At 66.9% G+C, this 110,784-nt stretch carries 119 protein-coding genes and 2 tRNA genes (2 of these 121 only partly in view); 83 read left to right on the top strand and 38 right to left on the bottom strand.

The window, feature by feature from the left end; genetic code table 11:
* Together metG and ACW171_RS02525 are read left to right on the top strand one after the other, a co-directional pair.
* Positions 1–1,508, top strand: the 3' portion of a protein-coding gene (gene metG / locus ACW171_RS02520; protein ID WP_492095537.1) for a methionine--tRNA ligase. The gene continues 196 nt to the left of window position 1, outside the view; only the last 1,508 of its 1,704 coding nucleotides appear in the window; its start codon lies beyond the left edge, outside the window; the stop codon is at positions 1,506–1,508.
* Positions 1,505–2,218, top strand: a complete 714-nt coding sequence (locus ACW171_RS02525) for a 2OG-Fe(II) oxygenase (protein WP_492095538.1) — start codon at positions 1,505–1,507, stop codon at positions 2,216–2,218. Before metG ends, ACW171_RS02525 begins: the two co-directional genes overlap by 4 nt.
* Here the strand turns inward: ACW171_RS02525 and ACW171_RS02530 are convergent, their stop codons facing one another.
* From ACW171_RS02530 to rlmB, 3 genes are all read right to left on the bottom strand, one after another.
* Positions 2,219–2,668 (bottom strand): hypothetical protein, encoded by a 450-nt coding sequence (locus ACW171_RS02530; RefSeq protein WP_492095539.1) that lies wholly within the window; start codon positions 2,666–2,668, stop codon positions 2,219–2,221.
* A gap of 104 nt (positions 2,669–2,772) precedes the next feature.
* Positions 2,773–3,588 (bottom strand): TerC family protein, encoded by an 816-nt coding sequence (locus ACW171_RS02535; RefSeq protein ID WP_492095540.1) that lies wholly within the window; start codon positions 3,586–3,588, stop codon positions 2,773–2,775.
* A 44-nt stretch (positions 3,589–3,632) separates the two neighbouring features.
* Positions 3,633–4,538 (bottom strand): 23S rRNA (guanosine(2251)-2'-O)-methyltransferase RlmB, encoded by a 906-nt coding sequence (gene rlmB, locus ACW171_RS02540; RefSeq protein WP_492095541.1) that lies wholly within the window; start codon positions 4,536–4,538, stop codon positions 3,633–3,635.
* A 112-nt stretch (positions 4,539–4,650) separates the two neighbouring features.
* Between rlmB and ACW171_RS02545 the strand changes: the two genes are divergently transcribed.
* From ACW171_RS02545 to ACW171_RS02745, 41 genes are all read left to right on the top strand, one after another.
* Positions 4,651–4,734: transfer RNA gene (locus tag ACW171_RS02545), tRNA-Tyr, on the top strand.
* 94 nt (positions 4,735–4,828) lie between these two features.
* Positions 4,829–4,902, top strand: a tRNA-Gly gene (locus tag ACW171_RS02550).
* Positions 4,903–4,965: 63 nt separating this feature from the next.
* On the top strand, positions 4,966–6,156 hold the full coding sequence (gene tuf / locus ACW171_RS02555; RefSeq protein ID WP_492095062.1) for an elongation factor Tu: 1,191 nt from the start codon (positions 4,966–4,968) through the stop codon (positions 6,154–6,156).
* A gap of 444 nt (positions 6,157–6,600) precedes the next feature.
* Positions 6,601–7,503, top strand: a complete 903-nt coding sequence (locus tag ACW171_RS02560) for a hypothetical protein (RefSeq protein WP_492095542.1) — start codon at positions 6,601–6,603, stop codon at positions 7,501–7,503.
* A 216-nt stretch (positions 7,504–7,719) separates the two neighbouring features.
* Positions 7,720–8,862: a GNAT family N-acetyltransferase gene (locus ACW171_RS02565; protein ID WP_492095543.1), complete on the top strand. Its 1,143-nt coding sequence runs from the start codon at positions 7,720–7,722 to the stop codon at positions 8,860–8,862.
* Positions 8,863–8,873: 11 nt separating this feature from the next.
* Positions 8,874–9,806 (top strand): cupin-like domain-containing protein, encoded by a 933-nt coding sequence (locus tag ACW171_RS02570; protein WP_492095544.1) that lies wholly within the window; start codon positions 8,874–8,876, stop codon positions 9,804–9,806.
* Positions 9,807–10,059: 253 nt separating this feature from the next.
* Positions 10,060–11,010 carry a GIN domain-containing protein gene (locus tag ACW171_RS02575; protein ID WP_492095545.1) on the top strand — a complete coding sequence of 317 codons (951 nt, stop codon included), beginning with the start codon at positions 10,060–10,062 and terminating at the stop codon, positions 11,008–11,010.
* 385 nt (positions 11,011–11,395) lie between these two features.
* Entirely contained in the window at positions 11,396–11,701 is a 306-nt protein-coding gene (gene rpsJ / locus ACW171_RS02580) for a 30S ribosomal protein S10 (protein ID WP_003164367.1), read from the top strand.
* Positions 11,702–11,724: 23 nt separating this feature from the next.
* On the top strand, positions 11,725–12,477 hold the full coding sequence (gene rplC, locus ACW171_RS02585; protein WP_492095546.1) for a 50S ribosomal protein L3: 753 nt from the start codon (positions 11,725–11,727) through the stop codon (positions 12,475–12,477).
* Positions 12,474–13,142 (top strand): 50S ribosomal protein L4, encoded by a 669-nt coding sequence (gene rplD / locus ACW171_RS02590; RefSeq protein WP_492095547.1) that lies wholly within the window; start codon positions 12,474–12,476, stop codon positions 13,140–13,142. Before rplC ends, rplD begins: the two co-directional genes overlap by 4 nt.
* On the top strand, positions 13,142–13,444 hold the full coding sequence (locus ACW171_RS02595) for a 50S ribosomal protein L23 (RefSeq protein WP_298158548.1): 303 nt from the start codon (positions 13,142–13,144) through the stop codon (positions 13,442–13,444). Before rplD ends, ACW171_RS02595 begins: the two co-directional genes overlap by 1 nt.
* Positions 13,445–13,448: 4 nt before the next feature.
* Positions 13,449–14,282 carry a 50S ribosomal protein L2 gene (gene rplB, locus ACW171_RS02600; protein WP_492095548.1) on the top strand — a complete coding sequence of 278 codons (834 nt, stop codon included), beginning with the start codon at positions 13,449–13,451 and terminating at the stop codon, positions 14,280–14,282.
* 2 nt (positions 14,283–14,284) lie between these two features.
* Positions 14,285–14,563 (top strand): 30S ribosomal protein S19, encoded by a 279-nt coding sequence (gene rpsS / locus ACW171_RS02605; RefSeq protein ID WP_271146908.1) that lies wholly within the window; start codon positions 14,285–14,287, stop codon positions 14,561–14,563.
* A 1-nt stretch (position 14,564) separates the two neighbouring features.
* Positions 14,565–14,945, top strand: coding sequence for a 50S ribosomal protein L22 (gene rplV / locus ACW171_RS02610; protein ID WP_492095549.1), 381 nt, complete (start codon positions 14,565–14,567; stop codon positions 14,943–14,945).
* A 1-nt stretch (position 14,946) separates the two neighbouring features.
* On the top strand, positions 14,947–15,696 hold the full coding sequence (gene rpsC / locus ACW171_RS02615) for a 30S ribosomal protein S3 (protein ID WP_492095550.1): 750 nt from the start codon (positions 14,947–14,949) through the stop codon (positions 15,694–15,696).
* A gap of 5 nt (positions 15,697–15,701) precedes the next feature.
* Complete coding sequence (gene rplP, locus ACW171_RS02620; RefSeq protein ID WP_492095551.1) at positions 15,702–16,142, top strand: 50S ribosomal protein L16; 441 nt, start codon at positions 15,702–15,704, stop codon at positions 16,140–16,142.
* Positions 16,142–16,339 (top strand): 50S ribosomal protein L29, encoded by a 198-nt coding sequence (gene rpmC / locus ACW171_RS02625; RefSeq protein WP_492095552.1) that lies wholly within the window; start codon positions 16,142–16,144, stop codon positions 16,337–16,339. Before rplP ends, rpmC begins: the two co-directional genes overlap by 1 nt.
* A 9-nt stretch (positions 16,340–16,348) precedes the next feature.
* Complete coding sequence (gene rpsQ, locus ACW171_RS02630; RefSeq protein WP_492095553.1) at positions 16,349–16,600, top strand: 30S ribosomal protein S17; 252 nt, start codon at positions 16,349–16,351, stop codon at positions 16,598–16,600.
* A gap of 18 nt (positions 16,601–16,618) precedes the next feature.
* The gene (gene rplN / locus ACW171_RS02635; RefSeq protein WP_421731331.1) at positions 16,619–16,987 is read left to right on the top strand and encodes a 50S ribosomal protein L14; all 369 of its coding nucleotides are present in this window, start codon (positions 16,619–16,621) and stop codon (positions 16,985–16,987) included.
* Positions 16,988–16,989: 2 nt separating this feature from the next.
* Positions 16,990–17,298 (top strand): 50S ribosomal protein L24, encoded by a 309-nt coding sequence (rplX, locus tag ACW171_RS02640; protein WP_492095554.1) that lies wholly within the window; start codon positions 16,990–16,992, stop codon positions 17,296–17,298.
* Positions 17,298–17,858: a 50S ribosomal protein L5 gene (rplE, locus tag ACW171_RS02645; RefSeq protein ID WP_492095555.1), complete on the top strand. Its 561-nt coding sequence runs from the start codon at positions 17,298–17,300 to the stop codon at positions 17,856–17,858. The genes rplX and rplE overlap by 1 nt, the downstream gene beginning before the upstream one ends.
* Positions 17,859–17,877: 19 nt before the next feature.
* On the top strand, positions 17,878–18,183 hold the full coding sequence (rpsN, locus tag ACW171_RS02650; RefSeq protein WP_298158567.1) for a 30S ribosomal protein S14: 306 nt from the start codon (positions 17,878–17,880) through the stop codon (positions 18,181–18,183).
* 14 nt (positions 18,184–18,197) lie between these two features.
* Positions 18,198–18,596, top strand: a complete 399-nt coding sequence (gene rpsH / locus ACW171_RS02655) for a 30S ribosomal protein S8 (RefSeq protein ID WP_271085879.1) — start codon at positions 18,198–18,200, stop codon at positions 18,594–18,596.
* Positions 18,597–18,598: 2 nt separating this feature from the next.
* The gene (gene rplF, locus ACW171_RS02660; RefSeq protein ID WP_492095556.1) at positions 18,599–19,132 is read left to right on the top strand and encodes a 50S ribosomal protein L6; all 534 of its coding nucleotides are present in this window, start codon (positions 18,599–18,601) and stop codon (positions 19,130–19,132) included.
* A gap of 3 nt (positions 19,133–19,135) precedes the next feature.
* Entirely contained in the window at positions 19,136–19,498 is a 363-nt protein-coding gene (gene rplR, locus ACW171_RS02665) for a 50S ribosomal protein L18 (protein WP_492095557.1), read from the top strand.
* A gap of 11 nt (positions 19,499–19,509) precedes the next feature.
* Entirely contained in the window at positions 19,510–20,127 is a 618-nt protein-coding gene (rpsE, locus tag ACW171_RS02670) for a 30S ribosomal protein S5 (RefSeq protein WP_492095558.1), read from the top strand.
* Between the two features lie 3 nt (positions 20,128–20,130).
* Positions 20,131–20,319: a 50S ribosomal protein L30 gene (rpmD, locus tag ACW171_RS02675; protein ID WP_492095559.1), complete on the top strand. Its 189-nt coding sequence runs from the start codon at positions 20,131–20,133 to the stop codon at positions 20,317–20,319.
* A gap of 223 nt (positions 20,320–20,542) precedes the next feature.
* The gene (gene rplO, locus ACW171_RS02680; protein WP_492095560.1) at positions 20,543–21,136 is read left to right on the top strand and encodes a 50S ribosomal protein L15; all 594 of its coding nucleotides are present in this window, start codon (positions 20,543–20,545) and stop codon (positions 21,134–21,136) included.
* A 118-nt stretch (positions 21,137–21,254) separates the two neighbouring features.
* Complete coding sequence (gene secY / locus ACW171_RS02685; protein ID WP_492095561.1) at positions 21,255–22,634, top strand: preprotein translocase subunit SecY; 1,380 nt, start codon at positions 21,255–21,257, stop codon at positions 22,632–22,634.
* A 71-nt stretch (positions 22,635–22,705) separates the two neighbouring features.
* A complete protein-coding gene (locus tag ACW171_RS02690; protein ID WP_492095562.1) occupies positions 22,706–23,269 on the top strand; it encodes an adenylate kinase in 564 nt (187 codons plus the stop codon).
* 63 nt (positions 23,270–23,332) lie between these two features.
* The gene (locus tag ACW171_RS02695) at positions 23,333–24,067 is read left to right on the top strand and encodes a TonB family protein (protein WP_492095563.1); all 735 of its coding nucleotides are present in this window, start codon (positions 23,333–23,335) and stop codon (positions 24,065–24,067) included.
* Between the two features lie 69 nt (positions 24,068–24,136).
* Positions 24,137–26,599 (top strand): zinc-dependent metalloprotease, encoded by a 2,463-nt coding sequence (locus ACW171_RS02700; protein WP_492095564.1) that lies wholly within the window; start codon positions 24,137–24,139, stop codon positions 26,597–26,599.
* Between the two features lie 42 nt (positions 26,600–26,641).
* On the top strand, positions 26,642–26,866 hold the full coding sequence (locus tag ACW171_RS02705; RefSeq protein ID WP_492095565.1) for a DUF8778 family protein: 225 nt from the start codon (positions 26,642–26,644) through the stop codon (positions 26,864–26,866).
* The gene (locus ACW171_RS02710; protein WP_492095566.1) at positions 26,859–27,191 is read left to right on the top strand and encodes a type II toxin-antitoxin system PemK/MazF family toxin; all 333 of its coding nucleotides are present in this window, start codon (positions 26,859–26,861) and stop codon (positions 27,189–27,191) included. The genes ACW171_RS02705 and ACW171_RS02710 overlap by 8 nt, the downstream gene beginning before the upstream one ends.
* 126 nt (positions 27,192–27,317) lie before the next feature.
* Positions 27,318–27,686 (top strand): 30S ribosomal protein S13, encoded by a 369-nt coding sequence (gene rpsM / locus ACW171_RS02715; protein ID WP_492095567.1) that lies wholly within the window; start codon positions 27,318–27,320, stop codon positions 27,684–27,686.
* A 9-nt stretch (positions 27,687–27,695) separates the two neighbouring features.
* On the top strand, positions 27,696–28,085 hold the full coding sequence (rpsK, locus tag ACW171_RS02720; protein ID WP_008264180.1) for a 30S ribosomal protein S11: 390 nt from the start codon (positions 27,696–27,698) through the stop codon (positions 28,083–28,085).
* Between the two features lie 90 nt (positions 28,086–28,175).
* Positions 28,176–29,195, top strand: a complete 1,020-nt coding sequence (locus ACW171_RS02725; protein ID WP_271085891.1) for a DNA-directed RNA polymerase subunit alpha — start codon at positions 28,176–28,178, stop codon at positions 29,193–29,195.
* A 104-nt stretch (positions 29,196–29,299) separates the two neighbouring features.
* Complete coding sequence (gene rplQ / locus ACW171_RS02730; protein WP_492095568.1) at positions 29,300–29,719, top strand: 50S ribosomal protein L17; 420 nt, start codon at positions 29,300–29,302, stop codon at positions 29,717–29,719.
* Between the two features lie 337 nt (positions 29,720–30,056).
* Complete coding sequence (locus ACW171_RS02735) at positions 30,057–30,473, top strand: hypothetical protein (protein ID WP_492095569.1); 417 nt, start codon at positions 30,057–30,059, stop codon at positions 30,471–30,473.
* Between the two features lie 121 nt (positions 30,474–30,594).
* Positions 30,595–31,248, top strand: coding sequence for a glutathione S-transferase family protein (locus tag ACW171_RS02740; protein WP_492095570.1), 654 nt, complete (start codon positions 30,595–30,597; stop codon positions 31,246–31,248).
* A 186-nt stretch (positions 31,249–31,434) separates the two neighbouring features.
* Complete coding sequence (locus ACW171_RS02745) at positions 31,435–32,349, top strand: LysR substrate-binding domain-containing protein (RefSeq protein WP_492095571.1); 915 nt, start codon at positions 31,435–31,437, stop codon at positions 32,347–32,349.
* On the opposite strand, the gene ACW171_RS02750 is transcribed toward ACW171_RS02745, so the two are convergent.
* Positions 32,321–33,184, bottom strand: a complete 864-nt coding sequence (locus ACW171_RS02750; RefSeq protein WP_492095572.1) for a hypothetical protein — start codon at positions 33,182–33,184, stop codon at positions 32,321–32,323. The two genes, ACW171_RS02745 and ACW171_RS02750, sit on opposite strands and share 29 nt — an antisense overlap.
* Positions 33,174–34,115: an ABC transporter ATP-binding protein gene (locus ACW171_RS02755; protein WP_492095573.1), complete on the bottom strand. Its 942-nt coding sequence runs from the start codon at positions 34,113–34,115 to the stop codon at positions 33,174–33,176. The genes ACW171_RS02750 and ACW171_RS02755 overlap by 11 nt, the downstream gene beginning before the upstream one ends.
* 187 nt (positions 34,116–34,302) lie before the next feature.
* Here ACW171_RS02755 and ACW171_RS02760 point away from each other — a divergent pair, with 187 nt between their 5' ends.
* The 4 genes from ACW171_RS02760 (at position 34,303) to ACW171_RS02775 (ending at position 39,435) form a co-directional block, all read left to right on the top strand.
* On the top strand, positions 34,303–35,508 hold the full coding sequence (locus ACW171_RS02760; protein ID WP_492095574.1) for a saccharopine dehydrogenase family protein: 1,206 nt from the start codon (positions 34,303–34,305) through the stop codon (positions 35,506–35,508).
* An 8-nt stretch (positions 35,509–35,516) separates the two neighbouring features.
* Entirely contained in the window at positions 35,517–36,713 is a 1,197-nt protein-coding gene (locus tag ACW171_RS02765) for a carboxynorspermidine decarboxylase (RefSeq protein ID WP_492095575.1), read from the top strand.
* Between the two features lie 44 nt (positions 36,714–36,757).
* Entirely contained in the window at positions 36,758–37,960 is a 1,203-nt protein-coding gene (locus ACW171_RS02770) for an alkaline phosphatase family protein (protein ID WP_492095576.1), read from the top strand.
* An 86-nt stretch (positions 37,961–38,046) separates the two neighbouring features.
* Positions 38,047–39,435, top strand: coding sequence for a trypsin-like peptidase domain-containing protein (locus tag ACW171_RS02775; protein WP_492096575.1), 1,389 nt, complete (start codon positions 38,047–38,049; stop codon positions 39,433–39,435).
* Between the two features lie 4 nt (positions 39,436–39,439).
* Here ACW171_RS02775 and ACW171_RS02780 read toward each other — a convergent pair whose 3' ends face one another.
* A complete protein-coding gene (locus ACW171_RS02780) occupies positions 39,440–39,859 on the bottom strand; it encodes a VOC family protein (protein WP_492095577.1) in 420 nt (139 codons plus the stop codon).
* 70 nt (positions 39,860–39,929) lie between these two features.
* Here ACW171_RS02780 and ACW171_RS02785 point away from each other — a divergent pair, with 70 nt between their 5' ends.
* The 3 genes from ACW171_RS02785 to ACW171_RS02795 all read left to right on the top strand — a co-directional run bounded on the left by ACW171_RS02785 (position 39,930) and on the right by ACW171_RS02795 (position 42,893).
* Positions 39,930–41,240: a replication-associated recombination protein A gene (locus ACW171_RS02785; RefSeq protein WP_492095578.1), complete on the top strand. Its 1,311-nt coding sequence runs from the start codon at positions 39,930–39,932 to the stop codon at positions 41,238–41,240.
* A gap of 285 nt (positions 41,241–41,525) precedes the next feature.
* Positions 41,526–41,966 carry a hypothetical protein gene (locus tag ACW171_RS02790; RefSeq protein ID WP_492095579.1) on the top strand — a complete coding sequence of 147 codons (441 nt, stop codon included), beginning with the start codon at positions 41,526–41,528 and terminating at the stop codon, positions 41,964–41,966.
* A 195-nt stretch (positions 41,967–42,161) separates the two neighbouring features.
* Positions 42,162–42,893 carry an RluA family pseudouridine synthase gene (locus ACW171_RS02795; RefSeq protein WP_492095580.1) on the top strand — a complete coding sequence of 244 codons (732 nt, stop codon included), beginning with the start codon at positions 42,162–42,164 and terminating at the stop codon, positions 42,891–42,893.
* 33 nt (positions 42,894–42,926) lie between these two features.
* Here the strand turns inward: ACW171_RS02795 and gatA are convergent, their stop codons facing one another.
* The 3 genes from gatA to ACW171_RS02810 form a co-directional block, all read right to left on the bottom strand.
* Positions 42,927–44,405: an Asp-tRNA(Asn)/Glu-tRNA(Gln) amidotransferase subunit GatA gene (gene gatA / locus ACW171_RS02800; RefSeq protein ID WP_492095581.1), complete on the bottom strand. Its 1,479-nt coding sequence runs from the start codon at positions 44,403–44,405 to the stop codon at positions 42,927–42,929.
* A gap of 1 nt (position 44,406) precedes the next feature.
* Positions 44,407–44,694 carry an Asp-tRNA(Asn)/Glu-tRNA(Gln) amidotransferase subunit GatC gene (gene gatC, locus ACW171_RS02805; RefSeq protein ID WP_492095582.1) on the bottom strand — a complete coding sequence of 96 codons (288 nt, stop codon included), beginning with the start codon at positions 44,692–44,694 and terminating at the stop codon, positions 44,407–44,409.
* A gap of 76 nt (positions 44,695–44,770) precedes the next feature.
* Positions 44,771–45,307, bottom strand: coding sequence for a hypothetical protein (locus ACW171_RS02810; RefSeq protein WP_492095583.1), 537 nt, complete (start codon positions 45,305–45,307; stop codon positions 44,771–44,773).
* A 71-nt stretch (positions 45,308–45,378) separates the two neighbouring features.
* Between ACW171_RS02810 and ruvX the strand changes: the two genes are divergently transcribed.
* From ruvX to pyrC, 4 genes are all read left to right on the top strand, one after another.
* On the top strand, positions 45,379–45,858 hold the full coding sequence (gene ruvX, locus ACW171_RS02815; protein ID WP_492095584.1) for a Holliday junction resolvase RuvX: 480 nt from the start codon (positions 45,379–45,381) through the stop codon (positions 45,856–45,858).
* The gene (locus ACW171_RS02820) at positions 45,855–46,778 is read left to right on the top strand and encodes an AEC family transporter (RefSeq protein WP_492095585.1); all 924 of its coding nucleotides are present in this window, start codon (positions 45,855–45,857) and stop codon (positions 46,776–46,778) included. The genes ruvX and ACW171_RS02820 overlap by 4 nt, the downstream gene beginning before the upstream one ends.
* Before the next feature lie 79 nt (positions 46,779–46,857).
* Positions 46,858–47,850, top strand: a complete 993-nt coding sequence (locus tag ACW171_RS02825; protein WP_492095586.1) for an aspartate carbamoyltransferase catalytic subunit — start codon at positions 46,858–46,860, stop codon at positions 47,848–47,850.
* Entirely contained in the window at positions 47,847–49,124 is a 1,278-nt protein-coding gene (gene pyrC / locus ACW171_RS02830) for a dihydroorotase (protein WP_492095587.1), read from the top strand. Before ACW171_RS02825 ends, pyrC begins: the two co-directional genes overlap by 4 nt.
* A gap of 140 nt (positions 49,125–49,264) precedes the next feature.
* On the opposite strand, the gene ACW171_RS02835 is transcribed toward pyrC, so the two are convergent.
* On the bottom strand, positions 49,265–49,507 hold the full coding sequence (locus ACW171_RS02835) for a DUF2164 domain-containing protein (protein WP_492095588.1): 243 nt from the start codon (positions 49,505–49,507) through the stop codon (positions 49,265–49,267).
* Positions 49,504–51,408 carry an ABC-F family ATP-binding cassette domain-containing protein gene (locus ACW171_RS02840; protein ID WP_492095589.1) on the bottom strand — a complete coding sequence of 635 codons (1,905 nt, stop codon included), beginning with the start codon at positions 51,406–51,408 and terminating at the stop codon, positions 49,504–49,506. The genes ACW171_RS02835 and ACW171_RS02840 overlap by 4 nt, the downstream gene beginning before the upstream one ends.
* A 149-nt stretch (positions 51,409–51,557) precedes the next feature.
* On the opposite strand from ACW171_RS02840, the gene ndk reads away from it, so the two are divergent.
* Together ndk and ACW171_RS02850 are read left to right on the top strand one after the other, a co-directional pair.
* Entirely contained in the window at positions 51,558–51,977 is a 420-nt protein-coding gene (gene ndk, locus ACW171_RS02845; protein WP_492095590.1) for a nucleoside-diphosphate kinase, read from the top strand.
* A 123-nt stretch (positions 51,978–52,100) separates the two neighbouring features.
* Positions 52,101–52,304 carry a YMGG-like glycine zipper-containing protein gene (locus ACW171_RS02850; RefSeq protein WP_492095591.1) on the top strand — a complete coding sequence of 68 codons (204 nt, stop codon included), beginning with the start codon at positions 52,101–52,103 and terminating at the stop codon, positions 52,302–52,304.
* A 103-nt stretch (positions 52,305–52,407) separates the two neighbouring features.
* On the opposite strand, the gene purN is transcribed toward ACW171_RS02850, so the two are convergent.
* From purN to purM, 3 genes are all read right to left on the bottom strand, one after another.
* Positions 52,408–52,998, bottom strand: a complete 591-nt coding sequence (purN, locus tag ACW171_RS02855) for a phosphoribosylglycinamide formyltransferase (protein ID WP_492095592.1) — start codon at positions 52,996–52,998, stop codon at positions 52,408–52,410.
* Positions 52,995–54,368 carry a M28 family metallopeptidase gene (locus ACW171_RS02860; RefSeq protein ID WP_492095593.1) on the bottom strand — a complete coding sequence of 458 codons (1,374 nt, stop codon included), beginning with the start codon at positions 54,366–54,368 and terminating at the stop codon, positions 52,995–52,997. The genes purN and ACW171_RS02860 overlap by 4 nt, the downstream gene beginning before the upstream one ends.
* 199 nt (positions 54,369–54,567) lie before the next feature.
* Positions 54,568–55,599: a phosphoribosylformylglycinamidine cyclo-ligase gene (purM, locus tag ACW171_RS02865; protein ID WP_492095594.1), complete on the bottom strand. Its 1,032-nt coding sequence runs from the start codon at positions 55,597–55,599 to the stop codon at positions 54,568–54,570.
* Positions 55,600–55,678: 79 nt separating this feature from the next.
* Here purM and rnd point away from each other — a divergent pair, with 79 nt between their 5' ends.
* Positions 55,679–56,827 carry a ribonuclease D gene (rnd, locus tag ACW171_RS02870; protein WP_492095595.1) on the top strand — a complete coding sequence of 383 codons (1,149 nt, stop codon included), beginning with the start codon at positions 55,679–55,681 and terminating at the stop codon, positions 56,825–56,827.
* Between the two features lie 3 nt (positions 56,828–56,830).
* On the opposite strand, the gene ACW171_RS02875 is transcribed toward rnd, so the two are convergent.
* From ACW171_RS02875 to ACW171_RS02885, 3 genes are all read right to left on the bottom strand, one after another.
* Positions 56,831–58,252, bottom strand: coding sequence for a Ppx/GppA phosphatase family protein (locus tag ACW171_RS02875; protein ID WP_492096576.1), 1,422 nt, complete (start codon positions 58,250–58,252; stop codon positions 56,831–56,833).
* A gap of 62 nt (positions 58,253–58,314) precedes the next feature.
* Entirely contained in the window at positions 58,315–60,531 is a 2,217-nt protein-coding gene (locus ACW171_RS02880; protein WP_492095596.1) for an RNA degradosome polyphosphate kinase, read from the bottom strand.
* A 371-nt stretch (positions 60,532–60,902) separates the two neighbouring features.
* Positions 60,903–61,583: a P-loop NTPase family protein gene (locus tag ACW171_RS02885; RefSeq protein ID WP_492095597.1), complete on the bottom strand. Its 681-nt coding sequence runs from the start codon at positions 61,581–61,583 to the stop codon at positions 60,903–60,905.
* A gap of 388 nt (positions 61,584–61,971) precedes the next feature.
* Here ACW171_RS02885 and aspS point away from each other — a divergent pair, with 388 nt between their 5' ends.
* The gene (gene aspS / locus ACW171_RS02890) at positions 61,972–63,810 is read left to right on the top strand and encodes an aspartate--tRNA ligase (protein WP_492096577.1); all 1,839 of its coding nucleotides are present in this window, start codon (positions 61,972–61,974) and stop codon (positions 63,808–63,810) included.
* Between the two features lie 87 nt (positions 63,811–63,897).
* Here the strand turns inward: aspS and ACW171_RS02895 are convergent, their stop codons facing one another.
* The 3 genes from ACW171_RS02895 to ACW171_RS02905 form a co-directional block, all read right to left on the bottom strand.
* Positions 63,898–64,749, bottom strand: coding sequence for a pentapeptide repeat-containing protein (locus ACW171_RS02895; RefSeq protein ID WP_492095598.1), 852 nt, complete (start codon positions 64,747–64,749; stop codon positions 63,898–63,900).
* Positions 64,750–64,871: 122 nt separating this feature from the next.
* Positions 64,872–65,357, bottom strand: coding sequence for a pentapeptide repeat-containing protein (locus ACW171_RS02900; RefSeq protein ID WP_492095599.1), 486 nt, complete (start codon positions 65,355–65,357; stop codon positions 64,872–64,874).
* A gap of 93 nt (positions 65,358–65,450) precedes the next feature.
* A complete protein-coding gene (locus ACW171_RS02905; RefSeq protein WP_492095600.1) occupies positions 65,451–68,222 on the bottom strand; it encodes a TSCPD domain-containing protein in 2,772 nt (923 codons plus the stop codon).
* A gap of 209 nt (positions 68,223–68,431) precedes the next feature.
* Between ACW171_RS02905 and ACW171_RS02910 the strand changes: the two genes are divergently transcribed.
* Positions 68,432–68,824 (top strand): NADH:ubiquinone oxidoreductase subunit NDUFA12, encoded by a 393-nt coding sequence (locus ACW171_RS02910; protein ID WP_492095601.1) that lies wholly within the window; start codon positions 68,432–68,434, stop codon positions 68,822–68,824.
* Positions 68,821–69,483, top strand: a complete 663-nt coding sequence (locus ACW171_RS02915; RefSeq protein ID WP_492095602.1) for a DUF2155 domain-containing protein — start codon at positions 68,821–68,823, stop codon at positions 69,481–69,483. Before ACW171_RS02910 ends, ACW171_RS02915 begins: the two co-directional genes overlap by 4 nt.
* Here the strand turns inward: ACW171_RS02915 and aat are convergent.
* The 4 genes from aat to ACW171_RS02935 are packed head-to-tail and all read right to left on the bottom strand — an operon-like array spanning position 69,450 to position 72,520.
* Entirely contained in the window at positions 69,450–70,145 is a 696-nt protein-coding gene (gene aat / locus ACW171_RS02920; protein WP_492095603.1) for a leucyl/phenylalanyl-tRNA--protein transferase, read from the bottom strand. The genes ACW171_RS02915 and aat overlap by 34 nt on opposite strands.
* 24 nt (positions 70,146–70,169) lie before the next feature.
* On the bottom strand, positions 70,170–71,519 hold the full coding sequence (accC, locus tag ACW171_RS02925; protein ID WP_492095604.1) for an acetyl-CoA carboxylase biotin carboxylase subunit: 1,350 nt from the start codon (positions 71,517–71,519) through the stop codon (positions 70,170–70,172).
* Positions 71,520–71,523: 4 nt separating this feature from the next.
* Positions 71,524–72,033 carry an acetyl-CoA carboxylase biotin carboxyl carrier protein gene (gene accB / locus ACW171_RS02930; protein WP_492095605.1) on the bottom strand — a complete coding sequence of 170 codons (510 nt, stop codon included), beginning with the start codon at positions 72,031–72,033 and terminating at the stop codon, positions 71,524–71,526.
* Positions 72,034–72,058: 25 nt separating this feature from the next.
* A complete protein-coding gene (locus ACW171_RS02935) occupies positions 72,059–72,520 on the bottom strand; it encodes a type II 3-dehydroquinate dehydratase (RefSeq protein WP_492095606.1) in 462 nt (153 codons plus the stop codon).
* 116 nt (positions 72,521–72,636) lie between these two features.
* Here ACW171_RS02935 and thiS point away from each other — a divergent pair, with 116 nt between their 5' ends.
* Both thiS and ACW171_RS02945 read left to right on the top strand, forming a co-directional pair.
* Positions 72,637–72,834 carry a sulfur carrier protein ThiS gene (thiS, locus tag ACW171_RS02940; protein ID WP_492095607.1) on the top strand — a complete coding sequence of 66 codons (198 nt, stop codon included), beginning with the start codon at positions 72,637–72,639 and terminating at the stop codon, positions 72,832–72,834.
* Between the two features lie 31 nt (positions 72,835–72,865).
* Positions 72,866–73,669, top strand: coding sequence for a thiazole synthase (locus tag ACW171_RS02945; protein ID WP_492095608.1), 804 nt, complete (start codon positions 72,866–72,868; stop codon positions 73,667–73,669).
* Positions 73,670–73,757: 88 nt separating this feature from the next.
* Here the strand turns inward: ACW171_RS02945 and ACW171_RS02950 are convergent, their stop codons facing one another.
* The 4 genes from ACW171_RS02950 to ACW171_RS02965 form a co-directional block, all read right to left on the bottom strand.
* Positions 73,758–74,378 (bottom strand): hypothetical protein, encoded by a 621-nt coding sequence (locus ACW171_RS02950; RefSeq protein ID WP_492095609.1) that lies wholly within the window; start codon positions 74,376–74,378, stop codon positions 73,758–73,760.
* A gap of 694 nt (positions 74,379–75,072) precedes the next feature.
* Positions 75,073–75,873 carry a DsbA family protein gene (locus tag ACW171_RS02955; protein WP_492095610.1) on the bottom strand — a complete coding sequence of 267 codons (801 nt, stop codon included), beginning with the start codon at positions 75,871–75,873 and terminating at the stop codon, positions 75,073–75,075.
* A gap of 22 nt (positions 75,874–75,895) precedes the next feature.
* Positions 75,896–77,320: a M48 family metalloprotease gene (locus tag ACW171_RS02960; RefSeq protein WP_492095611.1), complete on the bottom strand. Its 1,425-nt coding sequence runs from the start codon at positions 77,318–77,320 to the stop codon at positions 75,896–75,898.
* A gap of 57 nt (positions 77,321–77,377) precedes the next feature.
* The gene (locus ACW171_RS02965) at positions 77,378–80,065 is read right to left on the bottom strand and encodes an Rne/Rng family ribonuclease (protein WP_492095612.1); all 2,688 of its coding nucleotides are present in this window, start codon (positions 80,063–80,065) and stop codon (positions 77,378–77,380) included.
* 572 nt (positions 80,066–80,637) lie between these two features.
* Between ACW171_RS02965 and ACW171_RS02970 the strand changes: the two genes are divergently transcribed.
* From ACW171_RS02970 to prfB, 5 genes are all read left to right on the top strand, one after another.
* The gene (locus tag ACW171_RS02970) at positions 80,638–81,804 is read left to right on the top strand and encodes an N-acetylmuramoyl-L-alanine amidase family protein (RefSeq protein WP_492095613.1); all 1,167 of its coding nucleotides are present in this window, start codon (positions 80,638–80,640) and stop codon (positions 81,802–81,804) included.
* Between the two features lie 93 nt (positions 81,805–81,897).
* A complete protein-coding gene (locus ACW171_RS02975; RefSeq protein WP_492095614.1) occupies positions 81,898–83,700 on the top strand; it encodes a methyl-accepting chemotaxis protein in 1,803 nt (600 codons plus the stop codon).
* A 64-nt stretch (positions 83,701–83,764) separates the two neighbouring features.
* Positions 83,765–84,469 carry an exonuclease domain-containing protein gene (locus tag ACW171_RS02980; protein WP_492095615.1) on the top strand — a complete coding sequence of 235 codons (705 nt, stop codon included), beginning with the start codon at positions 83,765–83,767 and terminating at the stop codon, positions 84,467–84,469.
* A gap of 54 nt (positions 84,470–84,523) precedes the next feature.
* On the top strand, positions 84,524–86,953 hold the full coding sequence (locus ACW171_RS02985) for a penicillin-binding protein 1A (RefSeq protein WP_492095616.1): 2,430 nt from the start codon (positions 84,524–84,526) through the stop codon (positions 86,951–86,953).
* 141 nt (positions 86,954–87,094) lie between these two features.
* Positions 87,095–88,217, top strand: a protein-coding gene (gene prfB, locus ACW171_RS02990) for a peptide chain release factor 2 (protein WP_492095617.1) whose coding sequence is annotated in 2 segments (ribosomal slippage) — positions 87,095–87,163 and positions 87,165–88,217 — 1,122 coding nt in all. Because the reading frame shifts where the segments join, the coding sequence is not laid out codon by codon here.
* Positions 88,218–88,280: 63 nt separating this feature from the next.
* On the opposite strand, the gene ACW171_RS02995 is transcribed toward prfB, so the two are convergent.
* From ACW171_RS02995 to tyrS, 4 genes are all read right to left on the bottom strand, one after another.
* Positions 88,281–88,907, bottom strand: a complete 627-nt coding sequence (locus ACW171_RS02995) for a bactofilin family protein (protein WP_492095618.1) — start codon at positions 88,905–88,907, stop codon at positions 88,281–88,283.
* Complete coding sequence (locus tag ACW171_RS03000) at positions 88,897–90,039, bottom strand: peptidoglycan DD-metalloendopeptidase family protein (RefSeq protein WP_492095619.1); 1,143 nt, start codon at positions 90,037–90,039, stop codon at positions 88,897–88,899. The genes ACW171_RS02995 and ACW171_RS03000 overlap by 11 nt, the downstream gene beginning before the upstream one ends.
* Positions 90,040–90,236: 197 nt before the next feature.
* Entirely contained in the window at positions 90,237–90,692 is a 456-nt protein-coding gene (locus tag ACW171_RS03005) for a peroxiredoxin (protein ID WP_492095620.1), read from the bottom strand.
* A gap of 150 nt (positions 90,693–90,842) precedes the next feature.
* Positions 90,843–92,102: a tyrosine--tRNA ligase gene (gene tyrS / locus ACW171_RS03010; RefSeq protein ID WP_492095621.1), complete on the bottom strand. Its 1,260-nt coding sequence runs from the start codon at positions 92,100–92,102 to the stop codon at positions 90,843–90,845.
* Between the two features lie 187 nt (positions 92,103–92,289).
* Between tyrS and ACW171_RS03015 the strand changes: the two genes are divergently transcribed.
* Both ACW171_RS03015 and ACW171_RS03020 read left to right on the top strand, forming a co-directional pair.
* Positions 92,290–92,802 (top strand): DOMON-like domain-containing protein, encoded by a 513-nt coding sequence (locus ACW171_RS03015; RefSeq protein WP_492095622.1) that lies wholly within the window; start codon positions 92,290–92,292, stop codon positions 92,800–92,802.
* Entirely contained in the window at positions 92,799–93,998 is a 1,200-nt protein-coding gene (locus ACW171_RS03020) for an exo-beta-N-acetylmuramidase NamZ family protein (protein ID WP_492095623.1), read from the top strand. Before ACW171_RS03015 ends, ACW171_RS03020 begins: the two co-directional genes overlap by 4 nt.
* Position 93,999: 1 nt before the next feature.
* Here ACW171_RS03020 and ACW171_RS03025 read toward each other — a convergent pair whose 3' ends face one another.
* Together ACW171_RS03025 and ACW171_RS03030 are read right to left on the bottom strand one after the other, a co-directional pair.
* Positions 94,000–94,830, bottom strand: a complete 831-nt coding sequence (locus ACW171_RS03025) for a transporter (protein ID WP_492095624.1) — start codon at positions 94,828–94,830, stop codon at positions 94,000–94,002.
* A gap of 85 nt (positions 94,831–94,915) precedes the next feature.
* Positions 94,916–95,566 (bottom strand): alpha/beta hydrolase, encoded by a 651-nt coding sequence (locus ACW171_RS03030; protein WP_492095625.1) that lies wholly within the window; start codon positions 95,564–95,566, stop codon positions 94,916–94,918.
* Positions 95,567–95,724: 158 nt separating this feature from the next.
* On the opposite strand from ACW171_RS03030, the gene ACW171_RS03035 reads away from it, so the two are divergent.
* The 13 genes from ACW171_RS03035 to ACW171_RS03095 are packed head-to-tail and all read left to right on the top strand — an operon-like array spanning position 95,725 to position 105,852.
* The gene (locus tag ACW171_RS03035; RefSeq protein ID WP_492095626.1) at positions 95,725–96,222 is read left to right on the top strand and encodes an Rrf2 family transcriptional regulator; all 498 of its coding nucleotides are present in this window, start codon (positions 95,725–95,727) and stop codon (positions 96,220–96,222) included.
* Positions 96,219–97,364 carry a cysteine desulfurase family protein gene (locus tag ACW171_RS03040; protein ID WP_492095627.1) on the top strand — a complete coding sequence of 382 codons (1,146 nt, stop codon included), beginning with the start codon at positions 96,219–96,221 and terminating at the stop codon, positions 97,362–97,364. Before ACW171_RS03035 ends, ACW171_RS03040 begins: the two co-directional genes overlap by 4 nt.
* A 4-nt stretch (positions 97,365–97,368) precedes the next feature.
* Positions 97,369–98,835: a Fe-S cluster assembly protein SufB gene (gene sufB / locus ACW171_RS03045; protein WP_492095628.1), complete on the top strand. Its 1,467-nt coding sequence runs from the start codon at positions 97,369–97,371 to the stop codon at positions 98,833–98,835.
* On the top strand, positions 98,832–99,158 hold the full coding sequence (locus ACW171_RS03050; protein ID WP_492095629.1) for a hypothetical protein: 327 nt from the start codon (positions 98,832–98,834) through the stop codon (positions 99,156–99,158). Before sufB ends, ACW171_RS03050 begins: the two co-directional genes overlap by 4 nt.
* Positions 99,159–99,162: 4 nt before the next feature.
* Complete coding sequence (sufC, locus tag ACW171_RS03055; RefSeq protein WP_492095630.1) at positions 99,163–99,912, top strand: Fe-S cluster assembly ATPase SufC; 750 nt, start codon at positions 99,163–99,165, stop codon at positions 99,910–99,912.
* A complete protein-coding gene (gene sufD / locus ACW171_RS03060) occupies positions 99,909–100,931 on the top strand; it encodes a Fe-S cluster assembly protein SufD (RefSeq protein ID WP_492095631.1) in 1,023 nt (340 codons plus the stop codon). The genes sufC and sufD overlap by 4 nt, the downstream gene beginning before the upstream one ends.
* Positions 100,910–102,163 (top strand): aminotransferase class V-fold PLP-dependent enzyme, encoded by a 1,254-nt coding sequence (locus ACW171_RS03065; RefSeq protein WP_492095632.1) that lies wholly within the window; start codon positions 100,910–100,912, stop codon positions 102,161–102,163. The genes sufD and ACW171_RS03065 overlap by 22 nt, the downstream gene beginning before the upstream one ends.
* Positions 102,164–102,168: 5 nt before the next feature.
* Entirely contained in the window at positions 102,169–102,570 is a 402-nt protein-coding gene (locus tag ACW171_RS03070) for an SUF system Fe-S cluster assembly protein (RefSeq protein ID WP_492096578.1), read from the top strand.
* A gap of 8 nt (positions 102,571–102,578) precedes the next feature.
* Positions 102,579–102,998: a HesB/IscA family protein gene (locus ACW171_RS03075; protein WP_492095633.1), complete on the top strand. Its 420-nt coding sequence runs from the start codon at positions 102,579–102,581 to the stop codon at positions 102,996–102,998.
* A gap of 1 nt (position 102,999) precedes the next feature.
* On the top strand, positions 103,000–103,995 hold the full coding sequence (locus ACW171_RS03080) for a methionine ABC transporter ATP-binding protein (RefSeq protein WP_492095634.1): 996 nt from the start codon (positions 103,000–103,002) through the stop codon (positions 103,993–103,995).
* The gene (locus ACW171_RS03085) at positions 103,995–104,657 is read left to right on the top strand and encodes a methionine ABC transporter permease (RefSeq protein ID WP_492095635.1); all 663 of its coding nucleotides are present in this window, start codon (positions 103,995–103,997) and stop codon (positions 104,655–104,657) included. The genes ACW171_RS03080 and ACW171_RS03085 overlap by 1 nt, the downstream gene beginning before the upstream one ends.
* A 19-nt stretch (positions 104,658–104,676) precedes the next feature.
* Complete coding sequence (locus ACW171_RS03090; protein WP_492095636.1) at positions 104,677–105,480, top strand: MetQ/NlpA family ABC transporter substrate-binding protein; 804 nt, start codon at positions 104,677–104,679, stop codon at positions 105,478–105,480.
* Positions 105,481–105,513: 33 nt separating this feature from the next.
* Positions 105,514–105,852 (top strand): TfoX/Sxy family protein, encoded by a 339-nt coding sequence (locus tag ACW171_RS03095; protein WP_492095637.1) that lies wholly within the window; start codon positions 105,514–105,516, stop codon positions 105,850–105,852.
* Here the strand turns inward: ACW171_RS03095 and ACW171_RS03100 are convergent.
* The 3 genes from ACW171_RS03100 to ACW171_RS03110 all read right to left on the bottom strand — a co-directional run bounded on the left by ACW171_RS03100 (position 105,842) and on the right by ACW171_RS03110 (position 109,450).
* Positions 105,842–106,627, bottom strand: coding sequence for a lysophospholipid acyltransferase family protein (locus ACW171_RS03100; protein ID WP_492095638.1), 786 nt, complete (start codon positions 106,625–106,627; stop codon positions 105,842–105,844). The genes ACW171_RS03095 and ACW171_RS03100 overlap by 11 nt on opposite strands.
* A gap of 66 nt (positions 106,628–106,693) precedes the next feature.
* Positions 106,694–107,749, bottom strand: coding sequence for a GGDEF domain-containing protein (locus tag ACW171_RS03105; protein WP_492095639.1), 1,056 nt, complete (start codon positions 107,747–107,749; stop codon positions 106,694–106,696).
* Positions 107,750–107,863: 114 nt separating this feature from the next.
* Entirely contained in the window at positions 107,864–109,450 is a 1,587-nt protein-coding gene (locus ACW171_RS03110) for a DEAD/DEAH box helicase (RefSeq protein ID WP_492095640.1), read from the bottom strand.
* A gap of 294 nt (positions 109,451–109,744) precedes the next feature.
* Between ACW171_RS03110 and ACW171_RS03115 the strand changes: the two genes are divergently transcribed.
* The gene (locus tag ACW171_RS03115; RefSeq protein WP_492095641.1) at positions 109,745–110,104 is read left to right on the top strand and encodes a hypothetical protein; all 360 of its coding nucleotides are present in this window, start codon (positions 109,745–109,747) and stop codon (positions 110,102–110,104) included.
* Positions 110,105–110,146: 42 nt separating this feature from the next.
* Here the strand turns inward: ACW171_RS03115 and ACW171_RS03120 are convergent, their stop codons facing one another.
* Positions 110,147–110,784, bottom strand: partial view of a DNA topoisomerase IV subunit B gene (locus ACW171_RS03120; RefSeq protein ID WP_492095642.1) — the 3' end only. It continues 1,435 nt past the right edge of the window; 638 of the gene's 2,073 nt are visible here — the last part of the coding sequence; the start codon falls outside the window, past its right edge; it ends in the stop codon at positions 110,147–110,149.

Here is a 110,784-nt window from a genome sequence, read left to right on the forward strand (position 1 = left end):
ACGTCCAGACCTATTGCGACGAACAGCACGAGATCCAGAAGCGGGCAGGGCAGGCGTTCGGCCTCAGCTACGACTGGTTCGGCCGCTCCTCGCGCGAGCCCAACCGTCGCCTGACCCAACATTTCGCCAAGGTGCTGGAGGAGAACGGCCTGATCGAGGAACGCGTCGACCGGATGATCTATTCGATCGACGACGCCCGCTTCCTGCCGGACCGTTATGTCGAGGGGACCTGCCCCCACTGCGGCCATGTCGGCGCGCGCGGAGACCAGTGCGACAACTGCGGCCGCCTGTTGGATCCGACCGACCTGATCGCCCCCTATTCGTCGGTCTCCGGCTCGACCAACCTTGAGGTCCGCGACACCCGCCACCTCTATCTGCTGCAGACCAAGATCGAGGACCGCATCCGCGCCTGGATCGAATCGAAGTCCGACTGGCAGACCCTGGCCCGGTCCATCGCGCTGAAGCATCTGGACGAAGGCCTGATCGACCGCGGCATCACCCGCGACCTGAAATGGGGCGTGCCGGTGGTCGGTCCCGACGGCGGTTCGCGCCCGGGTATGGAGGGCAAGGTCTTCTACGTCTGGTTCGACGCCCCCATCGAATACATCGGCGCGACCGAGGAGTGGGCCGAAGCCAACGGCACGACCTGGCGCGACTGGTGGCGCACCGACGAGGGAGCCGACGACGTCCGCTACGTCCAGTTCATGGGCAAGGACAACGTCGCCTTCCACACCGTCAGCTTCCCCGCCACCATTCTGGGCTCCGGCGAGCCCTGGAAGACGGTCGATACGCTGAAGGCCTTCAACTGGCTGAACTGGTACGGCGGCAAGTTCTCGACGTCCCAGAAGCGCGGCGTCTTCATGGACCAGGCGCTGGAAATCCTGCCCGCCGACTACTGGCGCTGGCGCCTGACGGCCTACGGGCCTGAGCATTCCGACTCGGCCTTCACCTGGGAGGACTTCCAGGCCTCGACCAACAAGGACCTCGCCGACGTTCTGGGCAATTTCGTCAATCGCATCGTCAAGTTCGCCGAGGCGAAATTCGACGGCGTCGTCCCCGAGGGCGGCGAACCCGGCCCGCTGGAAGCCAAGCTGGACGCCGACATCCGCGCCGGCCTGGCCGAGGCGACCGAAGCCTTCGAGGCCATGGAGTTCCGCAAAGCCTGTCAGGCCCTGCGCGCCGTCTGGGTGCTGGGCAACGAGTACCTGCAGGAAGCCGCGCCCTGGACCGCCTTCAAGACCGATGTCGATCGCGCCGCCGTGGGCGTCCGCACCGGCCTGAACCTCGTCGCCCTGTTCGCTCGGATCGCGGCCCCGGTCATGCCCTTCTCGGCCGAAAAGATCGCCGCCGCCGTGGGCGAGACGGACCTCAGCTGGCCATCGGCCGACGCGAACCTGCTGGATCAATTGCCGCGCGGCCAGACTGTCGCGGCCGCCGAGGTCCTGTTCAAGAAGATCGAGGACGTCCAGGTCGCGGAGTGGACCGAACGGTTCGGCGGCACCCAGTGAAGCCCGCGCTGGCGGAGCATTCGCCGGCGACTCTCTCGGCGGTGCGTGCGCGCCTCGCCGCCACCGGCCGCGCCCAGCTGCACGATCTGCTGACCGTCGCCTACGCCGACCACCTGCGCACCGAGGCGGACCGCCCCGACTTCAACGTCGTCACCCGCCGCTCGACCGGTCACGTTGACCTGCCCGGTGCCTGGCTCCATTCGCTGGAGCCGCAACAGCGTCAGGCCCTGGGGCAGGCGGTGCAGAACGCGGCGACCGACGACTTCCAGTACCTGTTCGACAACCACCCGATCTACGACACGGCCGAGGCCGGAACCGCCGAGCCCGTCTGGGCCGATCTGGTCGGCTTCCTGAACGGCGACGCCTTCCTGGGCCTGATGCGACAGGCGACCGGCGAACCCCGCATCGCCATGGCCGACGCCCAGCTGACCCGGTTCCGCAAAGGCCATTTCCTCACCGAGCACGACGACACGGCCGAGGGGAAGAACCGCTTCTACGCCTATGTCCTGGGCCTGACGCCCGGCTGGCGGATCGACTGGGGCGGCCTTCTGGCCTTCCACGATGCCGAGGGCAATGTCGCCGAGGCCTTCACCCCGCGCTTCAACACCCTGAACCTGCTGAAGGTGCCTGCGCCCCATTCGGTGACCCAGGTCGCCCTGTCCGCCGGCGCCGACCGCGTGTCGATCACCGGCTGGCTGCGCGGCGTTTGACTATTCGAACAGGGCTTTGGGCGCGCCTTCGCTGGCGGGCCAGCCCAGGTAATAGACGTCGGTCGGCCCCACGACCCAGTCCACCAGCCGCCACCGGCCTCCGGTTCGTCGCAGCAGGGCGTAGGTGGTAGGCCCGTCGAAGAACCCTTCCTCCATCGCCTCGGCATAGGGCGTGCGCGAGAAGTCGATCGGGCGACCGTTCGGCTGCTGGATGCGACCGGCATAGAAAGCCCACTCGCCCTGGATCCGCAGCGTGTCGACGACGAACTGCACCGGCTGATGGATATGGCCCTCGATCGCCGGGCGGATGGTGTCGAGCAGGACGCGGCGCTGCGGATCGCCGACCGGCACGCCGCGCACCGCGCCCTGGACGACCGGGGCAGGCGTCGCCAGCTCGGCGCCGCCCGTCATCGGACCGGCCAGCAACAGGGACAGAAGGACGAGGCTCATCGCGAACTCCAAAGGGTCGGCGACCGCCGGAATCATTCCGCCCTGATCGTCGCCGAGACCCTAGAAGCGTCGTCGAAACAGAGGAAGCCGACGCGGCGGTTGCGTCAGGTCGCGTCAGGCTTGGCGATCGCCCGCTGGGCCAGACAGACGGTCAGTTTCTCGCCCACCTCAGGCCGGCAGGACTTCTGCACCTCTGCGGCGGTGATATCGAGGAAGGCGGGCGCCGAGGCATTGTGCGATTCGACTGCCAGAGCCCGGACCACGGTCGAGCGATAGCCGTCCCAGATCATGTGCAGGGCGACGTAAAGAACGATCACCAGGCCGACGTAGCCGATCCAGCGGAAGCGGGTCAGCAGCTTGGCGATATAGGTCGCCGCGACGCCCATCAGGCCGATCGACAGCACCAGGCCGAAGACCATGATCCACGGGTGGTCGTGCGCCGCGCCCGCCACGGCCAGCACATTGTCCAGCGACATCGTCACGTCGGCGATCAGGATCTGGATGAGGGCAGCGCCGAACGTCTTGCGCTTCAGCCCCATCTCCTCGGGCGAGGGGCCCTTGCCGTGCTCGATGGCGATGGCGAGTTCGAGTTCGGCCTGCGCCTCGGCCTGGTCGTGGGTCGCGGCCTCCTGCAGCTCGCGCCACATCTTCCAGCACACCCACAGCAGCAGCACCCCGCCCGCGATCAGCAGGCCGATGATGGCCAGCAGCTGCACCGTGACCAGGGCAAAGAGAATCCGCAGCACGACGGCCGCAGCCAGACCGATCAGGATCGCCTTGCGGCGCTGTTCCTGAGGCAGGGCGGCTGCGGCCAGACCCACGGCCACGGCATTGTCGCCGGCCAGGACCAGGTCGATGGCGAGCACCTTTCCTAGCGCGGACAGCTGGCTGGCGAATTCGGGAGAGCTGAAAAATTCCATGATCGGTCTCTAGCGCCGGTGTCGGCCTGCGCCAAGCCGCCGCATCAGCCCTGTTGCTTGCGCGACGCTTCATACAGCGCCACGGCCGCCGCGTTCGACACATTCAGGCTCTCGAACCCGCCCGGCATGGGGATTTTCGCCAGGACGTCGCAGTGTTCTGCGACCAGCCTGCGGATACCGTCGCCTTCCGAGCCCATGACCAGAACCGTCGGCCGGTGATCCAGCGCGCTCTCCAGGGTCTCGTCGGACGATCCGTCCAGCCCGACCGCGCGCCAGCCCATCTCGGCCAGGGTCTCCAGCGCGCGCGACAGATTCGTCACCCGGGCGCAGGGCAGGCGTTCGGTCGCCCCAGCCGACGCCTTGGCCAGGGCCCCGGCCAGCACCGGCGAATGGCGGTCCTGCACCACGATTCCCTTGGCCCCGAAGGCGAGCGCCGAACGGAAGATGGCGCCGACGTTCTGGGGATCGGTCAGCTGGTCGAGCATGACGATGATTCCCTCGGCCGGGTCCGCGAAGTCCTCGAGCGCGACGCCTTCCAGCGGCTGCACCTTGAAGGCCAGGCCCTGGTGCACCGCACCGACGGGCAGCATCCGCTCCAGCGCGAGCGAATCGATCACCTCGACCTTGTGGCCGTTGGGGATGCCGTCGCGTTCCAGTTCGGCGGCGCGGTCGGCGGTCGCCAGCAGGCGGCCCATACCCTTGCGCGCCGGGTTCTCCAGCGCCGCCAAGACGGGATGGCGGCCCCAGACGAAGCCGTCGGCATCCACCTTGCCGCGCCCGGCACGCGGGGCTCCGGTGGTGAATCCCTTGGTCGGCGGATTGGGATTCCACCCGCCCCGATCCGGCCCCTTGGCCCCGTCCGGAGCTCCGGTCTTTCGGGGGCGATCACCGGTTTTTCCGGGCGCATTTTTACCCGATTTCCGGTCGTTGCGTTCTGGATTTCTCGACACTATAAGACGCCCTCCGATTTGGAGCCCTAGGGCTTTCGGGTCTGGCGCCCCCTCTATCCTAGGCGTGTCAGAGACCGAAAGCTTTTGTGTCCGATTGGTTCGAAAACGCGCTGGGGGAATGTCCCGAGTGGCAAAGGGGGGGGACTGTAAATCCCCTGCGTAAGCTTCGTAGGTTCGAGTCCTACTTCCCCCACCACGCGCTTTCGGAACGACGGATCGGACCCCATATCGGGTCGGCGGTCGAGGGTCAGGCCTTCTCACGAAGGCTCCGCACCTGAGGCCGTCTCCGTGCGGGTATAGTACAATGGTAGTACAGCAGCCTTCCAAGCTGAATATGTCGGTTCGATCCCGTCTACCCGCTCCATATTTTTGATACGCACCAGCGCCCCCATTCCCGTCTTGGGCCAGGGCCATCAGGAGTTTGGCCATGGCCAAGGAAAAGTTCGAACGCACCAAGCCGCATTGCAACATCGGCACCATCGGTCACGTTGACCACGGCAAGACGACGCTGACGGCGGCGATCACGATGACCCTGGCCAAGGCCGGCGGCGCCAAGGCCATGGCCTATGCCGACATCGACGCTGCGCCGGAAGAAAAGGCCCGCGGCATCACGATCAACACGGCTCACGTCGAGTATGAGACGGCCAACCGTCACTATGCTCACGTCGACTGCCCCGGCCACGCCGACTACGTGAAGAACATGATCACCGGCGCCGCCCAGATGGACGGCGCGATCCTGGTCGTCTCGGCCGCCGACGGCCCGATGCCCCAGACCCGCGAGCACATCCTGCTGGCCCGTCAGGTCGGCGTGCCCGCCCTGGTCGTCTTCATGAACAAGGTCGACCTGGTCGACGACAAGGAGCTGCTGGAGCTCGTCGAGATGGAAGTGCGCGAGCTGCTTTCGTCCTACCAGTTCCCGGGCGACGACATCCCGATCACCATGGGTTCGGCCAAGGCCGCGACCGACGGCGTGAATCCGGAAATCGGCGAACAGCAGGTGCTGAAGCTGATGGAAACCGTCGACGCCTACATCCCGCAGCCGGAACGTCCCGTCGACCTGCCCTTCCTGATGCCGGTCGAAGACGTCTTCTCGATCTCGGGCCGCGGCACCGTGGTCACGGGCCGCGTCGAAAAGGGCATCGTCAAGGTCGGTGAGGAAGTCGAAATCGTCGGCATCCGCCCCGTTCAGAAGACGACCTGCACCGGCGTGGAAATGTTCCGCAAGCTGCTGGATCAAGGCCAGGCGGGCGACAACGTCGGCGTGCTGCTGCGCGGCACCAAGCGTGAAGACGTCGAGCGCGGCCAGGTGCTGTGCAAGCCGGGCTCCATCACCCCGCACACCAAGTTCCTTGCCGAAGCCTACATCCTGACCAAGGAAGAAGGCGGCCGTCACACGCCGTTCTTCACGAACTACCGCCCTCAGTTCTACTTCCGCACGACGGACGTGACGGGCATCGTTCACCTGAAGGAAGGCGTCGAGATGATCATGCCGGGCGACAACGCCGAGCTGACCGTCGAGCTGATCACCCCGATCGCCATGGACCAGGGCCTGCGCTTCGCCATCCGTGAAGGCGGCCGCACCGTCGGCGCCGGCGTCGTCGCCAAGATCGTCGAGTAGTTCGAAGCGCTGCGTCGCGCGCTTGCGCGGCGGATGGGATCGCATGCGATCCCCGCGACGAACGCCCGAAGCGCAAGCGAAGGGCTGACAGTCTTCGGACCGATCTGAAGAGGCCCCGCCGGAGCAATCCGGCGGGGCCTTTTTCTTGGCTTTGCCCTTCTCCCCTTGCGGGAGAAGGTGGCAGCCGAAGGCTGACGGATGAGGGGTCGTACCGGCGGTTGGCGAATCCAAACAGATCTCAGACGTCGGCGTGACCCCTCATCCGACCTCGCTTCGCTCGGCCACCTTCTCCCGCAGGGGGAGAAGGAAAGCGCTAGACCGCCCGAGTTGGCAAAGGATCGACCGAATTCCTCCATTCAATCAAAGCCCCTCTCGATTGAGACCCCAAATACCTGACGCCCCCTGAAACCCCCTCACACTGTCTCCTTTCATCGGGAGGCACAGATGAGCGAAAAACCACAGGGTCGGACGTCAGCGCCGGACGAGGTCTGGGCGCGGGTGCAGGAGGATTATCTGGCAGGGATGTCGGGGCCCGACTGCTGCCGGCGGCATGGTGTGAGCCTGTCGGCCTTGCGCAATCGGGCGGCTCGCGAAGGCTGGCGACGCTCGGACCAGGCCTGGATCCCGCCTCAGTCGCTCGATCCCTGGGACGAGGGCCGGATTCTCGAAGACCGGATGTGCGGAAATCTCGACCTGATCGAATGGGGCGACCTGTCGGGCGTCGCCGAGGGGCGGATGATGCGCGCCGTCCTCCGCGGGGATTCCGCCGAGTTCATGCGCTGGCACAAGGTTGCGGAGATCATTGAGGTCCGGGACGCCGAACTGCGCCGCTGGGCCGAGGAGGAAGAGGCCCGAACCTATCAGATCCGCCAGCGCGCCCGCGATATCGAGGCCGAGGAGAAGGAACGGGACAACGAACGGGACTCTGGGGACTATCTGGACTCTGAATTCGACGAGAGTCTGGAAGACCAGGGCCCGGTTCGCGGTTTCACCATCACCCGGGACGGCGAACTGATCCGGAAACCCAGGCCTGACGGTTCCGCCTCATCCGACGGGCGGGAACGGGTGACGCTGAAGGAGACCGACACCCCGCCTCTTTCGTCAGCCTCCGACGAACAAAGCGCGATCGGGGACCGCCGCGGCGCGGGTGAGCCCGAGCCTGTCTCTGACACGGCCTGCCTGAGCCAATCGTCCTGTACGCCGCCTATTTTCCCGGTCGAACCGGGCAATGACGAAAGCCAGCAAACCTACGCGTTCGGCTTGCCCGTCGCCGGATCGGTCGCGGTCTCGCCGGAGTTGCTCGATCCCTTGGACCCGGCGGGCTCGGTCGCGGGGCGGGGGGAATGACCGTCGCCGTCTGGGCGCTGGTTTTCGTTCTCGGTCTGGCGCGGCGGTCGTGCGGGGTCGGTCATGGTCAAGCTCCTGAGTGTCGGAGCAACGCTCTATCCGTGTCCTGGCTCCCAAGGTTTCGTTCACCACGTCATTATACCGGGCCGAAACGGGGGCTGGGCTAGATCGACCGCAGGAACGCGCCTTGCTTGAAGGGGCGCACCGGAGACCTGCATGCCCGAAACGCTACAGATCGAGGTCGTCAAGGCGGCCCAGCTGACGGTCGCCGACCGGGTGCTGTGGCGCGCCATGGTCGAGGCCAACCCCGATCTGGCCAGCCCCTATTTCCGCTGGGAGTTCACCGAGATTGCGGCCCGCATCAGCCCGGACGCCGCCGTCGCGATTCTGTCGAAGGGCGGTCGCACCATCGGCTATTTCCCGCACCAGCGGCGCGGTTCGGCGATCCAGCCGCTCGGCGCGCCTATGAACGACTACCACGGCGTCATCGCCATGCCGGGCGAGGCGCCGTCGCTGGCGACCGTCGCGGCCCTGCTGAACGCCCCTCGCCTGAACGTCTCGGCCTGGGTCGGGCCGTCGGGCGCCGGAGAGCTACGCGAGACCCTGATGACCGTCACGCCCGAGGAGGGTTACGACGCCTGGTACGCCGAGCGTCGCTCGACCTGGGGCAAATACTTCAAGGACAAGGAGCGCGCCCGTCGCAGCCTGGAGACCGAGCTGGGGCCGATCCGCGTCGAGCGCGATCTGCGCGACCCGGCTCTGCTGGACCAACTGATTCAGTTGAAGCGGGACCAGTACGCCCGCACCAACCGCCACGACATCTTCGCCTGCGGCTGGACCCGCGATCTGCTGCACGCACTGATGGCCTCGGAGCACGAGGACTTCGGCGCCTCCATGGCCGCTCTGTGGGCCGGAGACCGCCTGACGGCGATCGAATATTCGCTGCACGCCGGCGACCGCTACCATTTCTGGTTCCCCGCCTATGTGCCCGAACTGGCGCGCTGTTCGCCGGGCATCCTGCTGACGATGGACACGATGCGGCTGGGTTGCGCGGCCGGCTTCCGCGTCTTCGACTTCGGCTTCGGCGGCGAGGGCTACAAGAAGTATTTCTGCAACGCGACCCAGTCGGTCCGCGAGGCCGTCATCCTGAAGCCGGGCGTCGGGTCGATGCTGTCGGACGCAGCCGTGGGCCTGCTGAACACGGCTGGCGGCAAGGGCGAACGCTTGCGGACCAGCGTGCGCCGTCGCTGGGCCGCCATCGAGGCCTGCGAGACGACACCCGCCAACCGCCTGATGGGCGCGGTCGTCGCCGCCGGTGCGGCCATGAAGAAGGTGGGCGGCGCGCGCCACGCCGCCTGATCGAGATGAGCATGATCCAGAACACGCGCCCTCAAGGCCTGGGCCGCCGCACCCGCTATCCCGGCCCGATCGCCCAGGCCGCGAAACACCCCCACGCCCTGGTCGACCAGGGCTTCGCCACGGACGAGGCCCTGGCCGAGATCCTGCACCGCTATCCGGCCGAACTGTTCGACATCAACCTCTACGACTACGACGACGAGGGTCAGGTCTCGCTTCGCACCGGCGCACGCGGCGGCCTGTCGGGCGACCAGCTTCTCGCGGCGATCCAGGCCGGACGGCTGTGGGTCAACCTGCGCCAGGCCGAGGCCGGGTGTCCCGACCTTTGGCACGCGGCCATGGGTGAGTTCAGGAAGATCCAGGCCACCTATCCCGGCATGAAGGCCGTGACCAACGCCGGCCAGCTGATCATCTCGTCACCGGTCGCCAAGGTGCCGTATCATTTCGACGCCGCCGGGGTGGTCCTGTTCCACCTGCGGGGCCGCAAGCGCCTCTTTATATATCCGGGCGACGAAGCCCATCTGCCCGAGAAGGCGATGGAACAGGTCGTGGCCCGCCAGACGACCGAGGAACTGCCCTACACCCGCGCCTTCGAAGCGGACGCCCAGGTCATGGACCTGGAACCGGGCGAGGCCCTGACCTGGCCCCTCTATGCGCCCCACCGGGTCGAGAACCTCGACAAGTTCTGCGTCAGCCTGTCGATGGACTTCCAGACCTGGCCCACGCGGTTCCGCAACGGCGCCATCTACACCAATGCCGTGATCCGCAGCCGGGGAGGGCGCCCGCGCTTCACCGATACCATGTCGACGCCCGAGCTGGCCGCCCGCTGGGCCGCCTCACTGGCGCTGCGCCGCGTCGGCGGTCTGAAGAGCCGGATCGAGCATTTCGAGCGGGATTTCACGCCTGAAGCCGGGGCTGCCGACGGGGCAGGGGCCTTACAGAACTGACAGGTTTGTCCCTCCCACTCGGGGGAGGGTGGTCGCGCAGCGACCGGGTGGGGGCGGCCGGTGAGACGGACAAAGGCCTGTGGGTCTGACTTTGCCGCCCCCACCCGACCTCCGCTTCGCTCCGGCCACCCTCCCCCGGAGTGGGAGGGAGACGTCCTGCTCAGGTGAATTCGAGGTCATGACGTCGAGTTAAACTGACTTCCGTTCACCGCAGGGTCAGGTTCGTCTCAAGCCTTGGAGAGGAACCCACGTCATGAAAGCCCCCGCCTTTAAGATTGGCGCCACCGCCGCAGCATCCGTCGCCCTGCTGGCCGCCCTCGGCGCCGCAGCCCCGGCATCGGCCGCCGACCGCGAAGTCCGCATTCGCTACGCCGCCGCCCGCGTGGTGGTCATCGTCGAGAACCGCAGCGATATCGCCGTCGAGATCGAGCCCGGCTCCGGCGGCCTGCCCCTGCCGACAGTGACCCGCAACGGCGACGAGGTCCGCATCAACGGCAACCTCGGCCGCAACGCCTTCCGCCGCTGCGAAAGCGGCCCCGCCGACGCCCGCCAGCCGGGGGAGGGCGCCTCGGTCGAGGTCCGCCGCCACGGCCGGGTGAATCTCGAGGCCGCCCCCCTGATCGTCATCCGCACCCCACCCGCCGTCGACGTCTCGACCGAGCAATCGGCCGTCTTCGGCTCCATCGGTCGCGGCGCGACCTCGATCGAACTGGGCAGCGGCGGCTGCGGCGACTGGACCGTGGCCAACACCTCAGGCGCGTCCGACCTCTCGATCGGCGGTTCGGGGAATATCCGCGCCGGAACCTCGCGCAGCCTCGACGCCTCCATCGGCGGCTCGGGCAACATCACGGCCGGTGCCACCGGCGATCTGGAAGCCGCCATCGGGGGCTCGGGCACGATCATCGTCACCAGCGCCTCGGGCAAGGTCGACGCGGCGATCGGCGGCTCGGGCGACATCCGCGTCAACGGCGGCCGACCCGTCGAGGTCGATGCGGCCATCGGTGGATCGGGCGACATCACCATCACCGGCGACGCCGGCCCGCTGGACGCCTCCATCGCCGGCTCGGGCAACATCACCGTGACCGGTACGGTCGCCAGCCTCGACGCCAGCCTGGTCGGCGGCGGCGATGTCCGCGTCGCTCGGGTCCTGGGCTCGGTGTCCCAGTCTGTCATGGGCGGCGGCCGAGTGAGAATCGGCAACTGAGTCTCCTGAACTCGGTCTGCTGAAAGCGACGGCCCGGGCGAGTGGAACCGCCCGGGCCGTCTTGCCGTCCAGTTTCCTGAACATCCCCTTCGGAGCCACAGAAAGTCGTATGGATCGCGCCCGAGCCGCTTGACCAAATCGGAATCAATCGGCATAAGCGCCAACTCTTGTTGGACTGGCTGTGCGGGCAACCGCAGACGCAGTTCGCAGGAACGACCTAAGCGCCTGTTCTTTGCAGCTTCTTGGGACTTCATGGCCTTCGCGGGGGACTGCGTGGGCCAATCGTTTTTGCGAAGTGCGTACCTGAAGGGTCTCGACCCTTGGGCTCCGGTCTTTGAAATGGTTCACAGGACGCAGGTTCGCCTGCTTGGGAAATACGACCGATATGGATCAAAGCATCCGCATCAGGCTCAAGGCCTTCGATCACCGCGTCCTCGACTTTTCGACGCGCGAAATCGTGAATACGGCCAAGCGCACGGGCGCCACAGTTCGTGGTCCGATCCCGCTGCCGACCCTGATCGAAAAGTTCACCGTGAACCGCTCGCCGCATGTCGACAAGAAGTCGCGCGAGCAGTTTGAAATCCGCACGCACAAGCGTGTCCTCGACATCGTCGACCCCACCCCGCAGACCGTGGACGCGCTCATGAAGCTCGACCTGTCCGCCGGCGTGGACGTCGAGATCAAGATCTAAAGAAACAAAGGCGGGATCCGATAATGCGCACGGGCGTGATCGCCAAGAAGCTGGGCATGACCCGCGTGTTCGCCGAAGACGGCGCGCACGTTCCGGTCACTGTGCTTCAGCTCGACGACTGTCAGGTCGTCGGCCAACGCACTCAGGAGCGGGACGGCTACGTCGCCCTGCAGCTGGGCGCCGGGGCCAAGAAGGCAAAAAATACGAACAAAGCTCAACGCACGACCTTCGCTGCTGCGGAAGTCGAGCCGAAGCACGTCGTCATGGAGTTCCGCGTGTCGGACGACGCCATGATCGACGTCGGAGCGACCCTGTCGGCCGACCACTTCGTCGTCGGCCAGAAGGTCGATGTCCAGGCCGAGACGATCGGTAAGGGCTTCGCCGGCGCCATGAAGCGCTGGAACTTCGGAGGTCTGCGGGCCACCCACGGCGTTTCGCTGTCGCACCGTTCGCACGGTTCGACCGGCCAGCGTCAGGATCCGGGCAAGACCTTCAAGGGCAAGAAGATGGCCGGTCACTACGGGACCGAGATCGTCACCACCCAGAACCTCACCATCGTCCGTGTCGACGCCGAGCGCGGCCTGATCCTGGTCAAGGGCGCTGTCCCCGGCCACGAAGGCTCGTGGGTCAAGGTCCGCGACGCGCACAAGAAGCCGTCCGCCGATCTGCCGTTCCCGGGTTCGTTCAAGACCAAGGGCGCTGCTGCAGCCGCTCCGGCCGAAACGCCTGCTGAAGAGCCGGCAGCGGTCGAAACCGTCGAAGGCGGTGAAGCATGAAACTTTCGAGCATCAACCTCGACGGCAAGGCCCTGGGCGACGTTGAACTGTCGGACGCCGTCTTCGGCATCACCGACATTCGCGGCGACCTGCTGGCCCGCTACGTCAACTGGCAGCTGGCCAAGCGCCGCTCCGGCACCCACAAGGTTCAAACCCGCAACGAGAACTCTCGGACGGGCAAGAAGATGTACAAGCAGAAGGGCACCGGCGGCGCTCGTCACGGTTCGCGCCGTGCACCGCAGTTCGTCGGCGGTTCGCGCGCCTTCGGCCCGGTCGTTCGTGATCACGGCTTCGACCTTCCCAAGAAGGTCCGCGCCCTGGCTCTGCGCCACGCCCTGTCGTCCAAGGCCAAGAGCGGCGACCTCGTCGTGGTCGACGCCCTGACGGTCAAGGACGCCAAGACCTCGGCTCTGCGCGAGACCTTCGGCAAGCTGGGCTGGACCCGCACGCTGATCATCGCCGGACCGGAAGTCGACGAGAACTTCGCCCTGGCTTCGCGGAACATCCCGCAGATCCACGTGCTGCCGAACGCCGGCCTGAATGTCTATGACATCCTGCGCGCCGACAAACTGGTGCTCTCGAAGGCGGCCGTTGAAGCCATCGAAGCCCGCTACGCCGACATGAAGCCGTCGCGTCGCGAGCAAGCCGAGAAGGACGCCGCATAATGGCTGCCCAACCCACCGCCAAACACTACGACACCATCCTGTCGCCGATCATCACCGAGAAGGCGACGATCCTGTCGGAGCAAAACAAGGTCGTGTTCCGCGTTGCCGGAACCTCGACCAAGGACGAGATCGCCGCTGCGGTCGAAAGCCTGTTCAAGGTCAACGTCCTGAAGGTCAACACCCTGGTTCAAAAGGGCAAGACCAAGCGCTTCCGCGGCATCATGGGCCGTCGGGTCGACATCAAAAAAGCGATCGTGACGCTGGCTGACGGCCAGTCGATCGACGTCACGACGGGGCTCTAATCAGATGGCCTTGAAATCATACAATCCGACTTCGCCGGGCCGTCGCGCCCTGGTGCTGATCGACCGCTCGGAACTGCACAAGGGCCGTCCCGAGAAGTCGCTGACCGAAGGCCTGACCAAGTCGGGCGGCCGGGGCGCCGGTGGTCGTATCGCGGTCCGCTTCCGCGGCGGCGGCGCCAAGCGCCTGTACCGCAAGATCGACTTCAAGCGTCGCAAGTTCCAGACGGCGACCGTCGAGCGGCTGGAGTACGACCCCAACCGCACCGCCTTCATCGCCCTCATCACCTATGAGGACGGCGAAAAGGCCTACATCATCGCGCCGCAACGCCTGAAGGCGGGCGACACGATCGTGGCCGGCGACAAGACGGACGTTAAGCCTGGCAACGCCATGCCGCTCCGCTCGATCCCCGTCGGCACCATCATCCACTGCGTGGAAATGAAGCCGGGCAAGGGCGCTCAGCTGGCCCGTTCGGCCGGCGCCTACGCCCAGCTGGTGGGTCGCGATCAGGGCTACGCCCAGATCCGCCTCGGCTCGGGCGAGCTGCGCATGGTTCTGGACGGCTGCATGGCCACGGTGGGCGCCGTTTCGAACGCCGACCACATGAACCAGAACCTCGGCAAGGCCGGTCGCGTTCGTCACATGGGCTTCCGTCCGCACGTTCGCGGCGTCGCCATGAACCCCGTCGATCACCCGCACGGTGGTGGTGAAGGCAAGACCTCTGGTGGTCGTACCCCGGTTACGCCGTGGGGCAAGGACACCAAGGGCACCCGCACCCGCAAGAACAAGGCGACGGACAAATACATCATCCGTACCCGCCACGTTAAGAAGGCTCGCTAAAGATGGCTCGTTCCTCCTGGAAAGGCCCGTTTGTCGACGGGTATCTGCTCAAGAAGGCCGACGCCGTTCAGACGTCGGGCCGCAAGGACGTGATCAAGACCTGGTCGCGCCGCTCCACCATCCTGCCGCAGTTCGTGGGCCTTACTTTTGGCGTCCACAACGGTCACAAGCACGTTCCCGTGCACGTGAACGAGGACATGGTCGGCATGAAGCTGGGCGAGTTCTCGCCCACCCGTTCGTTCCCCGGCCACGCCGCGGACAAGAAGGCGAAGCGGAAGTAAGATGCCAAAGACCAACAACACCCGTCGCGTCGGCGAGACCGAAGCCCGCGCCAAGCTGACGAACGTCCGGATCAGCCCTCAGAAGCTGAACCTGGTCGCCGCCTCGATCCGCGGCATGCCTGTGCAGCGCGCGCTGAACGAGCTCGAGTTCAGCCGCAAGCGCATCTCGGACGACGTTCGCAAGGTCCTGTACTCGGCTGTTTCCAACGCCGAGAACAACCACAACCTCGACATCGACAACCTGATCGTGTCCGAGGCCTTCGTGGGCAAGAACCTGGTGATGAAGCGTTTCGCGAGCCGCGCTCGTGGTCGCTCGTCGCGTATCCTGAAACCGTTCAGCGAGATCACCATCGTGGTCCGTGAAGCCGGCGAGGCCGCCTGATATGGGTCACAAGATCAATCCGATCGGTCTGCGCCTCGGCGTGAACCGCACGTGGGACAGCCGCTGGTTCGCCGACGGCCCGACCTACGCTCGCCTTCTTCACCAGGACATCAAGCTTCGTACCTGGCTGAAAGAGCGCCTGAACGCCGCCGGCGTCTCGCGCATCATCATCGAGCGTCCGCACAAGAAGTGCCGTGTGACGATCTATGCCGCCCGTCCGGGTGTCGTGATCGGCAAGAAGGGCGCTGACATCGAGAAGCTGCGCAAGGACATCTCGGCCCGTACGGAAGGCGAAGTTCACCTGAACATCGTCGAAGTCCGCAAGCCGGAGACCGACGCCCAGCTGATCGCCGAGAACATCGCTCAGCAGCTGGAACGGCGGATCGCTTTCCGCCGCGCCATGAAGCGCTCGATGCAGTCGGCCATGCGTCTCGGTGCCAAGGGCGTTCGCATCAACGTCTCGGGTCGCCTCGGCGGCGCGGAAATCGCGCGGATGGAATGGTATCGCGAAGGTCGCGTGCCGCTTCACACCCTGCGCGCCGACATCGACTACGGCTTCATCGAAGCCAAGACGACCTACGGCATCATCGGCGTCAAAGTCTGGGTGTTCAAAGGTGAAGTGCTCGAGCACGACCCGATGGCACAGGACAAGCGCTGGGCTCTGGAAGCCGCTGGTCCGTCGTCCAACGAAGGCCGCGAACGTGGTGGCCCGCGCGGTGACCGTGGTCCCCGCCGTGGCCGTGAGGGCTAAGGAAAATGCTGCAGCCTAAGAAAACCAAATACCGTAAGGCCTTCAAGGGCCGGATCCACGGTGCCGCCAAGGGTGGCTTCTCGCTGAACTTCGGTTCGTACGGCCTGAAGACCCTGGAGCCGGAACGCATCACCGCGCGTCAGATCGAAGCGGCCCGCCGCGCGATCACCCGCCAGATGAAGCGCCAGGGTCGTGTCTGGATCCGCGTCTTCCCCGACCTGCCCGTCACGGGCAAGCCGGCCGAAGTCCGGATGGGTAAGGGCAAGGGTGCCGTTGACCACTGGGCGGCGCGTTGCCACCCGGGCCGGATCCTGTTCGAAATCGACGGCGTCGCCGACGACGTGGCTCGCGAAGCCCTGCGTCTGGGCGCCGCCAAACTGCCGGTCCGCACCAAGGTGGTCACCCGCCTGGATGCCGGCATCGCGCATGTAGAGGCTGCCGCCTGATGACCAAGATCGCTGACCTTCGCTCGCAGACGAACGACCAGCTGGGCGACCAGCTGCTCTTGCTGAAGAAAGAGCAATTTAACCTGCGCTTCCAGGCGGCCACCGGCCAAATGGAAAAGACTCACCGCGTTGGTGAAGTTCGCAAAGACATCGCACGCATCTCCACGCTTCTGCGTGAGAAGCGTTCGGCCTCGTAAGGAAACACCATGCCCAAACGTATCCTGGAAGGTGTGGTTGTGTCCGACAAGGGCGACAAGACCGTCGTCGTCGTCGTCCAACGCACGCTGCTGCACCCGGTCATGAAAAAGATCGTGCGCCTGTCCAAAAAGTACCACGCTCACGACGAGGCGAACGCCTTCAAAGAAGGCGACATCGCCCGCATCGTCGAGTGCGCCCCCAAGTCCAAGCTGAAGCGCTGGGAGGTCCTGTCCAAGGATGCTCCGGCCTCGGCCTCGTAATCAGAAGGATCTGACACTATGATCCAGATGCAAACTAACCTGGAAGTGGCCGATAATTCGGGCGCCCGCCGGGTCATGTGCATCAAGGTGCTCGGCGGCGCTAAGCGTCGCTACGCCTCGGTCGGAGACACCATCGTCGCAGCCGTCAAGGAAGCCATTCCTCGCGGTCGCGTCAAAAAGGGTGAAGTGGTTCGCGCCATCGTCGTGCGCACCGCCAAGGACATCCAGCGCAAGGACGGTTCCGTCATTCGCTTCGACAAGTCCGCAGCCGTCATCGTCAACAAGCAGAACGAGCCGGTCGGCACGCGGATCTTTGGCCCGGTTCCTCGCGAACTGCGTGCCAAGAACCACATGAAGATCATCTCGCTGGCCCCGGAGGTCCTGTAACCATGGCCGCCAAGATCAAAAAAGGCGACCGCGTCGTCGTCCTGACCGGCAAGGACAAGGGCCGCACCGGTGAAGTCACCAAGGTGCTGCCGACCGAAAACCGCGTCCTGGTTCAGGGCGTGAACATGGTCCAGCGCCACACCCGTCCGTCCCAGGGTGACCCCCAGGGCGGCATCAAGAACAAGGAAGCCACGCTTCACCTGTCGAACGTCGCGATCGCCGACGCCAACGGCAAGGCGAGCCGCGTCGGCTTCCGCATGGAAGGCGACAAGAAGGTTCGCTTCGCCAAGACGACTGGAGACGTCATCTGATGGCCGATACCAAATACACCCCGCGTCTCAAGACCGAGTACGCCGAGCGCATCAAGGGCGTGATGACCGAGAAGTTCGGTTACACCAACCCGATGCAGATGCCGAAGCTGGACAAGATCGTCCTGAACATGGGCATCGGTGAAGCTGTCGCCGACTCCAAGAAGGCCAATGCGGCCCTCAAGGATCTGACGCAGATCGCCGGCCAGAAGGCGGTTGCCACCAAGGCCCGCAACTCCATCGCCGGCTTCAAGCTGCGCGAAGGCATGATCATCGGCGGCAAGGTCACCCTCCGCGGCGACCAGATGTACGAGTTCCTCGACCGTCTGATCACGATCGCCCTGCCGCGCGTGAAGGACTTCCGTGGCCTGAAGCCGACGTCGTTCGACGGTCGCGGCAACTACGCCATGGGTCTGAAGGAGCACATCGTGTTCCCGGAGATCAACTACGACCAGATCGACCAGATGTGGGGCATGGACATCATCGTCTGCACCACGGCCAGGACTGACGACGAGGCGCGCGCGCTTCTGACCGAGTTCAAGTTCCCGTTCATCAAGAACTGATCGGGAAGGGAAAAGCAAAATGGCAAAGAAAAGCGCCGTAAACCGCAACGAGATGGTCAAGGCCATGGTTGCGAAGTATGCCGCGAAGCGGGCCGCCCTCAAGGCGACCGCCAACGACGAGAGCCTGCCTCTGGAAGAGCGTTTCGACGCTCGCCTGAAGCTGGCCGAGCTGCCGCGTAACTCGGCCGCCGTCCGTATCCGTAACCGCTGCGAGGTGACGGGCCGTCCGCGCGCCTTTTATCGCAAGCTCAAGATGAGCCGGATCGCCCTGCGTGAACTCGGCAACCTGGGACAGATCCCGGGCCTGACGAAGTCCAGCTGGTAAGGGGAGCGACAGACATGATGATCAACGATCCCCTGAGCGACATGATCGCTCGCATGAAGAACGCAGCCATGCGCAAGCGTTCGAAAGTGCTCACCCCGGCCTCCCGTCTGCGCCAGCGCGTCCTCGACGTGCTGCAGGACGAAGGCTACATCCGCGGCTATTCGCTGGTTCAGAACCCCGGCGAGTTCCCGCAGTTCGAGATCGAGCTCAAGTACTTCGACGGCCAGCCGGTCATCGCTGAAATCGCTCGCGTGTCCAAGCCGGGCCGCCGCGTCTATTCCGCGATCACCGACCTGAAGCCGGTCAAGAACGGCCTGGGCATCTCGATCCTTTCGACTTCGAAGGGCGTCATGTCCGACGCCGCCGCTCGCGACGCCAACGTCGGCGGCGAAGTCCTCTGCAGGGTCTACTAAAGATGTCCCGTATCGGAAAACGTCCCATCACCGTGCCGAAAGGCGTGACCGTCACCATCGACGGCCAGCTCGTGACCGTGAAAGGCCCCAAGGCCGAACGTTCGTGGACTGTCGCTGACGAAGTCGAAGTCACCCAGGAAAACGGCGAAATCAACCTGGCGATCCGCGCCGACACCCAGCGCGCTCGCGCGATGTGGGGTCTGTCGCGCACGCTGCTCGACAACATGGTTGTCGGCGTCACGGACGGCTTCGAGCGCACGCTCGAGCTGGTCGGCGTCGGTTACCGCGCCGCCCTGAAGGGCAACGACCTGTCGCTGCAACTGGGCTTCTCGCACGAAGTCGACGTCAAGGCTCCGGCCGGCGTCACCTTCGCTGTGCCTAAGCAGACCGAGATCAAGATCTCGGGCCCGGACAAGCAGGTCGTCGGCGAACTGGCCGCGAACATCCGCAAGCTGCGTCCGCCGGAGCCCTACAAGGGCAAGGGCGTCCGTTATGCGGGCGAGAAGGTCCGTCGCAAGGAAGGCAAGAAGAAGTAAGTCATGGCTCTTTCTCTGCAACAACAAGCCAAGAAGCGCACCGAGCGCAACCGCCGTCGCCTCAAGGCGATGGGCAACGGTCGCCTGCGCCTGTCCGTGCACCGCTCGGACAAGAACATTTCGGCCCAGGTCATCGACGACCTCAAGGGCATCACGGTGGCTTCCGCCTCGTCGCTGGAAGGCGACAAGGCCGGCACCTCCAAGGGCTCCAACGTCGAGGCCGCCGCTGCGATCGGCAAGCTGGTCGCCCAGCGCGCCATCGAGAAGGGCGTCACCGAAGTGGTCTTCGACCGCGGTGGCTACATCTATCACGGACGGGTGAAGGCGCTGGCGGATGCCGCGCGTGAAGCCGGCCTGAACTTCTAAGGACCGCACAGATGGCACAAGCCCCTCAGCGTGGCGGCGGCGGCAACGACCGCAATCGTCGCGACAATCGCAACGGCCCCGTCGCCGATGGTCCGGATTCGGACATCGTCGAAAAGCTGGTCCACATCAACCGCGTCGCGGCTACCGTCAAAGGCGGCCGTCGCTTCTCCTTCGCAGCCCTGATGGTCGTCGGTGACGGCAAGGGTCGCGTCGGTTTCGGTCACGGCAAGGCGCGCGAAGTGCCGGAAGCCATCCGCAAGGCGACCGAAGAAGCCAAGAAGACGATGATCCGCGTTCCCCTGCGTGAGAACCGCACCCTGCACCACGACGGCAACGGCCGTTGGGGCGCCGGCAAGATCATGGTCCGCGCTGCCCCTCCGGGAACCGGCGTGATCGCGGGCGGTCCGATGCGCGCCGTGCTGGAAACCCTCGGCGTCCAGGACGTCGTGGCCAAGTCCACCGGTTCGTCGAACCCCTACAACATGATCCGTGCGACGTTCGAGGCGCTGAAAGTCCAGTCCTCGCCGCGCCAGGTCGCTTCGAAGCGTGGCAAGAAGGTCTCCGACCTGATGGGCCGCCGCAACGACGGCGCCTCGGCTCCGGTCGATGCCGAAGTCGTGGAGTCCTAAGTCATGGCTGAGAAGAAAACCCTCATCGTCAAGCAGACCGGTTCGCCGATCCGCCGCAAGAACGACCAGCGCGCCACCCTGGTGGGCCTGGGTCTGAACCGCATGGGCCGCGAGTCCACGCTGGAAGACACCCCCTCGGTTCGCGGGATGATCGCCAAGGTCGCCCACCTGACCGAGATCGTCGAGAAGTAAGAGGCCTGACCCTTCTCCCTCTCGGGGGAGAAGGTGGCCCGTAAGGGCCGGATGAGGGGGCTGCTTGATGCAGACTCCCTCATTGTCGTATAGGGCGACCGCGGATCGAGCCCCCTCATCCGTCTCGCTCCGCGAGCCACCTTCTCCCCCGAGGGGAGAAGGACAATTAACCAGCCGAGTCCGCTGTTCTCAGCGGGCGCTAGCACCCGAAAGGATCAGGCACATGAAACTGAACGAAATTCGCGACAACGAAGGCGCCCACAAGAAGCGTATGCGCGTCGGCCGCGGCCCGGGTTCGGGCAAGGGCAAGACCGCCGGTCGCGGCGTCAAGGGTCAGAAGTCGCGTTCGGGCGTCGCCATCGGCGGCTTCGAGGGCGGCCAGATGCCGCTCTACATGCGTATGCCTAAGCGCGGCTTCAACAACCCGAACGCGCTGAAGCTGGCCGAAGTGAACCTGTGGCGCCTGCAGGACGCCATCGACGCCAGCAAGCTGGACGCCAAGGGTGAGATCAAGGGCGACGCCCTGGTCGCCGCCGGCGTGATCCGTCGTGTCAAGGACGGCGTCCGTCTGCTGGGCACCGGCGAGCTGAAGTCCGCCCTGACGCTGGTCGTCTGGTCGGCCACGGCCGGCGCCAAGAAGGCCATCGAAGCCGCCGGCGGCTCGGTCGTCGAACAGCGCATCGAAGCCGAAGCCAAGGCTGCTGCGCGCGTCGAGAAGCGCAATGCCGCCAAGGGCAAGGTCCCCGCTGCCAAGGCTCCCCGTGGCGACGCCAACAAGATCTCGGCCCGCACGACCCGTACCGCCGCCAAGGCCTAATCCAATAAAGCTTGAGGGGCGGTCTCGCTAAGGGGCCGCCCTTCGCCTATCTGGACGAAGGCGTCGGATTCGGAACACGGATCGGGCGCCGCGTACTGACAAGTCGGGGTAACGACATATGGCTTCGGCCGCCGAACAACTCGCCGCCAATATGAACATGGGCTCGTTCGCGAAAGCGACCGAGCTTCACAAGCGTCTGCTGTTCACGCTTGGCGCGCTTCTCGTCTATCGCATTGGCACCTATGTGCCGATTCCGGGCATCAACTCCGCCGCCTTCCTGCAGTTCTTCCAGGACCCGGACGGACAGCGCGGCGTCCTGGACATGTTCAACATGTTCTCGGGCGGCGCCGTGGAACGGATGGCCGTCTTCGCGCTGAACGTGACGCCCTACATCTCGGCCTCGATCATCGTGCAACTGATGGGCAGCGTGTATCCGCCCTGGGAGAAGCTGAAGAAGGAAGGCGGCGAAAGCGGCCGCAAGCAGCTTAACCAGTACACCCGTTACCTGACGGTGTTCCTGGCTCTGGCGCAGTCGTTCGGCATCGCGGCGGGCCTCAACGCCCAGCCCGGCCTGATCGACGAGCCCGGCGTCTTCTTCATCGCCACCACGGTCGTCTCCCTGACGGGCGGCACCATGTTCCTGATGTGGCTGGGTGAGCAGGTGACGGCGCGAGGCGTCGGCAACGGCATCTCGCTGATCATTTTCGCCGGTATCGTCGCGGTACTGCCAGGCACGATCGCCCGGATGCTGGGTCTGGCCCAGCAGGGTCAGATGTCGGCCTTCGCCCTTCTGTTCCTGGCCGTCCTGGCCGTCGCGACCGTCGTCTTCATCGTCTTCATGGAACGGGCTCAGCGTCGTCTGCTGATCCAGTATCCGAAGCGCCAGGAAGGCAACCGGATGGCCGGCGGCGAACGCTCGTTCCTGCCGCTGAAGGTGAACACCGCCGGGGTCATCCCGCCGATCTTCGCCTCGTCGCTTCTGCTTCTGCCGACCACGGTCGCACAGATGACGGCGACCGCCGATCTTCCGGCCTGGATGAGCTGGCTGCCGCTCGTGACAGCCCAGCTGACCCACGGGCAGCCGCTGTTCATGGCGCTCTATGCCGCCCTGATCATCTTCTTCTGCTTCTTCTACACCTCGATCACCTTCAACCCGGAGGACACGGCCGAGAACCTGAGGAAGTACGGCGGCTTCCTGCCGGGCATCCGTCCGGGCAAGCGCACGGCGGAATATCTGGACTATGTCCTGACCCGCCTGACCGTGATCGGCGCCGCCTACATCACCGCCGTCTGCCTTCTGCCGGAGCTGATGGTCGCCCAGATGGGCAACAGCCTCTACTTCGGCGGCACCTCGATCCTGATCGTCGTGTCGGTGACCATGGACACGGTCGCGCAGATCCAGTCGCAACTGCTGGCTCACCAGTACGAAGGCCTGATCAAGAAGGCCAAGCTGCGTGGTCGTGGCGGTCGCGGCGCACCCGCGCCCGTTCGCCGCTAACATCCTTGGTGGGCTATCGCGCGTCGCGCGACTTGAGCCCGAACTGAATAACGGTCTGGGGAGGCCTGAGCATGAATCTGATCCTGTTCGGGCCCCCCGCGGCCGGCAAGGGCACCCAGGCCAAGCGGCTGGTCGAGCAGCGCGGCATGGTCCAGCTGTCGACCGGCGACATGCTGCGCGAGGCCATCGCCTCGGGCTCCGAGCTGGGCAAGCAATGCCAGGCCATCATGTCCGAAGGCGGCCTGATCGCCGATGACATCGTCATCGCCCTGATCGAAGCCCGCCTGAAAGAGGCCGAGGACGCCGGCGGTGCCATCTTCGACGGCTTCCCCCGCACCCTCGGTCAGGCCGAGGCGCTCGACACCATGCTGGCCAAGCTGGGCAAGAAGATCGACCACGTCGTCCGCCTCAAGGTCGACGACACCCAACTGCTGGAACGGGTCGCCAAACGCTATGCCGACCAGGGCCGCCCGGACGACAATCCGGAAAGCTTCAAGGTCCGGCTTGAGGCCTACAATCGCAACACCGCACCCCTGCTGCCCTACTATGGCGACAAGGGGCTGCTGACCGAGGTCGACGGCATGGGGTCGATCGAGACCGTCGCCACGGCCATCGACGCGGCGCTCGACGCCTGAACCTGAACGACCGCTGAGCGTTTGCCGGTCCCGGGCGTTCAGCCGGGCATGGTAGAAGCGCTCGTGGACCCTCATTCTGCATCCTCGCGGTCACGCCGCCTGCGTAGCGCCAGCATCATCGCCGTGGTGGCGCTGGCGCACGTCGGGGTGTTCGCGGCTGTCGGCCTGCAGCAGGCCCGGGTGATCGACATCCCCCTGCTGGAGCCGATCGATGTCGAGCTGTTCCGCCCCGTCATGGAGCCCCCGCCACCCCCGCCGCCGCCGGAACCTGCCCAGGACGATCCGGGCGGGGGCGCGCCCGCCGCGCCGTCGCGGGTGCATGTGCCGCCGACCCCTCCCGAGCGACCGCCTGAACTGCCCGTGGCCCCGCCCACGCCGGCACCCGAGCCCGCGCTGATTGTCGGGGCCTCGCCGACAGCCAGCCTGAATGCCGGTCTCGGCCAGGGCGGCCAGGGAACCGGCGTCGGTTCCGGAGTGGGAGAGGGGGATGGTCCGGGGTCCGGATCGAGACCGATGATCCTGCGCGGTGCCTCTAGCGACGACATTCTGGGTCTGGTGCCTCCGGAGGCGCGACGCGCGCGACGAGCGGGTCGAGCCGCCGTCAACTGCGTCGTGCGGGCGGACACCCGCCTGGAGGCCTGTCGGATCGTGGAAGAATCCCCCGGGGGATACGGATTCGGCGCGGCGGCCGTCCGTGTGGCCGAGACCTATTTCCGCGTTCGTCCCGGCACGAATGGTGCGGGCCGGGTCGTCGAGGGCGGACGAATGACGGTCGGGGTGAACTTCGGACGGCAGTAGCCCGGACCGGTTTGACAGCGGCCGGGCAATCACCCCCAGATGGGGCGCAGATTTGCTTAGGGGGCGTCAATGACTTTCAGGTTCGGCGGAACGGCGACAGCGATCGCCCTGGCTCTGACCATGAGCAGCCTGGCGCCCGCTGCGGCGACGGCTCAGGAGCCCGCCTCCTATGCCGACACCGTCTCCGGCCTGACGCGCCAGGACGGCCTTCTGACCCTGTTCAGCGACGCGACCTCCGGCAAGGTCCTGCTGCAACTGCCCGCGCCCGCCGCTGACGGCACCCTGGCCCGCGTCATTCATCACACGGCGCTGCGCACCGGTGTCGGCTCGGCGGTGACCGGGCTCGACCGCGCCCAGATCGGGCCTGCCAACATTCTGGCCTTCCGCCGCATCGGCAAACGGATCGTGGCCGAGTTCGAGAACCCCCGCTATCGCGCCCCGGCGGGATCCGCGGATGAACAGGCGGCGGCCCGCGACGCCTTCGTCGTCTCCACGGTCTGGGCGGGCGATGTCGTGGCCACGGCGCCCGACGGTTCGGTGCTGGTCGATATCTCCGGCTTCATCACCCGCGACGCCCACGGCATCGTCCAGAGCCTGGCGCAGGCAGGGCAGGGGACGCTGCGGCCTGTGGCCGACCTCACCATGGTCGACGCCTCGCAAGCCAGGGCCTTCCCGGACAACATCGAACTGGAGGGTCGCCTGACCTTTTCCGTCGATGGCCCCGGCCCGGTGATCCGCCAGATCGCACCGGATGCGCGGCTGGCGACCTTTACCGTCCACCACAGCTTCATTCGCCTGCCGGACGCCGGGTTCGCGCCACGGCCCTACGACCCGCGCACCGGCGCCATCAGCACCCTGATCACCGACTTCTCCGCGCCGCTGGACCAGCCCATCGTCAGCCGGCTCGCCAACCGCTTCCGTCTGGTGAAGACCGACCCGACGGCGGCGCGGTCGACCGTCGTCGAGCCGATCGTCTTCCACGTCGATCGCGCCGCGCCCGAGCCGATCCGCACAGCCCTGGTCGAGGGGGCGATGTGGTGGGCCGACGCCTTCGATCGTGCGGGATACATCGACGCCTTCCGGGTCGAGGTCCTGCCCGAGGGCGCCGATCCGCTGGATGCCCGCTACAATGTGATCAACTGGGTCAACCGGGCGACGCGCAGCTGGTCCTATGGCCAGAGCGTCGTCGACCCGCGCACGGGCGAGATCGTGAAGGGCTCGGTCCTGCTCGGCAGTCTGCGCATCCGGCAGGACATGCTGATCTTCGAGGGCCTGGTGGGCGCCGACCAGACCGGGATAGGCGGCCCGAACGATCCGCAACAGATCGCCCTGGCCCGCATCCGCCAGTTGTCGGCGCACGAGGTCGGTCACGCCATCGGTCTGCTCCACAACTTCGCCGCCTCGACCCAGGATCGAGCCTCGGTGATGGACTATCCCGTGCCCCGGATCGCGGTGGACGGCGACGCGCTGAGGTTCGACGACGCCTATGCCGTGGGGATGGGCGACTGGGACCGGTTCGCCATCGACTGGCTCTATGCCGACGTCCCCCAGGCGGAGCTTGATCGGCGGGCGGGCGAGGGCGCGGCGCGGCTGAGGTTCGTCTCCGACGGCGACGCTCGCGTCGGGGGCGACGCCCAGCCCTGGGGCAGTTTGTGGGACAATGGCTCGGATCCGGTCGCCGAACTGAATCACCTGATGCAGGTCCGCCGCGTCGCGCTCGATCGTTTCGGGCTACAGAACCTGCCGCGTGGCTCGGCCGTCAACGACCTGCGTCGCCGCCTCGTGCCCATCTATCTGTACCATCGCTATCAGGTGGACGCGGTTTCCAAGCTGGTCGGCGGGATCGACTATGGCTATCCGGTCCTGGGGGACGGGCATGAGGCGGCGACGCCGGTGCCCGCAGCGACCCAGCGCGCGGCCCTGGCGGCGCTGATGACCACGCTGGACCCGGCCGCGCTCGACCTGCCCGAACCTCTGCTGAACCTGCTGGCCGCACAGCAGTCCGGCGACGGCGATCCGCAGCACGACATCGAGGTCTTCGCCACGCGTCAGGGCCAGGTCTTCGATCCGGGCAGCGCCGTCGAGGTCGCCGCCGACACGACCCTTTCGGCCCTGTTCGCTCCCCGGCGCGTCGAGCGGCTCGCCGATGCCGACCGCCGAGATGCTTCCGCCCTGGGCCTCGGCGAGACGATCGACACCGTGATCGCCACCGCCTTCAGGCCTGCCGGGGGGCGCCTCGCCGAGCCCGCGCGCCGGGTACAGGCGCGCACGGTCCTGACCCTGGCCGGACTGACGCGCTCATCCGCCGTCTCCGGCACGACGGCCGCCGTGGTCGGCGATCGGCTGACGACGCTGGCGGGCCGACTGGCGTCGTCACGCGCCGCCGATCCGGTGCAGCGGGCTCATGACCACTGGCTGGCGGCGCTGATCCGCGATCGCGAGCGTCTGGACCAGTTGCTTGAGGCGAACCGGATCGAGACCCCGACGCCGCCGGGCAGCCCGATCGGCGCGGAGACCTGCTGGCACTGCTGAGGGTCCGTTGCTGATACGTGTAAAAACACGTATGATGACGCCATGAAGAAGCTCACGATCACTATCGATGACGACGTCTATGCAGGGCTGCACAGCCAGGTTGGGCCGGGCCGTATCAGTCGGTTCGTCAACGATCTGGTGCGTCCCCTGGTCAGCGACCAAGGCCTTGAGGAGCAGTATCGGCAGATGGCGGCCGACGGTATGCGTGAGGCGGAAGCCGACGAATGGTCCGAGGCCCTGATCGGCGATCTGCCGGTCAATGGCTGAGTTTCCGAGGCGAGGCGAAGTCTGGTGGGTCTCCTTCGACCCGTCGATCGGGGGCGAGATCAAAAAGACCCGCCCAGCGGTGATCGTCAGCAATGATGCAGCCAATCGGGGCCTGAACCGTGTGCAAGTCATCCCTCTGACGAGCAACATTGATCGCGTCTATGTTGCTGAAGCCCTGGTCACGATCGGCGGGCAGACGAGTAAGGCCATGGCCGATCAGATATTCACGGCCTCGAAACTCCGTCTGGGACGTCGGGCGGGGACGTTGGCCGAACGGGACATGGCCGCAGTGGACCGCGCCATTCGGGTCCAGTTGTCCCTCTGACCAACGTCAGGCGTTGACGCAAACTGAATCACCTGTATAAGGCCGGCTTCCGCGAAAGACGCGCACGCTCCTGGTCTGTTGACCGGAGCGGTTTCTGCGTCTGTCAACGCGCATCTGGAGAGCTACGTGGCCCGTATTGCTGGCGTCAACATTCCGACCAACAAGCGCGTTGAAATCGCGCTTCAGTACATTCATGGCATCGGCCCTGCGTCGGCCAAGGAAATCACCGAAAAGGTCGGCATCGAGCCGGCCCGCCGCGTGAACCAACTGACGGACGCCGAAGTCCTGCAGATCCGCGAGACGATCGACAAGGATCACACCGTCGAGGGCGACCTGCGCCGCGAAGTGTCGATGAACATCAAGCGTCTGATGGACCTGGCCTGCTACCGCGGCCTGCGTCACCGCAAGGGCCTGCCGGTCCGCGGCCAGCGCACCCATACGAACGCCCGCACCCGCAAGGGTCCCGCCAAGCCGATCGCCGGCAAGAAGAAGTAAGACAGACACATGGCCAAGGAACCGGGTCGCGTAAAGAAGCGCGAGCGCAAGAACATCACCTCGGGCGTCGCCCACGTGAATGCTTCGTTCAACAACACGATGGTGACCATCACCGACGCTCAAGGGAACGCGATTTCCTGGTCGTCGGCCGGTCACATGGGCTTCAAGGGTTCGCGTAAATCGACCCCTTACGCCGCCCAGATGGCTGCCGAAGACGCGGGCAAGAAGGCCCAGGAACACGGCGTCAAGACGCTGGAAGTCAACGTCTCGGGTCCGGGTTCCGGCCGTGAGTCGGCTCTGCGCGCTCTGCAGTCGGTCGGCCTGACCATCACCACCATCCGCGACGTGACGCCCATGCCGCACAACGGCTGCCGTCCGCCCAAGCGCCGCCGCGTCTAAGCGACCGACTACGCCTCCCCATCTCACGCCGGCCCTGTACGCACCTGACGAGGTCGCGAGGGGCCGGCGAACTCCATTCGAGGGACACCCATGATCGAACGAAACTGGCAAGAACTGATTCGTCCCGAGAAGCCGCAGATCGAGCTCGGCTCGGACGCCCAACGCAAGGCCCGTCTGGTGGCCGAGCCTCTGGAACGCGGTTTCGGCGTGACTCTCGGCAACGCCCTGCGCCGCGTGCTTCTGTCGTCGCTGCAAGGCGCGGCCGTCACCGCCATCCAGATCGACGGCGTCGTGCACGAATTCTCGTCGCTGGAAGGCGTGCGTGAGGACGTCGTCGACATCGTGCTCAACATCAAGCAACTCGCGCTGCGCATGCACGCCGAGGGCCCCAAGCGCATGACGCTGAAGGCCACCGGCCCCGGCCCGGTCACCGCCGGCCAGATCGACGTCCCTTCGGACATCGAGGTGCTGAACCCGAACCATGTCATCTGCACCCTGGATGACGGCGCTTCGATCCGCATGGAGCTGACCGTCCAGAACGGCAAGGGCTATGTCGCTTCGGAGTTCAACCGTCCGGAAGACGCCCCGATCGGCCTGATCGCCGTCGACGCCCTGTATTCGCCGGTCAAGCGCGTCGCCTATCGCGTCGAGCCGACCCGTCAGGGTCAATCGCTGGACTACGACAAGCTGGTGCTGGAAGTCGAAACCAACGGCGCCGTCTCGCCGGTTGACGCAGTGGCCTACGCCTCGCGCATCCTGCAAGACCAGCTGCAGATCTTCATCACCTTCGACGAGCCGAAGAAGGCTGTTGAGGCGACGGACGGCAAGCCCGATCTGCCGTTCAACCCGGCCCTGCTCAAGAAGGTCGACGAACTGGAACTGTCGGTCCGCTCGGCCAACTGCCTGAAGAACGACAACATCGTCTACATCGGCGACCTGATCCAGAAGACCGAAGGCGAGATGCTCCGCACCCCGAACTTCGGCCGCAAGTCGCTGAACGAAATCAAGGAAGTGCTGACCTCCATGGGTCTGTCGCTCGGCATGGACGTGCCGAACTGGCCCCCGGAAAACATCGAAGACCTGGCCAAGAAGTTCGACGACCAGATCTAGTTTCAACCCTCCGCCCCGGCCAGTGTTGGTCATAGGAGCGGTTAGAATGAATACGGTCAAAGGTCCCTGAAGAGGGAAACCCGGGCCGAGTAGGAGAGACCCCGATGCGCCACGGCGCCGCCCACCGCAAGCTCGGACGCACCAGCGCCCACCGGACCGCCATGTTCGCCAACATGGCTGCGTCGCTGATCAAGCATGAGCAGATCACGACCACCCTGCCCAAGGCCAAGGAGCTTCGCCCCTTCGTCGAAAAGCTGGTCACCCTCGGCAAGAAGGGCGATCTGCACGCCCGTCGTCAGGCCATCAGCCACGTCCGTGACGTGACCCAGGTCGGCAAGCTGTTCGAAACGATCGGCCCGCGCTACGCCGAACGTAACGGTGGCTACATCCGCATCATGCGGGCCGGCTATCGCCACGGCGACAACGCCCCCATGGCCGTGATCGAGTTCGTCGATCGCGACGCTGGCGCCAAGGGCCTGGACTCCGGTCCGGTCTACGCCGTCGAGGGCGACGACGAAGCGTAAGCTTCGACGCACCACTGACTATATGAAGGGCGGCCCGAGCGATCGGGTCGCCCTTTTGCTTGTGTTAGGCATTTGACCCAATGCTCAACATCGGCTTGGCCTCACGGCGTGAAAGCACTACCTTCTGTTCAGGAGAGTCTAGATGTCCAAACAGGTGTTCGTCGTTTCGGGAAAAGCTGATGACCGACCCGGTAAAACATTCAGAAACGCGTCCAGCGGGCGGTTCTCAGCTACTGTGATGTCGAGCGGAGCATATATGCGTGCGTCCGGGCGGGCGAATGAAGCTATTTCCAAGGCATTGCAAAGCCCGCCGGCACAGCCGAGCAGCAAAAAATAGATGCCCTACAATGCGATGTACGAGCGTCTCGTGGATGGTAGCTCAAACACCGTCCAAGGATACATCGCATACGGCCTGTACAAGAGCGCAAAGCGCGAATGGATAAGGCAGTTTGAGGCTGATCGGGGGCGTGCTCCGAAGCCAGCCGAAGTCCAGGCCTACGTCGATGCCTATACGACCCAAATGCGGGACGTCTTTGAAGCCCAAGCGGCTGGAGTGCTGGCTCAGTTTGCTGAGGGGGCCGTGAGTGATGCGAAGCCTGCGATTGTCGAAGACGCTCTCAAAGGTTCTGCTTGGCGAACGATATGGCAGTCGATCACCGCGAACGCGATTTACACTCTCATGCTCATTGGCTTGGTCGTGATCCTTAAACGTGCCGGGATCGACCTGCTGTCGTTAGCAGGAGCAGGCTCTTGAGTTCTGAAGAGTCCTCGATCGGGCAACCCATGCCATTGCCTGTGCCGACAGTTTCGCTTTTTCGACCTGTCCGCCAGCCCACCCTCTATACGCGCTGCAACGTCTGGATTGAAAAGCGCCTTTGACCGACCTGATCCTCTACAGCCATCCCTTCTCCTCCTACTGCCAGAAGGCCATCGTCGCCTTCTATGAGAAGGACCTGCCGTTCGAGCGGCGGATGCTGGAGGGCGAGGGCGCGATGGCCGAACTCAAGGCCCTGTGGCCCTTCGGCCAGTTCCCGGTGCTGAGGGACGGCGAGCGTCGCTTCGCCGAGGCCTCGATCATCATCGAGCGGCTGGACCAGATCTCGCCCACCACGCCGATGATCCCGACCGACCCGGATCTGGCGCTGGAGACGCGCTTCATGGACCGGGTGTTCGACAACCACATCCAGTCGAACCAGCAGCGCATCATCTACAATGCCCTGCGCCCCGAAGACCATCGCGACCCCCTGATCGATCAGGAGGCGCGGACCAAGCTGGAAACGGCCTATGCCTGGCTCGACGATGTCATGGCCGACCGGACCTGGGCGGCGGGCGAGGTCTTCACCCTGGCGGACTGCGGCGCTGCGCCGGGCCTGCTCTACGCCCACTGGACCCATGCCATCCCCAAGGCGCACGTCCACCTCTGGGCCTATCGCCGCCGCCTCCTGGCCCGGCCCTCCTATGCGCGTGCGATGGATGAGGCGCGGCCCTACCGCGACTACTTCCCGCTCGGCGCACCGGCTGAGGATTAGTTCAGGGCGCAGTAGAAGACGGCGGCCCAGATCAGGACGGCTGCGAGAACATAGGCGACGCGATCCCAGAGGGTTCGGCGCGGCGGAGGCGGGTCTTTGTCGAACAGCGGCATCGGCCAGTTTGAAGCGGAATTGCCTCTGGGCCGAAATCGATTAAACCGGCGGCAGTCTGTGAGCTGAGGTCACATGAAGTCCGCCGCCCCGCCGCCGCTCAACGCCCTGCGCGCCTTCGAGGCCTTCGCGCGTCACGGCGGCATGACGGCCGCTGCCGCCGAGCTGTGCGTCACCCACGGCGCGGTCAGCCGTCAGGTCGCGGCCTTGCAGGATCATCTCGGCGTCGCCCTGGTCGTCGGTCCTCGGCATCGGCTGGCCCTGACACCGGCCGGTGCCGACCTCGTCGCTCGCCTGACCAGCGCCTTCACCGCCATCTCCGACGCCGTCGAGACGGCTCGGCGCGACGAAAGACGCGAGATCGAGATTTCCTGCCTCGGCACCTTCGCGCTGAAATGGCTGATCCCGCGCCTGCCGGGCTTCATGGCCCTGCACCCCGAAATCCGGGTCAAGGTCTCCGAGTCCTACGCCCCTGCCGATTTCGCCCGCAGTGCGGTCGATGGCGCGATCCGCATCTTCAATCCGGGGCAGGGGGCTGCGCGCCAGGAGATCACGCCCTTCCTGGCCCAGTATCAGGGGCCGGTGGGCGCGCCGGCGGTGACCCCGCTCGGCATCACGATCGAGGCCATGGGCCGGCTGCCGCGCCTGCACGCCTCGACCTTCCGCGAGAGCTGGACGGTGTGGAGCGAACTCGTCGGAATCCGGCTGCCGGAGACCCAGTCGCGCGAGTTCCAGCACAACAACTCCATGATCGAGGCCGCAGCCGCAGGGATGGGTGTAGCCATCGTGCCCTGGGCCTTCGTCGCGCCGGACATTCAGGCAGGGCGTCTGGTCGCGCCCTTCGGCTTCGCCGAGCGGCCGTCGAGATTCGTCTTCCTGAGGCCGGAGGGGCGGCCCGACGCCTCGGTCGACGCCTTCCGCGACTGGCTGGTCGCGGAAGGGTCGGTCAGTCCGTCACCGCCTATTCCTTCGACAGGTCCTGGCGGTTGAACCAGGCGACGGCGGCGATCAGCGGCACCAGCAACCATAGGGCCAGGCTGATGATCGCCTTGAGCATCAGGCCTTCGGGCGTGGGGGTAGCGCCGGCACCGGCCGTGATCATGGCCTTCAAGGCGTCGAAGGCCAGGCCCGGCATCAGCAGGATGGACTGCCAACTCGTCGGGTCCCACTGCAGGATCGCGATGCCGGGTCCACCCAGCAGGCTCTGGGCGAAGCCGAGCACGACCGGGACGAACAGGGCGGCCAGCAACGACCGGGTGAAGACAGCCGCCAGCAGGGCGATCATCGCGTACTGGATGATGCGGACGTAGCCGAGCAGGAACAGCAGGCCGAAATCACCCGCATCGCCCCCGTCGAGGCTGAAGGTGATCTCGCCGCCGTTGATCAGGGCGCCGCTCAGCGAGAAGACCAGACCCGCGATCACGAAGACGACCATGGCCACGAGGGTCAGCACCTTGAAGGCGCCGACCTTGCCGAGGATCAGGTTGAGCCGGCTGTTGCGCGCGCTGATCAGCCGCCACGTCTCCCAGCGATAGTCGCCGGCATAGAGGGTGGCCGCGCCGATCAGCATGAAGACCAGGACGGCGCCGTTGGCCGCGATGCCGGCGGCCTGCACCAGATCCTGCACTAGATTGGTGGCCCCGAGCGAAGCGGCCGCGCCGGGCGCCAGATCACCGGTCAGCTCCGCGACCTTGGACTTGGTGATCAGGTGGAAGGCGATGCCGCCGACCACGAACAGCAAGGGCACGAACAGCGCCGACCAGAAGACGGCCATGCGGTTGCGCGACAGGCGATAGAGTTCCGAGAGGACGGAATCAGCCAGCATGGCCAACCTCCTGAATGATACTCTCCGGGTGCTGCACGGAGCCGGTCTCGGACATGAAGACGCTCTCCAGATCGGCGCCGATCCAGCGGGCCTCGTCGACGTCGACACCGCCCTGAACGAGGGCACGCACCAGGGCGGGAACCTCGGCGCGGGGCAGGGTCGCCATCACGGCGTCGCCTTCCAGCACGCCGGACGCGCCGGGCAGACCGGATATGATCTCCAGCGTCTTCGAGATCGGCGTCACCGACAGTCGCAGACGCTCGCCGGAGGCGGTCAACTCGCTGACGAGGCCTTCGCGGACCAGCTTGCCCCGGTTCATGATGGCGACGCGGTCGCAGACGCGCTGGACCTCGAGCAACTGGTGGCTGGCCAGGATGACGGTGATGCCGTCCTTTTCGGACAGCGACCGGATCAGGGCGCGCATCTCCTGGATGCCGGGCGGATCCATGCCGCTGGTCGGTTCATCCAGGATGACCAGTTCGGGTTCGGTGATCAGGGCGGCGGCGACGCCCAGCCGTTGCAGCATGCCGACCGAGAAACCACGCACCCTGCGATCGCCCGCCTCGGTCAGGCCGACCCGCTCCAGCCAACCGGCGACGCGAGCCGCGTCGGGCTTCAGCCCGTGGGCCGCCGACAGCCAGACCAGCACCTGACGTGCGGTCATGAAGGGCGGAAAGCGCGGCGTCTCGATCATCGAGCCCATGCGGCGCGAGGCGGCGACGTCGCCGATCTGCCCGCCCATGACCACGGCCTCGCCGTCTGAAGGCCGGATCAGGCCGAGCAGGATGCGGAATAGGGTCGACTTGCCGGCCCCATTGGGGCCCAGCACGCCGTAGACCCCGCCGCGCGGGATCGACAGGCTCAAGCCGTCCAGGGCGCGCACGGCCCCATAGGTCTTGGTCAGATTGCGGGTCTCGATGACAGCGTTCATGGACCGGACCATGGCGCGCTCGCGTTCCGCGAGCAAGCGGGCGAGGATTAAGCTTCCGACAGGTTCGCCGCGACGTAAAATAGAGGCAATCGACGGTTACGACGGGTGCCATCCTCGTATAGAGGACCCGCTCCAGAGCGCCCCGTGGCGCAGTGTTACGCGATAGACGACTTCAGGAGTGGCGAAGATGAGCAAGGTTCTGGTGATCGGAGCAGGCGGCGTGGGTTCCGTGGCCGTCCACAAGATGGCGATGAACGCCGACATCTTCTCGCACATCACCCTGGCCTCGCGGACCAAGTCCAAGTGCGACGCCATCGCCGCCTCGGTGAAGGAACGCACCGGCGTGACCATCGACACGGCGGCCATCGACGCCGACGACGTGGCCGCGACCACCGCCCTGATCAACCAGGTCAAGCCCGTCCTCGTGGTCAACCTGGCCCTGCCGTACCAGGACCTGAACATCATGGACGCCTGTCTGGCGGCGGGCGTGAACTATCTGGACACCGCCAACTACGAGCCTCGCGACGAGGCCAAGTTCGAATACAAGTGGCAGTGGGCCTATCAGGACCGCTTCAAGGACGCCGGTCTGATGGCCCTGCTGGGTTCGGGCTTCGACCCCGGCGTGACCTCGGTCTTCACCACCTGGACCAAGAAGCACCAGCTCGACACCATCGAGACGCTCGACATCCTGGACTGCAACGGCGGCGACACCGGCCTGCCGTTCGCGACCAATTTCAACCCCGAGATCAACCTGCGCGAAGTGACCGCCCCGTCGCGTCACCTTGAGAACGGCGAGTGGATCGAGGGCCCGGCCCTGACCAACAAACAGGTGTTCGACTTCGAGGCCGTCGGCGAGAAGAACATGTACCTCATGTACCATGAGGAACTGGAGTCGCTGGCCAAATTCTATCCTGAAATCAAGCGCATCCGCTTCTGGATGACCTTCGGCGACTCCTACCTCAAGCACCTCGACGTGCTGGGCAATGTCGGCATGCTGTCGATCGAGCCGATCCAGTTCCAGGGCCGCGAGATCATCCCGATCGAACTGCTGAAGGTCCTGTTGCCCGAGCCGTCGTCGCTCGGTCCGCTGACCAAGGGCAAGACCAACATCGGGACCATCGCCACCGGCCTGAAGGACGGCGTCCAGAAGACGGTCTACGTCAAGAACATCTGCGACCACGAAGAGGCCTATGCCGAGACCGGCAATCAGGCCGTCAGCTACACCACCGGCGTCCCGGCCATGATCGGCGCGGCCCTGATGGTGACCGGCGTTTGGAAGGGCGCGGGCGTGTTCAACATGGAGCAGCTGGATCCCGATCCCTTCATGGACATGCTGAACAAGCACGGCCTGCCCTGGACGGTCGAGGAGCTGAAAGCTCCGCTGGCCTTCTGATCGTAGCCATGTCGCACACTCCCACGGCCGCCATGGAAACAAAGGCGGGCGGCCCGGGCACCTTCGCCCGCTTCGACCTGAACCGCGTCCCGTCGCCCGCCTTCGTGGTCGACGAGATGGCGATCCGCCGCAACCTCGGCGTCCTGAAGGACGTGGGAGAACGTGGCGGCGCGCGGGTCCTGCTGGCGCTCAAGGCCTTTTCGATGTGGTCCCTGGCCGATGTCGTCGGGGAATACCTCGACGGCGTCTGCGCCTCCGGCCTGTGGGAGGCGCGGTTGGCCCGTGAGTTCTACAAGGGTCACCTGACCACCTATTCCCCGGCCTACAAGCCGGAAGACCTGCCCGAGATCCTGCGGATTTCGGACAGCGTGATCTTCAACACCCCGACCCAGGTCGCGCGCTTCGCCGAACTGATCGCCGAGGCTCGCGCCGAGGGCGCGGTGTTCGACATCGGTCTTCGCCTCAACCCGGAACACTCCGAGGCCGAGGTCGCCAAATACGATCCCTGCCAGTTCGGTTCGCGTCTGGGCTTCCCGGTGTCTCAGCTGCAGCCGGAGCATCTGGAGGGCGTCGACGGCCTGCACATGCACGCCCTGTGCGAACAGGGCTTCGACCCGCTGGAGCGCGTCTGGGGCGCGATCGAGCCCAAGCTGGCGCCCCTGCTGCCCAGCCTGAAATGGATCAACTTCGGCGGTGGCCATCACGTCACCCGCGCCGACTATGATCGCGATGGCCTGTCCGCCTTCCTGAAGACCATCGCCGACCGCCACGGGGTCGAGGTCTATATCGAGCCGGGCGAGGCCATCGCGCTCGACGCCGGCATCCTCGTCGGAGAGGTGCTGGACACCTTCCAGAACAGCTTGCCGATCGCCATCACCGACATCTCGGCCACCTGCCACATGCCCGATGTGATCGAGGCGCCCTACCGTCCGGCCATGCTGGGCGAGGGAACCGAAGGCACGGCCTACCGTCTCGGCGGCCCATCCTGCCTGGCCGGCGACATCATCGGCGACTACGTCTTCGAGACGCCGCCGACGGCCGGAACCCGCATCGCCTTCCTGGATCAGGCCCACTATTCGATGGTGAAGACCAACACCTTCAACGGCGTCCCCCTGCCGGCTATCGCCCTGTGGAACTCCGAGACCGACGCGCTGAAGATCGTGCGAGAGTTCGACTACGACGCCTTCCGCGACCGTCTATCCTGAGCATCGTCGCATTGACGTCGTGGAGCGGGATTAGGCAGGCGGGCATGACCCGTATCCTGTTTGCCTGTCTCGCCCTGTTCGCCTCCGCCACGGCCGCGCTCGCCCAGAGCCCGGCCGATCCCAAGCGCCCGGTGACGATCCTCATCTCCATCGACGGCTTCCGGCCGGACTATCTGGAGCGGGGGGTGACTCCGACGCTGTCGGCCTTGGCGGCCGAGGGCGCGACGGCGTCGATGCGGCCGTCGTTCCCCAGCGTGACCTTCCCTAACCACTACACCCTGGTCACGGGCCTCCACCCCGACCACCACGGCATCGTCGGCAACAGCTTCAACGACGCCGAACTCGGCCGCTTCACCATGCAGTCGAAAGAGCCCGGCTTCTGGAACCAGGCCGAGCCGATCTGGATCACGGCGGAAAAGGCGGGGCTCGTGACCGCCACCATGTTCTGGCCGGGCTCGGAGACCGCGATCGCCGGCGTACGGCCCACCTATTTCCGCCCGTTCGACCAGACGGTGACCGGCGAGGATCGCGTCGGGCAGGTCCTGACCTGGCTCGACAACGCGGACGATCAGCGGCCCGACTTCGTCACCCTGTATTTCGACACGGTCGACACGGCCGGACATCGCAACGGTCCGGATGCGCCGGAGACAACGGCGGCGGTCGCGGCGGTGGACCAGCAACTGGCCGGCCTGGTTCAGGGCCTTAAGGATCGCGACCTGTTCGACCAGACGACCTTCGTCATCGTCGCCGATCACGGCATGGCGGCGACCTCGCCGGATCGCGTCACCTACCTCGACGACCTGGTCGACACGACGGCGCTCCGGATCGTCTACGCGGGCTCGGTCGTCTATCTGGACGCCGCCCCGGGACGCGAGGCCGAGGTCGAGGCCGCCCTGATCAAGCGCCACCCGCACGGCGAATGCTGGACACGGGCGAACATTCCGGCTCGCCTGGTCCTGGGCTCCAACCCACGCGTATCGTCCATCGTCTGCATGGCCGACGTCGGCTGGCTGTTCGCCACCCGGGCGCGAGAGGTGACCCGATCGGGCGGTGCCCACGGCTACGACAACGATACGCCCGAGATGCGCGCCCTGTTCATTGCCGCAGGCCCCGGGATCGCGCCCGGCGCCGTCCTAACCGAGGTGGACAGCGTCGACGTCCAGCCCCTGCTGGGGCGTCTGCTGGGCATCGTGGTCCCGGCCGGCGACGGACGCGCCGAGGACACCCTGCCGGCCATGCGCCCCTGATCCCTGCGGCGCATCGGCCCACGCCTTGATCCGGCCCGAAAGCGGTACAGATATAGGGTCTGACGATGACTGACCTGCGGACTGCCATGAAGACCTCGATGATCGCCCTCGCGGCGGGCCTGACGCTGGCCGCCTGCGGCAACCCCAACTCCACCAAGGCCCAGGACGGCGTCTTCGCCGAGCCCACCGACCGCCAGACCCCGACCGACGCCACCTCGATGAAGCAGAGCTTCTCCCCGGTGGTGCGCGAGGCGGCCCCCGCCGTGGTCAACATCTCCGCTCGTTCGATCCAGCGGGTCCAGGCCGATCCCTTCTTCCAGTTCTTCGGCGGTGGCATGCCCCAGCAGCGGGTCGCGGAATCCGCAGGCTCGGGCGTCATCGTCCGCTCCGACGGCATCGTCGTCACCAACAACCACGTCATCCAGGGCGCCCAGCAGATCCGCGTCGTCCTCAACGACCGACGCGAATACCCGGCCGAAGTCATCCTGGCCGATGAGCGCTCCGACATCGCCGTGCTTCGGCTCCAGGGCGTGACCGAGCAACTGCCCGTCCTCGCCATCGACGACCGCGAGGAACAGGAGGTCGGCGACCTGGTCCTGGCCATCGGCAATCCGTTTGGCGTGGGCCAGACCGTGACCAACGGCATCATCTCGGCCCTGAACCGGACCGAGACCGGCATTTCCGACAGCGGCTCCTTCATCCAGACCGATGCGGCCATCAACCCGGGCAACTCCGGCGGGCCGTTGGTCGACATGGACGGCGACCTGATCGGCATCAACACCGCCATCTTCTCCCGGTCGGGCTCGTCGGCAGGCGTCGGCTTCGCCGTGCCCGCCTCGATGGTGAAGCGGGTCATAGATTCGGCTCTGGGCGGCGCGACCAGCGTCGTGCGGCCCTGGCTGGGGGTGAAGGGCGACACCGTCTCATCGGACATCGCCCGTTCTCTCGGCCTCGCACGACCCCAAGGCCTGATCGTCACCGACCTCTACGACGGTGGCCCCGGCGATCGCGCCGGCCTGCGCCAGGGCGACGTCATCACCGCCATCGACGGCGCCGAGGTCAACGACCAAGCGGGTCTCAACTTCCGGGTCGGCACGAAAGACCCCAATGAGGCGGTTGCGATCAGCGTCCTTCGAGACGGTCGCACCCAGACCCTCAATGCCCGGGTCCAGCCGCTGCCAGGGGAGGCACAGCGAGGACCATCGGTCACCATCGCTCAGGGACCCTTGGCCGGTCTGCGCATCGCCGCCGCCAGCCCGGCGGAAGCCGACGCCCTGGCCAACGACCCGTTCGCGGCCATCCCCATCGTCACAGGCGTTACGGGCCGGGCGGCGACCTGGGGACTGCGTGAAGGCGACCTGATCGGGGCGATCAACAACCGCCCGGCTTCTGTGGCCTTGTTGCGCGGCCTGAACGGCAGGGCTCAACTGACCATCCAGAGGAACGGTCGCCAGCTCAGAGGCACCGTCGGTTAGCGGGTCAGACGCCCTTGATCGGCGATCCGATCGACCAGCAATGGCCGAACGGATCCTTCAGCTGACCATAGCGGTCGCCCCAGAACTGGTCCGCCAGGGGCTGCAGCGGCACGCAGCCTGCGGTAATGGCTCGGGCCCACCATTCGTCGGCGTCGTCGACCTGCAGATGCAGGGTGACGCTCTTCGGCACGACATCGACGTCCATGCCGTATTCGGGAAATTCGTCAGACAGCATGATGCTGCAACCGTTGATGCGCAGGTGGGAGTGGATCAGCCGCTCGCCGTCGTCGGCCAGCATGCGCCGCACCTCGACGGCTCCAAAGGCGCGGGAATAGAGCTCGACCGCGGCCTGACCGCCCCGCGAGGCGATGCTGAGATAGGGGGTCACTCCAGTGAGCGGCGGAGGGGCGTCGACCTGTTCCATGTCATCTCCTCGGTTCACCGCCACTCTAACGCGTGAAATCGGCGTTGCGAACGCCTACATCTGACCGTTCATGACCGACCTGTTCGAAGCCTCCGGCATCCATCCTCCCGACGCGCCGCTGGCGGACCGCCTGCGCCCGGCCACGCTGGACGAGGTCGTGGGCCAGGATCACCTGCTGGGCGAGGGCGGGCCGATCCGACGGATGGTCGAGGCGGGCCGTCTGGGTTCCATGATCCTGTGGGGCCCGCCCGGCACCGGAAAGACCACCATCGCCCGTCTGCTCGCCAAGGCCGCCGGCTATCAGTACCAGCAGATTTCGGCCGTCTTCTCCGGCGTCGCCGACCTGAAGAAGGCCTTCGAACAGGCCCGCGTCCGCCGCGCCGCCGGCCAGTCGACCCTGCTGTTCGTCGACGAAATCCACCGCTTCAACCGCGCCCAGCAGGACGGCTTCCTGCCGTTCGTGGAGGAGGGGGTGATCACCCTCGTCGGCGCCACGACGGAAAACCCTTCGTTCGAACTGAACGGCGCCCTCCTGTCGCGCAGCCAGGTCTTCGTGCTGAAGCGGCTCGACGACGACGCACTGAATCAACTGTTGACGCGGGCCGAGGCGCAGGAGGGTCAGACCCTGCCGCTGACCCCCGAAGCCCGCCACGCCCTGACCGCCCTGGCCGACGGCGACGGCCGCTATCTGCTGACCATGGCCGAGACCCTGTTTGCTCTGCCGTCCGAACCGGTTCTCGATGTCCAGGCCCTGGCCGGCGCCCTGCAACGCCGCGCGCCCGCCTACGACAAGAATAGAGAAGAGCACTACAACCTCATATCCGCGCTGCATAAATCGGTGCGAGGCTCCGACCCCGACGCGGCCCTCTACTGGCTGGCGCGCATGCTCAACGGCGGCGAGGATCCCCTCTACCTGGCGCGCCGGATCGTGCGGATGGCGGTCGAGGACATCGGCGAAGCGGACCCGCTTTCGATCCTCGTCGCCAATGCGGCCAAGGACACCTACGACTTCCTGGGCAGCCCCGAGGGCGAACTGGCCCTGGCCCAGGCCGTGGTCCACCTCGCCACCGCACCAAAGTCGGTCGCCGTCTACGAGGCCTACAAGGCGGCGAAGAAGGCGGCGGCCGAGACCGGCTCCCTGATGCCGCCAGCCCACATCCGCAACGCCCCGACCAAGCTCATGAAACAGCTCGGATACGGCAAGGGCTACCAGTACGACCCCTCGACCGAGACCGGCTTTTCCGGGGCCAATTTCTTCCCCGACGAGATGGAACGCCGCACATTCTACGCGCCAAAAGGCGAGGGCCATGAGGAGAAGATCAAGGCCCGCCTCAAGCACTGGGCCGCGATGCGGGCGGAGATCGCCGCGAAAGGCGACTGACTCTCTCTCTCTCTCTCCGTCATCCTCCGGCAAGCCGCGTCTTCGCGGCGCAGACCGGGGGACGCAGCGGCGCCGAAGGCGATCTGTTCAGGCAGGATGTCGGAATGGTCTGTGTGCGCGGCATGTTCGCGCTCACGCGCGCCGCTGCGTCCCCCGGTCTCCGCTTCGCTCCGCCGGAGGATGACGAAAAGAGGGAAGGACGCAATCGCTGACTGATCACCGTTCATTGTTCGCCATCCACGACCGTCCTAGCTTCGCCGTTCAACCGATCCTTGGGAGGGGATGATGGCTGACGGAAAGACGACGCCCTGGCACCTGTGGCTGGTCGGGGTTCTGAGCCTGCTGTGGAATGGCTTCGGCGCCTACGACTTCATCATGACCAACACCCAGGGCGAGACCTATATGCGCGCCTCGGGCATGACCCAGCCCATGATCGACTATTTCCTGGCCATGCCGACCTGGATGTATGTGCCCTGGACCCTGGGCGTATGGGGCGCCATCGCGGGCTCGGTCCTGTTGCTGCTGCGCATGAAATGGGCGGTCCACGCCTTCGCCCTGTCCGTGTTCGGCGCCGTGGTCAGCCTGGGCTTCGGCCTGATGAACCCCATGCCGGGCCTGCCGCCCGAGATGGCCGCGATGAAGGTCATGCCCTGGATCATCGCCGTCATCGCCGCTCTTCTGCTCTGGTACGCCTGGGCCATGCGCAAGCGAGGTGTGCTGCGCTAGAGTCCAAAAGGGCCAGGGTCTGCGCGACGAGTTAATGCGCAATGCAATCAATCGGTTGTCGATGACTGCGCGCATGGAATCTCAATAGTTGGACTCTCTGGACTCGGTCTGCCCGAGTCCAATGCCGCTGCTGCCCGTCACCTGCCACGCATCATCGCTGCTGACGTCGCGGCGCCGGCCCGCTAAGGATCGGCGGTGTCCGACCGCATCCCCGCCACCCTGTCGCCCGAAGAGATCGCCGCCGTCCGCTCGTGGGTCATCCACGAGGACGCCTCGACGATCGCCTTCGCCAAGCCCGCTGGCCTCTCCAGCCAGGGCGGCCGTATCCAGGCGCACACCCTAGACGATCTGCTGTGGGCCTTCGCCCGCTCGAACGGCAAGCGGCCGGACCTCGTGCACCGGCTGGACCGCGACACGTCGGGCGTCATCCTGGCCGCCAAGACCAAGCCTGCCGCCGGCTTCCTCGGCAAGGCGATCCAGGCGCACAAGCTGACCAAGACCTATCTCGCCCTGGTCTCCGCGGCGCCCGAGCCCGCCAGCGGCGACATCAACGTCCCGCTCCTGCGTCAGGAGATCGGCCGCGAAAGCTATATGCGGGTCGCCGCCTTCGACGCGAAAGGCGCGCAGGGGTCCCGCAGCCGCTACCGCACCCTGTCCTCCAGCGAGGACGGCGCCCTGGTCGAACTCCAGCCCTTCACCGGCCGCATGCACCAGCTGCGCGTCCACATGGCCCATATCGGACGGCCTCTGGTCGGGGACGTCCGCTATGGCGGAGCCCTGACCGCAGCGGGGCGAGGTGCGCCCCGTCTGATGCTGCATGCCGTGTCGCTCAGCTTCCCGCACCCCGACGGCGGCGAACGCACGATCACCGCCGAGCCGCCCGAGGACTTCCGCGCCCTGGCCGAGGCGATGGGACTGAAACTCTGATCCTTCCGCCTTTGGGAGGCCGGAAGGATCACCTCACCACCAGCGGTCCGCCTTGCCGACGCCGCCCGCGGCCTGTTCCAGCGCCGCGCCGACTTGCAGCACGGTCGCCTCGTCCAGCGCCTTGCCGATCACCTGCAGCCCCAGAGGCAGGCCGTTGGAATCGACACCCGCAGGCACCGAAATGCCGGGCAGGCCCGCCAGGTTCGCCGTGACCGTGAAGACGTCGTTCAGATACATCGTCACCGGGTCGATCTGCTTGTCGCCCAGGGCGAAGGCGGCCGACGGGGTCGACGGCGTCAGGATCGCATCCACCTGGCCCCAGACGTTGTCGAAGTCCTCGGCGATGCGACGACGGACCTTCAGGGCCTTCACGTAATAGGCGTCGTAGAACCCTGCCGACAGCACATAGGCCCCGATGGTCAGGCGACGCTGGACCTCCTGGCCGAAGCCCTCGGCGCGCGAGGTTTCGTAGAGGTCGGTCAGGGACTTGGTGTTTTCGGCCCGGTGACCGAACCGCATGCCGTCGTAGCGGGCCAGGTTGGACGAGGCCTCTGCGGGGGCGACGATATAATAGGTCGGCAAGGCGTATTTGGTGTGCGGCAGGCTGATCGGCACGATCTCGCAGCCCGCGTCCTTCAGCCAGGCCACGCCCTGATCCCACAGGGCCTGAATCTCGGCGGGCATGCCCTCGACGACGTATTCATGGGGCACGCCGATGCGCAGCCCCTTGACCGACTTGCCGACCGAGGCGGACCAGTCGGGCGTCGGGACGTCGAGGCTGGTCGAATCCTTGAGATCGAAGCTGCACATGGACTGTAGCATCAGGGCCGCGTCCTCGACCGTCTTGGTGATCGGCCCGGCCTGATCCAGTGACGAGGCGAAGGCGACCATGCCGTAGCGGCTGGCCCGGCCATAGGTCGGCTTGATCCCGACCGTGCCGGTGAAGGCGGCGGGCTGGCGGATCGACCCGCCGGTGTCGGACGCGGTGGCGGCCAGGCACAGGTCGGCGGCGACGGCCGAGGCCGAACCGCCCGACGATCCGCCCGGGGTCAGGTCGGCGTTGGAGGTCTTGGACTTCCACGGGTTCACGACCGGACCGAAGGCCGAGGTCTCGTTGGCCGAGCCCATGGCGAACTCGTCCATGTTCAGCTTGCCCAGCATGACCGCTCCGTCGCGCCACAGGTTGGCGGTGACGGTCGATTCATACGGCGGGACGAAGCCGCGCAGCATGTTGGAGGCGGCGGTCGTCTGCACCCCCTCGGTGCAGAACAGGTCCTTGATCCCCAGGGGCGCGCCTTCCAGCGGGCCTGCGGTTCCGGCCGCGATTCGCGCATCCGACGCCTTGGCCATCTCGATCGCCTTCTCGGGCGTCGTGACGACATAGGCGTTCAGGGTCGGGTTGGCGGCCTCGATGTTCGAGACGAAGGCGCGGGTGATCTCTTCCGAAGAGAAGGCCTTGGCTTTCAGGCCGTCGACGGCGGCCTTGAGGGTCAGTTTCGTCAGATCGGACATGCTATTCGACCACCTTGGGCACGACGTAGAAGCCGTCGGCGGACTTCGGCGCGTTGGACAGGACGGCCTCGACCTTGGCACCGTCGGTGACGACGTCTTCGCGCAGGCGCAGGGGCTGGGCGACGTTGGAGGTCATCGGCTCCACGCCGTCCACATCGACTTCGCTGAGCTGGTCGATCCAGGCCATGATGCCGTTCAGCTCGCCCGCCAGCGGCTCGAGCCGGTCGTCGGGGGTCTTGATGCGGGCGAGGTGGGCGACCTTGCGCACCGTCTCTGCGTCGATGGCCATGCGGCCCTCCGAAAGTCTCAATGCAAGCCGGCGGGATTAGCCGTCCATGCCGCGCCGCACAAGGACCGCAGGCGGCCTACTGCGCCGGTGTGACGGTGACGGCGCTCGGAGCGCCATCGTCCGGGCCCGGCGTCCACTGGACGATGATCCTGCGGCGACGATCGCCGATCTCGCCGCTGGCCTCGTCGTAGGTGCTCTCGTGGAGGTCGAGATCGACACGCCCGTCGGCGCTCGACAGGAGGGTGTAGTCGAGGAAGTCGCCGATCCGGTAGACCGCCCAGCCCTCGGCGGGGTTCTGGTAGAAGGCGATATAGGTCTGCAGGCCGTTCATGGCCGGATCGCCGCCCGCGACCCCGAACAGCTTGGCGTTATGTTCGGGGATCTGGTCCAGTTGAACCACGCTGGCGGCCCACTGCAGACCGTCGTCGGTCTGGGACGACTCCACGAGCGCAAGCGGCTCCGGAGCACCGGTGGCCGTGAAGGGGCTCGTCTGGGCGGGTGCGACGGGGCCTTGCGCGGTCGCCGACGTCTTTGCGGCCGGCTTGGTGTCACAGGCGGACAGCGACAGGGCGGCGATGACGCAGAGGCTGAGAAGCGAAGAAGGCGCGGACATCGGTTTCTCCCTAACCATGGAAGGCGACAGTCGCCTTTGACAGGGAGAATGACAACGCCTACCGCCCTCCCGTGCCCGTCCTAGAACTCATCGACCTGCCTGCCGCCTGTCCGCCGGACACGGCCTGGATGGGGCTGGACCTCGGCGAACGAACGATCGGCGTGGCGGTGTCGGACACCACCCGCATGATCGCCAGCCCGCTGGAACTGATCCGGAAATCCAAGTTCACGCTTGAGGCCCAGGCCCTGTTCAAGCTGATGGACGCCCGCAAGGTATCCGGGCTGGTCATCGGCCTGCCGGTCAACATGGACGGTACCGAGGGGCCGCGCGCCCAGTCGTGCCGGGCGTTCGCACGCAATCTGGACAGGATTCGACCGACTAACGTCGCCTTCTGGGACGAGCGGCTTTCGACCTCGGCGGTCGAGCGGTTCCTGATCGACGAGCTGGACCTGTCGCGGAAGCGGCGGGCGGGCGTGGTGGATCGGACCGCCGCGGCCTGGATCCTTCAAGGCGCGCTGGACCGGGTGCGCGACCAGCAAACCTGGGCATGATCGGCCTGATCGCCGGGGTCGCCCCGGTCTTCCTCCTGATCACTCTCGGCTATGGTCTGAGGAAGTCGCACTTCCTGCCGGACGAGACCTGGCGGCCGATCGAGAAGCTGTCGATCAATCTGCTGTACCCCGGCTTCCTGATACCGGCGGTCTGGAGCGCCGACCTGTCGGGCGGCAGCGCGGGCGCGGCGGGCGGGGCGGCGGTGGTCGCAGTCCTGATCGTGGCGATGGCGACCCTGGCCGCCAAGCCTCTGATGACGATCGAGGGACCGGCCTACACCAGCGTGTTCCAGGGCGTGATCCGATGGAACAGCTTCGTCTTCCTGCCGGTGGTCCAGGCGGCCTTCGGCGCGGAGGGGCTGGCGCTGGCCGCGGTCATGATCGCCTGCATCATACCGGTAACCAATATCGCCTGCGTCGCCGTCCTGGCGCGCTGGGGCGCCGGTCAGAAGGATGTGACGCCCCTGGCCCTGCTCAGGGCCATGCTGGCCAATCCGATTCTGCTGGCCTGTCTGATCGGCCTGGCGCTCAACTTCGCCCGGGTGCCCCGGCTGCCGGGAATTTCCGACACGCTGGAACTCCTCGGATCGGCCGCCTTGCCGCTGGGCCTGATTATCGCGGGCGCGGGCCTGAGCTTCGCCGAGGTGGCGCGAAGCCGGGTCACAATCGCCGGGGTGTCCTTCGTCAAGCTGATCGTCATGCCGCCGCTGATGTGGGGACTGTGCGTCCTGTTCGGGGGCGATCATCTCGCCCAGGGCGTGGCCATGCTGTGCGGGGCGGCGCCGGGGGCAGCGGCGGCCTATCTTCTGGCCCGTCAGATGGGCGGGGACGCGCCGCTGATGGCCGGGATCATCGCCCTGACGACCGTAGGCAGCGCCCTGATGATGCCGGTCCTGCTGTTCCTTCATCATCTGACTTGAGGCTCTGGCTCTTGAGGCCATGCGTCTTGAGGCCATACGTCTTGAGCTCTGAGGCGCACCTGCCTATAGCCGGGCTTTGATGACCCAGCATGACGATCCTGCCCTCGGGCACGCCGACCTGATCGCAGACCGTCTGGTCCCGTTTCCGAAACCACATTTCCTGGGCGCGGGCGACCTGAACCCGCCGTTCGTTCTGAGCCTGCTGGATCTGGCCGATGCCTGCGTCGATCTGAACCGACAGTCGACGAAGGCGCTGGACCTGCTGCGTGGGCGCACGGTCATGAACCTGTTCTTCGAGAACTCGACCCGGACCAGCTCTTCGTTCGAGATCGCGGCCAAGCGGCTGGGTGCCGACGTCGTCACCATGCCAGTCGGCGCATCCTCGGTGAAGAAGGGCGAGACCCTGATCGACACGGCGGTGACCCTCAACGCCATGAAGCCGGACATCCTGGTGGTCCGCCACGGCGCCTCGGGTGCGGCGGCCCTGCTGTCCCAGAAAGTCGGCTGTGCGGTGGTCAACGCCGGCGACGGCCGCCACGAGCATCCGACCCAGGCCCTGCTCGACCTGCTCAGCCTGCGTCGCGCCTTCGCGGACGTCGGCGGGCTGACGGTCGCCATCTGCGGAGACATCGCCCACAGCCGCGTGGCGCGCTCTAATGTGGCCCTGCTGTCGATGATGGGCGCTCGCGTCCGCCTGATCGGGCCGCCGACCCTGGTGCCTGGCGATGCCGACCGCTGGGGCTGCGAGGTCTTCCACGACATGCGCGAGGGCTTGGCCGGCTGCGACGTGGTCATGATGCTGCGCCTCCAGCTGGAGCGGATGGACGGGGCGCTGGTGCCGTCGACGCGCGAGTATTTCCGCTTCTGGGGTCTGGACCGCGAGAAGCTGGCCTGGGCCAATCCGGGCGCCAAGGTCATGCACCCGGGGCCGATGAACCGGGGCGTTGAGATCGACTCCGACGTCGCCGACGACCTGTCGGTCTCCCTGATCCAGGATCAGGTCGAGATGGGCGTCGCCGCGCGAATGGCGGTGCTAGCCTCGCTTTCGGCCCGTCTGGAGGGCGCGGCATGAGCTCGCAGGCCATCATCAACGCCCGGCTGCTGGACCCGGCGTCGGACTATGACGGCCCCGGCTCGGTGGTCATCGAGGACGGCGTCATCACTCGGGTCGAGCGGGGCTCGGTCGCGGTTTCGGCGACGGAAATCCTCGATGCGCGCGGCCTCTGCCTGTCGCCCGGCCTGATCGATATCCGCGTCCGCACGGGCGAGCCCGGCGCAGAGCCCAAGGAGACGCTCAAGTCCGCCAGCCTGTCTGCGGCGGCCGGCGGCGTGACGACCGTGGTCATCCAGCCCGACACAGATCCGGCTGTGGACGATCCGGCCATGGTTGATTTCATCCAGAGGCGCGGTGCGGCCCTGAACCTGGTCAACGTCCGTGCGGCGGGCGCGGCGACCAAGGCACGCGACGGCAAGCGGATGGCCGAGATCGGTCTGATGCACGAGGCCGGCGCTCTCTATTTCACCGACGGCGACCACGTCATCGCCGACAGCCGCGTGCTCTCGCGGGTGATGAGCTACGCCACGGCCTTCAACGCCCTGATCGCCTGCCGCCCGGCCGATCCCTGGCTGACCGAGGGCTCGGTCGCGACGTCCGGCGAACTGGCCACACGCCTCGGCCTCAGCGGCGCGCCCGCCATCGCCGAGCGCATCCAGCTGGAGCGGGACCTCGCCCTGGTCGAACAGACCGGCGCGCGTTTCCTGATCGACCAGCTGTCCACCGAGGCGGCTCTTGAGGTGCTGGCGCGCGCGCGGGGCAGGGGGCTGGAGGTCGCGGCCTCGGTCTCCATCAATCACCTGTGCTTCAACGAGATCGACATCGGCGACTACCGGACCTTCTACCGGCTCGACCCGCCGCTCCGTCCCGAGAGCGACCGCCGGGCGCTGATCGAGGCGGTGCGCGACGGCCTGATCGAGGCCATCACCTCGGCCCACACGCCCGCTCCCGCCGAGGACAAGCGCCGTCCGTTCGCCGAGGCCGCCCCGGGCGCCGTGGGTCTGGAGACCCTGCTGCCGGCCGCTTTGAGCCTGCATCACGAGGAGGGGCTGGATATCCTCGACGTGCTGCGGCCGCTGACCCACGGCCCGGCGACCCTGCTGGGGCTGGACGCGGGCGTGCTGGAAGCCGGAGCGCCGGCCGACTTGATCCTGTTCGACCCCGACGCCCCGGTGATCGTCGACGCGGCGACCTTGCGGTCCAAGTCGAAGAACTCGCCGTTCGACGGCCGCAGGCTTCAGGGCCGGGTGGAAATGACGGTTGTCGGTGGACGGGTAGTCTACCCCACCTAACCCGTGCACCCCGGCGAAGGCCGGGGTCCAGATCACGGATTCAGTCGGCTTGGATTGGGCGCCAGTCTTTGAACGTCAGATAGCGTGTTAGCCATCTGGACCCCGGCCTTCGCCGGGGTGCACGGTGAGGGCAGCGGGCGTTACGGCTTCTGCTCCAGCGCATACAGCGCCTCCGCCATCTCCTCGGCCTTCGTCGCGATCAACGCCTGAGCGTCGTAGATCGCGCGGTTGTAGACCGCGTGGCCCAGCTTCTCGGCGAAAAAGTCCATCAGCATCGACGCCTGAAGGTCGCCGATCTCCGTATCCAGTTCATCGCGCAGGAAGGCCTTGATGCGCGGGATCAGGTCCCGCTGCTCTTCCTTCGAGAACACGATCGGTTTCATCCGGTGATCTCGGCCAGGGTTTCCTCGGCTGTCATCCAGGCGGCTTCGGCGACGTCGAGGTCGGATTGCGACTTCGCCCGCGAACGGGTCAGGCCTTCCAGCGCCTTCGGATTCGAGACGGCCGCGTTGGCCAGGTCGTCGTCGATGCGGGCGATCTCGGCGGTCAGGGCGACGACGCGTTCCTCGGCCTTCTTCACCGCGTGGCGCAGGGTCGACGGCGAGGGCCCGGACTTCTTTTGAGCCCTATCGTTCGCCCCGCGAGGGCTCACTGCTTGAGGGCTGGCTGCGGCAGCCGCCTCTTCCTTCTTCACCTGCGTCGGCTTCACGGCGGCCTGTTTCGCGCGGTCGAGAACGAATTTCGCATAGTCGTCCATGTCGCCTTCGAACGGCTTCACCGTGCCGTCGGCGGCCAGCCACAGCCGGTCGGCGACCATCTCCATCAGCGAGCGGTCGTGGGTGATCAGGATGACGGCGCCCGTGTAGTCATTGAGCGCATCCAGCAAGGCCCGGCGGCTGTCGATGTCCAGGTGGTTGGTCGGTTCGTCGAGGATCAGGACGTGCGGGGCCTCCATGGCCACCATGTTCAGCAGCAGGCGCGCGCGCTCGCCGCCGGACAGGCTGTCGACCGTGGTCTCCTGTTTCTCGTAGTTCAGGCCGAACTGGGCCAGCTTGGAGCGCCGCGCGCTTTCCGGCGCATCCGGCATGGCGCGGCGGATGATCTCCAGCGGCGTGTCGGTCGGATCCATGGCCTCGATCTGATGCTGGTGGAACCAGCCCACCCGCATCTTCCTGTCGCGGTGCAGTTCGCCCTCGGTGACGTTCAGGGCGCCCGCGATCATCTTGGCGAAGGTGGACTTGCCGGCCCCGTTGACGCCCAGCAGGCCGATGCGGTCGTCCAGGTCCATGCGCAGGTTCAGATTGCGCAGGATCGGCCGACCGGGCTCATAACCGACATTGGCCCGCTCCAGCCGAATCAGCGGCGGCGCCAGCGGACGCGGCGGCGAGGGCAGGGTGAAGGGGGCGACGCGCTCTTCGATCGTGGTGGCGACCGGCTGCATCTTCTCCAGACGCTTCATGCGCGACTGAGCCTGGGCGGCCTTGGAGGCCTTGGCCTTGAACCGGTCGACGAAGGACTGGAGGTGGGCGCGTTCGGCGTCCTGCTTGGCCTTGGCCGACAGCTGCAGGCGGGCTTTTTCGGCACGCGCCTTTTCGAACTGGTCGTAGTTGCCGGTGTAGATCTCCAGCTTGCGGTTCGCGAGGTGGAGAATGTGGGTGCAGACCTCGTTCAGCATCTCGCGGTCGTGGGAGATGATCAGGGCGGTCGCCGGATACTTCTTCAGCCGCGCCTCGAGCCAGAGCGCGCCTTCCAGGTCGAGATAGTTGGTCGGTTCGTCGAGCAGCAGCATATCGGGCTGGGCGAACAGGGCTGCGGCCAAGGCCACGCGCATGCGCCAGCCGCCGGAGAACTCCGACATCGGCCGCTGCTGGTTCTCGTGGTCGAAGCCGAGACCGGCGAGGATTTCCGCGGCGCGGGCCGGAGCGCCGTCGGCGTCGATTTCGATCAGGCGCGACCAGATCTCGCCCATCTCCTCCGGCTCGGCGGTTTCGAGGCGGCCGAGAAGCTCATGGCGTTCGGTATCGGCCTCCAGGATGGTCTCGACCACGCTGACGGGGGTGGCCGGGTGTTCCTGATCGACCGAGCCGATGCGGGCCGTCTTCGGCAGGGAGACCTCATCGCCGTTGCCGGCCAGTTCGCCCAGGATGATCTTGAACAGGGTCGACTTGCCGATGCCGTTGCGACCGACCAGCCCGACCTTGGAACCCGGCGGCAGGCTGACCGAGGCGTCATCCAGAAACTGGCGGCCCCAGGCGTTGAACGTCAGGTTGGTGATCTGGAGCATGGAAACGAACGTCCGAAAGGCGAAAATCCGCTCCTCAAGCAGCGAGCCGCCGCGAGGGGAGCGATAGGAGCCAACATCATGTTGGAAACCGGGGAGGGCGCGTCTATAAGCCCGCGACCTTCAATCTCCCAAACAAGAAGTCACTTTCCATGACCGACCGCACCTTCTCGATCATCAAGCCCGACGCCACGCGCCGCAACCTGACCGGCGCGATCAACGCCGTGATCGAGGGCGCCGGCCTGCGCATCGTCGCGCAACGCCGCATCAAGCTGACCGAGGCCCAGGCCAAGAAATTCTACGAAGTCCACGCCGAGCGTCCCTTCTACGGCGAACTGGTCGGCCAGATGATCGCCGAGCCCGTCGTCGTCCAGGTTCTGGAAGCCGAAGGCGCCGTCGCCAAATACCGCGAAGTCATGGGTGCCACGAACCCGAACGACGCCGCCGACGGCACGATCCGCAAGCTCTTCGCCCTGTCGATCGGCGAGAACTCGGTCCATGGTTCGGACTCCGACGAGAACGCCAAGATCGAGATCGCCCAGTTCTTCACGGACGCCGACATCGTCGGCTAGCGCCTTTCGCGAGCCCAGTTAGGTTCGCATAGCGTGACTATAAACACCCGCGTCCGGAACTGGACGCGGGTGTTTTCGTTTTCTCTGCACGCAACTCCCCTCAGCGTAATCGGAGATTTCCCTATGAAGACGATCCTGAAGATGACCCCGCTGGTCGGCGTGATGGCCCTGCTGGCCGCCTGCGGCACGACCATGGAACAACGCGCCGCAACCGGCGCCATCGGCGGTGCTGTGGCCGGTCAGGTCATCGGCGGCAACACCGGCTCGACCGTGGCCGGCGCCGCGATCGGCGGCGTGGCCGGTGCCGCGACCACGCGTCCTCGCTAAGGCCTCAGCACGCGAGCGACCGCTTCGCTCGTTTCCGCTGATGTGAAGAAAAGGCCTCGGAGCAATCCGGGGCCTTTTGTCATTCAGGGTCGAGGTTCGCTTTCTACAGACGGGCGCAGAAGGCCGCGAGAGCCTGGGGATACAGGCCATGTTCGGCATTCAGCACTCGCTGGGCCAGGGTTTCCGGCGTGTCCTCCGGAATGATCGGGACCGCCGCCTGATCCAGGATCGGGCCTTCATCCACGCCCTCGGTCACCAGATGCACGGTGCAGCCCGCCTCGGCGTCTCCCGCGGCCAGTGCGCGGGCGTGGGTTTCGAGGCCGGGGTATTTGGGCAGGAGGCTGGGATGGATATTCACCATCCGCCCGGCCCAACGCTGGACCAGGAAGGGCGTCAGCAACCGCATGTAGCCGGCCAAGGCGATGACCTCGATCCGGGCCGCGTCGAGTTCGGCCTGAAGGGCGGCCTCATGGGCGGCGCGGTCCTTGCCGAAAGGCCTGTGATCGACGGCTGCGGTGGCCACACCCTTGGCGCGCGCGACGGCCAGTCCCCCGGCTTCTGGATCGTTGGACAGGACCAGTACGACCTCATAGGGCGCATCGGCCGCCTGACCGGCGTCGATCAGGGCGGCCATGTTCGATCCGGCCCCCGAGATCATCACGGCCACGCGCACGCGGCCCGTCGCCTCGCTCATCGTGCGGCGGGCGCCGGGTCGCCGACCGAGACGAAGGCACCGGCCGGGCCGGGATAGACGACCGGGCTCTCATAGCCATCGTCGGAAATCGCCGAGACGCCGAAGAAATAGTCGTCGATCGGCACGCCCGTCAGCACCAGCGACGTCGCGGTCCCGGCATTGCGGTTGAAGGTCCACTGCGGCGCCGTGGTCGAGCGCCACCAGACGCGATATCCGGCTGCGCCGGGCACGGCGGACCAGCGCAGGGTCGTGTCCGGCTTGACTGCGCCTTCGATGGTCACGCCGGCCGGGACCATGGGCGCGTTGGCCAGGGCCGCCATGGTCGCGATGTTCAGGCGCGCGACCTGGGCTAGATAGTCGAAGTCCACGCCCTCGATCGTATCGCCGTATTCGACGCCGTTCTCGTTGCGCAGGTCCTGATGCTGGCGGTCGTAGTTCTCGGCGCCTTCGGAGATGCGGACGGCGGGGAAGCCCGCGCGCAGCATCTCGACCTGGTCGCCGCCCCGGCCGAAGCGGTCGGTGCGATAGATCATGTCGACGTCGAAGTTCACCAGATACCGATCCGCGATGCCGTCGACGTAGCGGGCCAGGTTGCGCGAAGACGAGTCGACCTCGCCCCCGTTGTAGCGACGACGTTCGGCCTGCGACGGGGTCTCGACCGTCTTGGTGCCCTCGGAGAAGACGCGGACGCGGCTGGTGTCGCGGATGCCCGACTGGCCTTCGGAGTTGCCGACGATGTCGTTGTTCAGGTTGGCCTCGACGACCCACCCTTGCGCCTTGGCGTAGTCTGCCAGGATCTTGCCGCCCAGCAGGCCCTGCTCTTCGCCCGACAGGACGGCATAGACCAGGGTGGCGTCGAACTGGTGTTTCGACAGGACGCGCGCGGCCTCCAGCACGGCGGCCACGCCCGAGGCGTCGTCATTGGCGCCCGGCGCGTCGGCGGTGAAGTTCATCACGTCGGTGACGCGGCTGTCGATGTGGCCCGAGATGACGATGACCCGGTTCGGATCGCCGGTGCCACGCTGGATGGCGAGGACGTTGACGACCTCGGTCGGCGTGGGGACGCGTGGGCCGGTGACCGTGTCGGCGGGCAGGGCGATCTCGAGACAGCCGCCGCACTCGGTCGAGATGGTGCGGAAATGGCTCTCGGCCCAGCGGCGGGCGGCGCCGATGCCGCGCGTGTCCGAATCGGTCTGGGACAGGGTGTGGCGCGTGCCGAACCCGACCAGGGCGGTGATGTCCGCATGCATCCTGTCTGCCTCGACGGCGGAGACGACCGTGTGGAGCAGGGGCTGTTCGACGGCGGCAGGCGTCTGGGCGTGGGCGACGGCGGGCAGGGCCAACAGGGCGGCGAGGGCGATCAGGCGCATGGGCGACTCCAGTTTGCGCGGACACTAACGGCTTCCCTCTCCCTGTGGGAGAGGGCTTGAGCGTCCAGGAGAGAAGCGATTGGAACTGCGAAAGGGTGAGGGTTGGCCCTAAGCGGTGAGGCACGGCCCTCACCCTTTCGGCCAAGACGCATCGCTACGATCTGCGGGCCTAAAGCCCTCTCCCGCCGGGAGAGGGAGGCTAAACGAGCTGCCCGCAGACGAACGCCGTCTCACCGGCTTCCAGCAGGCCGGCCAGAACCTCTTCGGCATTCTCCGGCGCCACGATCAGGATGAAGCCCACGCCACAGTTGAACGTCCGGCGCATCTCGTGCTCGGAGATGCCGCCCGTTTCGGCCAGCCACTGGAAGACCGGCGGAACGGGCCAGGCCTCCCAATCGAACTCGGCCGACAGGCCCTCGGCGATGCAGCGGGGCGGGTTCTCGATCAGGCCGCCGCCGGTGATATGGGCCGCGCCCTTGATCAGTCCCGCCTTCATCAGCGGCAGCACCGACTTGATGTAGATCCGGGTCGGCTCCATCAGGGCCTGGGCTAGGGTGCGGTCCTTGGCGAAGGGCGCATCGTCGCCCCACGACAGGCCCGACCGCTCGACCACCTTGCGAATCAGCGAATAGCCGTTCGAGTGCGGACCGGACGAGGCCAGGCCGATGATCAGGTCGCCGGTGTTCTGCAGGTCCAGGCGAGGCAGGGCGTGGCCCCGCTCGACGGCGCCCAGCGAGAAGCCGGCCAGATCATAGTCGCCGCCCGAATACATGCCCGGCATTTCCGCCGTCTCGCCGCCGACCAGAGCGGCCCCGGCCATGCGGCAACCCTCGGCGATGCCCGACACCACGCGGCGGGCCGCGTCGATCTCCAGCTTGCCGGTCGCATAGTAGTCGAGGAACAGCAGGGGCTCGGCGCCCTGCGCCAGCAGGTCGTTGACGCACATGGCCACCAGATCGATGCCTACCCCGTCATGGCGGCCGGTTTCGATGGCGATCTTCAGCTTGGTGCCGACGCCGTCCGTGGTCGAGACGATCAGGGGATCGACGAATCCGGCCGCCTTCAGGTCGAACAGGGCCCCGAATCCCCCCAGCGACGGCTCCGATCCGGGGCGCGCGGTGGACTTGGCCAGCGGCTTGATATGCTCGATCAGCATGTCGCCGGCATCGATGTCCACGCCTGCATCGGCGTAGGTCAGGCCGTTCGGCAACGTGTTTTTGGGGTCGCTCATCGCTAGCAGGCCTGAATCGGTGCGGAAAAAAGGCCGTGCCTCTTGCCACGACCGCGTTGCGGGGGGCTATAGCATCCGAATGACGCCGATCACCACCAATGACGCGCTGGTTCAGTTCTGCGCGGCCGTCGCCCAAGCCGAGTTTATCGCTGTGGACACCGAGTTCATGCGCGAGACGACCTATTGGCCCAAACTGTGCCTGATCCAGGCCGCCACGCCCGAGCACGAGGCGATCATCGATCCGCAGGCCGAAGGGCTGGATCTGACGCCCTTCCTGGACATCCTGCGCGACCCGAGGATCGTGAAGGTCTTCCACGCCGCGCGTCAGGACACCGAAATCTTCGTCAAGCTGGGCGCCATGCCCAAGCCGATGTTCGACACCCAGGTCGCCGCCATGGCCGCCGGGTTCGGTGATCAGGTCGCCTATGATTCGCTGGTGCGCCAGATGCTGCGCATCGACCTGGACAAGGGCAGCCGCTTCACCGACTGGTCGCGCCGCCCCCTGTCGGACGCCCAGCTGCACTACGCCATCGGCGACGTGACCCATCTGGCCGCCCTGTACCCCAAGCTGCGCGACCGGTTGGCCAAGGAAGGTCGTCTGGACTGGGTGACGTCGGAGATGGAGGATCTGGTCGATCCGGATCTCTACGACACCGATCCGGACAAGGCCTGGAAACGGCTGAAGCCCAAAAAGTACAACGCCAAATACCTGGCCGCCTTCAAGGCGACGGCGGTCTGGCGCGAGCGGGCGGCGCAGGACCGCGACCAGCCGCGCGGCCGCGTCCTGAAGGACGAGGCGATCGACGAGATCGCGACCCAGGTCCCGACCGACGTGGAGGCCTTCAACCGTCTGCGTTCGGTACCCAAGGGCTTCGGCGGCTCGCGTCTGGGGCTTGAACTGACCGAAGAACTCAAGCGGGTCATGGCCGACCCTGAGGCTCACGCGCCCAAGCTGGACCGTCCGGCCCACAACCAGCCCGCCCCGCCTTCGGTCGTGGAACTGCTGAAGGTTCTGCTGAAGGCCAAGAGCGACAACGCCGGCGTGGCCTCCAAGCTGATCGCCAACGTCGCCGACCTGGAGAAGATCGCCATCGACGACAACGCCAAGGTCGACGCCCTGACCGGCTGGCGCCGTCAGCTGTTCGGCGAGGACGCCCTGAAGCTCAAGCGCGGCGAGATCGCCCTGGTGCTGAACGGCGCGCGCGTGGAAGTCGTCGAGATCGAATAGGCGTCAGATCTCGAGCTTCAGCCCCATGGCCTCGGCCAGACCCTTGGCGCGTCGACGCGTCTGCTCGCCCAGCAGGACGTCGGCATAGCCCTCGGACGCCGTCAGTTTCAGCGTGCCGCCCTTCACGGTGATCTTGGCGTTGGCCAGAAGCTGAGGGGAACGGCCGGACAGATCGCAACCCAGCCTCATCGCCAGTCCAAGGGCGCGCGCACTGACGCGGGCGTCGGGGCTGAGCAGTCGCTCCGCCACCTCGGGCGCGGGGGTCGCGGCATTGCCGCCATAGCGGGCATTGAGGGCGCAGGCCAGCCACACGCGCTCGGGGTGGGTCTGGCCCGGAATCGGTGCCCGAAGAACCTGATCGAACACCAGCTCAAGTCGATGATCGGGATGCAGCCTGGCACCCAGATCCGCCAGCCGACAGGCGGCGGCGGCCAGAACCGCATCGCGATCGGCGCTGAAGGCCCGGGGCAGGGCGGCGATCACGTCGCCGAGCCAGGCGTTCAACGCCGCCGGCAGGGCCGGAGAAATCCCCTGACGCGCCCCCAGGGCGGCGGCCCCGGCGATCAGCGGATCGGCCGTCGCCTCGTCCTGATCCAGCGCCTCGTACAGCAACCCTTCGCGAAGGCCCCAGGCGGAGAAGGTGATGGTCTTCAGGCCCAGGGTCTCGATCAGCCCCTCCAACACCAGGGCGGCATAGGGCAGGGTCTCGGCCCGGCGCTTCGATACGCCCGGCAGCCGGTCCAGCGACGCCCGCGACTGCTGCGCCACCAGCCGCGCCACGCCGCGCGCGTCGTCGGCGCTCATGGCGTACTGGTGGACGATGTGCAGCGGATAGTCGCTCATGGCCATGTGCAGCTGGGCCAGCGACCGCCAGCCCCCGCCGACGGCATGCAGGTCCTTGGTGGCGAACCCCTTGGCGATAGGCTTCAGCCGCTGGGCGATCGTGGCCCGCAGCCGTCCGGCGTCGAATCCCTTGGGATCCGCCAGGCTGAAAGGGCCGAGCGGCAGGGTGATGCCGGGCGCGGCGGCCCCCTCGCCGATCTTGATCAGCTCTAGGCTGGACCCGCCCATGTCGGCGGCGACACCCGTCGAGCGCGGCTCTCCGGCCAGCACCCCCAAGGCGGCGTACTTCGCCTCTTCCTCGCCGGTCAGAACGCGGACCCTCAGGCCTGTCGTAGCGGCGACGCGGTCGCAGAAGGCGGGGCCGTCCTCGGCCTCGCGCACAGCGGCCGTGGCGGCGACGAAGGTATAGGCCGGGCGCACGCCTTCCAGCACGGCCGCGAACCGGCGCAGGGCGCTCATGGCCATCTCGACCCCGGCGGGCGAGAGGCGGCCGGTCTCCGGCATGTCGCGCCCCAGGCCCGCCAGGACCTTCTCGTTGAAGACGGTCCAGATGGCGCGGCCTTCCAGCCGGTACAACACCATCCGCACCGAGTTCGAACCGATGTCGATCACCGCCGCTTCGCGCGGGGTGGCGTACAGTTCATTCACTTGCCGGGCCGATCGTAGCGCAGCCGTCCGGGACGGTTCTTCACCTTGCGGCCCCGGCCCGACAGGCTGGGGTTGGTCATGAAATACTGGTGAGCCGAGAAGGGTTCGCCCGGCCCGGTGTGCACGACGCGCGTATAGCCGCCGTCGGCGCCCAGGATCCAGCTCTGGGCGTCGTCCTTCAGGTTGGCGACCATGATCTGGTCCAGCACCTGGTCGTGCACCGTGACATTGGTGATCGGCGTCATGATCTCCACCCGCCGGTTCAGGTTGCGCGTCATCCAGTCGGCGGACGAGATATAGACCTTCGCCTTGTCGTGCGGCAGTTCCTTGCCGTTGGCGAAACAGATGATCCGGCTGTGCTCCAGGAACCGTCCGACGATCGACTTGACCCGGATGTTCTCCGACAGCCCCGGCACGCCCGGCCGCAGGCAGCAGATCCCGCGCACGACTAGCTCGATCCGCACGCCCCACTGCGAGGCGCGGTACAGGGCGTCGATGATCTCGGGATCGACCAGCGCGTTGAGCTTGACCCAGATCGCCGCCGGCTTGCCCTGGGCCGCCGCCGACATCTCCTTGCCGATCAGTTCGATCAGGGTCGACTTCATGTTGAGCGGCGAGACCACCAGCGCCTCGAGGTCCTGGGGCTGGGCATAGCCGGTGATGTAGTTGAACACGCGCGACGCATCGCGGGCCAGCACCGGGTTCGAGCTGAAGAGGCTCAGGTCGGTGTAAACCTTGGCCGTGATCGGGTGATAGTTGCCGGTTCCGAAGTGACAGTAGGTCTTCAGGCCGTCGCCCTCGCGCCGCACGACGACGCTGACCTTGGCGTGGGTCTTGTACTCGACGAAGCCGAAGACGACGTGGACACCTGCGCGTTCCATCGCCCGGGCCCAACGCAGATTGGCCTCCTCGTCGAACCGGGCCTTCAACTCGATCAGGGCCACGACGTTCTTGCCGTTCTCGGCCGCCTCGATCAGGGCCGCGACGATCGGGCTGTCCTTCGACGTCCGGTACAGGGTCTGTTTGATCGCGATGACGTTGGGATCGCGCGCCGCCTGACGCAGGAACTGCACCACCACGTCGAAGCTCTCGAAGGGATGGTGGATCAGAATGTCCTTCTCGCGCACCGAGGCGAAGACGTCGCCGTTCTGGTCGCGAACACGCTCGGGATAGCGGGGCTCATAGCCGGGGAATTTCAGGTCGGGATGGCCCGATGAGATCAGCTCGCCCAGCTGGGCCAGGCCCAGCATCCCGTCGACCATGACCACGTCCTGCGGCGCGGCCTCCAGTTCGCCGACGATGAAGTCGCGCAGGTCATCAGGCATGGAGGCCTCGATCTTGACCCGCACGACCGAGCCCAGCCGGCGTTGCTTCAGGGCCTCCTCGAACTCCAGCACGAGGTCTTCGGCCTCTTCCTCGATCTCGATGTCCGAATCGCGGATCAGGCGCAGCACGCCCTTCTCCAGGACCTCGTGGCCGGGGAACAGATGCTCGATGAACAGCAGCAGGACGTTCTCGAGCGAGATATAGCGGCGGCGCCCCTTCACCGATCGCCCGTCGCCGGTCAGTTCCCAGAAGCGGCGCACCTGAGTCGGTACGGGCACCAGAGCATAGAGGGTCTTGTTGTCGCGTTCGCGTCGCAGCTTGAGCGCCAGCGAGAAGCCCAGGTTGGGCAGGAAGGGGAAGGGGTGGGCCGGATCGATGGCCAGTGGCGTCAGGACGGCGAACAACTGGTTCAGGAACTCGGGTTCGAGCCGCTCCTTGTCGGTCTTGGTGATCTTGGACGAATGGACGACCTCGATCCCGGCGCCGACCATCTCGCGACGCAGTTGACGCCAGCGCTCCTGTTGTTCGGTCATCAGCTCGCTGGCGGCGATATTGACCTTTTCCAGCTGTTCGGCGGCGGTCAGGCCATCGGCCGACAGCACGCGCACCCGCTCGCGAACCTGGCCCTTCAGCCCCGCCACGCGGGTCATGAAGAACTCATCCAGGTTATTCGCCGAGATGGACAGGAACCGCAGCCGCTCCAGCAGCGGGTGGGTCGGATTGGCCGCCTCTTCCAGAACGCGGGCGTTGAAGGCCAGCCAGCTGATCTCGCGATTGAAGAACCGCGTCGGCGAGGCCATCAGGTCCTCGTCCAGATGCAACTGCGGGGCGCGAGAGGAGGGAACTTCCTCTCCGGTGGTGGCGTCGGAGATCGCGGCGTCGGACATGGCCCGGTTGTGAGGCGCGATTGTTACGGCTGCAACCTCCTTTCCCACCTTCGATCATCACTAGACGAAACGCAGTCGAGATCCCTTGTCCTCCCGCCCGAAGCGAAGCGGAAAGCCGGATCCCTTGTCCTCCCGGCCGAAGCGAAGCGGAGAGTTGCGTCGCTTGTCATCCCGGCCGTAGCGAAGCGGAGAGCCGGGACGTGGAAGCTTGAAAATCTAACCTTCCGGAAATCGCGCTGGCGATTATCCGAAAACAGCGTGGGGCCTGGCCAGTCTCCCGGACAGCCGCTTCGCGTCTTCCGGGAGGTTGAAGGGGCCTGTCTTTCCGTCCCGGCTCTCCGCTTCGCTACGGCCGGGATGACAAGGACCTCTCAGTTGTCATCGGAAGGGGATGACGACAGCTCCAGCACCTGCCGCGCCAGGGTCCGCGTGACCGGCCGGTGTTCGGCGTCCAGCCTGTCCACGACTTCTAGAACAGCCTCGGCCGAGCGATCCATTCGCTTCACCAGATAGTCGATCACCCCGTCACCCGGCGTAATGCTGCGCTCCGCGAACCGAGCGGTCAGGATGGCGGACAGGACCGTGTCGTCCGGTGCCTCCATGGCCACGACCCGCACGGCGTCGAGCCGCGATCGCAGGTCAGGCACGGCCACCTGCCAGCGCCGAGGCGACGGGCGCGACGCCATCAACAGGGCCCCGCCGTCCTGCTGGGCCAGGTTGATCAGGTGGAACAGGGTCTCGTCGTCGGCGTCCTGGGCGATGTCCAGCAGAACTGGCCGGCCTTCCAGCTCCAGCGGATCGGCCAGGGCGGCTTCGGCGCCGTTCAGCGGGATCGCCCCGACCCGTTCGGCCCATATGGCGGCCAGATGGCTCTTGCCGCATCCCGCCGGGCCGCAGATCGCCATCACCTGGCCCGCGCTGTCCGGCCACACTGCGAGCGCGTCCACCGCATAGGCGTTCGATGCCGAGCGCACGAAATCGGCCGCGCCTGCGGGGACCTCCCGTGTCAGGGGCAGTCTGAGCTGTTCGCGAAGGGGACGGCGGGCCGACATGGGTTCACCATAACAGATCGGCCCGATTGTCCTGATACGGTTCGGCGTCGCGACGTGGACAGACGATCCGGCCCTGTGGACCGCTGCGACCGCTTCTGACGTCGAACAGAATAATTATCATGGCGCTCGAACGGCCATCTCGGCCCGTAGGCCGGGGTTCGAGATCGTTGAGCGTGGCATGATGCCGGACCGGTCTAGACTGCCGAAGCGGATCGGGGTGGTCGACGCAGACGGCCTGGATCCGAACGCTTCGGACGCTTCGGACGCTTTGGACGGTGTTTTGCAGTCCGGACGCAGGGGCCGCAACCTGCGCCGACCTTGACTTTCGGGGGCGCGGATGCGCCTTACGCCGCTTCCAATTCCCGCCGTTTCACGGCCGATTTAGACGATTTTCCTCATGCACGCCTATCGCTCCCACACCTGCGGCGCCCTCCGGTCTTCGGACGCGGGCTCCAATGTGCGTCTGTCCGGCTGGGTCCACCGCAAGCGCGACCTCGGCGGCCTGCTGTTCGTCGATCTGCGCGACCACTACGGCATCACCCAGCTGGTCCTGCACCCCTCGACGCCGGGCTTCGAGATCGTCGAGCGCCTGCGCGCCGAAAGCGTCATCAAGATCGACGGTGAGGCCGTCATGCGTGACGCCTCGACCGTGAACGCGCTGCTGCCTACCGGCGAGGTGGAGGTCCGCGTCGCCGGCCTCGAAGTCCTGTCCGAAGCCGCCGAACTGCCCATGCCGGTCTTCGGCGATCAGGAGTACCCCGAGGAAATCCGCCTTCAGAACCGCTTCCTCGACCTGCGTCGCGAGCGTCTGCACAAGAACATCGTCCTGCGCTCCAAGGTGATCTCCTCGATCCGCCAGCGCATGGTCGGTCAGGGCTTCCTCGAGTACCAGACCCCGATCCTGACCGCATCGTCGCCGGAAGGCGCGCGCGACTTTCTGGTGCCGTCGCGGATGCACCCGGGCAAGTTCTACGCCCTGCCGCAGGCTCCGCAGCAGTTCAAGCAGCTGCTGATGGTCTCGGGCTTCGACCGCTATTTCCAGATCGCGCCCTGCTTCCGCGATGAGGACCTGCGCGCCGACCGTTCGCTGGAATTCTACCAGCTCGACGTCGAGATGAGCTTCGTCACCCAGGAAGACGTCTTCGCCGCCATCGAGCCGGTGATGCACGGCGTGTTCGAGGAATTCTCGAACGGCCTGCCGGTCTCGCCGATCGACGGCGCGCATACCTTCACCAACGACTTCGGCGAGACCTTCGAGCACGCCGGCTTCGAGCGCCTGACCTACGCCCAGTCGATCGCCTGGTACGGCACCGACAAGCCCGACACCCGCAACCCGATCAAGATGCAGGTCGTCTCCGACCACTTCCGCGACGGCGGCTTCGGCCTGTTCGCCAAGATCCTGGGTGCCGATGAGAAGAACGCCGTCTGGGCCATCCCGGCCCCGACCGGCGGATCGCGCGCCTTCTGCGACCGCATGAACTCCTGGGCGCAGGGCGAAGGCCAGCCCGGCCTCGGCTACATCTTCTGGTCGGACGACCAGAACGCCTGGGGCGGCCCGATCGCCAAGAACCTGGGTCAGGAGCCGACCGAGGCCCTGATGTCCTCGCTGGGTCTCGGCAAGGGCGACGCCGCCTTCTTCACGGCCGGCCTGCCGTCCGCCTTCTACAAGTTCGCCGGTCTGGCCCGCACACGCGTCGGCACGGAGCTGAAGCTGATCGACGAGAACCAGTTCAAGTTCTGCTGGATCGTCGACTTCCCGATGTTCGAATGGTCGGAAGAAGAGAAGAAGGTCGACTTCTCGCACAACCCATTCTCGATGCCGCAAGGCGGTCTGGAGGCCCTGGAGACGCAGGACCCGCTCACCATCCGCGCCTATCAGTACGACATCTGCTGCAACGGCTATGAGCTGTGCTCGGGCGCGATCCGGAACCACAAGGCCGAGATCATGCTGAAGGCCTTCGGCATCGCCGGCTATGACGCCTCGGTGGTAGAGGACCAGTTCGGCGGCATGCTGAACGCCTTCCGCTACGGCGCGCCCCCGCACGGCGGTCTGGCCCCCGGCATCGATCGCATCGTCATGCTGCTGGCCGGCGAGACCGCCATCCGCGAGGTCATCGCCTTCCCCCTGAACCAGCAGGGCGAAGACCTTCTGATGAACGCCCCGACCGAGGCGCAGGAGCGTCAGCTCAAGGACGTCCACATCCGCACGGCCCTGCCGCTCAAGTAGCAGGGACGGCCGGTCTCGCCCCGCGAGGGGCGGAGCCTGGTCTTTGACAATTGGGAAGGCGGTCGGCGGCGAGCCGGCCGTTCAGCCTCAGTCGGCGCTGGCGAAATTCCGGCGTGGCGACGCCGGCGCTGCAGGCGCGGCCGGAGCGGCGGGCGGGCGTGGCGCCTGTATCAGGGTCATGCGTGAGCCGCAGGCTCGCACGCTCAGGCCACGCGGCAGGCTCGTTGTGGAATCGCCGCAGGCCTCGGAGACTTGGGACTGGGTCAGGCCGCGTGCTCCCGACAGGTCCGCGCCCCGGATGTCGGCGCGCCGCATCGAAGCGTTGTTGAACCGGGCCCCGCCGAAGCTAGCCCGCGCCAGACGGGCGCCGTCGAGTTCGGCGTTCGAAAAATCAGCGCCGCCGAAATCGCCGCTGACCATGTTCGCGGCGTTCAGTTCGGCATTGGCGAAAGAGGCGCCGCGAGCACTGACATTGGCCAGGGTCGTGCCGAACAGCTCGGCGTTCGCCAGGTTGGCTCCGGAGAGCGCAGCGGCGTTCAGGTTGGCGCCCATCAGCTCGGCGCTGGACAGATTGGCGCGGCTCAGGTCGGCTCGGCTGAAGTTCGCGCCCTGGGCCTCAGCGCCGCTCAGGTTCACATCGCGGAAGACGGCCGAGCTGAAGTTCGAACCCTGGATCTCGGCGCCGGTCATGTTGGCGCGGGTGAAATCGCTGGACGAGAAGTTGGAGCCGACCAGCTCGGCCCCACGCAGGTCTGCCCCGACCAGGGTCGCGCTCGTGAAGCTGGCCCCCGTGAACGTTGCACCGGCCAGGTTGCGGCCGGACAGTTCGCAGCGGTTGCAGGATCCACCCAGCGAAATCATCCGCGTCACGTCGCGGTCCTGAAACGACAGGCTGACCTCGGCCACGGCGGGCGCGGCCAGCGCCGAGAGGCCGGCCATGAGCGCGATCGCCGGAAGAACTGCGGACAACGAACGGGAGACGGGCAGGGACTGTTTCACTCGGTCTAAATGACCCGGAAGCCGCTGAAACCCTACTTAAATCGCCGTAAGGATGTAGGTCGTCAGCAGGCCGGAATGCGCAGGCTTCCGGGCAGGGTGGTCGAGGCGTCGCCACAGGCCCGGTTCAGCTGGCCCTGGGTCAGACCCGTCGCCCGCGCCAGCTGGGCGCCGGAGAAGTTGGTCCCGGTCAGGGTCGCGCCGGAGAAGCTCGCGCCTTCCAGATAGGCGCCGACGAAGCTGGCATTGGTCAGATCGGCCCGGTTGAAGTTCGAGGAGGAGAACACCCCGCCGAAGGCTTCGACGTCGCGCAGGTCGCCGTTCGAGAACCGCGTGCGGTTCATGGTCGACAGGCTGAGGTCGGCCTGGCGCAGGCGCGACCCCGAAAGGTTCAGCCCGCGCGCCTCCAGCCCGGAGAAATCACCCTGGAACAGGTTGCAGCCCGAACAGCTGGCGCCGCCGCGCACGCGAGCGATCTGGCCCGCGTTCTGCGCTAGGGCGGGGGCGGCGACCAGGACGAGAGCCGTCGCGGCGAGGATCAGGCGTTTCAAGGCGGTCGTGCTCCAGCCAGCCTATGGAAGGCGTAGGCCGCAGGTTATCGCTCAGGTGTTTACGATCTGCTGAACCAGCGGATCGCCCGCGGTCTATCCGCGCATCTGGGGCGCCACCCCGCAGGTGTCGCAGATCCAGGCGCCGCCACGCTGCTGAAGGGTGAAGTCACCGCAGGCCGGGCAGGCGTCCGCTTCGGCGCGATCGCTCCTGACGGGCATCTCCGGCTTCTTGCCGAACGGCAGGACGACGAGGTTGTCGGGCGTCGCGCCCCGGGCGAAGCCCTTGGAGATGAAGTGGGCTGCCGGAACCAGTTCATCAGCCTTGCCCGAGCCCAAGCCGTCTGCGTGCAGCGGCTCAGCGTCGGCGTTGGCTAGCTCATGTCGGTCCAGATAGGACACGCCCAGCTCGCGGAAGATGTAGTCGAGGATCGAGGTCGCCGACCCGATCGAATCGTTGCCCGTGACCCGCCCCGCCGGCTCGAACCGGGTCAGCAGGAAAGCATCCACGAACTCGTCCAGGGGCACGCCGTACTGAAGGCCGATCGAGATCGCGATGGCGAAATTGTTCATCAGGCTTCTGAAGGCGGCGCCTTCCTTGTGCATGTCGATGAAGATCTCGCCGAGCTCGCCGTCCTCGTACTCGCCGGTGTGGATATAGACCTTGTGGCCGCCGACGGCCGCCTTCTGGATATAGCCCTTGCGGCGATCAGGCAGCTTGCGCCGGGTGCGGACGCGTTCGATCACCCGCTCGACGACCCGCTCGGTCTGCGCCGGCTTCGGAGCGGGCTCCGGGGCCGGAGCCGACGCGCGGCGGGCCGGCTCAAGGTCGGGCAGCACCAGCAGGGCCTGGTTCGACGCCTGCCTGCGCGAAATGCGCAGCGCCCGGCGGCCTTCGGAGGCGGCCTGGCTCAGGACCGCCATGGCGACGCCGATGCCGGCGCGGCTGGGCAGTTCCACCGGGGTCAGGTCGGCGACGTCGCTCGAGGCCTCGGCCAGCCGAACCAGGGCGGCGGCCGAGGCGGGCAGGTCGGCCAGGACCGCCTTGAGCCGGGCGGGGGCGCCGGGCCAGCCGCACAGGTCACGGCGACCGAAGACGTAGTCGCTCGCGGCCGCGATCTCTTCGGCCGACGCCAGCAGAGCCAGGGCGCCGCCCCGCGTTGCCGTCGCCTGATCGACGCCGAGGACGTCGCGGATAAAGCCTGCCTCCAGCACCGGTGGACTGAAGGCGTCTTCAAGACGCTCGAGCTGGCCGAGCGCCGCCTCAACCGATTCGAGCTCGGCGTCCGTGAAGCCTCGCGCGGCGAGGGCGTCGTGTCCGAGTGCAGGCGCACCGGCGAGCGTCCGCCGGCCCAGCAACCAGCGCTCGGCATCCTCCACGTCGCCGCCTTGTGCGGCAATGGCAAAGGCCAACGCCGGGTGAAGTCGGCGGATGACCTGACCGTCTCCGGTCTGGAACAGGTCGACGGCCGACAGGGGGGCGACGCCCAGACGTAGGTCCCGCTCAGAGTCGGCGGCGAGTGTGGCGATGACGGCGTGCCGACGACCGTTCGCCTCCGCTGCGGCATGGGCCTGGGCGGTGCGTAAAGACGCGGCGCGGCCGAGGTCGCTGTCCGGTCCAGCGAGGCGCGCCTCACGAATCTCGAGTTCGACCAGAACCGTCTCGGCGGCGACGGTCCAGTCTGCGGCCGGTCGAAGGTCCCCGGCCAGTTCGCTGGAGGCTAGAGAGGCGGACGCGGCGAACAGGGCCGTCACCGCCGTGAACTCAGCCTCATCGATCACGCCGTCGGCCTGCGCGAGCAGCCACTCCAACCCACCCTCCAGCGTCAAGACGATCGGCCGGACAGCGTGGCGTCGGCGCGCGAGACGCCCATCGGGTGCGAAGCCGCAGGCGACCTCGATCTCCAGAGCCGTAGTCCAGAGGCGGGCGAGCGCGTCCAGACCCTCGACCAGATCGGGCAAGGTTTCGGCGACGACGGGCAGGGCGACCGCGCAACCGGGGGCGATGGCGAGGTCGGCAGCGGCCTCGGCGTCACGCACCGAGAAGGCGACGACCAGATCATCGGCCAGGCAACCGTCGGCGGCGGCGCGGAGGGCTGCGTCCACGGCAGAGCCTGGATCGGGAACGGCAACGACGCGCGTCTGGCAGACCGCCTCGGGCTCGGGCGCCGAGAACAGACGTCCCGCGATGGCGTCCAGAATGGCGGTGTCGTCGGCTCCGGCGCGTCGGGCGGCGAGCGCGGCGCGGGCGAGGGCCGGGTTGGCTGCCGGATCTGAGCAGACCTCGGCCGGTCCTTCGCAGCGTCGGACCGCGTCGGTCACGGCGCGCAGGGTGCGAGTCACGCCTTCGAGCGCGTGGGCGGTGACGCGCTGCGTGCGCCGGCGGGCGGTGTCGCTGTCGAACCGCGCACGTACGCCGGCGTCGCTCAGATCAAAGGCCGCTGTGTTCCGCGTCGGACCTGTCGCCGTCTCCGACGCCGGCGGGGTCCTCGCACCTTCCAGGAGCACGGAGGACGGTGCGGCGAGGCCGAGGACCACGCTGGCGATCAATTCGTTGGAGAAGGTCTCCGCGTCCCGGCCGGTCCTGAAGACGCCCGTGGCGCGGCCCCAGGCGGCGAGCCGGGTCGCCCAGCGATCGAGGGCGCCGTCCAGAATCGCCGGTCCAGATGTTCCGCTCCGGTTGGACGGTCCTTCCAGCCTCGGCCAGTCGTCCGGCGATCCGTCGTGCCAGTCCATCCAGGCCTCGACGCGGGCATCGCTCCACGCCACGGGCGCCGTTACCCGGATCACGCGGTCGGCCCGTTCGATCTCGCGCGCCTCGCAGATCACCGAGGCGGACAGTTCGGTCAGGAAGGGGGTGAAGCGCATTCGCAGGCCCGGCACAGGATCGTTTCGTCAGCCTAGGGCGCTCCGCCCTGCCGCCGCAATAGATGTAGCGTGTGTGAGCAAGGTTACCCCCAAGATGTTGCTTGATCGGATTTCGGCTGGATGCTGGACGCGGAAGCGGCCGGTTTCTATGATCGCTCGACTGGATCGGCCCTCCCGCCGTTCCGAACCTGTAAGACTGGATACGGCTCGTGCTCGGAAGAATCTTCGGTTGGACGTCCGGCGCGACGATCGGCACCCTCTTCACCATCGCCAAGCGCGGCGAGTTGATCGGTACCGACGAGACAGGCAACCGTTACTACCAGTCGCGCGACAACGTCAGCTACGACGGTCGCAAGCGCCGCTGGGTCGTCTACAACGGCTATGCCGAGGCCTCGAAGGTGACGCCGGACTGGCACGGCTGGCTGCACTACACGTTCGACGAGCCGCCGACTGCCGAGCCCCTGCCGCGCCGTCGTTGGGAGAAGGATCACCTGCCCAACATGACGGGTACGCCGCTGGCCTGGCATCCGCAGGGTTCTTTGCTGGCGGAGGGCGTGCGTCCGCCCGCGACCGGCGACTACGAGGCCTGGAAGCCCGAATGAACCGCGCCCGCATCCTGATGATCGGAACCGCCGTCGTCGCCCTGACGGTATCCGGCGGCGTGGTCGCGGGCGGCTGGCAGAATGCGCCGGCCCAGGATGCGACACCGGCTTCGGATCCGATCGGGGACGCCCTGCGAACCGCGCCGACCGAAGAAGCCGCGCCGGCCGGTGATCCGGCTCCGGCCGTGCCGATCGCCATTACGCCGCCGATCCCGACCGTCGTCGTGGCGGCACGCGACGACGACGAGGCGGATGCCGAAGGGGACGCCAAGGCGGACGAGGGCGAGGGCGAGACCGACGAGGATAAGGCCAAGCGTCTCGCCACCGACACGCCGACCCCGCGCCAGCGCCGCCGCGTCGCCATCATCGAGGCCATCGACAAGATCACTGCCGAGAGCATGCGGTTCGAGGTCGAGGTCGGCGGTCGTCCGGTGCGCTTCAACCAGGCGCTGATCTTCACGGCTCGCGCCTGCGAGGTCTCTGCCGAGAACGAACTGGTCGAGGACGCGATCGCCTATGTGGATGTAACGCTTCAGCCGAAGGCGGCCGGGACGGCGCCGCGCCAGATCTTCCGGGGCTGGATGTTCTCGTCCACGCCGGCGATCAGCGGGCTGCAACATCCGATCTATGACGCCTGGGTCGTCGGCTGCAAGGCGTAGCTCACCGCCTCAATGCCTGACAGGGCGCGGGTCAGGGCGGTCTTGTCGGGCTTGGCGCGCAGGGCGGCGTCCAGCATCCTGAGATAGGTCGACTGCGGCGTCTCGATCAGACCGAACTGGTCCAGATGCGGGGTGCGGAACTGGGCGTCGAGCAGCACCCAGCCACCGAGCCTCAGTCGCGCCACCAGATGTGCGAGGGCGACCTTGGAGGCGTCTGTCGCCCGGCTGAACATGCTCTCACCGAAAAAGGCGCCGCCCAGGGTCACGCCATAAAGGCCGCCGACCAGCACTTCATCGCGCCAACACTCGATGCTGTGGGCGAAGCCCAGCGTATGAAGCTCCAGATAAAGGCTGCGGATCGGAGCGTTGATCCAGGTCTCCTCCCGTCCTCCGCCGGGAGCGGCGCAGGCGTCCAGAACCGCGCCGAAGGCCGTATCGACGCGCACGACGAAGGGCTCGCCACGGATCGTGCGGCGCAGTCGAGCGGGCAGATGAAACCGGTCCAGTGGGATGACGCCCCGCAGGTCGGGTTCGACGAGGAAGACGCGCGGATCGTCTCGCGCCTCGCCCATCGGGAAGACGCCGTTGGCGTAGCAGCGGAGCAGCGCCTCAGCCGTGAACTGGTCGGGCGGCGGGAAGGCGGTCGCCTCGGGATCGGACACGTCAGGCCTTTCCCGAAGCGGAAGTCATTCGCCCTTCTGGGTCTTGGCCCACTTTTCCAGCCAGTGGATGTCGTAGTCGCCCGAGAGGATGTCCGGCTCGTTCAACAGCTTCTGGAACAGCGGAATGGTCGTGTCGATGCCGCCGATGACGACCTCGTTCAGCGACCGCTTCAGGCGGGCGATGCACTCGGCCCGATCGCGGCCGTGGACGATGAGCTTGCCGATCAGGCTGTCGTAGTAGGGCGGGATCGAATAGCCGGCGTAGATGGCGCTATCCAGTCGCACGCCCAGACCGCCCGGGGCGTGGAAGTCTGTGATGGTGCCGGGCGAGGGCGTGAAGGTCTCGGGGTTTTCGGCGTTGATCCGGACCTCGATGGCGTGGCCTTCGAAATGGATGTCTTCCTGGGTGAAGGACAGCGGCAGGCCGGCGGCGATGCGGATCTGTTCGCGCACCAGATCGACCCCGGTAATGGCCTCGGTGACCGGGTGTTCGACCTGCAGGCGGGTGTTCATCTCGATGAAGAAGAACTCGCCGTCCTCCCAAAGGAACTCGATGGTGCCGACGCCCAGATAGCCGATGGCGGCAATGGCCTTGTTGACCGTCTCGCCGATGGCGATCCGCTGTTCCGACGACAGGGCGGGCGAGGGAGCCTCTTCCAGCACCTTCTGGTGACGGCGTTGCAAGGAGCAGTCGCGTTCGCCAAGGTGGACGACGTTGCCGTGGCTGTCGGCCACGACCTGGATCTCGATGTGGCGCGGCTTCTGGAGGTAGCGCTCCATGTAGACGGCGCCGTTGCCGAAGGCGGACTTGGCCTCGGTCTGGGCGGTCTGGACGGCCTCCACCAAGTCGTCTGCGGTCAGGGCGACCTTCATGCCGCGTCCGCCGCCGCCCGCTGCCGCCTTGACGATCAGGGGGAAGCCGATGGTCTTCGAAGCCTCGATAGCCGCCTCGACGGTCTCGACCTCGCCGTCGGAGCCGGGAACGCAGGGGATGCCCGCCTCCATCACCGTCTTCTTGGCGGTGATCTTGTCGCCCATGACGCGGATGTGCTCCGGCGTCGGGCCGATGAAGGTCATGCCGTGGGCGTTGACGATCTCGGCGAAGCGGGCGTTCTCGGACAGGAAGCCGTAACCCGGGTGGATCGCCTGAGCACCGGTGATCTCGGCCGCCGCGATGATCGAGGGAATGTTCAGATAGGATTTGGCGGCCGGGGCCGGGCCGATGCAGACGCTCTCATCCGCCAGACGCACCCACATGGCGCCGCGGTCGGCTTCGGAGTGAACGGCGACGGTGGAGATGCCCATCTCCTTGCACGCGCGGTGAATCCGCAGCGCGATCTCGCCGCGGTTGGCGATCAGGACCTTGGTGAACATGGCCTCAGGCCTCGAGGACGACGAGGGCTTCGCCGAACTCGACGGGCTGTGCGTCGCCGACCAGAATCTCCTGCACGACGCCGTCGCGAGGAGCCTGGATCGGGTTCATTGTCTTCATCGCCTCGACGATCAGCAGGGTCTGGCCCTTCTTGACCTTGTCGCCGACCTTGGCGAACGGCGGAGCCTCGGGCGAGGCCTGCAGATAGACGGTGCCGACCATCGGCGACTTCACGATCTCACCCGACTTGGCGACGATGGTCGCGGGATCGGACGGCATCGACAGGGGCGCGGCCGGGGCGGCGGAGGCAGCGGCGAAGGCCGGCTGTTGCGGCGCGGCGGCGTACTGAACGACGGGGGCGGCGGTGATCTCGCGAGCGACGCGGATGCGCAGTTCGCCGCGCTCGACTTCGATCTCGGTCAGGGAGGTGTCGTTGAGGATGTCGGCCAGCTGACGGACCAGGCTGGTATCGATCTCCGTCGAGGGTTCGTTGTCGAGTTTCTTGTCGGTCGCCATGGGAGCTATGCCTTGTGGTCTATGGTCAACGGGCTGGCGATGCGGAGCGTTCCCGCGCCAGCCGGAGGGCGGCCTTGACGGCCAGTTCGTAGGAATGGGCGCCGAAGCCCGAGACGATGCCCGTGGCTGCCAGCGAAACGTAGGAGTGACGCCGGCAGTCCTCGCGAGCCGCCGGGTTCGACAGGTGGCACTCGACCACCGGAATGGTCAGGGCCTTCAGCGCGTCGAGCAGGGCGATCGACGTGTGGCTGTAGGCCGCCGGATTGATGACGAGGGCCACAGCCTCGATCCGGGCTTCCTGAATCCAGTCGACCAGTTCGCCTTCGTGATTCGATTGACGGAAGACGACCTGTGCGCCCTCGGCCGCCGCCTCGCACAGCGCCTGCACGTCCGCCAGGGTCTCGCGCCCATAGATATGCGGCTCCCGCACCCCCAGGAGGTTGAGGTTGGGACCGTTCAGGACGTAGAGAACCGGGGTTTCGGGCATTCGCTCCGGATGGGCTTGGCGAAGAGCCAGGCTCTTCGGTGGGCGGGCCTTTTAGCGGAACGGCGTCGCTCGTCAAAGCCGAGGTTGAGCCGTGGAAGTCAGGTTGACGTAACGACATGCGCATTCAAGTCAACGGAGATGAGCGGGATGTGACCGCGACGACGGTCCTGGCCCTGGTCGAGGAACTGGGTTTCGACGTCCGCAAGGTCGCCGTGGAGCGTAATCTGGCGATCGTGCCGAAGTCCCTACATGCCGAGACGCGGCTGGAAGACGGCGACCGGATCGAGCTGGTCCAGTTCGTCGGCGGCGGCTGAGCGGGTTCCGTTTCGGGGCGGCGGGGCCTAGATGGGTGGCATGAACGCTCAGTCTCCGATCGCCGCCGCCGACAGCTGGACCGTCGCCGGTCGCACCTTCAACTCCCGCCTGATCATCGGGACCGGGAAGTATGCCGACTATGCCCAGAACGCGGCTGCGGCCGAGGCGGCGGGCGCCGAGATCGTCACCGTGGCCCTGCGCCGGGTAAACCTGTCGGATCCTTCCCAGCCGATGCTGGTCGATCATGTGAAGCCGGACCGGTTCACCTTCCTGCCCAACACGGCCGGTTGCTTCACAGGTGAAGATGCCGTGCGCACCCTGAGGCTGGCGCGCGAGGCGGGGGGGTGGGATCTGGTCAAGCTCGAGGTCCTGTCGAACACGGCCCACCTGTATCCCGACATGATCGAGACGCTCCGGGCGCTGGAGCTGCTGGTCAAGGATGGGTTCGACGTCATGGTCTATTGCACCGACGACGTGGTGATGGCCAAGCGGCTGGAAGAGGCCGGGGCCGCAGCGATCATGCCGGCGGCGGCGCCGATCGGTTCGGGGCTCGGCCTCCAGAACGCCGTCAACGTGCGGCTGATCGTGGAGCAGGCCAAGGTGCCGGTGCTGGTGGATGCGGGGGTCGGCACGGCCTCGGACGCGACCGTGGCGATGGAGCTGGGCTGCGACGCGGTCCTGACCAACACCGCCATCGCGGGGGCCAAGGATCCGATCCGGATGGCGCGGGCGATGAAGCATGCCGTCATCGCCGGCCGTGAAGCCTATCTCGCCGGGCGAATGCCTCGGCGAATGTACGCCGATCCGTCGTCGCCGTTGGCGGGTCTGATCTAGGTCCGGTCCGTCCGGACGAAAAATACCGGACGAAACGGACGAAACGGACGAAGCCTCCGACGCCTCATTCGGGGCGCCGACGAGGCGGTCAGGTCGGGGGCGGCGGCTGCTGAACGTCCGAGCCCTCGACCTGAGTTTCCTCCGCAAGACGGTTCGCCTCGGCCTCTTCAGCCAGGACCTCCTCCCGCCCTTCTGCGACGGCGTCGTTGAGTTGGCGGAGATAGGCGGCGCGGATGTGGTCGATGTCACGGAAGGCGCGGGAATCGTGTTCGATCCGCTCGCCGCAGCGTTCGGCCAGCTGCAGTAGGCGCATCCAGGCCACGGCCTGCTGGGGCCGGTCGATGGCCGCGTTCTCGGCCGCCTGGCGGAAGGCGAAGTGGCGCAGGGTCCGGGGCACCGGATTGAACAGCAGGCCGAAGCGGGCGCTGGCCTGGGCGTCGTCGACCTCTTCGAGCGCGGGCTCGGCCTCTATCTCCTGCTCCTTGGTGCGCGGCCCCGCCATCCAGGGCGGCGGCGGCCCGCCGAACTGCGACGGCATGAAGTCGGGACGACGCCAGCCCTCAAGCGCGGCGCGACGCCGGACGCTGCGATCGGTCGTGCCGTAGCGTTCGGCAATGAGGGCGGTCGAGGCGCCGGCGAGATAGTCCTCGCGGGCCTGGGACCAGGCTTCGGCGGAGAGGCGGGGCGGTCGGGGAGCGATCTGGGTCATGAGCGCCATTGTCCGCCCGTTCCGGGGTTGGGCAGGAACAATGGCTTTCAAATGCACTGGACGTTGATTTCAAAGAGGTTCTAGGGCGATCCTTTGCCAGTTAGAACCTTATGTTCGTCGTGATCGGGAGTTGGTGTGGCCTAAGGGAACGTCGGGAGTGGCTGGTGATCGGACTACCTCTGTGAGAGGCCATCGAGCGGGGGCCTGATCGTTCTGAGGCAAGGCGTCGGGTCACTAAGCTCACCCGTGGGAGAGACCACCGCAACCATGCGCGAACGCACTTGTTGATCGCGAACGCCGAAGAAGACCGTGAGAACACACTCCTCGCCCGCGTAGTCCAACATGCTGATGTGCTCATTCGACCCTGCGTTTAGCGGCGATCCGAGCAAGGCTGCCACGGCATCAGGCGAAGCGTTCAAAAGCCCTTCAGGCGTGTTCCACGGAGGGGCCGGCGCTTCGTCCCATCCGTGTTGTGGCGGCGGCGGAGACTTGTCGGCTTGGCCCGGGCTGCTCGGGTGCAGTGCGACGCTGATGAGGAGAGCGACCAGGAGATGCATGTCTAGCCTTGCAGTAAATTAGCCGCGAACCGGGTGATCGCTACATACGCCAATGTTCGCGGCGTCTCCGAATCCGTTGTCCACTCAAGGGCGACAAGCAGATTTTCCCTCGATGTTTTGCTCGGATTCAGCGCGCCTTACCCTTGATTCGCCACCGCTATGGCCGCCGCGACCTCCTGCGGGTTGATGCTCGAGGTGGTCTTGCCGTTGATCAGGAAGGTCGGGGTGCCGACCAGGCCGAGGGTGGCGCCGGTCGTATGGATATCGGCCAGGAGGCGGTCGGTGCCGGTGTCGGCGATGACCGACGCCGCCTGATCCAGGGCCACGCCGTTGGCCGCGAGGATCTGGTCCACGGCTTCACGCGTCAGGCCGTTCTCGGCCATCAGGGCCTGGTGGACGGCGAGATATTTGCCCTGGCGGTGGGCGGCGAGGGCGGCGCGGGCGGCGTAGTTCGAGGTGGTGTCGTCGCCACGGTCCAGGATGGGCCACTCCTTGAAGACGAAGCGGACATCGGGGTTGGCCTGCATCAGGGCGGCATAGTCGGCGGCGACCGCCTTGCAGCCCGGGCAGCGGTAATCGAAGAACTGGACCACGGTGACCTTGGCGTCGGCGGGGCCGAAGGCGGGGTCGCGGGCATCGGGCGCCATAAGGGCGGCGTTGGCGGCGACGGCGGCGTTGATCGTGTCGACGCGGCTGGTCTCCTCGGCCTGTTGACGGGCCTGGACAGCCTCGTCGAGGACGCCGGGGTTGGCGATCAGATAGGCGCGGACCTTGCCGCCGAAATCGCCGCCGGTCAGGTAGGGGGCCGCCGCGAGGCCGAGCGCCACCACGGAGACGGCGAGTGCCGCCGCACCGCCCCGGCCCGAGCCGAACCAGGCCAGGGGATCGCGCGAGGCAGGCTTGTCGTCCGTGGCGGGGACGGGAGTTTCGTCGGTCATGAGGCTCTCAAAGGGTCGGGGGTCAGGCACCGGGGGGGATGACGGTCTGCTGGCGTTCGCGACGACGCTCGTTGCGCCGATCGACGTCGGCGATGTCGTCCATCGTGGCGCCGGAAGCCAGGACGATGTCCATGGCGCGGCGCCATTCGTTCGAGCCGGGCTCCAGCATGTCGCGGGCGCGAAGGGCGAACTGGGTCGCCTGGTCCTCGCCGCCGGCCGCGAAATAGTATTCGGCCGAGGCCAGACGGGCCTCGCCCTCCTTGCCCTGGGAGGCATAGGCCTGGCCCAGCAGGCGCCAGGCCAGGGTGTTGTCCGCCTCGCGCGCCGTGGCGCGCTTTAGCTGATCGACGGCCTCGGCGAGGTTGGCGGTGTCGTTGGTCTCGATCAGGGCGTGGGCGAGGTTGATGCGCAGCAGGGGGGCGTCGGGCTTAAGCCGGACGGCTTCGCGGTGGGCGTCGATGGCTTCGACGGGCCGGCCTTCCTCGAACAGGATCTGGCCCTTCAGCTCCCAGAGATAGGGGTTGTCGATGTCCTCGGCGATCAGGGCCTCGGTGGCGTCGAGGGCGCGCTGGGTCTGGCCGTCGCGGTACCAGGCGATGGCGCGGGCATAGCGGCCCGGGAAGGAGGTATCGCTGTCCAGATAGGTGCGCAGGGTCTGGGTCGGCGGATCCATGAAGGCGTGGATCTTGGCCTGGATCAGGACCAGCTGGGCCGCGCGCTCGGGGCTTTCAGGCGTGGCGTAGTGGCTGGCCGCCTCGACCGGGCGACGCAGGGCCTCGATCCGCTGGCCCGACAGGGGGTGGCTGCGGAAATAGGGGTAGCGGCGGGCGTCGGAGAAGACCTCCTGGGCGCGCATGTTCTCGAAGAAGTTGACCAGGCCGCGGCCGGACTGGCCCGAGGCCTCCAGCGCGCGGGCGGCGGTCAGGTCGGCCTCGCCCTCCTGGCTCTGCATGTAGCGCAGCGCGTTGAGGGTGCCGAAATACTGGCCGGATCCGACCAGAGCCATGCCGGCGCCGGGCTCTCCCGCCGCGATGGCAAGGGCGCCCAGGGCCATGGACATCAGGAAGGGCTGCATGCCCGCCGACTGGGCCCCGTCGCGCAGGGTGTGGCGGTTCTTGATGTGGCCACCCTCGTGGGCGATCACGCCCAGCAGCTCGCCGGGGGTCTTGGCGCGCAGGATGGTGCCGGTGTTGATCCCCATGATCCGCCCCCGCGTTGCGAAGGCGTTCAGGGCGGGGTCGTTGATCAGCAGGACCTCGACCTCGGACGGCTCCAGACCCATGGCGGTGAAGACCGGGTCCGACCATTCGCGGACGATGCCCTCGATCTCGGTATCGCGGATCGTGGACTGAGCCGAGGCGGGGCCGGCCGCCGCCATCACGAGGACGGCGGCGGAGGCGGCGATCCATCCGAGAACGGAGGACGCGATACGGGTCGGCCGGAACATGGCGAACTCCTTACGAACGGCGCCCCCGCCTCCTGGACCTAACCTAGGCGCGGTTGATCACAAGCGCCACCATCCCCGTTTCGGTTTGGCGGGCGGAGCCGTGATCTGGTTGGGATCGGCGGCGATGATCGCTGACAGATCGGCCTCGGGGGCCGGCGGGGCGACCTCTTCGGCGACGACCAGGGTTGCCGGATCGACCGGAGCCGGTTCGACCTCGGGTTCGGGCTGCGCCTCCGGCTCGGGAGCAGGGGCGGTGGCCTCAGCCTCGACGAAGGCAATCTCCGGCTCCAGGGGCGGCGAGACCTCTTCGGTCGCGGCGACCTCGGTCTCGACTGCGGAGGCGGCGGTCTTGCGACGGACGCGACGGCGCTGAGGCTCGGCGACGACGACCGGAGCGGCCTCGTCGGAGACGCCTTCCGGCAGGGTCACAGCGGTGGGTGCGTCCGGATTGCCGTCGGCGGGCATGCCTTCGTTGGTGGCGCGAGCCTCGACCTTCAGATCGTGCGGCGTGGCGCGCTCGCCGCGACCCCGGCCACGACGCCGGCGACGCGAACGACCGCCCTCGCGATCACCGCCGACCTCGCCGTCGGGCCGTTCGCCGACGCGTTCCTCGACGTCGTGAGCGGCTTCGGCGTCATCACGGACCGCGGCGGCGGGACGTTCGGCGCGCGGGGCCGGGTTGATCGGGTCGAACCAGACATAGGGGTCGTCCAGCGACGGCGTGCGGCCACGGACCCAGAAGAAGGCGCCGGCGCCGGTGTTGGAGCCTTCGCCGTCCTCGCGGATGCGACGTCCGCCGCGACGGCCGCGACGGCGGCGGCGGCCGGCCTCGCTGTCGTCGTCGTCGGCAGCCAGACCATCGGCCTCGGCTTCGGCGTCGAAGACCACGGGTGCGGCCTCCTCGTCGCGACGACCGCCCCGACGGCGACGGCCCCGACCGCGTCCACGGTCGCCATCGGAACGCTCGGCGCGTTCGGCCCGCTCGCGCGGCTCGTCGTCGTCGGTGTCTTCGCGATCCAGGGCGTCGTCATCGTCGTCCGCGATGAAGTCGTCCTCGTCGTTGTCGTCTTCGTCGGTGTAGGCGCTGTCGTCGAAGTCGTCTTCGAGATCGGCCAGGGTCACGCCGCCTTCCGGGGCGACGAAGTCCTCATTGGTCTCGGTGCGCTCGATGGCGCTCTCGCCCTGACCCATGCGGTCGTCGATCTGGATGATGACGGCCAGGCCGCGACGCTCCAGCAGACGCTGCAGGTAATCCCGCTTGTGGTTCAGGATGTAGAGGGCGACGGCCGAGGAGACCTTCAGGTTGATCGAGCCCGCGCCGTTCTTGCCGGCCTCGATATCCACGGCGCGCAGCACCATCAGGGCGGCGGATTCGGCCGAGCGGACGCGACCGGCGCCCTGGCAGTGGGGGCAGACCTCGGTGGCACCTTCCAGCACGCCCAGGCGGCGACGCTGGCGGCTGATCTCCATCAGGCCGAAACCGGAGATACGGCCCATCTGGATGCGGGCGCGGTCGTGGCTCAGCTCATCCTTCAGGATGCGTTCGACGGTCCGGTTGTTCTTGGACTCGTCCATGTCGATGAAGTCGATGACCACCAGGCCGGCGAGGTCGCGCAGGCGCAGCTGGCGGGCGGCCTCGACGGCGGCTTCGCAGTTGGTCTTGAAGGCCGTGGCCTCGACGTTGCGTTCCTTGGTGGCGCGACCCGAGTTGACGTCGATCGCGACCAGGGCCTCGGTCTGGTTGATCACCAGATAGCCGCCAGACTTCAGCGGCACGACCGGCTGGTGGATCTGCGTCAGCAGTTCCTCGATGCCGTTGGCGGCGAACAGGGGCTTGGAGCCCTGATACAGGTGCACCTTCTTGGCCTGCGAGGGCATGAGCACGCGCATGAAGTCGCGCGCTTCCTTGAAGCCCTCGACGCCCTCGACCTGGATGCCGTCGAAGTCCTTGTCGAACATGTCGCGCACGGCGCGGCGGACGAGGTTCTCTTCCTCGTAGATCAGGGAGGGGGCGTGGGAGGCGAGGGTGGTCTCGCGGATCGTTTCCCAGAGGCGCAGCAGGTATTCGTAGTCGCGCTTGATCTCGGCCTTGGTGCGCTTGGCGCCGGCCGTGCGGATGATCAGGCCCATGCCGCGCGGCACGTCCAGGGCGGCTGCCGCGGCCTTCAGGCGCTTGCGGTCGGAGGCCTGGGTAATCTTGCGCGAGATGCCGCCGCCCTTGCCGGTGTTGGGCATCAGGACGCAGTAGCGGCCGGCCAGGGACAGCCAGGTGGTCAGGGCCGCGCCCTTGCCGCCGCGCTCGTCCTTGACGACCTGGATCAGCAGGATCTGGCGGCGCTTGATGACGTCCTGGATCTTGTAGCGGCGCATCAGGCGGCGCTTCAGGCGTTCTTCCTCGGCCAGACCGCCTTCGGACTCGTCGTCGTCGCGGGCGTGTTCGTCGTCGTGATCGTCATCGGCCGAATGCGCCTCGGCCATGATGGCTTCGCGGTCGGCGGCCGGGATCTGGTAGTAGTCCGGGTGGATTTCGTTGAAGGCCAGGAAGCCGTGGCGATTGCCGCCGTATTCGACGAAGGCGGCCTGAAGGCTGGGCTCTACGCGGGTGACCTTGGCGAGGTAGATGTTGCCGCGAAGCTGGCGTTTGGTTTTCGACTCGAAGTCGAATTCCTCAACCTGGCGGCCGTCCACGATAGCGACGCGGGTTTCTTCCGCGTGCGCTGCATCGATAAGCATCGTCTTTGACATTGAAGGTATCTCTCTGGCGCGCACTGCCGGGACCTTGATAGCCAGAGGCTTCACAAGGGGCGGCGGCTCGCCGAACGGGGTAAGGGGCCACGGCGCGCGTCATCCCGGCGTCGCGGCGAAGGCCGACGACTGCGGACGGCCCGAGGCGGGCTGTCGTGTCCAGGGAGAGGCAGGCGTATAGGCCCATGGGTTCTGGTCGGTCCTGGATCCGCACGCGCCATGGGCGTCGCAAGATCCGGTTCGGGATAAGCCCGGCTTCGTCGATCAGTCGGCCAGGCGAATGCTGGTGCGGTCGATCCGCGAAAGCGGGAAGTCAGCGCCGCGCCGGGGCCGCGCCGATCCGACAGAGCGGCGGCGCGATCGTTCGCGGACGAACACAAGCATAGGCATGCCGCACGGGAATGGAAAGGCGGGCTTCCGCTTTAGGTCGTGCGGGCGACGAAAACGCCCGCGCTTAACCCAATCCAAACCGCCCTCTGTCAAAACGACCCCAACGAAGAAGGTGGGTCGCCGTCAGAATGAACGGTCGTATGCGTTTCAACCTGTCAGCCTGGGGCCCACGAGAGTGGGCGATGACGACGCTCGCCCTGTTGGTGCTGGCGGCTGTCCTGCTGATCTCCTCGCGCGGACTGGCGGCCGGAGCGACCGGCGACGTGCGCGGCGTCCGCTTCGGCGGCGACGCGCAGCGGACGCGTGTCGTCATCGATCTGGATCGGACCGCTCGCGGCGAAGTGATCGAGGGCGGGGATCGCGGCTCGGTCGTCTTGACCCTGGCGGGGGTCGGCGCGGGGCGCGGCGTGGACGGCGCGGGCTCGGGCCTGGTTCGCGACTGGCGTGTCAGCGCGTCGGGTACGGCATCGCGCGTGCAACTGGCCCTGGCCCGCAACGCTCGCATCGAACGCCGCTTCCTTCTGCCGCCCGGCGACGGCGTGGCTCACTACCGCTATGTCATCGACATCGCCGCGACGGGGTCCGGCCCCATCCCAGCGGCCGAGCGCCAGGCGCCGCGACCGGAGCGACGCCGCACGGAACGTCCGCTGATCGTCATCGACGCCGGTCATGGCGGTCGCGATCCGGGGGCGCAGGGCGCTCAGCGCAGCGAAAGCGAAGTCACCCTGGCCGCCGCCCTGGCTCTGCGCGACGAACTGAACCGCACGGGTCGCTTTCGCGTGATGCTGACGCGTGAAACCAATGTCTATGTGGACCTGTATCGCCGCGTGCGGATCGCACGTCAGGCCGATGCGGACCTGTTCATCTCGCTCCATGCCGACGCGGGGGCCGATCCGGCCACACGCGGCGCCTCCGTCTATACCCTGTCCGAACAGGGAGCGACGCGGGCCGTCCGCGAGGTCACCCGCAGCGACGACTGGCACCGGGACCTGCATCTGCCGGGGCGCGATCCGTCGGTGGACCGCATCCTGCTCGACATGACCCAGCGCGCGACCCAGAACCGCTCGGCCCAGTTCGCGCGTGTCCTCCTGACCCACCTGGAGGCGGCGAACCATCCGCTGCTGCGCCGGAGCCATCGCGACGCGGGTCTGGCCGTCTTGCTGGCGCCCGACGTGCCGGCCGTGCTGCTGGAAATGGGGTTCATCACCAATCCCGACGACGAGCGTTCACTGGGCGATACCGCGCAGCGCCGGCAGCTGGTCCGCGCCGTGGCCGAGGGCATCGACCGGTATTTCCGCGAACCCTCCGACCTGCGCCTGGCGTCCGAAGGCGGGCCTGATAGGGGATAGTACCTAGTTCGCGATTAGGCTGGGCTTCAGGCGATGCCCTTAGCTTCGCAGTTTCCGAGATGCGGCTGAAGAAGATGTCCGATGCATAAGGCGATGGAATCACTGTCCGGGCGGATCGCCCTGATGATCGTGGCGGGGCTGGCGGTGCTGGCCGTTCTGCTGACGGCGACGACCTCCTGGTTGATGACCAATGACGCCATGGCCCGGGCGGCCGAGCGCCAGGAATCCAATATGCGGGTCGCCTGGGATGTGCTGGGACAGTATGGCGCGGGCTTCCAGGTTCAGGGCGATCGCATGAGCATCGGCCAGACAGGCCTGAACGATTTCTTCGAGCCCGTCGACAAGATCAAGACCCTGGTCGGCGGCACCGCCACCGTCTTCATGGGCGAAACCCGGATCACCACCAACGTCGTCAAGCCCGACGGCAGCCGCGCGGTCGGCACGCCCCTGGCCAAGGGGCCGGTCTATGACGCGGTCCTGACCAACGGTCAGTCCTATCGCGGCAAGGCGGACATTCTCGGCAAGCCCTTCTTCGTGGCCTACGACCCGATCAAAAACGCAACCGGCGAGGTTATCGGCATTCTCTATGTCGGCATCCCGCAGGCCGAGTTCCTGAAGTCCGTCACCGACACCCGCAATACCCTGATGATCATCGGCGTGGCGGTGACCCTGCTGGCCAGCCTGTTGTGCCTGTTGGCGACGCGCAGGCTGTTGAACCCGCTGGAGGGACTGGGCGCCTTCATGCACCGGCTCGCTGGCGGCGAGGCCAATGTCGAGACGCCCTGGACCACCCGCAATGACGACATCGGGCAGATGGCGCAGGCCGTCGAACGGTTCCGCGTCGCGGCGCTGGACCGGGAGCGTATGGCCATCGAGGCCCAGCAGACCCGCACGGCGACCGAAGCCGAACGTGCGGCGGTCACCGCCGACAAGGCGCGCGAGGCGGCGGACGATCAGACCTTGATCCAGGTGCTCGCCGAAGGTCTGGCGGCGCTGGCGCAGGGCAACCTGACCTATCGCATCGCTGCGCGTGTCGCGCCCAAGGCCGAACGTCTGAAGGAAGATTTCAACGCCGCCGCCGCAACCCTGAGCCAGGCCCTGAGCGCGGTCGCCGGCGCCGTGGACGAGATGCAGAACGGCGCGGGCGAGATCACCACGGCCGCCGACGATCTGTCGCGCCGCACAGAACAGCAGGCCGCCGCCCTGGAAGAGACCGCGGCGGCCCTGGACGAGATCACCGCAACCGTCCGCTCCACCGCGGAAAGCGCGGGCAAGGTCGCGGGCGTGTCGAATACGGCGATGGACGCCGCGCGGGCGGGCGGGGAGGTGGCGCAAGACGCCAACGCCGCCATGACGGCGATCGCGGCGAGCTCGCACGAGATCAGCCAGATTCTGGGCGTCATCGACGAGATCGCCTTCCAGACCAATCTCCTGGCCCTGAACGCCGGGGTCGAGGCGGCGCGGGCAGGCGACAGCGGGCGCGGGTTCGCGGTCGTGGCCCAGGAAGTTCGGGCGCTGGCCCAGCGTTCGGCCGACGCCGCCAGAGAGATCAAGGCCTTGATCGCCGAATCGGGTCGTCAGGTCGAGGCCGGAGTGAAACTGGTCGACCGGACGGGCTCGGCCCTGACCGCCATCGCTGCGGAGGTCGATCAGGTCCGCTTCCTGGCCGCCGAGATCGCCGCATCGGCGCGCGAACAGGCCAGCGGACTGCAGGAGGTCAATACGGCCATCAACCAGATGGATCGCGTCACCCAGCAGAACGCCGCCATGGTCGAGCAATCGACGGCCGCCAGTCATATGCTGGCCGAGCAGTCGCGCGGTCTGTCGGTCCTGGTCTCGCGCTTCGAAACCGACGCGCCGGCCGCCGCAGCGCCGATCCAGCGCCGCGCCGCCTGAAGCTTGCGTCCGGGATTGACGCACGCGGGGGTGCAATCGCGCGCCGATCGCCTACATCGGCCGGATGCGACTGAGGGTCATCGATCTTGAAACGACCGGCGGGGACCGGACTTCGGAGATCATCGAGGTCGGGATCGTTGACGTCGAGCGGGACGGAGAGGGCTGGGTCGCCCGACCGCCGGTGTCGAGGCTGTTTCGGCCGAGGGGCGAGATCTCGTTCCACGCCATGGCCGTGCATCACCTGACGCCCGAGCATTTCTGCGACGCTGATCCGCACTGCGACGAATACGCGCTGCGGGCCATGTTTGCCGATCTGGGCCCCGCCGACGTCATGGTGGCCCACGCGGCGCGGTTCGAGCGCAGCTTCATCGCCGATACGGCGCACGGCGGCCTGCCGTGGATCTGCACCGTCCGGTCCTCGAAACAGGCCTGGCCCGAGGCGCCGGGACATTCCAACCAGGTGCTGAGGTACTGGCGGGGCTTCCGGCTGGATCCCGCTCTGGCCGATCCGGCGCACAGGGCGGGGCCGGACGCCTGGGTGACCGCACACATCCTGATGGATCTGCTCAAGGACCATTCCGTGGAGCGGATGATCGAATGGACCGCCGCACCACGCGACGTCGCCACCGTTCCCTTCGGCAAGCACCGCAAGAAACCGTGGTCCGAGGTGCCGGCCGACTATCTGCGCTGGATGGCGGGGCAGGGCGATATGGACGCCGATGCGGTTGCGGCCGCTCGCGCCGAGATCGAGCGGCGAAAAGCCGGCTAGCGGCGCACCACGACGCGGGCTAAACCGACCTTTGGGCGTTTCTGTTCGGAGTTTATGGTGAAGGTTGCCGAACGGTGGTTCGTGATGGCGGGCATCGGCCTTCTGGGCGCGATCGCGCTCGCGGGGCTGATCGTGGCGATCTACGCCGCCTGGCTGTTCCATGACCTTCCCGATGCGTCGGATCTGGCCGATTATCGCCCGCCCACCGCGACGCGCGTCTATGCGGGCGACGGCACCCTGATCGGCGAGTTTTCGGACGAGCGCCGAATCTATGTGCCCTATGAGCAGATTCCTACACCTCTGGTGCAGGCCTTCCTGGCCGCCGAGGACCGCAACTTCTTCCAGCACGGGGGCATCGACGTCTCCGGCCTGGGGCGGGCCATGTTCAAGAACGTCTTCAACGCAGCGACCGGTCGTCGCCTCGAAGGCGGCTCGACCATCACCCAGCAGGTCGCCAAGAACGTCCTCCTGACCAATGAATCGACCATCGGCCGCAAGCTGAAGGAAGCCATCCTGTCCAGCCGCCTGGAGGCGACGCTGTCCAAGGAGCAGATCCTCGAGCTGTATCTGAACGAGATATTCCTGGGCTACCGGTCCTATGGCGTGGCCTCGGCCGCCTACAACTATTTCGGCAAGTCGCTGGCCCAGCTGACGCCGGACGAGGCGGCCTTCCTGGCGGCCCTGCCCAAGGGGCCGAACAACTATCATCCGAAACGCCACCCGGCGGCGGCCAAGGGTCGTCGCGACTGGGTGCTGGGCGAGATGGCCCAGAACCGGTTCATCACCCAGGCACAATATCAGGAAGCCGTCGTCCGGCCTTTGAACACCCGGGACGCGCCGCGCCGCGCTGAATATCAGGACGCCGACTTCTTTGTGGAAGAGGCGCGCCGCCAGGCCGCGGCGAACCCGGAATGGGGCGCGCAGCTGAATGCCGGCGGCTTCTACATGCGCACCACCCTTGACCCCACCCTGCAGTCGGCGGCGCGCGACGCCTTGATGAAGGGGCTGGAGAACTACGACCGTCGCCACGGCTGGCGCGGCGCCTGGGGCACGACGGATTTCGCGCCGGGCTGGCAGGCCGTGGCCCTGCGCGAGACCGCACCGCCGGAGCGCCGCCAATGGCGCGCCGCCGCCGTCGAGAGCGTGTCGGGCAACACGGTCCGGATCCGTACGGCGCGCGACGACGCGACGGGAACCCTGATCGCCGCCGATGCGGCCTGGGCCAACGCCAACCGTCCGCTGAAGCGGGGAGACCTGATCTTCGTCGAGCCGCGCAATGGTCAGTTTGCCCTGAAACAGGTTCCGGCCGTGAACGGCGCCATGGTCGCCATCGAGCCACAGTCGGGCCGCGTCCTGGCGATGGTCGGCGGCTACTCCTACGCCCTGTCGAGCTTCAACCGGGCGACCCAGGCGCGTCGCCAGCCGGGTTCGTCCTTCAAGCCGTTCGTCTATGCGGCGGCGCTGGAAGGCGACTTCACCCCGGCCTCGATCGTGGTGGACGGGCCGATCAGCTTCGCCGGCGGACCGAACGGTCAGCGCTGGACGCCGGAAAACTATAGCCGCCGCTATTACGGTCCTTCGACCCTGCGTCGCGGTCTGGAGCTGTCGCGCAACGTCATGACAGTGCGCCTGGCCAACTCGATCGGCATGGACAAGGTCGTCGATCTGGCGGACCGGATGGGCGTCGCCGACAACCTTCAGCCCAATCTGTCGGTCTCGCTCGGTGCGGGGGAGGTGACCGCCTACAACCTGACCGCCGCCTATTCCGCCTTCGTCAACGGCGGGCGTCGGATCGAGCCCTATCTGATCGAATACGTCCAGGACCGTGACGGCGAGACCATCTATCGCGGCGACCAGCGTCGTTGCCGGGATTGCGGTCGGGCCTTCTCGGGGCAGGCGTCGCCCTATCTCAATCCGCGCGGGACCCAGGTCATCGATCCGATCACGGCCTATCAGATCTCGTCCATGCTGGAAGGCGTGATCCAGCGCGGCACGGCCGCCTCGGCGCGTGGCCTCGGCCGCTGGATCGGCGGCAAGACCGGGACGACCAACGACTACCGCTCGGCCTGGTTCGTCGGCTTCACCACGGACATCGTGGTCGGCGTCTACATCGGCTTCGACGACAACCGGTCGCTCGGATATGGGGAAGCCGGAGCCTCGGCCGCCGTGCCGATCTTCACCGACTTCATGCAGGTGGCCCTGAAGGAGCGTCCGGCGCGTCCGTTCGTCCGTCCGCGCGGCGCGATCTTCCGCAACATCAACGGGATCGAAGAGGCCTTCCGTCCGGGCACCGAGCGTCGTCGCGAGGAACAGACCCGCGTGACCGCACCGGCCGCTCCGGTCGGACCCCAGAACTACAACGACGTCGTCCGTCGCGAGCAGGAGGCCGCATCGGCAGCGGCCGCCGGTCCTGCGGCCCCGGCACCGTCCGCACCGCCGCCTCCTCGCCAGGAGCCGGCGCGTGATCTGGATGGGCTTTTCTAGGAAGCGAGGCAGTAGGCAGTAGGCAGTAGAAGGGCGCACGCCCTCCCCACTGCAGGAAAACCGCCCCTACTGCCTACTGCCTATTGCCTACTGCCTCCGACCCGCCCTATCTCCGCCCCTCCGCACCGTAAGGATTTGCATATGAGACCGGATGTCGAGGCCATGAAGGCCGACATCGAGCAGAGCGTCGCTCTGCTCAGGAGGCGTCTTTGACTGGGATGTCGCCAACCGAAAGCTCGATGAGCTGAACGCCCGGGTCGAGGACCCGACCCTGTGGGACAAACCCGACGAGGCGCAGGCGGTAAGCCGCGAACGCGCCCAGCTCGAAGCCAAGATCAACACCGTCAAGGAGATGGAACGCGATCTGGAAGACGGCGTGATGCTGTCCGAAATGGCGGACGAAGAGGGTGACGAGGCGACGCTGGAGGAGGCGCGCGCGGCCCTGAAGGCCATCAAGGAACGCGCCGCTCGCGCCGAGCTTGAGGCCCTGCTGTCCGGCGAGGCCGACGGCAACGACGCCTATCTGGAAGTGAACTCCGGCGCCGGCGGCACCGAATCCAACGACTGGGCCGGGATGCTGTTGCGGATGTATTCGCGCTGGGCCAAGGCGCACGGCTACGAGGTCCAGATCGAGGCCGAGGAAGAGGGCGACCAGGCCGGCATCAAGTCCGCCACCATCCTGATCTCCGGGCCGAACGCCTATGGCTGGCTGAAGTCGGAATCGGGCGTGCACCGTCTGGTGCGCATCAGCCCCTACGACGCGGCGGCCAAGCGCCACACCTCGTTCGCCTCGATCGGCGTCTCGCCGGTCGTGGACGATACGATCGAGATCGACATCAACCCGTCAGACGTCCGCACCGACACCTATCGGGCCTCCGGCTCGGGCGGTCAGCACATCAACAAGACCGATTCGGCCGTGCGTCTGACCCATGGTCCGACCAATACGGTCGTGGCCTGTCAGGCCGGGCGTTCGCAGCACCAGAACCGCGAGATGGCGTGGAAGATGCTGCGCGCCCGTCTTTACGAACTGGAACTGCAGAAGCGCGAGCAGGCGGCCCAGGCCCTGGCCGACGCCAAGACCGATATCGGCTGGGGTCACCAGATCCGCTCCTACGTCCTGCAGCCGTATCAGATGGTCAAGGATCTGCGGACTGAGGTCGAGACTTCGGACACCTCGGGGGTGCTGGACGGTGATCTGGACCAGTTCATGGGCGCGGCCCTGGCGGCGCGGGTCGGCGAGACGCGCGGATCGACGGTGGACTGATCCAGCCGGCAAAAAGGGCGGCTCCTTCGCAGGAGCCGCCCTTTCCGTTTCAGGCCAGGTCGATCAGACCGATTTCAGATCGATGATCTGCGGCTTGTCCTCGGCCGGGGGCGCGACCGGCGCCGGAGCGGCCGGGGCCCCGAACTCGGACACCGCAGGTGCAGGTGCAGGGGCAGGTGTGGGTGCGGCGGCCGCTGCGGGACGCGGCGCCGGGGCGACCGGGGCCGGAGCCTCGCGGCGGCTTTGAAGCACGCGGCCCTGGAAATAGGCGCCGATGTCGATTGACAGCTGTTCCGCGGTGATGTCGCCGTCGACGTAGGCGGTCGAGACCAGCTTGACCTGCTTGCCGGTGACCGCGCCGACGATGCGACCGCGAACCTCGAGATAGTCGGCGGTGACATTGCCTTCGATGGCGCCGGTTTCACCGACGATCAGGCGGCCGACGCGGACGTCGCCCTTGATCGCGCCGTCGACCTGAAGGTCGCCGCCGCCCGAGATGGTGCCTTCGAACTGCAAGTCCGAGGACAGGGTCGACAGGCCGCGCGAAGAGGCGATGGGCGAGGGGGCCGGAGCGGGCGATGGCGCGCGCGCCATGCTGGCCGACGGAAGGTCGGGCAGAGGCGGGATCGGCGGCGCGTTGGACGAACGGTCCGGCGTGGCCGGGGCGGGGGATCGGGTCTTATTGAACAAGGGTGTCTCCTGCTCTCATGAAGCGGGCGGGGTTCTGCGGGCGGCCATCCATCCACACTTCATAGTGCAGGTGAACGCCGGTGGAGCGTCCTGTCGTGCCCATGGCGCCGATCCTCTGGCCCAGCGCGATACGCTGACCAGGCTGGACGGCCATGGCGTTCAGATGGGCGAAGCGGGTCTTGAAACCGCGTCCGTGGTCTATCTCAACGGTGTTGCCATACCCTGAACGCACACCGGCAAAGGACACGATGCCCGGAGCCGTGGCGTAGATCGGCGTATTCAGCGGGGCGGCGAAGTCCTGGCCTTGATGAACCGCCGGGCGCCCGTTGAAGGGGTCGAAACGCACGCCGAAGCCGGAGGTGGTGCGCGCCTGGGTCGGCCGGTCGAACGGAAGGTGTTCGGCGGCGTCGGACAGGCTGCGCATATCCGACAGGTTGTCGGCGGCGTGACGGATGCGGACGGCGAAAGGCTCGTCCACGTCCAGGATGGCGGCCAGAGCCTCTGGATCCCTGGCCTCGACCAGGGGGCCGCCGAGGGCCGACCCCGTAGGCGAGTATGCGGCCGGGTTGAGGCCCGCCAGACGGAAGGCGAGGCGAAGGCGTTCGGCCCGCGTCTGGGCGAAGTCGCCGGCGCGCTCGATCAGACGCTCCTGATCCATGCGGACGGCGACGATGCGCTGGACTGGACGCGCGGTCGTGACGGGCGTGGATGGAGCCAGGGCGGCCTCGGCGCCGTCCACGCCTCGGAACAGGCCCATGACGTTGGTCAGAGCCGCGTGGCGGCGCTCGACCATCTGGGCCATCTCATCGAGGCCGCCGGTCGTGGCCGACATGCGGACGACGGCAGTCTCGAGGCGGGCCTGCAGGTCGGCGTTCAGGCGCTCGGACGCAGCGCGCGCCTTCACGACCTGGGAGTCGGCTTGGGATCTGGCGATCATGTCGAAGATGAAGCCGCCCGAGGCGACCAGGGTCCAGGCGGCGATGGCGACGGCGGCGCCCGCCATCATCATCTGTTTGCCGCTGGTCAGAACATAGCCGCGAATGTCGTCTCCACTGGAGCGCAGATAAACGTGCCGCTCCGGAAACCACCGCTCGATCAAAGAGCGCCTGACAGCTCCCTGCTCTTCATTCATTTGAACACGCCCCCACGTACCGAGAGGGTTATCCGTGAACTGTTGCCTGTGGGCAATACCGTTCACGCATTGTTAACTACGTTGCCTGCCCAGAGGCGTAAAAACGAATCTACACAGGGCTAGATTCGCGCGGCGGGCGTAATCCGGTAGACTGTCGAGATCGGCCACACGACTGATGTGAACGCTCAGCCGTCGGATCAAAGCTCTTTCGCGGCTGCGAGAACAGCCCCGGCATGGCCCTTGACGCTCACCTTGCGCCACGCGTTCCGAACCATGCCCGCGCCGTCGATCAGGAAGGTGGCGCGCTCGATCCCCATATATTCGCGGCCGTAGAGTGTCTTCAGCACCCAGACGCCCCAGGTCTCGGTGACCGCACCGTCCTCGTCCGACCCCAGGACCACCTTGAGGTCGTGCTTGGCCTTGAACCGGTCGAGCTTCTTCACCGGATCGCGCGAGATGCCGATGACCGTGACGCCGGCGGAGGCGAAGTCCGGGGCGAGGGCGGAGAAGTCGATGGCCTCGTTGGTGCAGCCGGGAGTGTCGGCCTTGGGATAGAAGAACACCACGGTCGGGCCGGACAGGACGGCGCGACCGCCGCCGTCGGCGGGGATGTCGAACGCGGGGGCTTTGGAGCCTTCGGTGAGATCGGTCATGGATACTTCCTATCCGCTCATCCCCGCGAAAGCGGGGACCCAGTTCTGTGGGCGCTCCGGCATCTCGGTGCGCAAATGAGATCCGTCCCGCGCACCTGTGCCTCATAAAAGCACTGGGTCCCCGCTTTCGCGGGGATGAGCGGAAGGAAGTTAGACAGGGCGAACCAGCCGGGAGACTTTCTTGCCCTTCTGAACAAGGAAGGCTCCGTGTTCTGGATCGACCTGGTTCTTGGCAAACATCTCCGATCCATCGACGGTCATGCCGTTGATCTTGATCTCTCGGTTGGCAATGGAGCGCTTTGCGTCCTTGATCGATGAGATTTCCGCCGCCTTGACCAGCGCCTCTGGTGATCGCTGGGTGAAGCCTTCTTCACCCGACCAATCGAAGTCGAAAACTTCCAGCGTCGCTTTTTCCCCGCGTTCGAACGCGCCTTCGGCCCGTGCACGAGCCGAGGCCGCAGCGTCCGCGCCGTGCAGCAGGGTCGTCGCCGCATCGGCCAGAGCCTTCTTGGCGTCGTTGATCGCGGCGCCTTCCAGGGCTTCGAACCCGGCGATCTCGTCCAGCGACAGGTCGGTGAACAGCCGCATGAAGCGACCCACGTCCGCATCCTCGGCGTTCCGCCAGAACTGCCAGTAGTCGTAGGGGCTCAGCTGCTCCGCGTTCAGCCATACAGCCCCTTGAGCCGTCTTGCCCATCTTGCCGCCCGAGGCCGTGGTCAGCAGCGGCGTGGTCAGGCCGAAGGCGGCCTTCTGGTCCACGCGGCGGACCAGGTCGGCGCCCGAGACGATGTTCCCCCACTGGTCCGACCCGCCCATCTGGAGCGTCACGTTGTGGCGGCGGTTCAGCTCCAGGAAGTCCACCGACTGCATCAGCATGTAGTTGAACTCGAGGAAGGTCATCGGCTGCTCGCGCTCCAGCCGCAGCTTGACCGAGTCGAACGCCAGCATCCGGTTGACCGTGAAATGGGTCCCGTAGTCGCGCAGGAACTCGACGTAGCCGTATTTCGACAGCCACGCGTCGTTGTCGATCATGATGGCGTCGGTCGGGCCGTCGCCGAAGGTCAGGAATTTCTCGAACACCGTCTTGATGGAGGCGATGTTCGACTGGATCGTCTCGTCGGTCAGCTGAGGGCGCGAGGTGTCCTTGCCGGTGGGGTCGCCAACCTTGGTGGTGCCGCCGCCCATGATGACGACCGGCCTGCCACCCGCCTGCTGAAGGCGGCGCAGCATCATGATCTGGATCAGGGAGCCGACGTGCAGGCTGGGCGCCGTGGCGTCGAAACCGATGTAGCCAGAGACGACGCCGGCCTTCGCCGCCGCATCCAGCTCGGCCGGATGGGTGATCTGATGGATGTATCCGCGCGCCTGAAGCGTCTGCAGGAAGTCGGACTGGAAGATGGGGTCGGTCATGGTCGGCTCCGTTAGCAGGGAGGCCGGCGCTCTGTCTCGGGTGTCGCGCCGGCAAAATGCGGCGCAGGGGTTCGCGGCCGCTCGCTTAGATCAGCGGGCGGTAATACAGACCGGGCAGGGCGCGGGTGGCGAACATGGGGTGCTGGGTAACCGTCACGGTTGACCGGCGTCAAGCGAACGCTATCGATTGCGGATGATCGTCAGCCTGACCCCGCACCCCGCCGAGCCGCACGGGCCGCTCACGAGCCTCGATGTGCATCTGGAGCACAAGGGCGATCGTCTGTGGATTCGGTTCGTGGCGGAAGGCGCGGTGCGGGACGTCAAATGGCCGGGCCCCGCCCAGCCAATCCGCACCGACGAACTCTGGATGCACAGCTGTTTCGAGGTCTTCATCGCCACGACGGGCGGCTATCGCGAGTTCAACCTGTCGCCATCCCGCCAGTGGGCCTCGTATCGCTTCACCGGCTATCGCGAGGACATGGCCGATGCGGTCGAGGTCGCGGAGATCGATCCGCTGGATCTGGCCGCGGACATGCTGGCGCTCGAAGCCTATCTCGATCTGCCCTCGCCGGTCGGCAAGCTGGCGTTGTCGGCCGTGATCGAGACCGTCGACGGGGCCAAGACCTATTGGGCGCTGGCCCATCCGTCCGATAAGCCTGACTTCCATCATCCCGATTCCTTCGTTCTGGACCTGCCATGATCTTCGGCATCGACCGCCTGCTCTCCGAGCCCGATCTGCAGGCCGCGCTGAAGGGGCGGCGAGTGGCGCTGGTGGCGCATCCGGCGTCGGTGACGGCGGACCTGACCCATTCGATCGACGCCCTGATCGCCTCGGGGGTGCGGATCAGCGCCGCCTTCGGTCCCCAGCACGGGATGAAGGGCGACCTGCAGGACAATATGATGGAGAGCCCCGACGAGACCGATCCGGTCCACGGCTTCCCCGTCTTCAGCCTGTATGGCGAGGTGCGTCGCCCGACGGGCCAGATGATGAGCACCTTCGACGTGGTGCTGATCGACCTGCAGGACCTGGGCTGCCGCATCTACACCTTCATCACGACCCTGCTGTACGTGCTGGAGGCCGCCGCCGAGCACGGCAAGGAGGTCTGGGTGCTGGATCGCCCCAACCCCGCAGGGCGGCCGGTCGAGGGCACGACCCTGGTCGAGGGCTGGGAGAGCTTCGTCGGCGCCGGTCCGATGCCGATGCGGCACGGCATGACCCTGGGCGAATTGGGTCGCTGGTTCATCGACCACTTCAAGCTGAAGGTGGCCTATCGCGTCATCGAGATGCAGGGCTATGAGCCCGAGGCGGGGCCGGGCTTCGGCTGGCCTTTAGGGCAACGCGCCTGGATCAACCCCAGCCCCAACGCCCCGAACCTGTCGATGGCGCGGGCCTATCCGGGCACGGTGATGGTCGAGGGCGCGACGATCTCGGAGGGCCGTGGCACGACCCGACCCCTGGAGCTGTTCGGCGCCCCAGACATCGACGCCCGCGCCGTGATCGCCGAGATGAAGGCCTTCGCGCCGGAGTGGGTGAAAGGGTGCGTGCTGCGCGACATGTGGTTCGAGCCGACCTTCCACAAACACGTCGGGCAGCTGTGTTCGGGCGTCCAGATCCACGTCGAGGGCCCGCACTACGACCATGCCGCCTTCCGCCCCTGGCGGGTTCAGGCGTTGGGGTTCAAGGCGATCCGGCGGCTCTATCCCCACTACGACCTGTGGCGGGACTTCCCGTATGAATATGCGTTCGGGAAGCTGCCGATCGACGTGATCAATGGTGGACCGGCGTTGCGCGAATGGGTCGATGATCCCGCGTCGACGGCCGCCGATCTGGATGCGATCGCAGGGCCGGACGAGGCGGCCTGGGTCGAGACGCGCAAGCCGTACCTGATCTACTGATCTAGAACCGCCGCGCCACGCCCGCGCCGAACTCCACGTCCGGGCTGTCTTCGTTGAGGCCGAAGTTGAGGCCGAAATCGACCTGGGCGTTCGGCATGGACGGTGGGGTCCAGACGGCCGTCAGGTCGAAGGTCGACTGAGTCGTGGCCTCGACGGGGTCGTCGTCATGGCTGACCCAGACCTCGGCGCCCAGGGCCCACTGGCCGAAGCCGCGACCCACGCCGGCGACCATCGTATAGGCGGCGTGACGACCGTCGCCGTCGCCGTCGCTGTCGGCGACGATGTCGATCTCGGGCGACAGAGACAGGCCCCAGTCGTCGTTCAGGGGCAGGGAGATCGGCAGGACGACCCCGCCCTCGAACCCGTCGCCGCGTACGTCGCGCGAACCGGTCGGGGCGGTGACGAAGCCGGCCAGGGCGATCGAGACGCCGGATCCGTCTGGATTGGCCAGGGAATGACGGAAGCCCACGGAGAGGTCGCCGACGCCGTCGGCGGTCTCGCTGATCCCGGTCGTGCGGTCGGTGACCTCTTCCCGGCTGTAAGGCGTCAGGCCGAACTGGATCTCCGTCGTCGGCGTCAGGCCGTAGCGCAGGAAGGTGTCGCCCCAGGCCTGGCTCTCGACCTTGAAGCCGTCGCCGGTCTGGCGGGCCCCGTCGAACAGGCCCAGTTCGACCTGCCAGCGGCCGACGTCGAGGATACAGGTCGGCGTGCCCTTGCCCGGACGGTCGGCGCAGAAATCGCGCAGATCCGCATCGGCGGTCTGGGCCAGCGATGGCGTCGCAACGCCGAAGGTTGCGAACGCCAAGGCGGCAATAGTGAAGCTGCGGATCATCTTGTCCCCCGAATCCAGACGTTGGACCATAGGGCGCGAAGCTTGACCGAAGAAGGGACCGTCAGACGATGTCAGGTCGGCGGGGTCAGGCCGGCTTTTCTTCCAGACGCTTGTCCAGATACAGGCCCACGCGGCGGTCGACGGCATCGATATGGTCCTGCCAGAAGTGGCTCGCGCCGTCCTCCAGTTCATAGTCGATGACGATGCCCTTCTGGGTCCGCAGCTTGTTGACCACGCGCTCGACCTCGACCGGCGGCACGACGGTGTCGGCCGTGCCGTGCAGGAACAGGCCCGAGGCGGGGCAGGGGGCCAGGAAGGAGAAGTCGTACATGTTCGACGGCGGCGAGACCGAGATGAAGCCGTCCGTTTCCGGGCGACGCATCAGAAGCTGCATGCCGATATAGGCGCCGAACTGATAGCCGGCGACCCAGGTCTGGGTGGCGGCGGGGTTGTTGGACTGGAGCCAGTCGAGCGCCGTGGCCGCGTCGGCCAGCTCGCCGATGCCGCTGTCGAACTCGCCCTGCGACTTGCCGACGCCGCGCGAGTTGTAGCGCAGGGTGGCGAAACCCCGCTTCTGGAACAGCTGATAAAGCGTCACCGTCACCGGGTTGTTCATGTGCCCGCCCGCCTTGGGGTGGGGGTGCAGGATCAGGGCGATCGGCGCATTGGCGCGCTTGCCGGGGGAATAGCGGCCTTCGATGCGACCGGAGGCGCCGGGCAGGATGACTTCAGGCATAGGGGCTCTGGAATCCGTTCAACTGTCATTTCGGGCGGCCGGAATACTTGACCGCCGGGGTAGGACTTTCTATGTCCCCCTCAGCGTTCGGCCGCCTCGCGAAGCGGCGGGTCATAGCACAGGACCCCTGAAAAGCGCGCGATTTTTGAGGATGGGCGATGCGACTGTCGACCAAGGGACGATACGCCGTGATGGCGATGGCCGATCTGGCCCGCCACGGCCGCTCCGAAGCGGGCGAAGGCCGCGCCGTGTCCCTGGCCGAGATCGCCACACGCCAAGAGATTTCATTGAGTTATCTGGAACAGCTGTTCGCCCGCTTGAGAAAGAGTGGCCTGGTTCGCAGCGTCCGCGGTCCGGGCGGCGGCTATCGTCTGGCCAAGACGGCCGGCGAAACCGTGGTGTCCGAAATCGTCCTGGCGGTCGATGAACCGATCCGGGCGGTGCGCTGTGCGGCCCACGGCACGCCGCGCGGCTGCATGCTGGGCGGCGAACGCTGCATCACCCATAATCTGTGGGAAGACCTCGGTGACGAGATCCACCGCTATCTGTCCAGCGTGTCGCTGGAAGACGTGATCCTGAACCGCACCAGCCGTCGCCCGTCACCGGGCGCACACAGCAATGGTCCGGTCCCGAGCGAAGTGGGAGTGGCGGCGTGAGCGGCGTCTATCTGGACTACAACGCATCGGCCCTCGTTCGCCAGGAGGTGCTGTCGATCATGGCTGAGGCCCTGGCCGACAACGGCAACCCGTCGGCGGTCCACGCGGCCGGCCGCCGCGCCCGCGCGCGGGTCGAGACGGCGCGGGCCAAGGTCGCCGACCTGGTCGGGGCCGATCCGACGGCGGTCATCTTCACCTCCGGCGGCACCGAGGCCAATGCGCAAGCCCTGCAGAGCGCCATCGCGGCCGGGTGCGAGCGGCTGATCGTCTGCGCCACCGAACATCCCTGCGTGATCGAGGCGGCCATGGCGTCGGGCAAGTCGGTCAAGCCTCTGCCGGTCGACGCGCGCGGCGTCATCGACCTGGTCAAGCTGGGTCAACTGCTGAACCAGACCGGCGGCCGGGCCGTCGTCGCCATCCATCACGCCAACAACGAGAGCGGTGTGATCCAGCCGATCGCCGAGGCCGCTCGGATGGTGCGGGCGGCCAAGGGCTGGTTGCACGTCGACGCCATCCAGTCGGCTGGCAAGATCCCCGTCGATATGCGCGCGCTCAGCGCCGACAGCCTGACCCTATCCGCGCACAAGCTGGGCGGACCGCAGGGCGTCGGTGCTCTGGTCATGCGCGAAGGCGCGTCGGCGGTGCGGATCATCCACGGCGCCGGACAGGAGCGCGGCCTGCGCGCCGGGACCGAGAACGTGCCGGGCATCGCGGGCTTCGGCGTCGCCGCCGATTGCGCCGCGCGCGACCTGCCCAAGGCCGAGGCCCACCGTCCTTGGCGCGACGCGGCCGAAGCCGTTGTCGAGGCGGCGGGCGCGACCATCCTCGGCAAGGGCGCGCCGCGCCTGCCCAACACCCTGTTCCTGTCGGTCGCCGGCTGGGACAGCCCGCAGCAGCTGATCGTGCTCGATCTGGACGGCGTCATGGTCTCGGCCGGCAGCGCCTGTTCGTCGGGCAAGACCAAGCCCAGCCGCGCCATCGTGGCCATGGGCCGTATGGATCTGGCGACCGGCGGGGTGCGCGTCTCCGGCGGCTGGGGCACGACCGAAGACGACTGGAAGACATTCGCCGACGCCTGGGTGAAGGCCTGGTCGCGTCAGCGCGAGCGCGCCGCCGAGCGCGCCGTAAAGGAAGTTGCGTAGAGCCATGGCCGCCGTTCAGGAAACCATCGACGCCGTCGCCGCACTCGAGAAATACGAGCATGGCTTCACGTCCGACATCGAGACGGAATACGCCCCGCGCGGGCTGAACGCCGACATCGTCCGCTTCATCTCCGAGAAGAAGGGCGAGCCGGAGTGGATGCTGGAATGGCGCCTGGCCGCCTATGAGCGCTGGCTGGCGATGGAGGAGCCGACCTGGGCGGCGGTGAAGTACGAGCCGGTCGATTACCAGTCGCTGTTCTACTACGCCGCGCCGAAGAAGAAGGACGGGCCGAAGTCGCTGGACGAGGTCGATCCGGAAATCCTCGAGGTCTACAAGAAGCTGGGCATCCCCCTGAGCGAGCAGGCGGTGCTGGCGGGGGTCGAGGGCGCGCCCCGCTATGCCGTGGACGCCGTGTTCGACAGCGTCAGCGTGGTCACCACCTTCAAGGCCGAGCTGGCCAAGGTCGGCGTGATTTTCATGCCGATTTCCGAGGCCTTGCGTGAATATCCCGATCTAGTGCGGCAATATCTGGGGTCGGTCGTGCCGGTCTCCGACAACTATTTCGCGGCCCTGAACAGCGCGGTCTTTTCGGACGGATCGTTCGTCTACATCCCGCCGGGCGTAAAATGCCCGATGGAACTGTCGACCTATTTCCGCATCAATGCGAGCCAGACCGGCCAGTTCGAACGCACCCTGATCATCGCCGACAAGGGATCATACGTTTCGTACCTCGAAGGCTGCACGGCCCCGATGCGCGACGAGAACCAGCTGCACGCGGCGGTCGTCGAACTGGTCGCGCTTGACGACGCCGAGATCAAATATTCGACGGTCCAGAACTGGTACCCCGGCGACGCCGAGGGCAAGGGCGGCATCTACAACTTCGTCACCAAGCGCGCGGACTGTCGCGGCGACCGGTCGAAGGTGTCCTGGACCCAGGTCGAGACCGGCTCGGCCGTGACGTGGAAATACCCGTCCTGCATCCTCAAGGGCGAGGAGAGCTCGGGCGAATTCTATTCCATCGCCATCACCAACGGACATCAGCAGGCCGACACCGGCACCAAGATGATCCACCTGGGCAAGAACTCGAAGTCGCGCATCATCGCCAAGGCGGTCTCGGCCGGCAAGTCCGACTCGACCTATCGCGGCCTGGTCTCGGTGCATCCGAAGGCGACGGGGGTGCGCAACTTCACCCAGTGCGACAGCCTGCTGATCGGCAAGGACTGCGGCTCCCACACCGTGCCCTATATCGAGGCCCGCAACGGCTCCGCCCAGCTGGAGCACGAGGCGACGACGACCCGCCTGTCCGACGACCAGCTCTTCTACGCCCAGCAACGCGGCCTGTCGCAGGAAGAGGCCGTGGCACTCCTGGTCAACGGTTTCGTCCGCGACGTGATGCAGAAGCTGCCGATGGAGTTCGCTGTCGAGGCGCAGAAGCTGGTGGCGATCAGTCTGGAAGGGAGCGTGGGGTGACCACGGTTCTTATCCCAGCTCTTGTTTCCGCTGTTGTCGCCCTCGTCGTAGCCTTGCTGACCTCAGCGTCAAACCGCTCCCGTTTGCGCAGAGAATTTGCGCTGGAGTTCGCTTCGGAGTCAGCAGTGAAGACTCTACTTCAGCAGCCTGACTGGAAGTGTCGAACCTTCGAGACCATCAAAAAACGTTTGGGCGGGTTTGATGACGACGAGCTCCGCAAGTTGCTTGTCCGCGCTGGCGCAGTTCGAGCCTATCGAGACAACGACAAGGCCGAACTTTGGGGCCTCGCGTCCCGCAATCCTGAGCTTTTGAAGAACGACTGAACCCATGCTCTCCATCTCCAACCTCCACGTCTCCGTCGGCGACAAGCCGATCCTCAAGGGGCTGACGCTCGACGTTCCGGCCGGCGAGGTCCATGCCATCATGGGGCCGAACGGGGCCGGCAAGTCGACGCTGGGCTACGCCCTTTCCGGCCGGCCCGGCTATGAGGCGACCGAAGGTTCGGTCGAATGGGCCGGGCAGGACCTGCTGGCGCTGGACCCCGCCGAACGGGCCGCCAAGGGCGTCTTCCTGTCCTTCCAGTATCCGATCGAGATCCCCGGCGTGCCGGCCCTGACCTTCGTGCGTACGGCCCTGAACGCCCAGAAGCGCGCGCGCGGCGAGGACGAGGTCTCGGCGCCCGCCTTCCTCAAGATGGTCCGCGAGGCGTCCAAGGCGCTGAAGATGGACTTCGACATGCTGAAGCGACCGCTGAACGTCGGCTTCTCCGGCGGCGAGAAGAAGCGGATGGAGATCCTGCAGATGGCCCTCTTGGAGCCGTCGCTGCTGATCCTCGACGAGACCGATTCCGGCCTCGACATCGACGCCCTGCGGATCGTGTCGGAGGGGGTCAACGCCGTGCGCCGTCCCGACCGGGCCATGCTGGTCATCACCCACTATCAGCGGCTGCTCGACTACATCAAACCCGACCGGGTGCATGTGTTGGCCGCCGGCCGCATCGTCGCCTCGGGCGGCCCGGAACTGGCGCATCAGCTTGAGGCGGAAGGGTACGACAAATACCTGCCGCAAGCCGCTTGACCGTCCAGCCCAAGATCGACCTGACCGACGCCGCGACCTTCCCGTCACGGCGAACGGAGGCGTGGAAATACAGCGACCTGCGACGCTATCTGCGCGAGGCGCCTGAGCCGTCGCCGACGACGGCGATCGGCCCTCCGGGACCCTTCTACGACCTGGGCGGCGAGGCGATCGTCTTCGCCAACGGCCGTCCGGTGGGCGTCACCGACTTCATCGCGTCGGGCGAACAGACCCTGCGCCTGCGCTTCATTTCCCAGGCCGAGGGGACCGGTCACACCGCCTCGGCCCGCGTCGTGGCGCGTCCGGGCGCGAAGCTGTTGCTGCTGGAGACGCACGAGGGCAAGGGCTCGGCCTATGTCGCCCACAATCGGCTCGACATCGACGTCGCCTCCGGCGCCGAGGTGACCCGTATCGTCCTGATCGCGGAGCCCGAGGACGCGATCTCGATCACCGATATCGACGTGAAGGTGGCCAAGGGCGGGACCTATCGCCAGACGACCATAACCACGGGCGCCAAGCTCCAGCGCCAGACCACGACCCTGGCCCATGGCGGCGAGGGCGCCGACGTCCGCATCGACGGCCTCTATGCTCTGGACGGTTCGCGTCAGTCCGACCTGACCAGTGTGGTGCGTCACGACGGCCTGAACGGCGTCACCTCGCAACTGACCAAGGGCGTCGTTCGCGACACCGCGCGCGGCGTCTTCCAGGGCAAGATCGTCGTCGAACGCGGCGCCGACGGCACGGATGCCAGGATGGGCCACCATGCCTTGATCCTGGGCGAACGGGCCGAGGTCAATGCCAAGCCTGAACTCGAAATCTACGCCGACGACGTGCAGTGCGCACACGGCAATACGGTCGGCAATCTGGACGAAAGCGCCCTGTTCTACATGCAGCAGCGGGGCCTTCCGGCGGATGAGGCGCGCGCGCTTCTGACCCAGGCCTTCCTGTTCGAGGTCGTCGATCGGATCGAGCACGAAGCGGCGAGGGAGGTGGTCCGGTCATGGCTGACGGCCAAGCTCTGAAGAGCGAGACTCTGGTTCGCTTCGACCCCTACGCGGCGCGGGCTCAGTTCTCGATCCTTTCGCGGACGGTGAACGGCAAGCCGCTGGTCTATCTCGACTCGGCCGCCTCGGCCCAGAAGCCGCGCGCGGTGATCGACGCTCTGACGGCGGCGATGGAGGGGAGCTATTCCAACGTCCACCGCGGCCTGCACACCCTGGCCAACGAGACGACCGAGGCCTTCGAGGCCGCGCGCGAGACCGTCGCCCGCTTCCTGAACGCCGAGAGCGCCGAACAGATCGTCTGGACCAAGGGCGGGACCGAGGCCTTCAACCTGGTCGCGGCCGGACTGGCTCAAAACCTCAAGCCCGGCGACGAGATCGTCACCACCCAGATGGAGCACCACGCCAACATCGTGCCCTGGTCGATGCTGCGCGACCGGCTGGGCATCGTGCTGAAATGGGCGCCCGTGCTGGACGACGGCTCGCTGGACATGGCGGGCCTGTCCGCTCTGATCGGGCCGAAGACGAAACTGGTCGCCGTGACCCATATGTCGAACGTCTTGGGCACCGTGAACGACGTCCGCGCCGTCGCCGACCTGGCCCATGCGGCGGGGGCGCTGATGCTGGTCGACGGGTGCCAGGGCGCGGTGCATCGCAGCCCCGACGTCCAGGCGCTGGACTGTGACTTCTACGTCTTCACCGGCCACAAGCTGTACGGCCCGACGGGCATCGGCGGCCTCTATGGCAAGCGCGCGGCGCTCGAGGCCCTGCCGCCGTATCAGGGCGGAGGCGAGATGATCGCGACCGTCACCGAGGACGCCGTGACCTACGCCGGCATTCCGCACCGGTTCGAGGCCGGTACGCCGCCGATTCTCGAGGCGATCGGTCTCGGCGCGGCACTGGAATGGTTCATGGGCTTCGACCGCGCAGCGATAGCGGCGCATGAGAAGGCGCTGTACGATCATGTCGTGGCGCGTCTGTCCGGCCTGGACTGGCTGCGGATCATCGGCGAGGCGCCCGGCAAGGGTGCGATCCTGACCTTCGTGGTCGAGGGCGCCCACGCCCATGACGTCGCTCAGATCCTGGATCGATACGGCGTCGCGGTGCGGGCGGGCCTCCATTGCGCGGAGCCGCTGTCGAAACGATTTGGCATCACGTCGAGCGCGCGGGCCAGCTTCGCCCTATATAACACCGTGGAGGATGCAGATGCCTTCGTGGACGCGCTGATCAAGGCGCGGGAATTCTTCGTGTGAGTGAGATGCCCCCCGAAACCAACGACAAGTCGATCAGCACCAGCGACGCCTTCGCCGACACCTGGGCGGAGCCGCAGAAGGCCGCCCTGCCTCAGGCCGAACTGGACCGTCTGACCGACGAGCTGATCGCTGCGCTGAAGACCGTCTATGACCCGGAGATTCCGGTCGACATCTACGAGCTCGGGCTGATCTACAAGGTCGACCTGTCCGACGATAAGGACGTTCTGATCGACATGACCCTGACGGCTCCCGGCTGTCCGGTGGCCGGCGAGATGCCCGGCTGGATCGAGGATGCTGTGATGAAGGTCGAGGGCATCAAGTCGGCCCGCGCCAACCTGGTTTTCGACCCGCCCTGGGATTCCTCCAAGATGAGCGACGAGGCGAAACTCGCCTTGAACATGTTCTGAGGGACGCGATGACCGACTTCGAAACATCGTCATCCTCCGGCTTGACCGGAGGACGCCCCCGCCGTCCACGACCCAAGGTCGTGACCCTGACAGACGCGGCCGCCGAGCGTGTGCGCGAGATCATGGCCAATGCCGATAAGTCCTACGTCGGCCTGCGCGTCGGGGTGAAGAACGGCGGCTGCGCCGGTCAGGAATACACTTTCGCCTATGCCGAGGAGATCGCCCCGATGGAGGAGGTCGTCGAGGACAAGGGCGTCACCATCCTGATCGAGCCCAAGGCCATCCTGTTCCTGATCGGGTCGGAAATCGACTACGAGACGACCAAGCTGGCGTCCAAGTTCGTCTTCCGCAATCCGAACCAGACCGACGCCTGCGGCTGCGGCGAGAGCGTGACCATCATCCCGGCTGCGGCGCTGGACGCCGACTGACATGATCCGTCTGGAGGGGGTGACCAAGCGCTATCGCAGCGCGGCGGGCGAACGCGTGGCGCTGGACGCCGTCGATCTGCATGTCGCCAAGGGCCAGGTGTTCGGCGTGGTCGGTCGCTCGGGCGCGGGCAAGTCGACCCTGATCCGCACCATCAACCGGCTGGAGACGCCCGACGCCGGGCGCGTCTTCGTCGGCGACCAGGACATCACCGCGATGAAGCCGGCGGAGCTGCGCGCCGCGCGTCGGCGCATCGGCATGATCTTCCAGCATTTCAACCTGCTGAACGCCAAGACCATCGAAGAGAATGTCGCCTTCCCGTTGCGGCTCGAGGGCCGTCCGGCAGCCGAGATCGAGCGGCGGACGGCGGAGCTTCTGGACCAACTCGGTCTGACCGAACACGCCAAGAAACATCCGGCCCAGCTGTCGGGTGGCCAGAAGCAGCGGGTCGGCATCGCCCGCGCCCTGGCCTGCGGTCCCGACGTCCTGCTGTGCGACGAGGCGACCAGCGCGCTCGATCCCGAGACGACCGACGAGATCCTGAACCTGCTCGACGGGTTGAACCGGGACCTCGGCCTGACCATCGTCCTGATCACCCACCAGATGGAGGTGGTCCGCCGTGTCTGCGATCGCGTGGCGGTGCTCAAGGACGGGCGGCTGGTGGAGGAGGGGGCGACGGCCGATGTCTTCCTGCACCCGCAATCGCCGGTGACCCGCGCCATGCTGGCCGAGGGCGAGGACGGAGAGACCTATGACGCCTCGGTCGTGCCGGCCGGCGGGCGGCTGGCGAAACTGACCTTCCGGGGCGGCTCGACCTATGAGCCCGAACTCAGCCGCGTCGCCCGCACGACGGGCGTCGACTATTCGATCCTGTCCGGCCGCATCAGCCGTATCCGGGGTGAACCCTATGGCCAGATGGTCGTGGCCTTCACGGGCGGGGACGCCGACGCGGCGACCGCCCAACTGACCGCGCGCGGCGTGACGGTGGAGGCGCTGTGATGGAATTCTTCGCCAACGTCGACTGGCCCGAGATCCTGCGGGCGACGCGCGACACCCTGCTGATGCTCGGCGGGGCCATGGTCCTGACCGTGGTGTTCGGCGTGCCGCTGGGCGTCCTGCTCTACCTGTCCGGCAAGGGCAGGCTGGCGGCCAATCCGGTGCTGAACGGGGTGCTGTCGCTGGTGGTCAACATCCTGCGGTCCGTGCCCTTCATCATCCTGCTGATCGTCATGCTGCCGGTGACGGTTCTGCTGGTCGGGACCTCGCTGGGCGTCGCCGGCGCCATCCCGCCGCTCGTCGTCGGGGCCGCGCCCTTCTATGCACGCCTGGTCGAGACCGCGCTGCGCGAGGTGGACAAGGGCGTCGTCGAGGCGACCCAGGCCATGGGCGGCTCGACCTTCCAGATCGTCACCCGCGCGCTGTTGCCCGAAGCCATGCCCGGCATCATCGCCGGCGGCACGGTCACGGCCATCGCTCTCGTCAGCTACACCGCGATGGCAGGCGTCGTCGGGGCGGGCGGGCTCGGTGACCTCGCGATCCGCTTCGGCTACCAGCGCTTCCAGACCGACGTCATGGTGGTGACCGTAGTTCTGCTGCTGGTCCTCGTACAAATTCTGCAGATGATCGGCGACCGCCTGGTCGCTAGAGTCTCGCACCGCTGACTTCAGACTGAGAGCCTCCATGCTTCGACGCACCCTGATCCTCGCCGCCGCCGCCCTGGCTCTCTCTGCCTGTGGTCAAGGTGCCGAAAAGGCCGCGGACGGCTCCGTGCCGTTGCTCGTGGGGGCGACCGCCGTACCCCACGCCGAGATTCTGGAGTTCATCAAGCCGACGCTGACGGCCGAAGGGTTTCCGATCGAGATCAAGGTGTTCAACGACTATGTTCAGCCCAACACCCAGCTGGCCGAGCGCCGCATCGACGTGAACTATTTCCAGACCAAGCCCTATCTGGACGAGTTCAACGCCGCGCGCGGCGCCGACCTGATCACCGTCGCCGGCGTCCACGTCGAACCGCTGGGTGCCTATTCGAGGAAGCATGAGACCCTGGCCGCCGTCCCCAACGGCGCTGATGTGGCCCTGCCGAACGATGCGTCCAACACCGGCCGCTCGTTGCTGCTGCTCCAGTCGGCGGGCCTGATCACCCTGCGTGATCCCACGAACCCACTGCAGACGGTGCGCGACATCGCCACTAACCCCAAGAATCTGACCTTCCGCGAGATCGAGGCCGCCACCCTGCCGCGCGTGCTGGACCAGGTCGATCTGGCGGTGATCAACACCAACTACGCCCTCGACGCCGGCCTGAAACCCAAGACAGACGCGCTGGCCCTGGAAGGCGGCGACAGCCCCTATGTGAACTATCTCGTGGCGCGTCCCGACAACCAGAACGACCCGCGCATCCAGGCGCTGGCGCGGGCCCTGCGCAGCCAGGCGGTGAAGGACTTCATCGCCCAGAAGTACGACGGGGCGGTCGTTCCGGCGGCCTGACGCGTGGCCTATGATCCCGACTTCGGTGAATAGGTGCGCGAGCATTTCGCGGCCCTCGGCCCGCTCGAGATCAAGCGCATGTTCGGCGGTGCCGGCGTCTATACCCATGGCCTGATCTTCGCCCTGCTCGACGACGAGACCGTCTGGCTCAAGACCGACGAGGTCAACGCGCCGCTGCTGGAGGCGGCCGGCTCGCGCCAGTTCACCTATCCCACTAAGGACGGCGAGACGATGAGCATGGCCTATTGGTCCTTGCCCGAAACCGCTCTCGACGACCCGGACGAGGCGGTCAGTTGGGCCCGCCAGTCGATCGATGCGGCGCTGCGCAAGGCCGCCGCGAAGAAGCCGCGCAAGCCGGAGGTCAAGCCGTAGCGGACGCCTTGGCCGCGCGTGCGGCCTCGTCGGGGGCGAGCACGCGCACGTTCTGAACAACCGGCCCGCCGCGCGCCTCGGCGATCAGCTCGGCGGTGCGGTCCTCGACGACGGCTTCGAGGCGGGCGAGGAACTCCTCCTTGCCCAGACCCGTCGGGATCGGATCGAGGAACTCGAGCGTCGCCGTCCCCGGATGCTTCTCATAGGCCTCCTGCGGCCAGAACAGGCCGAGGTTCGACGCCAGCGGCACGACCGGCATGTCGAAGTCGCGGTACATGTGCCAGACGCCGGACCGGTAGCGGAACTTCTCGCCGGTCTTCGCGAGGTTGCCCTCCGGGTAGATCAGGATCTTGCGACCCTCGGCATGGGCCGTCGCGCCGCTCTGCTTCAGCGAGTCGCGCGCTTCGCGGCCGCCGCAGTTGTTGACGACGATGGCGCCCAGTTTCCTGAGCACCGTGCCCAGCAGCGGGAATTTCTCGAGGTGATCGCCGGTGACGAAGGCCAGGTCGTCGAACTGGTCGTAGGTGGCGAATCCATCGCCCCAGCTCTGGTGCTTGGAGGCGATGATGAAGGCGCCGGTCGGCAGGCGCTCACGGCCGCGCACCTCGATCCTGATCCCGGCGAAGATCCGCATCGCCTGCACCATCCGCTTCACATAGCGGCGAATGACCCAGGCGGTGGCGTCGCGGCCCGGCGCGAGGGCGGCAAAGGCGGCGGTCAGGCCGTAGCCGATCGACAGGAACCAGTAGGCGATGTTGAAGGTCAGGCTACGCATACGGAGAGCCTAGCAGACTGGATTGGTCAGGTTGACCAGATTGGCGTCCAACCTTGATCGGTTTGATCAGGCCGCTTCTTCGAGCCGTTCGCCGTTGGTGACCTTGTTTCGGCCGGTGCGCTTGGAGGCGTAGAGGGCCTCGTCGGCGCGGTCGAGCAGGGAGGAGCCGCTCTCGCCGGGACGACGCTGGGCGACGCCCGCCGAAACCGTCACGGCCCCGAGCTCGTCGTTGGTCGAGCGACGACGCAGGGCGCGGGTGCCGATTTCCTCGCGCATGGTGTTCAGCGCGGCTTCGACGACGGAGGCGCTTTCCGACGGGAAGATGATGGCGAACTCTTCGCCGCCATATCGGGCGGCGACGCGAGGGGCCTTCGACACTCGGCCGATGACGCTGGCGACATAACGCAGGACCTGGTCGCCGGTCTGATGACCCCAGGTGTCGTTGAAACGCTTGAAATGGTCGATGTCGATGATGGCGAGGCACAGCGTCTGGCGCTTCTTCTCGGCTTCGTCGCAGGCGCGCAGCAACTCTTCGTCGAAGGCCTTGCGGTTCGCCAGGTTCGTGAGGGCGTCCGTCATGGCGTCGCGGCGGACCTGTTCCAGGTGCTCGCGCAGACGGGCGACCTCCTTGGTGGAGGTCTCCAGACGCTTTTCGAGGGTCGCGTTCTCGGCCTGGACCTGGGTCGTGGCCTTGGTCAGCTTGGAAACGACGCCGAGCAGTGCGGTCGGCTCTGACGTGCCTTCAAGATGGGCGGAGGCGCCGGCCAGGGTCTCGCCATAGGCAGCCTGCGAGCGCTGGGCCTTGGCGATGGCTTCCGAGACGGTCGACAGTTCCCGGTTCAGCACAGCGCCGGCGTCGCGGATTTCCTCCGACAGGCGGCCCCGCGGCAGGTACTCGGCGGCCAGCATCTCGGCCGTGCCTTCGGTGAAGGCGTCGCCGGCGGCCAGCATGCGGGTCATCTCCTGACCGAGCGCGCCTTCGGGATCGCCGAGGAAATGAATCCAGAGTTCGAAGTTCAACGGCGTCGGCCAGACGCCTGAACGCTCCATCTCCTCGACCGCTTTGCGGGCGAGGCCAAAGGCTTCGGGCCCTCGGAGCGTGGTGTGAACCTGTGTCGACATTCTCAGTTCCCGACCGGCGTTCTTCGATGAACGCTCAAGCGGGGAAACACTAGGCAGACGATCCGTAACGCCGGGTTAAACGGAGATGCGAAATCGCGAAACCGAGATCAGAATTCAACTTTTGCGGGTGATCGGGCGGCGCAGAAACGCAGGGATGTCACCGCCGAAGCCTGCGCCTTCGCGGGCGGGCGGGGCGTCGCGTTCGGTCCGGCCGCCGGGGCGCCGATCGGCCTGGCGCAGGCGCGGCTCGGTGGCGGGCTGAGCTTCCACGGCGGCCACGGGAACGACGGCTTCGACCGGCGCGGCCTCCACTTGGACGGCCTCGGCCGGCTTGGAGGAGCGACGGCTGCGGGTGCGACGGGCCGGGGCGGCGGTCTCGCCTTCCGGCGCGGAAACGGTCTCTGCGACCGGAGCCGCTTCGGAGAGCTCTGCGACCGGTTCCGGCGCGGCGCGCCCGCCACGGCTGCGTCCCCGGGCGGGACGGCCTTCCGGGCGTTCAGCCGGACGGGCCTCGGCGCGGGCTTCCGGACGAGCCGCCGCAGGGCGACGCGCCCCGCCGAGGTTCGACCAGTCGATATCGAGAACCAGCTCTTCCGGGGCCATCTTGATGAGCTTGAGGACCTTATCCAGACCCTTGTCGTCGGCCGGGGTCACCAGCATGAAGGCCTGACCCAGCTTGCCCGCGCGACCGGTGCGGCCGATGCGGTGCACGTAGTCGTCGGCGTGATGCGAGACGTCGTAGTTGAAGACGTGGCTGACGTCCGGGATGTCGAGGCCGCGCGCGGCGACATCCGAAGCCACCAGGATCTTCAGCGCGCCCGAGCGGAAATCGGCGAGCGTCTTGGTACGCAGCGACTGGTCGAGGTCGCCGTGGATCGGGGCGGCGTCGAAGCCGTGCTGTTTCAGCGACTTGGCGACCACGTCGACTTCCGATTTGCGATTGCAGAAGACGATGCCGTTCTTGACGTCGGCGCGGGCCATCAACTCGCGCAGAGCAGCCCGCTTGGCCTTGGGATCCGACGACGGAATACGGACCAGATACTGGGTGATGGTCTCGGCCGTCATGGCGGGGCGCGAGGCCTCGATCCGGGTCGGGTCCTTCAGGAAGGCCTGGGTCAGGCGCGTGATCTCGGGCGGCATGGTGGCCGAGAAGAACAGGGTCTGGCGCTTGGGAGGCGTCAGTTTGAAGATACGCTCGATGTCAGGGATGAAGCCCATGTCGAGCATGCGGTCGGCTTCGTCGACGACCATAAGCTCGACGCCGTTCAGCATCATCTTGCCGCGTTCGAACAGGTCCAGCAGGCGGCCGGGCGTGGCGATCAGGACATCGACGCCCTTGTTCAGCGCAGCCACCTGTTCGCCCATGGAAACGCCGCCGATCAGCAGCACCCAGCTCAGCTTGGTGCCCTTGGCGTATTTCTCGAACGACATGGCGACCTGGTCGGCCAGTTCGCGCGTCGGAGCCAGCACCAGGGCGCGGGGCATACGTGCCCGGGCGCGGCCCTTGGACAGGCGTTCGATCAGGGGGAGGGTGAAGGCGGCGGTCTTGCCGGTGCCGGTCTGGGCGATGCCCAGGACGTCGCGGCCGGCGAGGGCTACGGGAATGGCCTGGGCCTGGATCGGAGTGGCGGTCGTATAGCCGGTGTCGATGACGGCTTGCAGGGTCGTGGGCGAGAGGCCCAGTTGGGAGAATTCGGTCATGCGTCCTTGGGACAAAGGCCCGAACGCCAGCGGCGCCGGGTTGGGACTGTTCGACCGGCGCGAGACGAGCCGGGCGATGAGGGCCGCTCCATCGGGGAGCGGCGGGGGAGAAGCGGAACCACCCTGTCTCTGGGCGAGCGGGTGGCGCGTCTGCCAGTCCTGTCCCGTAAGGGGTCGCATATAGAAGCCCCCTCGAAATAGTCAAGTATTCGCAACGGTATGGTCGCGCTTGGCAATTCGTGAACGAACGTTAATATTGCGCCTGGGGATTGAGACGACGCGTGAGGGCAGGGCATGAGGACAATGATTGGCGCGATCGCGCTGGCGGCCGCCATGGTCGCGCCGATGGCGGCTTCGGCCGAGATGGACGACGCCTTCGGCAACACGGTTCTGTCGCGCTATCCGGACGGCGGTTGGGTCAAGCACTGGTTCAATCAGGACGGCTCCTACGCCGCTGAATTTTCCGATGGACGCCGTCTGGCCGCGCGCTGGCGGGTCGAGGGGGAGCGGGTCTGCCTCAACGGTATCCGTCCCGCCTTCATGATGATCTCCCGCTTCTGTTCGCCGCTGATCCGCGCCGATGTCGGCCAGAGCTGGACGTCGCGCGATCCGCTGGGTCGGCGGGTCACCAACGTGCTCCAGCGCGGCCGCTGACGGGCCTCTGCTCGGTAGCTGCTGAATGGCGACGTTGGTCGCCTATACGTCGAGGTCCGCCTGCGCGAATTGCGCGTTGTCCTGGATAAAGCGGAAGCGGGCGTCGGCCTTCTTGCCCATCAGCCGCTCCACCAGGTCCTCGATGTCGTCCTCGCTCTCGGGGACGGTGACGCGGGCCAGGGTCCGCTTCTTCGGGTCCATCGTGGTCTCCTTGAGCTGGGAGGCCATCATCTCGCCCAGGCCCTTGAACCGGCCGATTTCGGTCTTCTTGCCCTTGAAGACGGTGGCCATCAGTTCGTCGCGGTGCGCCTCGTCGCGCGCGTACTCCGACAGCGGCCCGGCGCTGATCCGGTAGAGCGGGGGCAGGGCCATGAACAGCCGCCCTTGACGGATCACCTCGGGCATCGAGCGATAGAAGAAGGTGATCAACAGGGCCGCGATATGGGCCCCGTCCACGTCGGCGTCGGTCATGATCACGACCCGCTCATAACGCAGGGCGTCGATATCGAAGCGCGGGCCGGGGGTGACGCCCAGCGCCAGCGTCAGGTCGGACAGCTCGATGTTCTGGCGCAGCTTGTCGGCCGTGGCCGAGGCGACGTTCAGAATCTTGCCGCGCAGGGGCAGGATGGCCTGGGTCTGGCGGTCGCGCGCCTGTTTGGCCGAGCCGCCGGCCGAGTCGC

It is taken from the genome of Brevundimonas sp. FV1ye28 (genome assembly GCF_058681135.1).

Coding starts and splice junctions, on each gene's coding strand:
- rpsK (WP_008264180.1), top strand. CDS start 27,696: ATGGCCAAGGAACCGGGTCGCGTAAAGAAGCGCGAGCGCAAGAACATC.
- ACW171_RS03115 (WP_492095641.1), top strand. CDS start 109,745: ATGAGGACAATGATTGGCGCGATCGCGCTGGCGGCCGCCATGGTCGCG.
- ACW171_RS02785 (WP_492095578.1), top strand. CDS start 39,930: ATGACCGACCTGTTCGAAGCCTCCGGCATCCATCCTCCCGACGCGCCG.
- pyrC (WP_492095587.1), top strand. CDS start 47,847: ATGAGCTCGCAGGCCATCATCAACGCCCGGCTGCTGGACCCGGCGTCG.
- ACW171_RS02575 (WP_492095545.1), top strand. CDS start 10,060: ATGAAAGCCCCCGCCTTTAAGATTGGCGCCACCGCCGCAGCATCCGTC.
- ACW171_RS02570 (WP_492095544.1), top strand. CDS start 8,874: ATGATCCAGAACACGCGCCCTCAAGGCCTGGGCCGCCGCACCCGCTAT.
- ACW171_RS02755 (WP_492095573.1), bottom strand. CDS start 34,115: ATGAACGCTGTCATCGAGACCCGCAATCTGACCAAGACCTATGGGGCC.
- ACW171_RS03105 (WP_492095639.1), bottom strand. CDS start 107,749: ATGTCGACACAGGTTCACACCACGCTCCGAGGGCCCGAAGCCTTTGGC.
- ACW171_RS02915 (WP_492095602.1), top strand. CDS start 68,821: ATGAACCGCGCCCGCATCCTGATGATCGGAACCGCCGTCGTCGCCCTG.
- rplD (WP_492095547.1), top strand. CDS start 12,474: ATGAAACTTTCGAGCATCAACCTCGACGGCAAGGCCCTGGGCGACGTT.
- ACW171_RS02765 (WP_492095575.1), top strand. CDS start 35,517: ATGTCGCACACTCCCACGGCCGCCATGGAAACAAAGGCGGGCGGCCCG.
- rplB (WP_492095548.1), top strand. CDS start 13,449: ATGGCCTTGAAATCATACAATCCGACTTCGCCGGGCCGTCGCGCCCTG.
- ACW171_RS03085 (WP_492095635.1), top strand. CDS start 103,995: ATGGAATTCTTCGCCAACGTCGACTGGCCCGAGATCCTGCGGGCGACG.
- purN (WP_492095592.1), bottom strand. CDS start 52,998: ATGAGCGAGGCGACGGGCCGCGTGCGCGTGGCCGTGATGATCTCGGGG.
- ACW171_RS03090 (WP_492095636.1), top strand. CDS start 104,677: ATGCTTCGACGCACCCTGATCCTCGCCGCCGCCGCCCTGGCTCTCTCT.
- ACW171_RS02760 (WP_492095574.1), top strand. CDS start 34,303: ATGAGCAAGGTTCTGGTGATCGGAGCAGGCGGCGTGGGTTCCGTGGCC.
- ACW171_RS02775 (WP_492096575.1), top strand. CDS start 38,047: ATGAAGACCTCGATGATCGCCCTCGCGGCGGGCCTGACGCTGGCCGCC.
- rplP (WP_492095551.1), top strand. CDS start 15,702: ATGCTGCAGCCTAAGAAAACCAAATACCGTAAGGCCTTCAAGGGCCGG.
- rnd (WP_492095595.1), top strand. CDS start 55,679: ATGACGCCGATCACCACCAATGACGCGCTGGTTCAGTTCTGCGCGGCC.
- rpsH (WP_271085879.1), top strand. CDS start 18,198: ATGATGATCAACGATCCCCTGAGCGACATGATCGCTCGCATGAAGAAC.
- ACW171_RS03005 (WP_492095620.1), bottom strand. CDS start 90,692: ATGACCGATCTCACCGAAGGCTCCAAAGCCCCCGCGTTCGACATCCCC.
- ACW171_RS02750 (WP_492095572.1), bottom strand. CDS start 33,184: ATGCTGGCTGATTCCGTCCTCTCGGAACTCTATCGCCTGTCGCGCAAC.
- rpsC (WP_492095550.1), top strand. CDS start 14,947: ATGGGTCACAAGATCAATCCGATCGGTCTGCGCCTCGGCGTGAACCGC.
- ACW171_RS03000 (WP_492095619.1), bottom strand. CDS start 90,039: ATGAATGAAGAGCAGGGAGCTGTCAGGCGCTCTTTGATCGAGCGGTGG.
- gatC (WP_492095582.1), bottom strand. CDS start 44,694: ATGGCCATCGACGCAGAGACGGTGCGCAAGGTCGCCCACCTCGCCCGC.
- rpsJ (WP_003164367.1), top strand. CDS start 11,396: ATGGATCAAAGCATCCGCATCAGGCTCAAGGCCTTCGATCACCGCGTC.
- ACW171_RS02950 (WP_492095609.1), bottom strand. CDS start 74,378: ATGACCCAGATCGCTCCCCGACCGCCCCGCCTCTCCGCCGAAGCCTGG.
- accC (WP_492095604.1), bottom strand. CDS start 71,519: ATGTTCACCAAGGTCCTGATCGCCAACCGCGGCGAGATCGCGCTGCGG.
- rplN (WP_421731331.1), top strand. CDS start 16,619: ATGATCCAGATGCAAACTAACCTGGAAGTGGCCGATAATTCGGGCGCC.
- rplC (WP_492095546.1), top strand. CDS start 11,725: ATGCGCACGGGCGTGATCGCCAAGAAGCTGGGCATGACCCGCGTGTTC.
- ACW171_RS03030 (WP_492095625.1), bottom strand. CDS start 95,566: ATGCCTGAAGTCATCCTGCCCGGCGCCTCCGGTCGCATCGAAGGCCGC.
- ACW171_RS02850 (WP_492095591.1), top strand. CDS start 52,101: ATGAAGACGATCCTGAAGATGACCCCGCTGGTCGGCGTGATGGCCCTG.
- rpmC (WP_492095552.1), top strand. CDS start 16,142: ATGACCAAGATCGCTGACCTTCGCTCGCAGACGAACGACCAGCTGGGC.
- accB (WP_492095605.1), bottom strand. CDS start 72,033: ATGGCGACCGACAAGAAACTCGACAACGAACCCTCGACGGAGATCGAT.
- ACW171_RS03100 (WP_492095638.1), bottom strand. CDS start 106,627: ATGCGTAGCCTGACCTTCAACATCGCCTACTGGTTCCTGTCGATCGGC.
- ACW171_RS02560 (WP_492095542.1), top strand. CDS start 6,601: ATGAGCGAAAAACCACAGGGTCGGACGTCAGCGCCGGACGAGGTCTGG.
- ACW171_RS02825 (WP_492095586.1), top strand. CDS start 46,858: ATGACCCAGCATGACGATCCTGCCCTCGGGCACGCCGACCTGATCGCA.
- ACW171_RS02875 (WP_492096576.1), bottom strand. CDS start 58,252: ATGGTGTTGTACCGGCTGGAAGGCCGCGCCATCTGGACCGTCTTCAAC.
- ACW171_RS02840 (WP_492095589.1), bottom strand. CDS start 51,408: ATGCTCCAGATCACCAACCTGACGTTCAACGCCTGGGGCCGCCAGTTT.
- ACW171_RS02860 (WP_492095593.1), bottom strand. CDS start 54,368: ATGCGCCTGATCGCCCTCGCCGCCCTGTTGGCCCTGCCCGCCGTCGCC.
- ACW171_RS02530 (WP_492095539.1), bottom strand. CDS start 2,668: ATGAGCCTCGTCCTTCTGTCCCTGTTGCTGGCCGGTCCGATGACGGGC.
- ACW171_RS02955 (WP_492095610.1), bottom strand. CDS start 75,873: ATGACCGACGAAACTCCCGTCCCCGCCACGGACGACAAGCCTGCCTCG.
- rpsE (WP_492095558.1), top strand. CDS start 19,510: ATGGCACAAGCCCCTCAGCGTGGCGGCGGCGGCAACGACCGCAATCGT.
- ACW171_RS02535 (WP_492095540.1), bottom strand. CDS start 3,588: ATGGAATTTTTCAGCTCTCCCGAATTCGCCAGCCAGCTGTCCGCGCTA.
- purM (WP_492095594.1), bottom strand. CDS start 55,599: ATGAGCGACCCCAAAAACACGTTGCCGAACGGCCTGACCTACGCCGAT.
- ACW171_RS03035 (WP_492095626.1), top strand. CDS start 95,725: ATGCGACTGTCGACCAAGGGACGATACGCCGTGATGGCGATGGCCGAT.
- ndk (WP_492095590.1), top strand. CDS start 51,558: ATGACCGACCGCACCTTCTCGATCATCAAGCCCGACGCCACGCGCCGC.
- ACW171_RS02595 (WP_298158548.1), top strand. CDS start 13,142: ATGGCTGCCCAACCCACCGCCAAACACTACGACACCATCCTGTCGCCG.
- tuf (WP_492095062.1), top strand. CDS start 4,966: ATGGCCAAGGAAAAGTTCGAACGCACCAAGCCGCATTGCAACATCGGC.
- ACW171_RS02565 (WP_492095543.1), top strand. CDS start 7,720: ATGCCCGAAACGCTACAGATCGAGGTCGTCAAGGCGGCCCAGCTGACG.
- rplE (WP_492095555.1), top strand. CDS start 17,298: ATGGCCGATACCAAATACACCCCGCGTCTCAAGACCGAGTACGCCGAG.
- ACW171_RS02880 (WP_492095596.1), bottom strand. CDS start 60,531: ATGTCCGACGCCGCGATCTCCGACGCCACCACCGGAGAGGAAGTTCCC.
- ACW171_RS02810 (WP_492095583.1), bottom strand. CDS start 45,307: ATGTCCGCGCCTTCTTCGCTTCTCAGCCTCTGCGTCATCGCCGCCCTG.
- rplV (WP_492095549.1), top strand. CDS start 14,565: ATGCCAAAGACCAACAACACCCGTCGCGTCGGCGAGACCGAAGCCCGC.
- ACW171_RS02710 (WP_492095566.1), top strand. CDS start 26,859: ATGGCTGAGTTTCCGAGGCGAGGCGAAGTCTGGTGGGTCTCCTTCGAC.
- ACW171_RS02690 (WP_492095562.1), top strand. CDS start 22,706: ATGAATCTGATCCTGTTCGGGCCCCCCGCGGCCGGCAAGGGCACCCAG.
- ACW171_RS02960 (WP_492095611.1), bottom strand. CDS start 77,320: ATGTTCCGGCCGACCCGTATCGCGTCCTCCGTTCTCGGATGGATCGCC.
- ACW171_RS02770 (WP_492095576.1), top strand. CDS start 36,758: ATGACCCGTATCCTGTTTGCCTGTCTCGCCCTGTTCGCCTCCGCCACG.
- ACW171_RS02885 (WP_492095597.1), bottom strand. CDS start 61,583: ATGTCGGCCCGCCGTCCCCTTCGCGAACAGCTCAGACTGCCCCTGACA.
- rpsS (WP_271146908.1), top strand. CDS start 14,285: ATGGCTCGTTCCTCCTGGAAAGGCCCGTTTGTCGACGGGTATCTGCTC.
- ACW171_RS02835 (WP_492095588.1), bottom strand. CDS start 49,507: ATGAAACCGATCGTGTTCTCGAAGGAAGAGCAGCGGGACCTGATCCCG.
- ACW171_RS02735 (WP_492095569.1), top strand. CDS start 30,057: ATGCCCTACAATGCGATGTACGAGCGTCTCGTGGATGGTAGCTCAAAC.
- ACW171_RS02725 (WP_271085891.1), top strand. CDS start 28,176: ATGATCGAACGAAACTGGCAAGAACTGATTCGTCCCGAGAAGCCGCAG.
- ACW171_RS02975 (WP_492095614.1), top strand. CDS start 81,898: ATGGAATCACTGTCCGGGCGGATCGCCCTGATGATCGTGGCGGGGCTG.
- tyrS (WP_492095621.1), bottom strand. CDS start 92,102: ATGACCGACCCCATCTTCCAGTCCGACTTCCTGCAGACGCTTCAGGCG.
- ACW171_RS03065 (WP_492095632.1), top strand. CDS start 100,910: ATGGCTGACGGCCAAGCTCTGAAGAGCGAGACTCTGGTTCGCTTCGAC.
- ACW171_RS02895 (WP_492095598.1), bottom strand. CDS start 64,749: ATGGCCGGCCTCTCGGCGCTGGCCGCGCCCGCCGTGGCCGAGGTCAGC.
- gatA (WP_492095581.1), bottom strand. CDS start 44,405: ATGTCCGATCTGACGAAACTGACCCTCAAGGCCGCCGTCGACGGCCTG.
- rpsQ (WP_492095553.1), top strand. CDS start 16,349: ATGCCCAAACGTATCCTGGAAGGTGTGGTTGTGTCCGACAAGGGCGAC.
- ACW171_RS02980 (WP_492095615.1), top strand. CDS start 83,765: ATGCGACTGAGGGTCATCGATCTTGAAACGACCGGCGGGGACCGGACT.
- secY (WP_492095561.1), top strand. CDS start 21,255: ATGGCTTCGGCCGCCGAACAACTCGCCGCCAATATGAACATGGGCTCG.
- ACW171_RS02935 (WP_492095606.1), bottom strand. CDS start 72,520: ATGCCCGAAACCCCGGTTCTCTACGTCCTGAACGGTCCCAACCTCAAC.
- ACW171_RS02745 (WP_492095571.1), top strand. CDS start 31,435: ATGAAGTCCGCCGCCCCGCCGCCGCTCAACGCCCTGCGCGCCTTCGAG.
- rplR (WP_492095557.1), top strand. CDS start 19,136: ATGGCTCTTTCTCTGCAACAACAAGCCAAGAAGCGCACCGAGCGCAAC.
- ACW171_RS02700 (WP_492095564.1), top strand. CDS start 24,137: ATGACTTTCAGGTTCGGCGGAACGGCGACAGCGATCGCCCTGGCTCTG.
- ACW171_RS02985 (WP_492095616.1), top strand. CDS start 84,524: ATGGTGAAGGTTGCCGAACGGTGGTTCGTGATGGCGGGCATCGGCCTT.
- ACW171_RS03070 (WP_492096578.1), top strand. CDS start 102,169: ATGCCCCCCGAAACCAACGACAAGTCGATCAGCACCAGCGACGCCTTC.
- sufB (WP_492095628.1), top strand. CDS start 97,369: ATGGCCGCCGTTCAGGAAACCATCGACGCCGTCGCCGCACTCGAGAAA.
- ACW171_RS03075 (WP_492095633.1), top strand. CDS start 102,579: ATGACCGACTTCGAAACATCGTCATCCTCCGGCTTGACCGGAGGACGC.
- ACW171_RS02970 (WP_492095613.1), top strand. CDS start 80,638: ATGACGACGCTCGCCCTGTTGGTGCTGGCGGCTGTCCTGCTGATCTCC.
- ACW171_RS03025 (WP_492095624.1), bottom strand. CDS start 94,830: ATGATCCGCAGCTTCACTATTGCCGCCTTGGCGTTCGCAACCTTCGGC.
- sufC (WP_492095630.1), top strand. CDS start 99,163: ATGCTCTCCATCTCCAACCTCCACGTCTCCGTCGGCGACAAGCCGATC.
- ACW171_RS02705 (WP_492095565.1), top strand. CDS start 26,642: ATGAAGAAGCTCACGATCACTATCGATGACGACGTCTATGCAGGGCTG.
- rpmD (WP_492095559.1), top strand. CDS start 20,131: ATGGCTGAGAAGAAAACCCTCATCGTCAAGCAGACCGGTTCGCCGATC.
- rplX (WP_492095554.1), top strand. CDS start 16,990: ATGGCCGCCAAGATCAAAAAAGGCGACCGCGTCGTCGTCCTGACCGGC.
- ACW171_RS02820 (WP_492095585.1), top strand. CDS start 45,855: ATGATCGGCCTGATCGCCGGGGTCGCCCCGGTCTTCCTCCTGATCACT.
- ACW171_RS03020 (WP_492095623.1), top strand. CDS start 92,799: ATGATCTTCGGCATCGACCGCCTGCTCTCCGAGCCCGATCTGCAGGCC.
- ACW171_RS02965 (WP_492095612.1), bottom strand. CDS start 80,065: ATGTCAAAGACGATGCTTATCGATGCAGCGCACGCGGAAGAAACCCGC.
- ACW171_RS02790 (WP_492095579.1), top strand. CDS start 41,526: ATGGCTGACGGAAAGACGACGCCCTGGCACCTGTGGCTGGTCGGGGTT.
- rpsN (WP_298158567.1), top strand. CDS start 17,878: ATGGCAAAGAAAAGCGCCGTAAACCGCAACGAGATGGTCAAGGCCATG.
- ACW171_RS02905 (WP_492095600.1), bottom strand. CDS start 68,222: ATGCGCTTCACCCCCTTCCTGACCGAACTGTCCGCCTCGGTGATCTGC.
- ACW171_RS02780 (WP_492095577.1), bottom strand. CDS start 39,859: ATGGAACAGGTCGACGCCCCTCCGCCGCTCACTGGAGTGACCCCCTAT.
- ACW171_RS03080 (WP_492095634.1), top strand. CDS start 103,000: ATGATCCGTCTGGAGGGGGTGACCAAGCGCTATCGCAGCGCGGCGGGC.
- ACW171_RS03110 (WP_492095640.1), bottom strand. CDS start 109,450: ATGACCGAATTCTCCCAACTGGGCCTCTCGCCCACGACCCTGCAAGCC.
- ACW171_RS02945 (WP_492095608.1), top strand. CDS start 72,866: ATGGGTGGCATGAACGCTCAGTCTCCGATCGCCGCCGCCGACAGCTGG.
- rplF (WP_492095556.1), top strand. CDS start 18,599: ATGTCCCGTATCGGAAAACGTCCCATCACCGTGCCGAAAGGCGTGACC.
- rplO (WP_492095560.1), top strand. CDS start 20,543: ATGAAACTGAACGAAATTCGCGACAACGAAGGCGCCCACAAGAAGCGT.
- rplQ (WP_492095568.1), top strand. CDS start 29,300: ATGCGCCACGGCGCCGCCCACCGCAAGCTCGGACGCACCAGCGCCCAC.
- thiS (WP_492095607.1), top strand. CDS start 72,637: ATGCGCATTCAAGTCAACGGAGATGAGCGGGATGTGACCGCGACGACG.